The sequence below is a fragment of the uncultured Devosia sp. genome (assembly GCF_964244875.1).
Classification (GTDB): Bacteria; Pseudomonadota; Alphaproteobacteria; order Rhizobiales; family Devosiaceae; genus Devosia.
Genome location: NZ_CAXTKA010000003.1, coordinates 113,820 through 224,630 on the forward strand (window position 1 = coordinate 113,820; position 110,811 = coordinate 224,630).

General features: G+C 61.9%; 119 protein-coding genes and 5 tRNA genes (2 of these 124 running past the window's edge). 35 read left to right on the plus strand and 89 right to left on the minus strand.

The annotated features are described in order from the left end of the window. The 3 genes from treZ to ACFE8X_RS05255 all read right to left on the minus strand — a co-directional run. A protein-coding gene (treZ, locus tag ACFE8X_RS05245) for a malto-oligosyltrehalose trehalohydrolase (protein ID WP_375450397.1) crosses the window boundary here: on the minus strand, positions 1-724 show its beginning. The gene continues 1,127 nt to the left of window position 1, outside the view; 724 of the gene's 1,851 nt are visible here — the first part of the coding sequence; the start codon lies at positions 722-724; the stop codon falls past the left edge of the window. 438 nt (positions 725-1,162) lie between these two features. After that, positions 1,163-1,939, minus strand: a complete 777-nt coding sequence (gene otnI / locus ACFE8X_RS05250) for a 2-oxo-tetronate isomerase (RefSeq protein ID WP_375450398.1) — start codon at positions 1,937-1,939, stop codon at positions 1,163-1,165. Between the two features lie 10 nt (positions 1,940-1,949). Beyond that, on the minus strand, positions 1,950-2,867 hold the full coding sequence (locus ACFE8X_RS05255; protein ID WP_375450582.1) for a helix-turn-helix domain-containing protein: 918 nt from the start codon (positions 2,865-2,867) through the stop codon (positions 1,950-1,952). 105 nt (positions 2,868-2,972) lie between these two features. On the opposite strand from ACFE8X_RS05255, the gene ACFE8X_RS05260 reads away from it, so the two are divergent. From ACFE8X_RS05260 to ACFE8X_RS05285, 6 genes are all read left to right on the plus strand, one after another. Further along, positions 2,973-4,250, plus strand: coding sequence for an ABC transporter substrate-binding protein (locus ACFE8X_RS05260; protein ID WP_375450399.1), 1,278 nt, complete (start codon positions 2,973-2,975; stop codon positions 4,248-4,250). A gap of 136 nt (positions 4,251-4,386) precedes the next feature. Then, positions 4,387-5,247: a carbohydrate ABC transporter permease gene (locus ACFE8X_RS05265; RefSeq protein ID WP_375450400.1), complete on the plus strand. Its 861-nt coding sequence runs from the start codon at positions 4,387-4,389 to the stop codon at positions 5,245-5,247. Then, on the plus strand, positions 5,244-6,080 hold the full coding sequence (locus tag ACFE8X_RS05270) for a carbohydrate ABC transporter permease (RefSeq protein WP_375450401.1): 837 nt from the start codon (positions 5,244-5,246) through the stop codon (positions 6,078-6,080). The genes ACFE8X_RS05265 and ACFE8X_RS05270 overlap by 4 nt, the downstream gene beginning before the upstream one ends. 11 nt (positions 6,081-6,091) lie before the next feature. Continuing rightward, positions 6,092-7,174, plus strand: a complete 1,083-nt coding sequence (locus ACFE8X_RS05275; RefSeq protein WP_375450402.1) for an ABC transporter ATP-binding protein — start codon at positions 6,092-6,094, stop codon at positions 7,172-7,174. Positions 7,175-7,199: 25 nt separating this feature from the next. Continuing rightward, complete coding sequence (locus ACFE8X_RS05280; protein WP_375450583.1) at positions 7,200-9,209, plus strand: aldo/keto reductase; 2,010 nt, start codon at positions 7,200-7,202, stop codon at positions 9,207-9,209. 199 nt (positions 9,210-9,408) lie between these two features. Continuing rightward, entirely contained in the window at positions 9,409-10,533 is a 1,125-nt protein-coding gene (locus ACFE8X_RS05285) for a hypothetical protein (RefSeq protein ID WP_375450403.1), read from the plus strand. A 1-nt stretch (position 10,534) separates the two neighbouring features. Here ACFE8X_RS05285 and ACFE8X_RS05290 read toward each other — a convergent pair whose 3' ends face one another. Further along, positions 10,535-11,542 (minus strand): zinc-dependent alcohol dehydrogenase family protein, encoded by a 1,008-nt coding sequence (locus ACFE8X_RS05290; protein ID WP_375450404.1) that lies wholly within the window; start codon positions 11,540-11,542, stop codon positions 10,535-10,537. Positions 11,543-11,617: 75 nt separating this feature from the next. Between ACFE8X_RS05290 and ACFE8X_RS05295 the strand changes: the two genes are divergently transcribed. After that, positions 11,618-12,040, plus strand: a complete 423-nt coding sequence (locus ACFE8X_RS05295; protein WP_375450405.1) for an HIT family protein — start codon at positions 11,618-11,620, stop codon at positions 12,038-12,040. A gap of 98 nt (positions 12,041-12,138) precedes the next feature. Here ACFE8X_RS05295 and clpA read toward each other — a convergent pair whose 3' ends face one another. Both clpA and clpS read right to left on the minus strand, forming a co-directional pair. Continuing rightward, positions 12,139-14,487, minus strand: coding sequence for an ATP-dependent Clp protease ATP-binding subunit ClpA (clpA, locus tag ACFE8X_RS05300; protein ID WP_375450406.1), 2,349 nt, complete (start codon positions 14,485-14,487; stop codon positions 12,139-12,141). Positions 14,488-14,496: 9 nt separating this feature from the next. Beyond that, positions 14,497-14,910, minus strand: a complete 414-nt coding sequence (gene clpS, locus ACFE8X_RS05305; protein ID WP_375450407.1) for an ATP-dependent Clp protease adapter ClpS — start codon at positions 14,908-14,910, stop codon at positions 14,497-14,499. Positions 14,911-15,113: 203 nt separating this feature from the next. On the opposite strand from clpS, the gene ACFE8X_RS05310 reads away from it, so the two are divergent. From ACFE8X_RS05310 to ACFE8X_RS05325, 4 genes are all read left to right on the plus strand, one after another. Continuing rightward, on the plus strand, positions 15,114-15,305 hold the full coding sequence (locus tag ACFE8X_RS05310) for a hypothetical protein (RefSeq protein WP_375450408.1): 192 nt from the start codon (positions 15,114-15,116) through the stop codon (positions 15,303-15,305). A 25-nt stretch (positions 15,306-15,330) separates the two neighbouring features. Continuing rightward, the gene (locus tag ACFE8X_RS05315; protein ID WP_375450409.1) at positions 15,331-15,759 is read left to right on the plus strand and encodes a type II toxin-antitoxin system HicB family antitoxin; all 429 of its coding nucleotides are present in this window, start codon (positions 15,331-15,333) and stop codon (positions 15,757-15,759) included. A gap of 262 nt (positions 15,760-16,021) precedes the next feature. After that, positions 16,022-17,632, plus strand: a complete 1,611-nt coding sequence (locus ACFE8X_RS05320) for a serine hydrolase (protein WP_375450410.1) — start codon at positions 16,022-16,024, stop codon at positions 17,630-17,632. 98 nt (positions 17,633-17,730) lie between these two features. Next, entirely contained in the window at positions 17,731-18,000 is a 270-nt protein-coding gene (locus ACFE8X_RS05325; protein ID WP_375450411.1) for a hypothetical protein, read from the plus strand. 178 nt (positions 18,001-18,178) lie between these two features. Here ACFE8X_RS05325 and ACFE8X_RS05330 read toward each other — a convergent pair whose 3' ends face one another. From ACFE8X_RS05330 to mgtE, 6 genes are all read right to left on the minus strand, one after another. Next, positions 18,179-19,429, minus strand: coding sequence for a GGDEF domain-containing protein (locus ACFE8X_RS05330; RefSeq protein WP_375450412.1), 1,251 nt, complete (start codon positions 19,427-19,429; stop codon positions 18,179-18,181). A 161-nt stretch (positions 19,430-19,590) separates the two neighbouring features. Further along, positions 19,591-20,448, minus strand: coding sequence for a division plane positioning ATPase MipZ (locus ACFE8X_RS05335; RefSeq protein ID WP_375450413.1), 858 nt, complete (start codon positions 20,446-20,448; stop codon positions 19,591-19,593). A gap of 129 nt (positions 20,449-20,577) precedes the next feature. Then, the gene (locus ACFE8X_RS05340) at positions 20,578-21,003 is read right to left on the minus strand and encodes a DUF1489 family protein (RefSeq protein ID WP_375450414.1); all 426 of its coding nucleotides are present in this window, start codon (positions 21,001-21,003) and stop codon (positions 20,578-20,580) included. After that, positions 21,000-21,677, minus strand: a complete 678-nt coding sequence (locus ACFE8X_RS05345; protein ID WP_375450415.1) for a glutathione S-transferase family protein — start codon at positions 21,675-21,677, stop codon at positions 21,000-21,002. The genes ACFE8X_RS05340 and ACFE8X_RS05345 overlap by 4 nt, the downstream gene beginning before the upstream one ends. Before the next feature lie 547 nt (positions 21,678-22,224). Then, complete coding sequence (locus tag ACFE8X_RS05350) at positions 22,225-22,779, minus strand: chloramphenicol phosphotransferase CPT family protein (RefSeq protein WP_375450416.1); 555 nt, start codon at positions 22,777-22,779, stop codon at positions 22,225-22,227. Continuing rightward, complete coding sequence (gene mgtE / locus ACFE8X_RS05355; protein WP_375450417.1) at positions 22,780-24,195, minus strand: magnesium transporter; 1,416 nt, start codon at positions 24,193-24,195, stop codon at positions 22,780-22,782. It abuts the gene before it with no gap. Between the two features lie 456 nt (positions 24,196-24,651). Between mgtE and ACFE8X_RS05360 the strand changes: the two genes are divergently transcribed. Continuing rightward, on the plus strand, positions 24,652-24,873 hold the full coding sequence (locus tag ACFE8X_RS05360; protein WP_375450418.1) for a hypothetical protein: 222 nt from the start codon (positions 24,652-24,654) through the stop codon (positions 24,871-24,873). 60 nt (positions 24,874-24,933) lie between these two features. Here ACFE8X_RS05360 and ACFE8X_RS05365 read toward each other — a convergent pair whose 3' ends face one another. From ACFE8X_RS05365 to ACFE8X_RS05385, 5 genes are all read right to left on the minus strand, one after another. Beyond that, positions 24,934-26,478 (minus strand): DHA2 family efflux MFS transporter permease subunit, encoded by a 1,545-nt coding sequence (locus tag ACFE8X_RS05365; protein ID WP_375450419.1) that lies wholly within the window; start codon positions 26,476-26,478, stop codon positions 24,934-24,936. 167 nt (positions 26,479-26,645) lie between these two features. Then, positions 26,646-27,659, minus strand: a complete 1,014-nt coding sequence (locus ACFE8X_RS05370) for an HlyD family secretion protein (protein WP_375450420.1) — start codon at positions 27,657-27,659, stop codon at positions 26,646-26,648. Continuing rightward, a complete protein-coding gene (locus ACFE8X_RS05375) occupies positions 27,656-28,156 on the minus strand; it encodes a MarR family winged helix-turn-helix transcriptional regulator (protein ID WP_375450421.1) in 501 nt (166 codons plus the stop codon). The genes ACFE8X_RS05370 and ACFE8X_RS05375 overlap by 4 nt, the downstream gene beginning before the upstream one ends. 134 nt (positions 28,157-28,290) lie before the next feature. After that, positions 28,291-28,375: transfer RNA gene (locus ACFE8X_RS05380), tRNA-Leu, on the minus strand. Positions 28,376-28,708: 333 nt separating this feature from the next. Beyond that, positions 28,709-28,942, minus strand: coding sequence for a FliM/FliN family flagellar motor switch protein (locus tag ACFE8X_RS05385; protein WP_375450422.1), 234 nt, complete (start codon positions 28,940-28,942; stop codon positions 28,709-28,711). 63 nt (positions 28,943-29,005) lie between these two features. Between ACFE8X_RS05385 and lipB the strand changes: the two genes are divergently transcribed. Both lipB and ACFE8X_RS05395 read left to right on the plus strand, forming a co-directional pair. Then, complete coding sequence (lipB, locus tag ACFE8X_RS05390) at positions 29,006-29,743, plus strand: lipoyl(octanoyl) transferase LipB (RefSeq protein WP_375450423.1); 738 nt, start codon at positions 29,006-29,008, stop codon at positions 29,741-29,743. Positions 29,744-29,991: 248 nt separating this feature from the next. After that, on the plus strand, positions 29,992-30,528 hold the full coding sequence (locus ACFE8X_RS05395; protein ID WP_375450424.1) for a DUF4282 domain-containing protein: 537 nt from the start codon (positions 29,992-29,994) through the stop codon (positions 30,526-30,528). Positions 30,529-30,579: 51 nt separating this feature from the next. Here the strand turns inward: ACFE8X_RS05395 and ACFE8X_RS05400 are convergent, their stop codons facing one another. After that, positions 30,580-30,963 carry a DoxX family protein gene (locus ACFE8X_RS05400; protein WP_375450425.1) on the minus strand — a complete coding sequence of 128 codons (384 nt, stop codon included), beginning with the start codon at positions 30,961-30,963 and terminating at the stop codon, positions 30,580-30,582. Positions 30,964-31,203: 240 nt separating this feature from the next. Between ACFE8X_RS05400 and rimO the strand changes: the two genes are divergently transcribed. Beyond that, entirely contained in the window at positions 31,204-32,535 is a 1,332-nt protein-coding gene (gene rimO / locus ACFE8X_RS05405) for a 30S ribosomal protein S12 methylthiotransferase RimO (protein WP_375450426.1), read from the plus strand. Positions 32,536-32,792: 257 nt separating this feature from the next. On the opposite strand, the gene ACFE8X_RS05410 is transcribed toward rimO, so the two are convergent. Then, positions 32,793-34,667, minus strand: coding sequence for a diguanylate cyclase (locus ACFE8X_RS05410; protein WP_375450427.1), 1,875 nt, complete (start codon positions 34,665-34,667; stop codon positions 32,793-32,795). Positions 34,668-34,874: 207 nt separating this feature from the next. Between ACFE8X_RS05410 and folP the strand changes: the two genes are divergently transcribed. Genes folP through folK form a run of 3 tightly spaced genes read left to right on the plus strand, consistent with a single transcriptional unit; the run spans position 34,875 to position 36,551 of the window. Continuing rightward, positions 34,875-35,720, plus strand: a complete 846-nt coding sequence (gene folP / locus ACFE8X_RS05415; RefSeq protein WP_375450428.1) for a dihydropteroate synthase — start codon at positions 34,875-34,877, stop codon at positions 35,718-35,720. A gap of 9 nt (positions 35,721-35,729) precedes the next feature. Beyond that, on the plus strand, positions 35,730-36,110 hold the full coding sequence (gene folB / locus ACFE8X_RS05420; protein WP_375450429.1) for a dihydroneopterin aldolase: 381 nt from the start codon (positions 35,730-35,732) through the stop codon (positions 36,108-36,110). 6 nt (positions 36,111-36,116) lie between these two features. Then, on the plus strand, positions 36,117-36,551 hold the full coding sequence (gene folK, locus ACFE8X_RS05425; protein ID WP_375450430.1) for a 2-amino-4-hydroxy-6-hydroxymethyldihydropteridine diphosphokinase: 435 nt from the start codon (positions 36,117-36,119) through the stop codon (positions 36,549-36,551). Here folK and ACFE8X_RS05430 read toward each other — a convergent pair. The 6 genes from ACFE8X_RS05430 to ACFE8X_RS05455 form a co-directional block, all read right to left on the minus strand. Then, complete coding sequence (locus ACFE8X_RS05430; protein ID WP_375450431.1) at positions 36,548-37,327, minus strand: ATP12 family chaperone protein; 780 nt, start codon at positions 37,325-37,327, stop codon at positions 36,548-36,550. The two genes, folK and ACFE8X_RS05430, sit on opposite strands and share 4 nt — an antisense overlap. Further along, positions 37,320-37,994: an HAD-IA family hydrolase gene (locus tag ACFE8X_RS05435; RefSeq protein ID WP_375450432.1), complete on the minus strand. Its 675-nt coding sequence runs from the start codon at positions 37,992-37,994 to the stop codon at positions 37,320-37,322. The genes ACFE8X_RS05430 and ACFE8X_RS05435 overlap by 8 nt, the downstream gene beginning before the upstream one ends. Then, positions 37,991-38,986 (minus strand): RluA family pseudouridine synthase, encoded by a 996-nt coding sequence (locus ACFE8X_RS05440; RefSeq protein ID WP_375450433.1) that lies wholly within the window; start codon positions 38,984-38,986, stop codon positions 37,991-37,993. Before ACFE8X_RS05440 ends, ACFE8X_RS05435 begins: the two co-directional genes overlap by 4 nt. After that, the gene (crcB, locus tag ACFE8X_RS05445; RefSeq protein WP_375450434.1) at positions 38,983-39,366 is read right to left on the minus strand and encodes a fluoride efflux transporter CrcB; all 384 of its coding nucleotides are present in this window, start codon (positions 39,364-39,366) and stop codon (positions 38,983-38,985) included. Before crcB ends, ACFE8X_RS05440 begins: the two co-directional genes overlap by 4 nt. Positions 39,367-39,676: 310 nt before the next feature. Beyond that, positions 39,677-40,987 carry a replication-associated recombination protein A gene (locus tag ACFE8X_RS05450; RefSeq protein ID WP_375450435.1) on the minus strand — a complete coding sequence of 437 codons (1,311 nt, stop codon included), beginning with the start codon at positions 40,985-40,987 and terminating at the stop codon, positions 39,677-39,679. A gap of 179 nt (positions 40,988-41,166) precedes the next feature. Then, complete coding sequence (locus ACFE8X_RS05455) at positions 41,167-42,537, minus strand: Do family serine endopeptidase (protein WP_375450436.1); 1,371 nt, start codon at positions 42,535-42,537, stop codon at positions 41,167-41,169. Between the two features lie 288 nt (positions 42,538-42,825). Here ACFE8X_RS05455 and ACFE8X_RS05460 point away from each other — a divergent pair, with 288 nt between their 5' ends. Together ACFE8X_RS05460 and ACFE8X_RS05465 are read left to right on the plus strand one after the other, a co-directional pair. Beyond that, the gene (locus ACFE8X_RS05460) at positions 42,826-44,013 is read left to right on the plus strand and encodes a hypothetical protein (RefSeq protein ID WP_375450437.1); all 1,188 of its coding nucleotides are present in this window, start codon (positions 42,826-42,828) and stop codon (positions 44,011-44,013) included. A gap of 155 nt (positions 44,014-44,168) precedes the next feature. Next, on the plus strand, positions 44,169-44,705 hold the full coding sequence (locus ACFE8X_RS05465; RefSeq protein WP_375450438.1) for an AAA family ATPase: 537 nt from the start codon (positions 44,169-44,171) through the stop codon (positions 44,703-44,705). A 140-nt stretch (positions 44,706-44,845) separates the two neighbouring features. On the opposite strand, the gene rplQ is transcribed toward ACFE8X_RS05465, so the two are convergent. The 31 genes from rplQ to rpsL form a co-directional block, all read right to left on the minus strand. Next, positions 44,846-45,274 carry a 50S ribosomal protein L17 gene (gene rplQ, locus ACFE8X_RS05470; RefSeq protein ID WP_375450439.1) on the minus strand — a complete coding sequence of 143 codons (429 nt, stop codon included), beginning with the start codon at positions 45,272-45,274 and terminating at the stop codon, positions 44,846-44,848. 32 nt (positions 45,275-45,306) lie between these two features. After that, positions 45,307-46,332 (minus strand): DNA-directed RNA polymerase subunit alpha, encoded by a 1,026-nt coding sequence (locus tag ACFE8X_RS05475; RefSeq protein WP_375450584.1) that lies wholly within the window; start codon positions 46,330-46,332, stop codon positions 45,307-45,309. Between the two features lie 93 nt (positions 46,333-46,425). Then, entirely contained in the window at positions 46,426-46,818 is a 393-nt protein-coding gene (gene rpsK, locus ACFE8X_RS05480) for a 30S ribosomal protein S11 (RefSeq protein WP_035102656.1), read from the minus strand. Positions 46,819-46,986: 168 nt separating this feature from the next. Beyond that, entirely contained in the window at positions 46,987-47,355 is a 369-nt protein-coding gene (gene rpsM / locus ACFE8X_RS05485) for a 30S ribosomal protein S13 (RefSeq protein ID WP_375450440.1), read from the minus strand. 180 nt (positions 47,356-47,535) lie between these two features. Continuing rightward, positions 47,536-48,099 (minus strand): adenylate kinase, encoded by a 564-nt coding sequence (locus ACFE8X_RS05490; RefSeq protein WP_375450441.1) that lies wholly within the window; start codon positions 48,097-48,099, stop codon positions 47,536-47,538. After that, a complete protein-coding gene (gene secY / locus ACFE8X_RS05495; RefSeq protein ID WP_375450442.1) occupies positions 48,096-49,433 on the minus strand; it encodes a preprotein translocase subunit SecY in 1,338 nt (445 codons plus the stop codon). Before secY ends, ACFE8X_RS05490 begins: the two co-directional genes overlap by 4 nt. A 132-nt stretch (positions 49,434-49,565) precedes the next feature. Beyond that, positions 49,566-50,066: a 50S ribosomal protein L15 gene (rplO, locus tag ACFE8X_RS05500; protein ID WP_375450443.1), complete on the minus strand. Its 501-nt coding sequence runs from the start codon at positions 50,064-50,066 to the stop codon at positions 49,566-49,568. 15 nt (positions 50,067-50,081) lie between these two features. Next, positions 50,082-50,270, minus strand: coding sequence for a 50S ribosomal protein L30 (rpmD, locus tag ACFE8X_RS05505; protein ID WP_375450444.1), 189 nt, complete (start codon positions 50,268-50,270; stop codon positions 50,082-50,084). A 21-nt stretch (positions 50,271-50,291) separates the two neighbouring features. Beyond that, on the minus strand, positions 50,292-50,825 hold the full coding sequence (gene rpsE, locus ACFE8X_RS05510) for a 30S ribosomal protein S5 (protein ID WP_375450445.1): 534 nt from the start codon (positions 50,823-50,825) through the stop codon (positions 50,292-50,294). Between the two features lie 25 nt (positions 50,826-50,850). After that, entirely contained in the window at positions 50,851-51,213 is a 363-nt protein-coding gene (gene rplR, locus ACFE8X_RS05515; RefSeq protein ID WP_375450446.1) for a 50S ribosomal protein L18, read from the minus strand. A 12-nt stretch (positions 51,214-51,225) separates the two neighbouring features. Then, a complete protein-coding gene (gene rplF, locus ACFE8X_RS05520) occupies positions 51,226-51,759 on the minus strand; it encodes a 50S ribosomal protein L6 (RefSeq protein WP_375450447.1) in 534 nt (177 codons plus the stop codon). 39 nt (positions 51,760-51,798) lie between these two features. Next, positions 51,799-52,197, minus strand: a complete 399-nt coding sequence (gene rpsH / locus ACFE8X_RS05525; RefSeq protein WP_375450448.1) for a 30S ribosomal protein S8 — start codon at positions 52,195-52,197, stop codon at positions 51,799-51,801. Between the two features lie 12 nt (positions 52,198-52,209). Continuing rightward, positions 52,210-52,515 carry a 30S ribosomal protein S14 gene (gene rpsN, locus ACFE8X_RS05530; RefSeq protein WP_375450449.1) on the minus strand — a complete coding sequence of 102 codons (306 nt, stop codon included), beginning with the start codon at positions 52,513-52,515 and terminating at the stop codon, positions 52,210-52,212. A gap of 30 nt (positions 52,516-52,545) precedes the next feature. Next, positions 52,546-53,103: a 50S ribosomal protein L5 gene (rplE, locus tag ACFE8X_RS05535; RefSeq protein WP_375450450.1), complete on the minus strand. Its 558-nt coding sequence runs from the start codon at positions 53,101-53,103 to the stop codon at positions 52,546-52,548. Next, positions 53,096-53,407, minus strand: coding sequence for a 50S ribosomal protein L24 (rplX, locus tag ACFE8X_RS05540; RefSeq protein ID WP_375450451.1), 312 nt, complete (start codon positions 53,405-53,407; stop codon positions 53,096-53,098). Before rplX ends, rplE begins: the two co-directional genes overlap by 8 nt. Next, entirely contained in the window at positions 53,407-53,775 is a 369-nt protein-coding gene (gene rplN, locus ACFE8X_RS05545) for a 50S ribosomal protein L14 (protein WP_299723795.1), read from the minus strand. The genes rplX and rplN overlap by 1 nt, the downstream gene beginning before the upstream one ends. Before the next feature lie 63 nt (positions 53,776-53,838). After that, positions 53,839-54,090 carry a 30S ribosomal protein S17 gene (rpsQ, locus tag ACFE8X_RS05550; protein WP_375450452.1) on the minus strand — a complete coding sequence of 84 codons (252 nt, stop codon included), beginning with the start codon at positions 54,088-54,090 and terminating at the stop codon, positions 53,839-53,841. 12 nt (positions 54,091-54,102) lie between these two features. After that, a complete protein-coding gene (gene rpmC, locus ACFE8X_RS05555; protein ID WP_299723790.1) occupies positions 54,103-54,300 on the minus strand; it encodes a 50S ribosomal protein L29 in 198 nt (65 codons plus the stop codon). Between the two features lie 12 nt (positions 54,301-54,312). Next, positions 54,313-54,726 (minus strand): 50S ribosomal protein L16, encoded by a 414-nt coding sequence (gene rplP / locus ACFE8X_RS05560; protein ID WP_354039248.1) that lies wholly within the window; start codon positions 54,724-54,726, stop codon positions 54,313-54,315. A 15-nt stretch (positions 54,727-54,741) separates the two neighbouring features. Then, positions 54,742-55,473, minus strand: a complete 732-nt coding sequence (rpsC, locus tag ACFE8X_RS05565; RefSeq protein WP_375450453.1) for a 30S ribosomal protein S3 — start codon at positions 55,471-55,473, stop codon at positions 54,742-54,744. After that, the gene (rplV, locus tag ACFE8X_RS05570; RefSeq protein WP_299746326.1) at positions 55,473-55,853 is read right to left on the minus strand and encodes a 50S ribosomal protein L22; all 381 of its coding nucleotides are present in this window, start codon (positions 55,851-55,853) and stop codon (positions 55,473-55,475) included. The genes rpsC and rplV overlap by 1 nt, the downstream gene beginning before the upstream one ends. A 1-nt stretch (position 55,854) precedes the next feature. Continuing rightward, positions 55,855-56,133, minus strand: coding sequence for a 30S ribosomal protein S19 (rpsS, locus tag ACFE8X_RS05575; RefSeq protein WP_299724814.1), 279 nt, complete (start codon positions 56,131-56,133; stop codon positions 55,855-55,857). 3 nt (positions 56,134-56,136) lie between these two features. Then, the gene (rplB, locus tag ACFE8X_RS05580; RefSeq protein ID WP_375450454.1) at positions 56,137-56,976 is read right to left on the minus strand and encodes a 50S ribosomal protein L2; all 840 of its coding nucleotides are present in this window, start codon (positions 56,974-56,976) and stop codon (positions 56,137-56,139) included. Between the two features lie 17 nt (positions 56,977-56,993). After that, the gene (locus tag ACFE8X_RS05585) at positions 56,994-57,287 is read right to left on the minus strand and encodes a 50S ribosomal protein L23 (protein ID WP_299724810.1); all 294 of its coding nucleotides are present in this window, start codon (positions 57,285-57,287) and stop codon (positions 56,994-56,996) included. Then, positions 57,284-57,904 (minus strand): 50S ribosomal protein L4, encoded by a 621-nt coding sequence (gene rplD / locus ACFE8X_RS05590; protein WP_375450455.1) that lies wholly within the window; start codon positions 57,902-57,904, stop codon positions 57,284-57,286. The genes ACFE8X_RS05585 and rplD overlap by 4 nt, the downstream gene beginning before the upstream one ends. After that, on the minus strand, positions 57,904-58,605 hold the full coding sequence (gene rplC / locus ACFE8X_RS05595) for a 50S ribosomal protein L3 (RefSeq protein ID WP_375450456.1): 702 nt from the start codon (positions 58,603-58,605) through the stop codon (positions 57,904-57,906). Before rplC ends, rplD begins: the two co-directional genes overlap by 1 nt. Positions 58,606-58,690: 85 nt before the next feature. Then, positions 58,691-58,999: a 30S ribosomal protein S10 gene (gene rpsJ, locus ACFE8X_RS05600; protein ID WP_375450457.1), complete on the minus strand. Its 309-nt coding sequence runs from the start codon at positions 58,997-58,999 to the stop codon at positions 58,691-58,693. Positions 59,000-59,064: 65 nt separating this feature from the next. After that, positions 59,065-60,255: an elongation factor Tu gene (gene tuf, locus ACFE8X_RS05605; protein WP_375450458.1), complete on the minus strand. Its 1,191-nt coding sequence runs from the start codon at positions 60,253-60,255 to the stop codon at positions 59,065-59,067. A 54-nt stretch (positions 60,256-60,309) separates the two neighbouring features. Next, on the minus strand, positions 60,310-62,400 hold the full coding sequence (gene fusA, locus ACFE8X_RS05610; protein WP_375450459.1) for an elongation factor G: 2,091 nt from the start codon (positions 62,398-62,400) through the stop codon (positions 60,310-60,312). A gap of 9 nt (positions 62,401-62,409) precedes the next feature. Continuing rightward, positions 62,410-62,880 carry a 30S ribosomal protein S7 gene (gene rpsG / locus ACFE8X_RS05615; protein WP_299724798.1) on the minus strand — a complete coding sequence of 157 codons (471 nt, stop codon included), beginning with the start codon at positions 62,878-62,880 and terminating at the stop codon, positions 62,410-62,412. Between the two features lie 12 nt (positions 62,881-62,892). Beyond that, the gene (gene rpsL / locus ACFE8X_RS05620; RefSeq protein ID WP_375450460.1) at positions 62,893-63,264 is read right to left on the minus strand and encodes a 30S ribosomal protein S12; all 372 of its coding nucleotides are present in this window, start codon (positions 63,262-63,264) and stop codon (positions 62,893-62,895) included. 491 nt (positions 63,265-63,755) lie between these two features. Here rpsL and ACFE8X_RS05625 point away from each other — a divergent pair, with 491 nt between their 5' ends. After that, a complete protein-coding gene (locus tag ACFE8X_RS05625) occupies positions 63,756-64,226 on the plus strand; it encodes a YbjN domain-containing protein (protein ID WP_375450461.1) in 471 nt (156 codons plus the stop codon). Between the two features lie 61 nt (positions 64,227-64,287). Here ACFE8X_RS05625 and ACFE8X_RS05630 read toward each other — a convergent pair whose 3' ends face one another. The 10 genes from ACFE8X_RS05630 to secE all read right to left on the minus strand — a co-directional run bounded on the left by ACFE8X_RS05630 (position 64,288) and on the right by secE (position 78,904). Beyond that, positions 64,288-65,379 (minus strand): esterase-like activity of phytase family protein, encoded by a 1,092-nt coding sequence (locus ACFE8X_RS05630; protein WP_375450462.1) that lies wholly within the window; start codon positions 65,377-65,379, stop codon positions 64,288-64,290. 111 nt (positions 65,380-65,490) lie between these two features. After that, positions 65,491-66,795 carry an esterase-like activity of phytase family protein gene (locus ACFE8X_RS05635; RefSeq protein WP_375450463.1) on the minus strand — a complete coding sequence of 435 codons (1,305 nt, stop codon included), beginning with the start codon at positions 66,793-66,795 and terminating at the stop codon, positions 65,491-65,493. Positions 66,796-66,961: 166 nt separating this feature from the next. Next, entirely contained in the window at positions 66,962-71,173 is a 4,212-nt protein-coding gene (gene rpoC / locus ACFE8X_RS05640) for a DNA-directed RNA polymerase subunit beta' (protein ID WP_375450464.1), read from the minus strand. A 71-nt stretch (positions 71,174-71,244) separates the two neighbouring features. Beyond that, positions 71,245-75,378, minus strand: a complete 4,134-nt coding sequence (rpoB, locus tag ACFE8X_RS05645; protein WP_375450465.1) for a DNA-directed RNA polymerase subunit beta — start codon at positions 75,376-75,378, stop codon at positions 71,245-71,247. A gap of 220 nt (positions 75,379-75,598) precedes the next feature. After that, a complete protein-coding gene (rplL, locus tag ACFE8X_RS05650) occupies positions 75,599-75,970 on the minus strand; it encodes a 50S ribosomal protein L7/L12 (protein ID WP_375450466.1) in 372 nt (123 codons plus the stop codon). A gap of 65 nt (positions 75,971-76,035) precedes the next feature. Further along, positions 76,036-76,563: a 50S ribosomal protein L10 gene (gene rplJ, locus ACFE8X_RS05655; RefSeq protein ID WP_375450467.1), complete on the minus strand. Its 528-nt coding sequence runs from the start codon at positions 76,561-76,563 to the stop codon at positions 76,036-76,038. Between the two features lie 300 nt (positions 76,564-76,863). Then, positions 76,864-77,556: a 50S ribosomal protein L1 gene (gene rplA / locus ACFE8X_RS05660; RefSeq protein WP_375450468.1), complete on the minus strand. Its 693-nt coding sequence runs from the start codon at positions 77,554-77,556 to the stop codon at positions 76,864-76,866. Positions 77,557-77,559: 3 nt separating this feature from the next. Then, positions 77,560-77,988, minus strand: a complete 429-nt coding sequence (rplK, locus tag ACFE8X_RS05665) for a 50S ribosomal protein L11 (protein WP_375450469.1) — start codon at positions 77,986-77,988, stop codon at positions 77,560-77,562. Between the two features lie 149 nt (positions 77,989-78,137). Next, entirely contained in the window at positions 78,138-78,668 is a 531-nt protein-coding gene (nusG, locus tag ACFE8X_RS05670) for a transcription termination/antitermination protein NusG (protein ID WP_375450470.1), read from the minus strand. Between the two features lie 38 nt (positions 78,669-78,706). Continuing rightward, on the minus strand, positions 78,707-78,904 hold the full coding sequence (gene secE, locus ACFE8X_RS05675) for a preprotein translocase subunit SecE (protein ID WP_375450471.1): 198 nt from the start codon (positions 78,902-78,904) through the stop codon (positions 78,707-78,709). Between the two features lie 257 nt (positions 78,905-79,161). On the opposite strand from secE, the gene ACFE8X_RS05680 reads away from it, so the two are divergent. Together ACFE8X_RS05680 and ACFE8X_RS05685 are read left to right on the plus strand one after the other, a co-directional pair. Beyond that, positions 79,162-79,443 (plus strand): hypothetical protein, encoded by a 282-nt coding sequence (locus tag ACFE8X_RS05680; protein WP_375450472.1) that lies wholly within the window; start codon positions 79,162-79,164, stop codon positions 79,441-79,443. 94 nt (positions 79,444-79,537) lie between these two features. Further along, complete coding sequence (locus tag ACFE8X_RS05685; RefSeq protein WP_375450473.1) at positions 79,538-79,831, plus strand: hypothetical protein; 294 nt, start codon at positions 79,538-79,540, stop codon at positions 79,829-79,831. A 58-nt stretch (positions 79,832-79,889) separates the two neighbouring features. On the opposite strand, the gene ACFE8X_RS05690 is transcribed toward ACFE8X_RS05685, so the two are convergent. Both ACFE8X_RS05690 and ACFE8X_RS05695 read right to left on the minus strand, forming a co-directional pair. After that, positions 79,890-79,965, minus strand: a tRNA-Trp gene (locus ACFE8X_RS05690). A 56-nt stretch (positions 79,966-80,021) separates the two neighbouring features. Continuing rightward, positions 80,022-80,414, minus strand: coding sequence for an MAPEG family protein (locus ACFE8X_RS05695; protein ID WP_375450474.1), 393 nt, complete (start codon positions 80,412-80,414; stop codon positions 80,022-80,024). 28 nt (positions 80,415-80,442) lie between these two features. On the opposite strand from ACFE8X_RS05695, the gene ACFE8X_RS05700 reads away from it, so the two are divergent. After that, a complete protein-coding gene (locus ACFE8X_RS05700; RefSeq protein ID WP_375450475.1) occupies positions 80,443-80,841 on the plus strand; it encodes a hypothetical protein in 399 nt (132 codons plus the stop codon). A gap of 182 nt (positions 80,842-81,023) precedes the next feature. Here the strand turns inward: ACFE8X_RS05700 and ACFE8X_RS05705 are convergent, their stop codons facing one another. Further along, complete coding sequence (locus ACFE8X_RS05705; protein ID WP_375450476.1) at positions 81,024-83,180, minus strand: heavy metal translocating P-type ATPase; 2,157 nt, start codon at positions 83,178-83,180, stop codon at positions 81,024-81,026. 67 nt (positions 83,181-83,247) lie between these two features. Between ACFE8X_RS05705 and ACFE8X_RS05710 the strand changes: the two genes are divergently transcribed. Then, positions 83,248-83,670 (plus strand): helix-turn-helix domain-containing protein, encoded by a 423-nt coding sequence (locus ACFE8X_RS05710; protein ID WP_375450477.1) that lies wholly within the window; start codon positions 83,248-83,250, stop codon positions 83,668-83,670. A 54-nt stretch (positions 83,671-83,724) separates the two neighbouring features. On the opposite strand, the gene cueR is transcribed toward ACFE8X_RS05710, so the two are convergent. Then, positions 83,725-84,141 carry a Cu(I)-responsive transcriptional regulator gene (cueR, locus tag ACFE8X_RS05715; RefSeq protein WP_375450585.1) on the minus strand — a complete coding sequence of 139 codons (417 nt, stop codon included), beginning with the start codon at positions 84,139-84,141 and terminating at the stop codon, positions 83,725-83,727. Between the two features lie 91 nt (positions 84,142-84,232). On the opposite strand from cueR, the gene ACFE8X_RS05720 reads away from it, so the two are divergent. The 3 genes from ACFE8X_RS05720 (at position 84,233) to ACFE8X_RS05730 (ending at position 87,898) form a co-directional block, all read left to right on the plus strand. Further along, entirely contained in the window at positions 84,233-86,644 is a 2,412-nt protein-coding gene (locus ACFE8X_RS05720) for a heavy metal translocating P-type ATPase (protein WP_375450478.1), read from the plus strand. Positions 86,645-86,706: 62 nt separating this feature from the next. Continuing rightward, complete coding sequence (locus tag ACFE8X_RS05725) at positions 86,707-87,126, plus strand: DUF305 domain-containing protein (protein ID WP_375450479.1); 420 nt, start codon at positions 86,707-86,709, stop codon at positions 87,124-87,126. A gap of 97 nt (positions 87,127-87,223) precedes the next feature. Next, a complete protein-coding gene (locus ACFE8X_RS05730) occupies positions 87,224-87,898 on the plus strand; it encodes a DUF930 domain-containing protein (protein WP_375450480.1) in 675 nt (224 codons plus the stop codon). A 1-nt stretch (position 87,899) separates the two neighbouring features. Here ACFE8X_RS05730 and ACFE8X_RS05735 read toward each other — a convergent pair whose 3' ends face one another. Next, positions 87,900-88,943, minus strand: coding sequence for a cation diffusion facilitator family transporter (locus ACFE8X_RS05735; RefSeq protein ID WP_375450481.1), 1,044 nt, complete (start codon positions 88,941-88,943; stop codon positions 87,900-87,902). 8 nt (positions 88,944-88,951) lie between these two features. Continuing rightward, the gene (locus ACFE8X_RS05740) at positions 88,952-89,218 is read right to left on the minus strand and encodes a metal-sensing transcriptional repressor (RefSeq protein WP_375450482.1); all 267 of its coding nucleotides are present in this window, start codon (positions 89,216-89,218) and stop codon (positions 88,952-88,954) included. A gap of 325 nt (positions 89,219-89,543) precedes the next feature. On the opposite strand from ACFE8X_RS05740, the gene ACFE8X_RS05745 reads away from it, so the two are divergent. The 3 genes from ACFE8X_RS05745 (at position 89,544) to ACFE8X_RS05755 (ending at position 94,087) form a co-directional block, all read left to right on the plus strand. Beyond that, entirely contained in the window at positions 89,544-91,322 is a 1,779-nt protein-coding gene (locus ACFE8X_RS05745; RefSeq protein ID WP_375450483.1) for a chloride channel protein, read from the plus strand. Between the two features lie 162 nt (positions 91,323-91,484). Continuing rightward, positions 91,485-92,855 carry a DUF1800 family protein gene (locus ACFE8X_RS05750; RefSeq protein ID WP_375450484.1) on the plus strand — a complete coding sequence of 457 codons (1,371 nt, stop codon included), beginning with the start codon at positions 91,485-91,487 and terminating at the stop codon, positions 92,853-92,855. 5 nt (positions 92,856-92,860) lie between these two features. Then, the gene (locus ACFE8X_RS05755) at positions 92,861-94,087 is read left to right on the plus strand and encodes a DUF1501 domain-containing protein (RefSeq protein WP_375450485.1); all 1,227 of its coding nucleotides are present in this window, start codon (positions 92,861-92,863) and stop codon (positions 94,085-94,087) included. A gap of 101 nt (positions 94,088-94,188) precedes the next feature. Here ACFE8X_RS05755 and ACFE8X_RS05760 read toward each other — a convergent pair whose 3' ends face one another. The 8 genes from ACFE8X_RS05760 to ACFE8X_RS05795 all read right to left on the minus strand — a co-directional run bounded on the left by ACFE8X_RS05760 (position 94,189) and on the right by ACFE8X_RS05795 (position 100,373). Then, on the minus strand, positions 94,189-95,079 hold the full coding sequence (locus ACFE8X_RS05760; RefSeq protein WP_375450486.1) for a MurR/RpiR family transcriptional regulator: 891 nt from the start codon (positions 95,077-95,079) through the stop codon (positions 94,189-94,191). Between the two features lie 31 nt (positions 95,080-95,110). Next, on the minus strand, positions 95,111-96,139 hold the full coding sequence (locus tag ACFE8X_RS05765) for an ABC transporter ATP-binding protein (protein ID WP_375450487.1): 1,029 nt from the start codon (positions 96,137-96,139) through the stop codon (positions 95,111-95,113). Then, positions 96,136-96,876: a glycerophosphodiester phosphodiesterase family protein gene (locus tag ACFE8X_RS05770; protein WP_375450488.1), complete on the minus strand. Its 741-nt coding sequence runs from the start codon at positions 96,874-96,876 to the stop codon at positions 96,136-96,138. Before ACFE8X_RS05770 ends, ACFE8X_RS05765 begins: the two co-directional genes overlap by 4 nt. A 14-nt stretch (positions 96,877-96,890) precedes the next feature. After that, positions 96,891-97,700 carry a carbohydrate ABC transporter permease gene (locus ACFE8X_RS05775; RefSeq protein ID WP_375450489.1) on the minus strand — a complete coding sequence of 270 codons (810 nt, stop codon included), beginning with the start codon at positions 97,698-97,700 and terminating at the stop codon, positions 96,891-96,893. Beyond that, positions 97,690-98,559, minus strand: a complete 870-nt coding sequence (locus ACFE8X_RS05780) for a carbohydrate ABC transporter permease (RefSeq protein WP_375450490.1) — start codon at positions 98,557-98,559, stop codon at positions 97,690-97,692. Before ACFE8X_RS05780 ends, ACFE8X_RS05775 begins: the two co-directional genes overlap by 11 nt. A 59-nt stretch (positions 98,560-98,618) precedes the next feature. Further along, positions 98,619-99,875: an ABC transporter substrate-binding protein gene (locus tag ACFE8X_RS05785; protein WP_375450491.1), complete on the minus strand. Its 1,257-nt coding sequence runs from the start codon at positions 99,873-99,875 to the stop codon at positions 98,619-98,621. A 257-nt stretch (positions 99,876-100,132) separates the two neighbouring features. After that, a tRNA-Gly gene (locus ACFE8X_RS05790) sits at positions 100,133-100,206 on the minus strand. Between the two features lie 82 nt (positions 100,207-100,288). After that, positions 100,289-100,373 (minus strand) — tRNA-Tyr (locus ACFE8X_RS05795). Positions 100,374-100,555: 182 nt separating this feature from the next. On the opposite strand from ACFE8X_RS05795, the gene rlmB reads away from it, so the two are divergent. Together rlmB and ACFE8X_RS05805 are read left to right on the plus strand one after the other, a co-directional pair. Next, positions 100,556-101,308, plus strand: coding sequence for a 23S rRNA (guanosine(2251)-2'-O)-methyltransferase RlmB (rlmB, locus tag ACFE8X_RS05800; RefSeq protein ID WP_375450492.1), 753 nt, complete (start codon positions 100,556-100,558; stop codon positions 101,306-101,308). Beyond that, positions 101,308-101,697: a hypothetical protein gene (locus ACFE8X_RS05805; RefSeq protein WP_375450493.1), complete on the plus strand. Its 390-nt coding sequence runs from the start codon at positions 101,308-101,310 to the stop codon at positions 101,695-101,697. The genes rlmB and ACFE8X_RS05805 overlap by 1 nt, the downstream gene beginning before the upstream one ends. Positions 101,698-101,705: 8 nt before the next feature. Here the strand turns inward: ACFE8X_RS05805 and ACFE8X_RS05810 are convergent, their stop codons facing one another. The 8 genes from ACFE8X_RS05810 to cysD form a co-directional block, all read right to left on the minus strand. Beyond that, on the minus strand, positions 101,706-102,167 hold the full coding sequence (locus ACFE8X_RS05810) for a YaiI/YqxD family protein (RefSeq protein ID WP_375450494.1): 462 nt from the start codon (positions 102,165-102,167) through the stop codon (positions 101,706-101,708). Positions 102,168-102,176: 9 nt separating this feature from the next. Continuing rightward, entirely contained in the window at positions 102,177-102,686 is a 510-nt protein-coding gene (locus tag ACFE8X_RS05815) for an RES family NAD+ phosphorylase (RefSeq protein WP_375450495.1), read from the minus strand. After that, a complete protein-coding gene (locus tag ACFE8X_RS05820) occupies positions 102,683-103,180 on the minus strand; it encodes an antitoxin Xre/MbcA/ParS toxin-binding domain-containing protein (RefSeq protein ID WP_375450496.1) in 498 nt (165 codons plus the stop codon). Before ACFE8X_RS05820 ends, ACFE8X_RS05815 begins: the two co-directional genes overlap by 4 nt. A 58-nt stretch (positions 103,181-103,238) precedes the next feature. Further along, positions 103,239-103,781 (minus strand): MOSC domain-containing protein, encoded by a 543-nt coding sequence (locus tag ACFE8X_RS05825; protein ID WP_375450497.1) that lies wholly within the window; start codon positions 103,779-103,781, stop codon positions 103,239-103,241. Between the two features lie 3 nt (positions 103,782-103,784). Beyond that, on the minus strand, positions 103,785-104,912 hold the full coding sequence (locus ACFE8X_RS05830; protein ID WP_375450498.1) for an S-(hydroxymethyl)glutathione dehydrogenase/class III alcohol dehydrogenase: 1,128 nt from the start codon (positions 104,910-104,912) through the stop codon (positions 103,785-103,787). A gap of 63 nt (positions 104,913-104,975) precedes the next feature. After that, a complete protein-coding gene (locus ACFE8X_RS05835; RefSeq protein WP_375450499.1) occupies positions 104,976-105,716 on the minus strand; it encodes a DUF1345 domain-containing protein in 741 nt (246 codons plus the stop codon). 156 nt (positions 105,717-105,872) lie between these two features. Next, entirely contained in the window at positions 105,873-107,765 is a 1,893-nt protein-coding gene (gene cysN, locus ACFE8X_RS05840) for a sulfate adenylyltransferase subunit CysN (RefSeq protein WP_375450500.1), read from the minus strand. A 1-nt stretch (position 107,766) separates the two neighbouring features. Next, the gene (cysD, locus tag ACFE8X_RS05845) at positions 107,767-108,675 is read right to left on the minus strand and encodes a sulfate adenylyltransferase subunit CysD (RefSeq protein WP_375450501.1); all 909 of its coding nucleotides are present in this window, start codon (positions 108,673-108,675) and stop codon (positions 107,767-107,769) included. A gap of 348 nt (positions 108,676-109,023) precedes the next feature. Here cysD and galU point away from each other — a divergent pair, with 348 nt between their 5' ends. Next, entirely contained in the window at positions 109,024-109,944 is a 921-nt protein-coding gene (gene galU / locus ACFE8X_RS05850; protein WP_375450502.1) for a UTP--glucose-1-phosphate uridylyltransferase GalU, read from the plus strand. A 70-nt stretch (positions 109,945-110,014) separates the two neighbouring features. Beyond that, positions 110,015-110,090 (plus strand) — tRNA-Thr (locus ACFE8X_RS05855). Positions 110,091-110,110: 20 nt separating this feature from the next. On the opposite strand, the gene ACFE8X_RS05860 is transcribed toward ACFE8X_RS05855, so the two are convergent. Next, a protein-coding gene (locus tag ACFE8X_RS05860) for an NAD-dependent epimerase/dehydratase family protein (protein ID WP_375450503.1) crosses the window boundary here: on the minus strand, positions 110,111-110,811 show its 3' portion. The gene runs 331 nt beyond the window's last position; 701 of the gene's 1,032 nt are visible here — the last part of the coding sequence; its start codon lies off the right edge, out of view; it ends in the stop codon at positions 110,111-110,113.

Genomic DNA, 110,811 nt, shown 5'->3' on the forward strand with positions numbered 1-110,811 from the left:
AATTGATCGCTTCCCCCCAAGGGCTCTGGTGCGCCTTGGTGAAGATCGGTGCCAGCGCAGGCAGGCTGTTGCCGGTCGCGCCGAAGTGGTTGTAAACCACATCCAGAATGATCATGAGACCGCGCGCATGGGCGGCATCGACCAGCGCCTTGAGGTCCTCGGGCCGCCCATAAGCGGTGGCTGGCGCAAACCACAGCACCCCGTCATAGCCCCAGTTGAACGCGCCATAGGTCGCCGCCAGCGGCAGCAGCTGGATCGCGGTGACGCCGAGCGCTACCAGATGATCGAGATGCTTGATGACCGCCGCGAAAGTGCCGTCTGCGCTGAACGCGCCCACATGCAGTTCATAGATGACCGCCTCTTCCCACGGTCGCCCGCGCCATGCCGCATCGCTCCAGGCGAAAGCGGCCGGATCGATGACTTCGCTGAACCCTTCGATGCCATCGGGTTGATGGCGCGACGCGGGGTCGGCGATCTCGCGGCCGTCGGGCAGCACGTAACTATAGCGTGTCCCGGCCATGGCGCCTGGCACTTCAAGCCGGTGCCACCCTTCGCGCCGGGGCTCGAGGTCGAGCAGCTCGGACCGGCCCTCGAGCTTGAGCCGGACAGCTGGGCAATTGGGCGCCCAAAGCTTGAAGCGGGTTCCTGTCGTGCGCAGTTCGGCGCCAAAGCGCATCTTGTGGGCGCGCGCCGAATTGGTCTGGTAGCGCAGATTGTCAGGCACGGCGGGACTCCAGTCATGGTGCTCAACAGGATCGGGCGACGATGATCCGGGTGCGCTGGGGTTTCCAAGCATCGAGGACCTCCTGGGTGGTGCAGGCATGCAACTGCATGCCAAAGCGGCTTTCGTAGATACGCAGCATGGCGTCATGGGTTTCGTCGGCTGAACTGTACAGCGCATCTGTCGCAGCCAGATCGCCAAGGCAGATGCTCGCGCGTCACCTTGGCCCAGCGCAAGGCGCATACCGGTCCTTTTCCTCGGCAAACAGGCGCTGCATGTCGACGCAAATATGGGCACAGGACGTGCCGAGTGTTTCCAGGTCAGCCTGCGCCACCGTGTTATCTCCCGCCGAGGAAACAACTCCAGCCGACGTGCCCTGTTCCAGCAGCAGAAAGTGGGTCAGCAATGGTACGAAACGGACCGCCGCCCGCCTTGAACCTTTTACCGGTAGGGCGCCATCCATCCCAACCCGGCGCTCGTCGTGGTTTTCGGCTTGTATTCGCAGCCCACGAACCCGTCATATCCAAGCCTGTCCAAGGCAGCCAGCACATTGACGTAGCTGATTTCGCCCGTGCCCGGCTCGTGGCGTCCCGGATTGTCGGCGATCTGGATATGGGCGATCCGTCCGCGCAGCCGCTCATAGGTTGCCAGCAGGTCGCCCTGCGTAACCTGGGTGTGGTAGATGTCATATTGCAAAAACAGGTTATCCGACCCCACTGCCGCCAATATCTCCTCGGCATGATCGGTATGCGACACGAAGAACCCGGGCATGTCGCGCTGGTTGATCGGCTCCATCACCAGCCTGATTCCCGCCTCGGCCAGCCGGGGTGCCGCATGACGCAAATTGGCCACCAGCACCGATTGCAGACCCTCGCGTGCAACTCCGGTCGGCGCGATCCCCGCAAGGCAATTGAGCCTGGTGCAGCCCAGGGCCTGGGCATAGCGGATCGCTGTGGTCACGCTGGCCTCGAACTCCGCCACCCGGTCGGGCAGGCAGGCAATGCCGCGTTCACCGCCCGCCCAATCGCCCGCCGGCAGGTTGAACAGCGCCTGGACCAGATTGTGCCGCCGCAGCAATTCGGCGATCACCTCGGGGGCATGATCATAGGGCCCCACATATTCGACTGCTACAAAGCCATCGGCGGCCGCAGCGGCGAAGCGATCGAGAAACGGCACTTCCTGGTAGAGAAACGACAGGTTGGCTGAAAATCTGGGCACGGCAATCGCCTTAATTGTATTGCGGCTCGGGGCTTAGCCGCGGCATGCTGGAAATGGTGGGGCGGGCCCGGCCATCGCGACGGAAATCTGTGGGCGACATTCCCGCGATCTTGCGAAATGCCTTGTTGAAGGCGCTGAGCGAGCCGAATCCGCTATCCATCGCCACCTGCAGGATATTGGCATCGTCCAGCATCAGTTGCGCCTGGGCATAGCTCAGCCGCAGCAGGTTCACATATTCGTTGAGCGTCATGCCGGTGGATTTCTTGAACACGCTCATCGCATATTTGGGATGAATATCGGCCACCGCAGCGATATCGTTGCTGTCGATTTCCTCGCGGAAATTGTCGGCGATGAAGTCGCACAGTCTTACGATGATACGAGGTGAGTGCGGGTCCAGCCCGCTGTCGCGCGCGGCACCGGGCCGGTTCGAGGACACCAGGCGATATGGATCGAACCGCATCCGCTCCAGGCGCAGCAGCAGTTCTGCCACCGCCAGTTGCGCCTTGAGCGGATCCCCGGACGCGGCATAACTGTGCCAGCGTGCAAATGCCAGCGGGTCCGAGGCATCGGTGGCGTCGGTGACCAGGGTTGCCCCCTGCATCAACTGCTGGGGCACGCGCTCGGGCAGGCGCAAGCAGAAAAAATGCACCAGCGGCAGGTGTCCGCCGGCATAAACCAGATCGGCCGATGCCATGTCCAGCTGATGCGGCAGCCCGCCCCAGAACAGGGCCAGGTCACCCTGGCGCAAGGTGATCTCATGCCCGCTCATGCGGTAGTGCGCCCAGCCGCGCACGATGAAATTGACTTCGACCTGCGCATGCCAGTGCGGCGATCGCATCAGGGCCGGGGAGGAGTGGAACATGGTCAGGCGTGTCGGCAGGACTTCGACACCGTCGCTTTCGGGCACATAAAAGCGCTGAACCTGCATCTTACTTTCCGGCAACTGCGCATTCCTAAAGTGAGTGACAATGCTCACGAATTGGATAGCTTAGAAAGGGCTCGACATAAGAGCAAATTAAAAGGGAGGACTACAATGCGCATTAAACTTGCCTGCGCGACGCTGGCGCTCGCCACGGCCATGGCTTCTGGCTCTGCTTTTGCACAGTCCGGCGAAATCACCGTGTGGAGCTGGAACAGCGCTGCCCAATCGCTGCAGTCCACTGTCGAGGGCTTCAACAAGCAGTTTCCCGACGTCAAGGTGACGGTCGAGGACATCGGCAACCAGCAGGTGTTCGACAAGACCCTGGCAGGCTGTGCCGCCGGCGGCGAAGGCCTGCCGGACGTCGTTTCGGTAGAAAACGGCGAAGCCGAGATTTTCTGGAGCCAGTTCCCCGATTGCTTCGCGGACCTCAAGACGCTTGGCTACACCGCCGAGGACCAGGCCAAGTTCCCGGACTTCAAGCGTACCGAGCTTGAAGTGGGCGATGTCGCCTATGCCATGCCCTGGGATTCGGGCCCGGTGGTGATGTTCTATCGCCGCGACTTCTACGAAAAGGCCGGTGTCGATCCGGCAACGATCTCGACCTGGGACGATTTCATTGCCGCCGGCAAGAAAATCCAGGAAGCCAATCCCGGCGTCACCATGACCAATGCCGATTTCAACGGCGACACGGAATGGCTGCGCATGCTCGCCAACGAGCAGAGCTGTGCCTATTTCAGCAATGACGGGCAGTCCATCACCGTCAACCAGCCTGGCTGCGTCGCGGCGCTGACCAAGGTCAAGGAAATGAAGGATGCCGGCTTGATGAGCCCCGCCGACTGGGCCGGCAAGCTGACCAACAACGAAGCGGGCACGGTGGCGTCCCAGCTCTATGGCGGCTGGTATGAAGGCTCGCTGCGCCAGGCTGCGCCCTCGGGTGACGGCAAGTGGGGCGTCTACATGATGCCCAGCATGACCGCCGATGGTCCCCACGCCGCCAATCTGGGCGGCTCCTCGCTGGCCATCACTTCGGCTTCGCAGAACAAGGAAGCGGCCTACGCCTACGTCAACTACACCCTGGGCACTGTCGAGGGCCAGGTGAAGATGTTGTCCACGATGGGCCTGGTCCCCTCGCTCACCGCCGCCACCGAAGACCCCTATGTCGCCGAATCGCAGTCCTACTGGGGCGGCCAGGCGATCTGGAAGGACATCCTGAGCACCCTGCCCAAGATCGTTCCCAGCCGTGGCACCCCGTTCCAGAGCGATGCCGAGGCTATCGTGCGCTCGGTGCAGACCAGGTTCCTGGCCGGCGAATATGCCGATGCCAAGGCAGCACTGGACGATGCGGCCAACCAGATCGCTTCGGCGACCGGCCTGCCCCTCGCCGAATAATCTCCGCGATCCGCACCCTCGGGCTTGGCCCGGGGGTGTTTTGCACAATGCATGAACGCGCTTGGGTCAGGCCCGGGAGCGACTTCTGGTGGGCAACGGGACAGCAATAGCCCGGCCATCGATGGGAGGCTGATGTATGAAGCTGCGCAACCGCGTCGCCTACGGATTCTTGGCGCCATACCTGCTGATTTTCGCGGCCTTCTGGCTCTGGCCGATCATCAATTCCTTCCTCATCTCGTTCCAGGCGACGCGCACGGTGCCGTGGCGCTACGCACCGGCGATCAACTGGAGCCGGCTGATCGGGGACCCGGCGTTCTTCAACGCCTTCAAGAACACGATGATCATCCTGGTCATCCAGGTGCCGGTGATGATCGCGCTCGCCACTGTCATGGCGGTGCTGCTGAACTCGCCCCTGCTCAAGGCGCGCGGCCTGTTCCGCTTCGCCTTCTTCGCGCCCGTCGTGGTCGGCGAGGTCGCCTATTCCGCCGTGTTCCGGCTGATGTTCAATTTCGATTTCGGCATCATCAACAAGTTCCTCAACGCCGTGCATCTGCCCAGCATCGACTGGTTTTCCAACGTCACGCCCGCCATGGCGCTGCTGGTCATCGCCGTCACCTGGCGCTGGGCCGGCTACAACGCCATCATCATCCTGGCAGGGCTGCAGTCGATCCCCGAGGACGTCTATGAGGCGGCCACGCTCGACAAGGTCTCCAAGACCCGCCAGTTTTTCTACATCACCCTGCCCCTGCTCAAGCCCATCCTGTTGTTCTGCATCGTCCTGTCGATCATCGGCACCATGCAGTTGTTCACCGAACCCTTCCTGATCACCAATCGCGGCGGACCCGGCGGGGGCACCGAAACACTGGGCATTTTCCTTTATCGCCAGGGTTTTACCTCGCTCAACTTCGGCTATGCCTCGGCCATCGCCTACACCATGGCCGGGCTTGCCGTTGCCATCTCGCTGATCAATCTCTGGCTGGGGCGTGAACCGAAATGAAAAGCAAATCCAGCGCCGAACTCGTTCGCTCCATCGCCCTGCATGCCGTCATGACCCCGTTGGCCGTGCTCTGGCTGTTCCCGCTCTGGATGATGGCCATTTTCGCCACCATGCCCGACAACGGCATCTTCAGCCCCAGCATCGTGCTGCTGCCCTCGACCAATTTCATCAACAATTTCAATAATCTGCAGGCCGATACCGACTTCTTGCATGCCATGGGCGTGTCGATCTTCGTGGCGGTGACCTATACCATCCTGTCGGTCATGCTGACCTCCATGGCCGGCTGGGCCCTGGTGCGCTACCAGTTCCTGGGCAAGCGCCTGGTGGTGGCGATCATCCTGGGCACCATCACCCTGCCCTATGCCGTGGTGGTCATTCCCCAGTTCATCATGGTGGCGCGCGATTTCAAGCTCGCCAACACCTGGATCGCCCTGATCGTGCCGCCGCTGTTCAATTCGCTGGGCGTGTTGTTCATGCGCCAGGCCTTCACCATGATGCCGGGCGAGCTGTTCGATGCTGCCCGCGTCGAGGGCGTTAAGGAATGGCGCATATTCCTCCACGTCGCCCTGCCGCTGGCCCGCCCAACCTTGGCGGCACTGTCCATCATCCTGTTCCTGCATTCCTGGAACAATTACCTCTGGCCCCTGCTGATCAGCTCCAAGCCCGACGCGATGACCGCGCCCGTGGCCCTGGGCACCCTGATCGGGCTGACCAAGGTGAGCTGGGGCGGCATCATGGCCGGCGCCGTCATGCTCACCGCACCGATGCTGGTGGTCTTTATCTTCCTGCAGCGCCATTTCATTGCCGGCATCGCTGCCGGCGCCGTCAAATAGGAGAAGCGCAGATGGCCGGTGTTTCACTCAACAATGTCGTCAAGTCCTTCGGATCGGTCGAGATCATCCACGGCGTCAGCCTTGAGGTCGAGGATGGCGAGTTCGTCGTCTTCGTGGGTCCCTCGGGCTGCGGCAAGTCCACCCTGCTGCGCATGATCGCCGGCCTCGAGGACATTTCGGGCGGCGAGATCGATATCGCGGGCCGCCAGGTCAACGATGTCGAGCCGGCCGATCGCGGCATCGCCATGGTGTTCCAGAGCTATGCGCTCTATCCGCATATGACCGTCGAACAGAACCTCAGCTTTGGCCTGCGCATGAACGGCAACGACAAGGCCGATACCAACCGGCGGGTGCAGAATGCCGCCCGCATCCTGCAGATCGAGCCGCTGATGGCACGCCGCCCCAAGCAGCTTTCGGGTGGTCAGCGCCAGCGCGTCGCCATCGGCCGGGCCATCGTGCGCGAACCCCAGGTGTTCCTGTTCGACGAACCGCTCTCCAACCTCGATGCCGAACTGCGCGTGCAGATGCGCGTCGAAATCGCCCGCCTCCACAAGGAGCTGGGCACCACCATGATCTACGTCACCCACGACCAGACGGAGGCCATGACCCTGGCCGACAAGATCGTGGTGCTGCGCGACGGCATTATCGAGCAGGCCGGCCGCCCCCTCGACCTCTACGACGATCCGGCCAACCAGTTCGTCGCCGGCTTCATCGGCTCGCCCAAGATGAACTTCATGGCTGCCGTCGTGACCGCCGCCACCGCCGGTTCGCTGACGCTGGAGCTCACCAACCAGGGCAAGGCCAAAGTTAGCCTGCCCCTGTCCGGCCCGAAAGTCGGCGACAAGGTCACGCTCGGTGTCCGGCCCGAGCATTTCGGGCTGGCCGGCGCCGGCACCGCCGATATCACCGTCGATATCGACGTGGCCGAACATCTGGGCTCCACCAGTTACATCTACGCCAATACCAAGACCGGCGAGCAGCTCGTCATCGAGCGCGAAGAATCGCGCCATGAGCTCGATCGCAACAGCCTGACGGTCTCCATTGCCGCCGACCAGGCCTATTTGTTCGACAATTCCGGCAAGCGCATTCGCTAGCCGCACTAAAGTTTGAAGAAGGACCATTACTATGTCTGAAAAAATCCGCTGGGGCATTATCGGGCCGGGCAGCATCGCCAAGGCGTTCCATGGCGGCGTCGCCAATTCCAAACATGGCGTGCTGGCCGCGATCGCCACGCGCGATCCCAGCAAGCCCAGCCTGGCGACCGATTTTCCCGGCATCCGCGTCGTTCATGGCTATGACGCCCTGCTCGCCGATCCGGAAATCGACGCCGTCTATATCGCCGTGCCCCATACCGGCCATGCGGAATGGGCAATCAGGGCCGCCGAAGCCGGCAAGCATGTGCTGGTGGAAAAACCGTTCGCGCTCTCGTCCTTCGAGATCGACGCGGTGTTTCACGCCCACCGCAAGGCCGGCACCTTCGCCGGCGAAGCCTTCATGTACCGCGTCCACCCGCAGACCGCCAAGCTGGGCGAGTTGATCCGCTCCGGCGTGATCGGCGAAGTGCGCATGATCCAGTCGAGCTTCGGCTTTTCCATGGGCAAGTTCCAGCCGCAACACCGCCTGTTCGCGTCCAATCTGGCCGGCGGCGGCATTCTCGATGTCGGCGGCTATCCCGTATCGATGGCACGCTTCGTCGCCGGCCAGGCCATGGGCAAGCCCTTCGCCGATCCGGTCAAGGTGGCCGGCACGGCCAAGCTCAATGCAGAAGGCACCGACGATTGGGCAGCCGCCCTCCTGACTTTTGAAAACGGCATCGTCGCGCAGGTTTCCTGCGCCGTCATGGCCAATCTGGATAACGTGCTGCGCATCCATGGCTCGGAGGGGCGCATCGAAGTGCCCGACTTCTGGTTTGCCGGCGGCAACCGCGACCAGGGCCTCGGCCGCATCGACATCGTCAAGGGCGGCAAGACCGAGACCGTCAGCGTCAACGAAAGCGGTCACGTCTATTCCTTCGAGGCCGACGCGGCTGCCGAAGCCATCTTCGCTAAGCGTCAGGAACTTGCGGCGCCCGGCATGAGCTGGGCCGATAGCCTGGGCAATGCCCGCGTGCTCGACGCCTGGCGCAAGGATGCCGGCATCGAGTACAGCGTCGAAAAGCCCGCCGGGCGCGTCAACACGCTGGCCAATCGCCCGCTCGTTTCGGGCGGCACGGCCATTCCCAAGCGCTCGATTCCCGGCCTCGCGAAGCAGGCGTCCGCCGTAGCCCTGGGCTTTGAGGATTTCCGCACCTTCGCCTCGGGCGCCATCCTGCTCGACGCGTTCTGGGAAAAGGGCGGCAACCTGTTCGACACAGCCTTCGTCTATGGCGGGGGTTACACCGAAAAGCTGTTCGGCGAGTGGCACACCAGCCGGGGCACGCGCGAACAATCCGTGCTGATCGGCAAGGGTGCCCATAGCCCCCTGGTCTATCCCGACGTTATTGCCAAGCAGTTGACCCAGTCGCTCGATCGCCTGCAGACCGATTATGTCGACGTCTATTTCATGCACCGCGACAACCCGGACGTTCCGGTCGGCGAGTTCGTCGATGCCATGGATGCCGAGGTTAAGGCCGGTCGCATTCGCGGCCCGTTCGGCGGCTCGAACTGGACGCGCGAGCGCATGGACGCGGCCATCGCCTATGCCGACAAGGCCGGCAAGCAGCGCCCCGGCGCCCTGTCCAACAATTTCGCCCTGGCTGAAATGATCGACCCTATCTGGGCCGGCTGCGTCACCGCCTCGACGCCGGAGTGGAAAACCTGGCTCAACGATCGCCAGGTCACCAATTTCTCCTGGTCGAGCCAGGCCCGCGGCTTCTTCACCGAGCGTGCCGGCCGCGACAAGACCGACAACGAGGAACTGGTCCGCGTCTGGTACAACGACCAGAACTTCGGCCGCCGCGACCGGGCAATCGAGCTGGCCAACAAGCTCGGCAAATCCCCCATTCACATCGCCCTCGCCTATGTCCTGGCGCAACCCTTCCCCAGCATCCCGCTGATCGGACCGCGCACCCTGCACGAACTCGACGACAGCATCAAAGCCTTCGACATCAAGCTGACCCCGGCAGACCTGCAATGGCTTGAAAACGGCTAGGCGTTCAGGTTCCTGCCCGCCTTGCGCCGTTCATCACCCTCGGGCCCAGCCCGAGGGCGTTTTGTTAAGCCCTGCAATCAGCCCCATTTGATGCAGGTCGCACACGGAGCGGGATGAAAAGCGCGCCGCGCTCATCTTGAGCGGATCGGAAGCGAATGTGCCCTTGCCCGCTCGCCCCCATCACCCCTATGGTCGCCCTATGATCTGGGATATCGCCGCCTTCATCCTTCAAGCCATTCTTGCCTTCGTCGTATCGACGGCACTGTTCGACGCCCTGCATTGGGTGCTCCATCGCTGGGAGGGGTCGCGCTTCGGGCTGTTGCGCACCTTTTCGTCCTGGCATTGGGTGCACCACAAGTTTCTTGGCCGCGACATGCAGATCAATCCGGCCTATGTGCAGCAGAATCTCTGGCTCCATATCCTGCCCGAATATCTGACCTCGATCGTCGGCACGCTGCTCTTCCTCGTGCTCTTCCCCTGGCCGCCCGTCGCGCTTGTGGTCGCGGTCCGCACTGCCATGCTGGCCATGACGCTCAAGGAAGAAGGGCTGGACTACAACCACATGTCCATGTCGCGCGTCGGCGGCCGGCAGGGCCTGCTCTGGGTGGACAACAATTACCACGCCATGCACCACGTCTATCCGCAGGCCTTCTTTTCGTCCTTCGCCAATGTTTTCGATCTCCTGTTCGGCACTGGCAACCAGATCAGCGGCCGCCGCTTCCTGGTCACCGGCGCCGGTGGCGCCTTTGGCTCCGCCATGGTGGAACAATTGATCAAAGCCGGCGGCGTGGTTGAAACCGCCAAGTCCGGCCGGGATTTCTCCGCCGGCAATTACGCCGCCATGCGCGAAAAACTGGCGCGTGCCGATGTCCTCGTGCTCGCCCATGGCGCCAAGTCCGAGGACACCTGGAACGCCAATGTCGTCACCTTCACCGACTTGATCGATCTGTTTACCGCCCTGGGCGCCACCCGCCTGGCCCCGCCCGAAGTGTGGGCGCTTGGCTCCGAAATCGAACTGCACGGCGACATGGGCATGGACGAGCTCAAAGCCTATTCGCTGTCCAAACGCGCCTTTGCCGCCCGGGCCCGCGATTATTACCGCTCCGATGCCCTGCTCTATCGCCACATCGTACCCTCGTCCTTCACCTCGCCCATGGGCAAGGGCGCCATGAGCGCCGCCACCGCTGTGGCCATCGCGCTGTTCTTCATCCGCCGGGGCGTCAAATACGTGCCCGTCACCCTGACCGGCATGGCCCTGCTCAACTATTTCCGCTTCCGCTACTTCCAGAAGCCGGCGCCCGCAGCCCTTGAGCTGGCGGAATAGCCTAGGGCACCGCGATCACCTTGATGTCTCCCGCCGCCGCCGGCGCGCCGACCACGCCCGGCACGTCGTCCAGCCCGATCGTGCGGCTGATCAGCCGGTCCAGCTCCAGCGTGCCCGCCGCAACCATGTCGGCCGCGCGCTGATGCGTGAACGGATTGAGCCAGGCGCTTTCGATCCGCAATTCGTTGACCAGCAGGTCGAACGGCACCACCGGCACCGCCACGCCCGCCGGCATCACTCCGAACAACACGAACGCCCCGCCCCGGCGCGCCATGCGCAATCCCTGCACGAACGTCTCCGGCACGCCGGCGCATTCCAGCACCACATCAGCCCCGCCGCCAACCGCGTCGCGCAGTGCCGCCACCGGCTCGTCCGCCGGATCGATCGCTTCGGTTGCCCCCAGGCTGATCGCCACCGCGCGCCTTACCGGCTGGCGCGTCACCATGGCAATCCGCCTCGCCCCGGCTCGCGCCGCCAATTGCACCATCAATAGCCCGATCACCCCGCCACCCAGCACCGCCACGCTGTCGCCCGGCTGGATCCGCGCCACGTCCAGCCCGTGCAGGCAGCACGCCAACGGTTCGCAAAATGCCCCATGCAGCGGATCGAGATCGCCCGGCAGCCCATAGGCCTGCCCCTCCGGCACGATCACACAATCGGCAAATCCGCCATCGCGAAACACCCCTATCGCCGTTAGCTTGTCGCATAGATTGGGCCGCCCTTCGCGGCATCGTGCGCACCAGCCACAGGCGATATTCGGATCGCCCGTCACCCGTTCGCCGCCCCGAAACCGGCTCACTCCCTCGCCCACCTCCGCCACGATGCCACAGAATTCATGCCCCAGCGTCACCGGCAAGGCCGTCGGATATTCCCCCTTGAACATGTGCCGGTCCGAGCCGCATATGCCCACCGCCTCCACCCGCACCAGCAGCTCTCCCGGCCCCGGCCGCGGCTTTGCGACCTCGCGTAGCGCCAGCGTCCTGATCGCCTCCAGCCGTGCCGCCCGCATCCTGCCCTCCATTTTTCCCGATTTTGGCGTATCCTTGCGTTGCCGCCCAGCGATTCCCACGGCCCCGAGAGCGCGATGACCTCACCCTACGATCCCGCCAACATCTTCGCCAAAATCCTGCGCGGCGAAATTCCCGCCCACAAGGTCCACGAAGACGCCGCCTCCCTGGTCATGATGGACCTCTTCCCCCAGTCGCGCGGCCACCTGCTGGTCATTCCCAAGGCGCCCGCGCGCAACCTGCTCGATGCTGATCCGGCCATCCTCGCCACCATCATGCCGCTGCTCCAGCGCGTCGCCAAGGCCCTCCTTGCCGCCACCGGCGCCGATGGCCTGCGCCTTGCCCAGTTCAACGAAGCTCCCGCCGGGCAAACCGTGTTCCACCTCCACTTCCACCTGATCCCGGTCTATGGCGATGCCCCCCTTGCCCCCCACGCCGCCGGCAAGGCTGACGACACGGAACTCGCCGCCCTGGCCAAGGCCATCGCCGACCAGCTTTGAGCCGTCGCGGCAGCGGCGCCTCGTAAAGGCACAACGGTGCACCAAAACAAAAGGCCGGGATCGCTCCCGGCCTTCGTCATTCCTGATTGGTGCAAGACCTAGTTGTCTTTTTCCGCCGTAGCCTTGGACTTTTTCGGGCGCGGCAGGGCTTTCGGCTTGGCCGGGCGCGGCGGCACCGCCACCAGTTCCAGCTTGGCCTCCGTTCCCTCGCCAACGACCGCCACGGTCACCGAACCGCCATTGACCAGTTCGCCGAACAACACCTGCTCGGCCAGAGGCTTCTTAACGTATTCCTGGATCACCCGACCCAGTGGCCGTGCGCCCATCCGCTCGTCATAGCCATGCTCGGCCAGCCAATCGGCCGCTTCCGGCGTCAGGTTGATGGTTACGCCGCGCTCGGCCAATTGGCCCTCGAGCTGCAGCACGAACTTCTCGACCACGCGGCGCACAACTTCGCGCGGCAGTGGCGCGAACGAGATGATCGCGTCCAGCCGATTGCGGAATTCCGGCGTAAACAGCCGGTTGATCGCCTCTTCGTCGTCGCCCTGCTCGCGCTTGCGGCCGAAGCCGATCGGGCTCTTCTGCAAGTCCATAGCACCGGCATTGGAGGTCATGATCAGGATGACATTGCGGAAATCCACTTGCTTGCCATTATGGTCGGTCAGCTTGCCATGGTCCATCACCTGCAACAGGATGTTGTAGAGGTCCGGATGCGCCTTCTCGATTTCGTCGAGCAGCACCACGCAGTGTGGATGCTGGTCCACGCCATCGGTCAAGAGCCCGCCCTGGTCGAACCCGACATAGCCCGGAGGCGCGCCGATCAGGCGGCTGACCGTGTGCCGCTCCATATATTCGGACATGTCGAACCGCAGCAGTTCCACCCCCAGCGTATCGGCCAACTGCTTGGCCACCTCCGTCTTGCCGACGCCGGTCGGTCCGGTGAACAGATACGAGCCGATCGGCTTTTCCGGTTCGCGCAACCCCGCGCGGGCCAGCTTGATCGCCGAAGCCAGCGCCGTGATCGCCACATCTTGCCCGAACACCACGGTGCGCAGGTTGGATTCAAGGCTTCCCAGCATTTCAGCATCCGATTTGCTGACCGATTTGGGCGGAATGCGCGCGATCGTGGCAATGGTCGCCTCGATGTCCTCGACATCGATCACCGCCTTGCGCTGATCCGCCTTGAGCAGCATCTGGCTGGCTCCGGTCTCGTCGATCACGTCGATCGCCTTGTCGGGCAGCTTGCGGTCGTTGATGTAACGCGCGCTAAGCTCCACCGCCGCCTTGAGCGCTTCGTCGGTATACTTGATCTTGTGGAACTCTTCGAAATACGGCCGCAGCCCCTTAACGATCTCGATCGCATCGGGAATCGATGGCTCGTTGACATCGATCTTCTGGAACCGCCGCACCAGCGCCCGGTCCTTCTCGAAGAACTGGCGATATTCCTTATACGTGGTCGAGCCAATGCACCGGATCGCTCCGCTTGCCAGCGCCGGCTTGAGCAGGTTTGAAGCGTCCAGCGCCCCGCCCGAGGTCGCGCCCGCACCGATCATGGTATGGATTTCATCGATGAACAACACGGAATTGGGCAGCTTCTCCAATTCCTTCATCACGGCCTTGAGGCGTTCCTCGAAATCGCCGCGATAACGCGTGCCCGCCAGCAGCGAGCCCATGTCGAGCGAATAGATCACCGCTTCCTTGAGCACTTCGGGCACGTCGCCCTCGATGATCTTACGGGCCAGTCCCTCGGCAATCGCGGTCTTGCCCACGCCGGCATCGCCCACATAGATCGGGTTGTTCTTGGATCGGCGGCACAGCACCTGGATGGTGCGGCGCAATTCGGTGTCGCGCCCGATCAGCGGATCGATCTTGCCGGCGCGTGCCTTGGCATTCAGATCAACACAGAAATCGGCCAGCGCCGAGCTCTTGGCGTTCTCGCCGCGCCCGCCTTCGCCTTGGCCTTCGTTACCGTCATCGGCTCCGCGCACTTTGCGCTCCTCGCTGGCACCCGATTTGGTAATGCCGTGGCTAATGAAGTTGACCGCGTCCAGCCGACTCATATCCTGCTGTTCGAGGAAATAGGCGGCATGGCTTTCGCGTTCCGCAAAAATCGCCACCAGTACGTTTGCGCCCGTTACCTCTTCGCGCCCCGATGATTGCACATGGATCACCGCGCGCTGGATCACCCGCTGGAACGCGGCTGTCGGCCGCGCATCCTGGCCATTGGCCACGATCAGGCTGTCCAGCTCTTCATTGATGAAGTCTTCGAGGTCGCTCTTGAGTGCGTCGACGTCGACATCGCAGCCGGTCAGCACCGCGATGGTCTCCCGGTCGTCGGTCAGCGCCAGCAGCAGATGCTCGAGCGTTGCGAACTCGTGGTTGCGCTCTCGCGCCAGGTTCATCGCCTGATGCAGCGCTTTTTCAAGTCCGCGGGAAAATGAGGGCATGAGATGTTCCTATTGTTTTTCCATCACGCATTGCAGCGGATGCTGATTTTTGCGTGCAGTATCCATCACCCGGGTCACCTTGGTTTCGGCGACCTCGTATGGAAAGACGCCGCATTCACCCACCCCCTTTTGGTGAACATGCATCATGACCTGCATGGCCTCTTCACGCGATTTGTTGAAAACGTCCTGCAGCACGAGGACGACGAACTCCATCGGCGTGTAATCGTCGTTCAGCAGCAAAACCCGGTAGAGGTTCGGCCGCTTGGTCTTGGTGCGCGTCTTGGTGGCGGTTCCGGTCTGATTGCCGCCCCCGCCATCCTTGTCGGCGCCATCGTCCTTGGGCCCCGCCCACGCCTGTCCGGCGGATTGCCGCGCCGGGCTTCCCGCATCGTGAATCTGGACGTCGAAGGGCAATGGGGGCATCGGGGATACATCTGTCGTGGGAAAACGAAGCAGCATGGTGGACCCATTATGTAGGCAAAAAAGCCTCGCTGTTAAGGCCCAATCCTTCTCTAATTCGTGAGCGGCCGAACCAGCCTCGATTGTGACGCGTATTGTTACCCCAAAAATCTCGCCCTGTTGTACGCCGCACAATTTTGTGCGATCAATGGTTTGTTGAGGCCATCATGAAACGCGATCAACTGCTTCCAAAGCTTGGCAAGAATGCCAAGGCACTTGGTTTGCGTCTTGAGGAGAATATGGCGCGCGGCAAGGGCGGCCATTGCGTGGTGCGTTGCAACGGCAAGTTCACCGTTATCAAGTCCGGCGAAATCACCCCCTTAATGGAGCAGATTATTCTCCGACAGTTGGGCTTGTAGCCGAGTTTCGGGGCAGGAGATCGAAATGCAGTATTTGGGTCACTTCACTCCCGATGGCGACGGCTTCATCGTCACGTTCCCGGCTTTCCCTGAGGCCAATACTGCCGGACACGATGAAGCCGAGGCACTCGACAACGCTCGCGATGCGTTGGAAGTCACCGTACTGACCTACACCAAGGACAATCGCAACCTTCCGCCGTCCGATCAAGATTCGGTTACGGAAGGCCTATACCATCGCATTTCAATTTCTGCGGCGGTCTTGGCGAAGCTGTCTTTCATCCAGGCCTTTCGCGCGTCCGGAATGACTCGATCCGGTCTTGCCGCACGTCTTGGAAAAGGCGAAAACGAAGTTCGCCGCATGCTGGATCCCTATCACGCAACAAAGCTGCGCACGATCGAGAACGGGTTGCTCGTTTTGGGCAAGCGTCTGGTTATCACCGTCGAAGCCGCCTGATCCGCACCCGCCCACCGCACAATTCGGCCCATCATAGGCAGTGGCCTTAGTGCTTGCCGGCCCATTGTGCGGTCTTCGGACTATTCCGTCGCCATTCTCCACATCACTGCCAAAATCATTTGCATTTTACACAATGGTAACGGGGTGCGGCTAGATTGCCGCGGTGACGGATGGCTGGGCGGCGTGGGGGCTACGTCGGGCATCCAGCTTTTGTTGGTTGTGTACGGGCGGCGTTGTGCCCGAGATTATGTTGGAGTACCGGGTGGTTTCCCAGGCAATTTCCCCTTGGCGCGGTCTTGTTACGCGCACCCTTGCCGCGGTTCTGGTGTCCTTCGCGCTCCTGGCGCACATGGCCGGCCCTGCCGAGGCCATCGAAAATCTTCGTAAATATGCCGGCATCGTGGTCGATGCCAAATCCGGCAAGGTGATGTATGAGGAAGCCGCCGACAGCCGGCGCTATCCAGCCTCCATCACCAAGGTGATGACGCTCTATATCCTGTTCCAGGAGCTTTCGGCCGGCAACCTGCGTCTCTCCACCAAGATGACCGTATCGCGCCATGCCGCCGCCGCCGTGCCCACCAAGCTGGGCCTGCGCGCCGGCGCCACCATCACGGTGGAAGATGCCATCAAGTCAATCGTCACCATTTCGGCCAACGACATGGCCCGCGTGATTGCCGAACACATCTCCGGCTCGGAAGAAAAATTTGCCGAGCGCATGACCGCCACCGCCCGGGCGCTCGGCATGCGCAACACCACCTATCGCAATGCCTCGGGCCTGCCCGACGGCGGCCAGCTCACCACCGTGCGTGACCAGGCGATCCTGGGCATCGCCGTCTACCAGCATTTCCCCAACTACTACGAATTCTTCCAGACCCGCAGCTTCAGCTATGGCCGCCGCACCTATGGCAATCACAACCGCGTGCTCGGCTACATGAACGCGGTGGACGGCATCAAGACCGGCTACATCAACGCCGCCGGCTCAAATCTGCTGACTGCCGCTCGCAAGGACAATCGCCACATCGTCGTCGTCGCCTTCGGTTTCAACACCGCCGGTGGCCGCGACCAGAAGGTGCGCGAACTGGTCGCCACCTACCTGCCCAAGGCGCGCCAGGGCAATTACCTGCAAACCGCCCAGATTCCGCAGCCGGGCCGCCAGGGCAATATCCAGGTCGCGGTGGCACAATCTCCCTCTTCCGGCCCCGTCTTCGTCGTGCCCATGCCCCTGCCCGGTTTCCGGCTGGCGCAATTGGTGGCCGCCAACGGTGCGCAGCCGCAGCCCCAGCAGATCCCCTTCCAGCAGGCCGTGCCTGAAGTCATTGTCGCCAATGCGGCGCCCGCTCCGGCGCCCATGCCGGCCGATCTGGGCCTGCAACCCGCCGTTCAGGCCGCCAATATCCTGGCGGCACCCAGCCAGGCTCCGCAGCCTGCCTATCCGAGCCAGGATGTCATCGGCGCCTGGCTCAGCGATACCTATAGCCTGGGCGCGCCGCCATCGGCCCTTGGCCAGACGCAGCCCTCCGCCCCCCTGCTGCCGCCTGTCGGCGTCGGCTCGGATGGGCAGTCCGTCGATCCGCTGACCAGCCAGTCGATCGGTACCGCCGCTAATGACAACAAGGCCGCCATCCCGCCCGGTGGCTGGATCGTCCAGATCGGCGCCGCGCCCTCCGAGATCAATGCCCAGGGCATGCTGACCGACGCCGCCGGCAAGGTCGCCACGCTCAGCGATTTCCGCTCCTACGTCGAGCGCTTCGAAAAGAACGGCCAGGTTTTCTACCGCGCCCGGTTTGTCGGTTTCGGCGGCCGCGATGCCGCGACCGACATGTGCAACAAGCTCAAGCAGCAGAGCCTCTCGTGCCTGGCCCTGCAAGGGTGAACGCATAAAACAAATAACGAGTTGGGCGGCGCCACGGACCGGCGTTAACCGCCCGGCCGACAGGGAAGCAAATTGGTGCCTGTGTTTGGAGTAGCCCAATGAGCGAAAAAACTGCCCTTACCGAGCTCGCCAACTTCGTCGGCCGCTCCAGCCTCGCCTCGCCCAATCCCAAGACGCACCGCCGCACCGTCGACGGCATTTCCGCCCGCGTGCTGCACCAGCGCCGCACGGTGGGCGAATTGCTCGCCGCCGTCCTGGCCCTATCCGCCCGCACCCGCCGTGTCGTCCAGCCCCCTGTCGCCATCGACCTCGACGTCTTCGCCCCCGGCGGCAAACGCGCCCTACGCATGACCTTCGGTACGCGCTGAGTTTTTGTCCAACGCCAGGCGTTCAGCATCGCTTGAGCGTCCCGCCCCGTTCGAGAGGCAGGCCCACGCCATCTCGACTCCCCGCAACGTCATTCCCGCGCAAGCGGGAACCAGCAAGATAGCTTCGCTCTCACAGAAACGCCGTCGCCTATCGACGCGACCACTCGCCCGGCCAACCCTAAGCCCGCAGCTTGCCCCGAATATCGGTGACATTGTCGATCGTCGGCACGACCGGAGCATTCGGCTTGGCAATCGCCAGCACCGCCCGATTGCGCCCGCTCGCCTTGGCCTCGTACGTCGCGGCATCCGCCTCGTTCAGCAGGTCCTCCAGCACATAGCCGCAGATATCGCTCGAGGCGATCCCGATGCTGACCGTGCAGCGCACCTTTCCGCCCAGCACGTCCACTGTACTGGCCTGGAACGCATCGCAGATCCGGTCTGCTACTGCCTGCGCCTCGCGAATGGTCAGGTCCGGCAACAGGCAGCAGAATTCCTCGCCGCCCATGCGAAAACGAAAGTCGCCCGGCCGCAGGGCCCGGCTCATCACCGCGCCGAATTCGATCAGCACCTTGTCGCCGGCATCGTGACCGAACTTGTCGTTGATCGCCTTGAAGTGATCCAGGTCCAGAATGATCAGCGCCAATGGCGCCCGGTTATGCTTCTGCCGCCGCATCAACCGCTCGGCCTCCGTCGCAAAGGCGCGCCGGTTGGGCAGGCCGGTCAGTGCATCGCTTTCCGCCAGCATCCGCTGTTCGTTTTCGTGGCGTTCCTTGGTCAGGCTGATCATCAGCACCGAAAGGAACAGCGCATGCACGAAGGTCACGAGATTGAAGATCGCCGTGGCCACCGGATGCACCTCCTGGCCCCCCAGGGGAAAAGGCAACAGCGCCACCGCCACGATACGGAACGTGAAGAAAACGCCGCCGGTGATGTGAAAGGCGATGGCGCCAGTGCGCGACGGCAAAAGCTCGTCGCGGCCGCGCCATAATTCCCACGCGCCCAGAAAAAAGAACCCCGCCGCCGGCACCGAGGCGATGACCACCCGCACCCCCAGCAACACCACCGCATCGAACCCTGGAATGATGAACGACGATACCCACAGCACCGGCACCGCCAGCAGCGGCAACCACAGAACACGGCGTCCGCCAAAGACTCGGCTCGCGGTCCACAGACATCCAAAACACAGCAGCAGCAGCGCCGTACCACCGCCCATACTGGCGATGTTGGGAATGCTGTCGCGCTGCGCCATCAGCCACGCAGCCGGCGTGGCCAGCAGATACGCGCCGGCCAGCCAGGTGAACCACGGCGCCTGCCGATCCTGCCGCCGCATATAGACGAACAGCAGGCCCAGCACGCAGATCACCGCGCCCGATGCAATCACCAGTGTGAAGCTGTCGATACCCATGGCGCCCCGCAGGTCCAGTGCCAACGCCGGCCTTTGCGGCCCGGCGTATCGGCTGCCCCGTAACGGCAGCCGGCGGGATCCCCCGGAACCCAACCGCCGCGTACTCTACGGGCCAGTGGTTTCGGCAAGCTGAACAGCCGCCGCCGCATGATAGATAACTTGGCGACGTCGCGCGCCGAAAAGGATCACGCCGATAACCGCATGGCCGTTTCCGCGACCTGGTCGCTATGGCCGGCAATCGGCAGGTTCAGCGCCGCCACCAGGTCGCGATATTCGTTGCGCGCCGCCAGATGCGACACCGAGGACAGCCCCGCCGCCAGTTCGCCTTCCAGCGGATCGAACACCGTCATGCCGATCGAGAACAGCGCCCGGAACACCACGCGCTCGGCAATGCCGTCGGCCACCCGGCACCCGAAGCCAGTCGCGATCTGTTCCAGCGTTGCCTGCACCTGCTTGGCATTGCGAGATGCCAGCATCGAGATGCGGTTGCGCACCAGCACCCAGTCGATCGTCTTGCCATCCATTGACAACCGCTCCGAACGGGCACGCTGCACCAGCCTGGAATAATGACTGGGCTCGATCCGCCCGCCCATCGCGTCCACCCGGGCCAGCACATTGAGGTCGATCAGGCTGTCATTGACCGGGGTCACCAGCGTATCGGCCAACAGATGCGCCACCCGGCTCAGATTGGTGTCGAAGCCCGGCGTGTCGATCACGAGGAAATCGACATTGTTTTCCACCTCCCCGACAGCGCGGCGGAACACGTCGAACTCGGCCTTGGCATTGTCCTTGACCGAGTCGCCCCAGGCCGACGGCAGGTGAAAATGCTTCGGATTGGGAATGGCGAGCTGGCGTTCCTGCGCCCAGGCCCGCCGATTGCGGACATAATGGGTAAAGGTCTGCTGCCGGCTGTCCACGTCGATCGTGGCGACCCGGTAGCCCTGATACATCAGGTAGATCGCCAGATGGAACGCGGTCGTGGATTTGCCCGACCCGCCCTTTTCGTTGCCAACTACAATGACATGCGCACCGGATCGCGCCATCGCCGCCCCCAAATCACGGAACTGTCCGCTACCTCTGCAGACAAGGCAGTTATGGTTAACGCCACGTTAATTCAATGGGTCGGTTAACCCTTTGCCAACGAATTTAATTTTGGCGCTGCCCCGCCGATCCTAGATCAGTCCCAGAACCGCCAGTTCCCGCGCGATCGCCTCGGCCCCCTGGTTGCCGTTGGCCGCCAGGTCCGGCGGTGCATCCGCCAGCGGCAGATAGCGCCAGCCCTGGAACGGCCGCTTGGGATAGGGCACCGTGCGCACCAGCTGCGGGCTCATGATGATGTCGCAATAGGTCTTGCCCTCGGCATCGGTATATTGCGCCAGCCGCAGGATCGGCTGCCGCACGCCGATAGCGCCGGCGATCACCCAATAGATCGACCCCTTGCCCTCCAGTTCGGCGGCGCGGCGCGGCATCATGCGCGTACGATGCACATGTACGTCCTCGCCATAATTGGCGCCCCACCAATGTGCCCGCTCGTTGCGATAGCCTTCGAGCTCCTCGATGCTCGCGACGCCCACGCACAGCTTGACCATGTGGATCATGCCAGAACGCCTCTCCCCACCCGGCCCTGGATCACGTCGATCTCGTCATCGTCCACGATCCAAGGCTCCTTGAGCGCCAGCGCCAGCCATTGCTGGAACGCCGGCAGGCTGTAGATCGCCTCGACATAGCCCGAGAGCATGTCCGAGACCGGCAGCCCATAGGTCCTGATCCGCGTCGCCACCGGCGCGAACATCGCATCGGCTGCGGTAAAGTCCCCGAACAGGAACGGCCCGCCCGATTGCGCCAGCAAGCCGCCCCACAGCGTTTCCAGCCGGTGCAGGTCCTTGGCCACCACGTCGGCCGGAACCTTGCCGGTATGGGAGGCGCGCAGGTTCATCGGCGCATGGCTGCGCAAGGCGGAAAAACCGGAATGCATTTCCGCACTGGCCGCGCGTGCCAGCGCCCGCTGGCGGATATCGGCCGGCCAGATCGCCTTGTCGGCAAATTTGTCGGCCAGGTATTCGATGATAGCGATCGTCTCGGGCACTGCCAGGTCGCCATCGATCAGCACCGGCACCTTGCCGGTTGGGGAACGTCGCGCCAGCACGTCGCGCCACCCCTCGCCTGCAAGCATCAGCACCTCGTCCTCGAACGGAATGTCGAAATGCGCCAGCACCAGCCAGGGCCGCAGCGACCAGGTGGAATAATTGCGATTGCCGATCAGCAGCTTCATCTTTTTTCTCCAGTCAAACAAGAAGGGCGCCCGATGACTGGGCGCCCTTTTTCATTATTGTCAAAGTGAATAACTACCGCGTCTAGACGCCGGCAACCACGGAAAAAACCAGTCCCATCGACAGCAGGCAAACCAGTGTCCAGGTTGCTGACCGCCACATATTGGCCTTCGGTTGGCTTCGCATATGCCGCTCCTTGTAAGCCTTCACTCCGCGGAACTGCCTTTGGTGTCACCCGCACGCAGCACCCGGTATGAAAGCGTTAACTGCGTCATAAATGCTTTGCAAGCGGCAGAGTTGCAACACTCCAAACCGGCCGAAGGCAAAATCGGTCCGGTGGAGCGATTTTAGGTGCGGAGGCCACGAGACCTATGGTCGAGTGGCGACCGGCCGAAGGGCAAATCGCTCCAGTGGAGCGATTTGAAGCGAGAAGGCCATGAGAGCTATGCTCGAGTGGCGACCGGCCTAAGGCAAAATCGCTCCGGTGGAGCGATTTTAGGTGCGGAGGCCATGAGAGCTGCGCTCGAATGGCAAAAGCCTGCCCCCCTCTCACCCCCCAGCCCGCGATCCAAGAACCGACCTCCCCCCGCGCCCTTCCCAAGCCGCGATCACCTTCTCGATATTGCCCTGCGCGTCCCGGTCGGTATGAACCTCGAAATCATAGCGCATGCCCCGGTGGATCGAATGGAAATCCTGCTCAGCGCTACCGACCGGGCGATCCCCTCGCGCCTTCTCCCGCGCAATCAGCAGCGGCAACGGGCAATGCACGCCGACGAAGAACACGTCGAACGGCGCCAGCAGCGCTACCAGCTCGTCCAGCCAGCCCGGTGTGTCCAGGATATGCTCGACCACCAGGTTGTTCCCCGCCGCCGCATAAGCCGCGAGCGAGCGGTGGAACCCGTCAAAAAACGGTGCCCGCGCCGCTTTCCAGTCAAACTCGCGGCTCTTGAATCGATCCATCGGCAAAACGCCGGAATCGCGCAGATGGTCGATGGAAATGTGCCAGAACGGCAAGCCGATTTGCGCCTGTATCCCGCGCGCCAGCGTTGACTTGCCGCTGCTGGACGCGCCATGCACGAAGATGATCTTGCCCGGCTCGATCATCTAGAACAGCCCAAACCACAGCCCGGCAATCCCCAGGAACGCGAAAAATCCCACCATGTCGGTAATCGTGGTCACGAACACCGATGACGACACAGCCGGATCGGCCTTCGCCTTGTCCAGCGCGACCGGGATCAGGATCCCCGCCGTCCCCGCCACGATCAGGTTGATCACCATCGCCATGCCGATGACGACGCCCAATTGCACGTTCCCGAACCGCAATGCCGTCACCAGCCCGATCAGGATGGCGAAGATCACCCCATTGACCACGCCGACCACCATCTCGCGGGTGATCAGCCGGCGCAGCCGTCGCCCATCCAGTTCGCGCATTGCCAGGGCCCGCACCGTCACCGTCATGGTCTGCGTGCCCGCATTGCCGCCCATCGAGGCGACGATAGGCATCAGCACCGCCAGCGCCACCATCTGTTCGATGGTGGCATTGAACAGCCCGATCACCAGCGACACCATAACCGCGGTGACCAGGTTGACCACCAGCCATGGCGTGCGGCTGCGTACCGTATCCAGCGTATTGTCCGAAATGTCCTCGTCGCCGACGCCACCGAGCAGCTTGATGTCCTCGTCGGCCTCTTCATGGATGACGTCCACCATGTCGTCGATGGTCAAGACGCCCACCAGCCGGCCGCTTTCGTCCACCACGCCCACTTCCACCAGATCGTAGCGCTCGAAGTCGCGCGCCGCCTCCTCCTGGTCTTCGCCGGCATCCACCAGGATCACCTGGGCATTCATGATGTCGGCAATACGCGTTTCGCGGCTCGAGCGCAGGAACTTGTCGAGCGGAATGGTGCCCTGCACCTGGTAGCCGGCATCCACGACATAGATCTGGTAGAATTCGTCCGGCAAATCCTGTTCGCGGCGCAGGTAGTCGATCGTTTGCCCCACGCTCCAGAATGGCGGGATGGCGATGAAATCGGTCTGCATCCGCCGCCCGGCGGACTCCTCGGGAAAATCCAGGCTGCGCTTGAGGCTGAGCCGCTCGAATGTCGGCAGTTTGGCCAGGACCTCCTCGCGGTCCTCCTGCTCCAGGTCCTCGAGAATCGCCACCGCGTCATCATTGTCGAGCCCGGCCACGCCCCGCGCAATATCGGCGTTTGGCAGCGCCTCCATCAGTTCGATGCGCACGCTTTCGTCGATTTCGGTCAGCGCCGAATAGTCGAACCGGTCGCCCAGCGCCACGACCAGCGCCAGCCGCTCGTCATGGTCCAGCGATTCCAGCACATCGCCGGTATCGGCCGCGTGCAGCGGCTCCATTACCGCCGCAACGTCGTCGTTCCGCTCCGCTTCCAGATAGGCCCGCAACCGCTCCAGCCAGAGCGCACTGATGCGATCTTCGCTGTCGCGAAGCGTATTGGCATCGATCCCGGTCTCGATTCCGGGTGCAGTATCTGGCTCTGTGCTCATTGGGAGCCCTTTGCGTGTCAAAGGTTTCGGGGGCGCTCCAAGCTGTAGCCAAACCCGTCACGATACACCAGAGCAGCTGTCACATTTCGCTCCGCCTGCCACGCCAAAAACGAGTATTGCAACAGGTTGCCGCCCCACTTTGACAGGCCCGGCGCGCCAAGACAAAGATTGAGTATTTCTCGATGTCGCAAGCTGAACGGCCTATGCCGTCCGCCAGCGCAAGACGTGTCATGCCATCGCCACAGTCATGGCCGGATACGCCGTTTCAGGCCGCCACCGGCGGATCGCCGATAGAACCGCGTTACTGGACGCCCGCCCCCGCTCGCGACCATGATTCTTGCTCCGGCCCGCAACGATTCACCTCCTCCATCGTTATAGCCGCATCTTCGCCTCAATGTGCGTCGACGATCACGACTGCTTGAACTCCGAATCTTGAAAAACAATAAGGTGACATTCATGTCCAAATTTCTGCTTGTGCCCGCTGCGTTCGCCCTTGCCCTGACCCTTGCCGCCTGTGGCGGTGACGCACCGGCCAACTCGACACCGCCGGCCGCAGACACGACGACGACCACCACGACTCCGGCGCCGACCACCCCGGCTCCAACCACGCCGGCGCCCGCGACCACGCCGGCGCCTGATGCAGGCACCATGGCTCCGGCGGCACCCGCCACGCCATAATCGAGCGCCCCGATAGTGTTGTAATTAAAAAGGCCGCCTTTCGGGCGGCCTTTCGTTTGGTCACTCGGCCATGGCGTGGGCCGGATCGATCTTGGCCTTCCGGTCTCCCGGTCGCAGCATGAAGACGATCGGCACCGAGATCAGCGTGACGATCACCATCAGCCAGAAGTCGTCCAGGTAAGCCACCATCGTCGCCTGCTGCGCCACCAGCCCGTCCAGCGTCGCCATGACCTGTCCGCTGGCCGCTCCGGCCTTGCCCAGCATCTGCTGGAAGGCTGGCGAGGTCAAATTGATGCGCTCGCCGAGTTCGGCGTGGTTGACGCTGGCCATTTGCGCCAGCACCGTCGTCACCAGCGAAATGCCGACGCCCGAGCCGACATTGCGCACCAGGCTGAAAAAGCTCGTCGCATCGACCCGGTATTTCGGCGCGATGGTCACGAAGGCCAGGGTCGAGAGCGGCACGAACACCATGCCCAGCCCCAATCCCTGCAACACGCCGCTGATCATGATCGGCGTCTGGTCCATGGTGATGTCGAACCCGGTCATCAGGTAGAACGAATAGGCCGAGATCAGCAGCCCCGCGAACACCAGCGCCCGCGGATCGATCTTGGACATCAGCCGACCCACCAGGATCATCGACACCATGGTGCCAACCCCGCGCGGCGCCATGACGATACCCGTCTCGATCACCGGATAGCCCATCAGCGACTGCAGCAGCGGCGGCAGCAGCGCCAGGCCGGAAAACATGGTGATCCCGACGATGAAGATGAACACCAGCCCGCTGGAAAAATTGCGGTCCTTGAACATCGCCAGGTCGACGAACGGTGTTTCCGCCGTCAGGCAATGCACCACGAAGATCCACATGCCGCTGATCGACGCCAGCAGATACAGCCAGATTTCGATGGAGTTGAACCAGTCCACCACCTGCCCGCGATCCAGCAGCAATTGCATGCATGCAATGCTGAGCGCCAGCATGGCAAACCCGAAAAAGTCGAACCGCCGGATCAGCAGCGTCCCCTTGGGCATCCAGGCAAACAGCGCAGCCATCGCCAGAATCCCGATCGGCAGGTTGACCAGGAACACGGCGCGCCAGTTGAACGTCTCCGTCAGCCACCCGCCCAGCGTTGGCCCGATGATCGGGCCGACCATGATGCCGGCGCCAAAGATCGCCATGGCCTGGCCGATTTTCTCGCGCGGATTGATATCGAGCAGCGTCGATTGCGCCATCGGCACCATGACCGCGCCGCAAATCCCCTGGATCACCCGGAACAGCACCATCTGCGGCAGGCTTTGCGCCAATCCGCACAACAGCGAGGCCAGGGTGAACCCGGCCACCGCGCCCACCATCAGCGTGCGCCGCCCGACCCGGTCGGACACCCACCCCGTCAGCGGCGTCGCGATCGCCGCGGCCACGATATAGGAGGTCAGCACCCAGTTGATCTCGTCCTGCGACGCCCCCAGGCTCGAGCGCATATGCGGCAGCGCCACATTGGCGATGGTGGTGTCGAGCACCTGCATCACCGTCGCCAGCATGATCGCCGCGGTCAACAGGCCCTTGTTCTTGACGATGACCGACGGGGGCGTGTCTGGGGTATCATTAGCCATTTTCAGCGGCTTTCCGCTCTTGTCCAGAGCTCATGCGAACCGTGGCGCTGGTTCTCGCGACCCCGGCGCCACAGCCACTACAACAATTTGTCGAGCGTCGATTTGCCGGTATCCACCGACACCACCGCGCTCATGCCGGCGCGCAGCAACTGCGCATCGCTGCCCTCCTAGAGCCGCACCCGCACGGTGACGCGCTGCGTCACCTTCACCCAATTGCCCGTGGCGTTCTGCGCCGGGATCAGCGCGAATTGCGAGCCCGTCCCGGCCCCGATGCTGTCCACCAGCCCGTGCAGCTTGAGCCCGGGATAGGCATCCACGCTGACATCCACCGGCAGGCCGTCATGCAACCCGTCCAGCTGGGTTTCCTTGAAATTGGCATCGATCCAGGTGTCGTTCGACTTGATCAGGCTGACGATCGTCGTGCCCGTCGCCACGAACTGCCCCACATTGAGGCTCGCCATCTGGCTGATCACGCCCGTCGCCGGCGCCACCACCGTGGTCTTTTGCAGATCGCGCGCCGCCCCGTCGCGTGTCGCCAGTGCCTTGCGCACTGCCGGATGCGTGTCGGTGGCAATCTCGGGATCGCCGGCCAGCGCCGCCACGGCCCCTGCCAGGTCCTGCTGCGCCAGCGCCACCTCCGACTTGGCGCTCTGCAGCGACAGGCTCACATCGTCAAGGCTCGCCGTGGCCGAAACGCCCTGGTTCACCGATGCCTGCTGCCGGTCGAATTCATGCTGGCGCAAATCCAGCGTCTGCTGCGCCGCCGTCAGCTTGGCCTGTGCCGTACCATAGCCGACGCGCAATTGCTCCACGTTGAGCCGCGCCGCCGCCAACCCGGCCTCAGCCTGCTCCAGCGCGATCCGATAGGGTTCGGGATCGATCTTGAACAGCACCGCGCCGGCCGTCACCGCCTGGTTTTCCGCCACGTCGACCTCGGTCACGCGCCCCGCGACATCGGCCGATAGCGACACCTTCACCTGGCTCACATAGGCATTGTCGGTATCGATATAACGCCCGCCGTTGAGATAGAAATATGCCCCTCCGGCCACCAGCAGCAGCGGTACGCCAAACATCAGCGCCGTGCGCCGCGCGCGCTTCTTCTTGGGCTTGGGCTCGACAACGGCCGGCGCCATCACCGGCGTTGCATTGACTTCGACATCGTTTTTCAGGGGAGCGTTCATTGTCCTGCGTCCTTGCCCCGGTCGCCTTGACCGGACAAATTATCAAAAATCGTGTTGAGGATGCGCACTAGAGTTTTCCGGTCCGCTTCCGCAATGCCCTCGAGCATCGTTTCGTGCAATTGTCCGGCTACCGCCTTCATCGCGCTAACCATGTCGGCCACCGGCGGCGTCACGCGCACGATCTTGGCCCGGCTGTCGGCGGGGTCCGGCAGGCGCTCGATCAATCCGCGTGTCTCCAGGAGCCGCAGGATCTTGCTGGTCGTCATCGGATCGGTTTCGATCAGATTGGCCAGCGCCGCCTGCGACAGCGCCCCCGAATGCACCAGTTGCGTCAGCGCCCGCCATTGCGGCAGCGTCATGTCCTGCTGCCGCGCCTGCTGCTCGAACACCCGCCGCATTTGCTTGGTGACCGAAAAGATCAGCTTGCTGATCGGCGCCACATCCGCAAAATCCGCCGTGGGTTTCCAATCCTGTTTCGGGGCATTGTCCTGTTCCATAAGCGCACATATAATAAGTACACTTAGTAAGTCAAGACTCTTCCCCCGGGCCGGCCATGCCGCCGCCGGATATCTGGCTTGCCCGATCCGAAAACAACAAGGCCACCCCGAAGGATGGCCTGTTTCAAAACGACTGGTGCGGTCGAGAAGACTCGAACTTCCACATCTTGCGATACAGCGACCTCAACGCTGCGCGTCTACCAATTCCGCCACGACCGCACGCCATGGTAGGAGCCGCGCCCGGGGGCGAAGCGAGCCAGCATGTAGCAAAGCTGCCTGCCAACCTCAAGCTGATAATCACCGATTTGGCGACAAGCGCCGATCCACCCGACAAAACCCCTCATCCGCCCTTCGGGCACCTTCTCCCACAAGGGGAGAAGGGGGCTCCGTGGATGTCATGAGTGGAGCCAACCCTCGCCCCTTGTGGGACTTGGAGACGGTGGCGAAGCCATAAGACGCTCCAGTGGAGCGGCTTGAGCCGAACAAGGACAGACATTTCTGCCTTCAGCAGAAATGTCAGGGTGAGGGGTTACGGAGCATCCAGTGGCCCACCTAGCCCCGTTTGAACACCTTCTCGGATATCAACACCCGCAGATGCCCCTCCTCCACGCTGACCTCCCCATGCGCCACCAGCGTATTGTTGGCGTAGATCCGCAGCGGGTCGGTCTCGGTGGTATCCAGTTCGATCACCGCACCGCGCCCCATCCGCAGCAGATGGTGGATCGGCATCGTTGTCGCCCCGAGTTCGACGGTGATGTCCACTTCAATATTGTCTAGGGTGTTCATAGATATGTCTGGAACCTTCGCCCGGCGCAGTCGGGATTCATCACGAGCAACAGTCTGGCAACCATGGTTATGGAAGCGTTAACGGCGCCCTCATCGCAGCGCGGTTCAAGCAATAAACTGCTGCGCGCCGACGCGCGGCCCGTAGACTGGATCATTTCGGCCACGCCCGTACCCTACCCCCTGGCGCTTGACGCCATGCGCATCCGCGCCGCCGCCATCGCCGCGGGCGAGGCCGATGAAGCCGTCTGGCTGCTGGAGCATCCGCCCCTTTACACCGCCGGCACCTCCGCCGTCCCCGCCGACCTGCTGTCCGCCCGGTTTCCCGTCTACGACGCCGGCCGCGGCGGCCAATACACCTATCATGGCCCCGGCCAGCGCGTGGCCTACATCATGCTCGACCTGCGTCAGCGCGGCCGCGACATCCGCCTGCTCGTCCAGGGCCTGGAGGCCTGGGTCATCGACACCCTCGCCGCCTTCAACATCCGCGCCGAACGCCGCCCCGGCCGCGTCGGCGTCTGGGTCGCCCGCCCCGACAAAGGCCCAGGCCGCCAAGACAAGATCGCCGCCATCGGCGTGCGCGTCTCCAAATGGGTCACCTTCCACGGCATGTCGCTGAACGTCTCGCCCGACCTCACCCATTACGACGGCATCGTCCCCTGCGGCATCGCCGACCAGGGTGTGACCAGCTTCGAAGACCTCGGCCACCTGGTTTCCCTCCCCGAAGTCGATTCGGTCCTGCGCGAGGTGTTTGAAAGCCAGTTCGGGCCGACGGTAACCGTTTCTGGCGAGTTACACGCCTAGAACGACCGCTTACCTCTCATCCGCCCTTCGGACACCTTTTCCCTCAAGGGGAGAGGGGGGGGCTCCGTGGATAGTCAAGAGTGGAGCCAACCCTCGCCCCTTGAGGGAGAGGGTGGATCGGCCAAAGGCCGAGACGGGTGAGGGGTTCTCCCCGCAAACATTGGACATCGATCAATCCCCCTCCGATTGCCACCAACACCCCAAATGGTGCAGACATGGCAGACCGGCCTGAATCGTGGAGACCGAAATTGACATTGGACGATTTGAAACGCCTCCTCACCCGCCAGACCTTGTTCAAGCTCGATCAGATCATCGCGCCCAAACTGATCTCGATTCTCTACGCGCTGGGCCTGGGCGCCATTCTCCTCTGGGCGGTCAGCCACCTGTTTTTCACTTTCGGCTATGGCTTCGGCACCGGCCTGTGGGGCCTGCTCGAGATCATCGTCTTCGGCCTCTTGTCCCTGATCCTTCTGCGCATCGGCTGCGAAGCCCTGCTGGTCTATTTCAAGACCCACGAATCCAGCGGCGAAAGCGTTAGCCGCTCGCGCTATTCCACCTCTCTGCTCGATGAAGTGCGCGACGCCATCCGCGACCTCGCCGATGACGGCGACGAGGCCGATTATGCCGAGGCCGACGAATACATCACCCCCGCGACCGAACCGGGCCCGCGCTATACGCCGACCCCGCCGCCCCCTGAAATGCCGCGCGCCCCGGCCACCGAACCCGGCGAAGTGTTCAAGCCCAAGCGTACCGCCAAGCGCACCCCGCCCACCCCGCGCACATGACGAAGCCGCCGCGACCGGGTCGCGACGGCTCTCTAGATTGCGCGCGCAGTCTTATTTCTTGTTGACGCTCCAGTCGCCCGGACCCGCAAACACCAGGTAACCGAAGACGAAGCAGAACAGGATGGCGGCGTCGCCCATATTGGCCACCGGCCAGAAGCCGCCCATGCCGACATGCACCATCCAATAGGCAACTGCCATCATGCCGCACAGGACAAACGCGGCGATGCGCGTGAAGAAGCCGACCAGGATCAGCAGGCCGCCGATGACTTCGAGCAGGCCGGCGACCAGCATCAAAGTTTCCTGGCCCGCCATGGCCTGAGCCGGGACGGGAAAGCCGAACAGCTTTTGTGTTCCATGCTCGATGAACAAGAGAGCGGCCACGATACGAAGCACCGCGAGGGCCTGCGGCGCATAAACGGAGAGACGGTCGAACATTGAGTGAGCCTCCAATGGGTTAAAGCGGCGCCCCCTCAACTGACGCTCCGCCACCTCACCCACTAGCGTACGCCTTTGCAACCGATAACCGCAACATAGCGACCACACTGTTCACTAAACAGCCTTCACTCCCGCCTGCCCGCCACTCAGCTCAGGTCAGCTTCACGACAGGCACATTGCGTAACCATCAGATTTTCTGTATGACGCGCGCAATCCTCCAGCATCGGAATATCCGCTCACATGAGCCAAGCGCCAAAAATTGGCCTCGTCAGCCTCGGCTGCCCCAAAGCCCTTGTCGATAGCGAACGCATCATGACCACGCTGCGCGCCCAGGGCTATTCGTTCAGCCGCGACTATGCCGGGGCCGATATCGTTCTGGTCAACACCTGCGGCTTCCTCGATTCGGCCAAGCAGGAATCGCTCGAGGCCATCGGCGAGGCCCTGGCTGAGAACGGCCGCGTCATCGTCACCGGCTGCCTGGGTGTCGAGGAAGAACTGATCCGCCAGACCCATCCCTCCGTGCTCGCGATTTCCGGCCCGCATCAATACGAGAACGTCGTCAATGCCGTTCATGAGCACTTGCCGCCGGTGCCCAATCGCTTCGTCGACCTCGTGCCCGAACAGGGCCTCAAGCTGACTCCGCGCCACTACGCCTATCTCAAGATTTCCGAAGGCTGCAACAATCGCTGCTCCTTCTGCATCATTCCCCAGATCCGGGGCGATCTCGCCTCGCGTCCGGCCGCCGGCATTCTGGGCGAGGCCGAAGGCCTGATCCGCGGCGGCGTCAAGGAGTTGCTGGTCATCTCCCAGGATACCAGTGCCTATGGCGTCGATATCCGCTACGCCGAATCCAATTATCGCGGCCGCCCGGTCAAGGCCAGGTTCTATGACCTGGCCAAGGAACTCGGCCAGCTCGGCGCCTGGGTCCGCCTGCATTACGTTTATCCCTATCCCCATGTCGATCAGGTCATGGAACTCATGGCCGAAGGCCTGGTCCTGCCCTATCTCGACATTCCCTTCCAGCACGCTTCGCCCAAGGTGCTCAAGGCCATGCGCCGGCCCGCCCATCAGGACAAGACGCTGAACCGCATCCTGAACTGGCGCCAGCAGGTGCCCGACCTCACCGTGCGTTCCAACTTCATCGTCGGCTTCCCCGGCGAAACCGAAGATGATTTCGAAATGATGCTCGACTTCATCGAAGAAGCCGAGATCGACCGTGCCGGTTGCTTCAAATACGAGCCTGTCACCGGCGCCCCTGCCAATGACCTCGATGGCATCTTGCCCGACGATATCGCCCAGGACCGCTTCGAGCGCCTGATGGAAGTCGCCCAAAACGTCTCCGCCGGCCAGCTCGCCAAAAAAGTCGGCCGCACCATCCAGGTTCTGGTCGATGATGTTCAGCCCGATGCCAACAAGGCCATCGCCCGCTCCAAATGGGACGCCCCCGACATCGACGGCCAGGTCATCATCTCCCACGCCACCGGCATCAAGCCCGGCGACCTGATCGACGTCAAAGTCACCTCCAGCGACGAATACGACCTCTTCGCCACCCCCATCACCGCCCTGAACTAGCCTATCCCCCAAGGCTCCTGCCAAAACCCCCAGTCGACACCGCTCTGCCGAGGCAGAGGGCTATCGCCTACTATGGCCAAGGCTCCTGCCAAAAAGCCCCAGTCAATACCTCCCCCTCCCAGGGGGAGGATCAAGGTGGGGGTTGACCGGCCCCCAATTCAGCCTCCCCAGCCAAAACCACCCCCACCCTCACCCCCTAACGCAGGGCGGTGAGGCATCCGATGCCGCCCACCCTCAACCCCCGCAGGACATCCCCACTACGCCGCCCCCAGCCCACGCCGCCTCTGCCACCCCGTCAGGCGATCGCGGCCGGCCAGTTTGGCGTCATACATCGCCTGGTCGGCCCGCCGCACCAGCACCGCCGCGCTGCGGGGATGCTCGCCGGGTCCATAACAGGCCAGTCCGACGCTGGCGGTGACAATGCCTTTTTCGCTGGCGCCATGTGGCAGGGCCAGCGCCCGCACCGCCTTGAGGAACGCATCGGCGATGAAGAACGCCCCGTCCTCGTCGGTTTCGGGCAGGATCGCCACGAATTCCTCGCCACCATAGCGCGCTACCACATCGCCGGGTCGCTTCAGGATGTGCTTGAATTGCGCGCTGACCGCCTGCAGGCACACGTCCCCGGCTTGATGGCCATAATGGTCGTTGAACGCCTTGAACCGGTCGATATCCATCAGCAACAGGCTGATCCAGCCATTCTCGCGGCTGCTGCGTGCCAGTTCGATATCCAGCGCCTCGTCGAAAGCGCGCCGGTTCAACAGCCCGGTCAGGCCGTCGGTCACCACCTGGTGCTGCAATTGCTCGGTCAGCTCCAGAAGGCTGGTTTCGGCCTGCTTGATCTTGGTGATATCCGAGACCACCACCATGCAGGCGCCGTCGCCGGACGGATTGGTGCGCACATGCAGCCAACGACCGTCGAACAGGTGCACTTCTTCCTCGCTGGCAATCTTCATGTCGGCAACGATGCCGCCGATCCAGCCTTCCACGTTCTCGCGGGGGATGTTGAGCTGCTCGCCCCGCGCCGCCGCCGCCTCGAGCATTTCGCGGATCGACATGCCGGGCACGCGAACGTCCTTGGTCAAGGGAAAGCTGGCGCGATATTGCTCGTTGCAAAACACCAGCCGCCCATCGCTGTCGAACATGGCAACGCCGTCAGCCATTTGCGCCATTGCATAAGTTAGTTGCCGCTGGCTTTCCTCCAGCGCCACCATCAACGTGTGCCGTTCGGTCACGTCACGATTGTGGGTGATAATCCCGGCCGGTGCGCCTTGGTCGTCGAACAGGGGCACCTTGAGTGTCGATAGCCATTTCGGGTTGCCATCCAGATTGGGCAGCTTCTGTTCGGTTCGAACCTGGACGCCCCCCGCGATGATCTCGAGTTCATCCTGTCGAAACCGGCTGGCGACCGGCGGCGCGTAAAAGTCGGCGTCGGTCTTGCCGATCAGGTCCGCCGCGCTTTGGGCCTGCATCAATGCCGCCGTCGCCGGATTGGCAGCAATGAAGCGGCCCTCGGCGTCCTTGACATTCAGGCTGTCCGGCAGCGACTCCATGATGTCGCGATAGGCCTGGTTTTCCCGCATCGTCGCGCGCCGTCTCTGTTCATGCAGCAGCGCCAGACCGGCAACCAGGCTGCAGACAAAGTGCACGATCGCGCTTGGCACCGCGAAATGTTCCACCGCGACGCTGCGCAATTGTGCCGGCAGCAGCGCGGCCAGGACAATGCCGCTCCCGCCCACCAACAATGCCATCGCCATGATATCACTGCCCCGCAGCCTCCGCCGACGCACGACCGTATACAGCGCCACGCCCCACAGGATCGCCAGGGTTATGCCTGTATAGCCGACCCAGACCCCCGCACCGCCCATGGACGCGCGAAACAGCAGTGCCATCACCCCGGCCAGCCCGCCGCCGATCGGTCCGCCGAACAATCCGGCCGTCGAGATCAGCGTGGTGCGCAGATCGAAGAACACGCCGTCCATCGGGCTGAACGTCGACAGCATCGTTGCTATTGCCCCAAGCCCGAACAGCATCCCCAGGATGGCCGAGCGCGCCACGGGCGGCCACCGGTCCACCACGGCCTGCGCATAGGTCCACGCGGCGACGACGACCGTCACCACCGCCATATTCGCCATCAGCCCCGTCCAAATCGGATACATGCGTGCCGGTCACCGTCCAACAATCCTTACCGAAGTTCGACTTTCTCACCGTCGCGCTAAGGAATGCTTACGGTTTTCTCCCGATCTTGTGGCAGCCGGGCCGAGCCCGCGCCAACGCCGGGCCCCCTTGAGCAGCCAGCCCTTGCCGAGTAAGTCTCTGCCACCCCCCAAATGGTGACGCCCGTGCACACGACCCACGCCATCCCCCTGCCCGGCCACCGCACCCTCACGCTGGGCCCCCGGCCCACACTCATGGGCATTCTCAACGTCACCCCCGACAGCTTCTCCGACGGCGGCGAGCACGCCCGCCTCGATGCCGCCATCGCCCATGCCCGTGCCATGATCGCCGAGGGCGCTGACATCATCGACATCGGCGGCGAAAGCACCCGCCCCGGGGCCACCCCCGTCTCCACCCAGGACGAACTCGATCGCGTCATTCCCGTCATCGAGGCCCTGATTGCCACCGGCGTCACCACCCCCATTTCCATCGACACCTACAAGCCCCTCGTCGCCGATCAGGCCATCCAGGCGGGCGCCAGCATCGTCAACGACGTCCACGGCCTGCAAGGCGCCCCCGAAATGGCCGACATCGCCGCCCTCCATGGCGTCCCGGTCATCGCCATGCACTGGGACAAGGCGCGCGACCTCACCAGGCCCATCGCCGACGAAGTCCGTCGCTACTTCGAGATCACCATCGCCATCGCCGAGCGCGCGGGCATCGAGCGGGCAAATCTCATCCTCGATCCCGGTTTCGGTTTCGCCAAGGCGCTAAGCGACAACTATGCGATGCTCAACGCTACCCAAACGTTAGCCAAAGGGGGCTATCCGCTACTGATCGGCACCTCGCGCAAATCCATGATCGGCAAACTGCTCGGCAACGACCCCCACGATCGCCTCGCCGGCACCATCGCCACCACCGTTATGGCCTATGCCCAGGGCGCGCACATCTTTCGCGTGCACGATATCCGCCCCAACCGCGATGCCCTTCGCGTTGCCCAGGCAACCCTGTATGGTCCCCCCGAAACCTGAGGTGAAGCCATGGCCACTCCCTATACCGGCGACCGTATCATCTTGAAAGATTTAGGCTTTTACGGCTACCATGGCCTGATGACCGAGGAAAAGGCGCTCGGCCAGCGATTCTTCATCGATCTGGAATGCGGCGTCGATCTGGCCGCTTCCGCCGCCACCGACCAGATCAGCCAGACGGTCTCCTACGCCACCATTTACGACGTCGTCAAAGCCGCCTTCGAAGGCCGCCGCATGCACCTCATCGAGGCCGTCGCCCACAATATCATCAGCGCGATCTTCGATGCTTTTCAAGAGGTTGACTGGGTTATCCTGCGCGTCCGCAAGCCCGAGGCGCCCATCGCCATGGTGCGCGGCGAAGCCGCCATCGAGCTCCACCGCGTCCGGCCCTGACCCACAATGGCCACTGCCTGGCTCAGCCTCGGCGCCAATATCGGCGATCCACCGGCCCAACTCGCCGATGCCATCCGCCGCATCACCGCTCACACCGATGTCGCCCTTCTTGCCCGGTCCACCCTGCTCATCACCAAGCCTTGGGGCAAGACCGACCAACCCGATTTCGCCAACCTGGCCATCGGCATATCCACGAACCTTGATCCACTGGATTTACTGGCTTATCTGCAATCGATCGAGCTCGCCATGGGCCGCGAGCGCATCGAACTCTGGGGCCCGCGCTTGATCGATATCGACATTATCGCCTATGACCGGCTGGAGCTGGTCTCCCCCCGGCTGACTGTGCCGCACCCCCACGCCCACGAACGCGACTTCGTGCTCGATCCACTGCGCCAGATCGCCCCCGGCACCGCCGCCTGGCTCATCGCCCGTAAACGCTAATTGCGTAGACACTCCAACACATCGGCAGCCGTATCGAACTCGCGCCGACGCACCGCCCGCCGCGCCGCAGCCTCCTCGTCCTGTCCCCAAAACCCGATCTGGTGATCTTCGTCCACATGCGCCGCCGTCCACACATGGTCGCGCGTGAACAGCCCATGCAACAGCCCGATCGCCAGCAGCCCCGATCCGGTCAGTCCGGTGATCGACACCATCGCCGTCATCGCCAGCAGCCCCTGCTCCTGCAGCCCGTCCCCCAGTCGCGCTAGCGTTGCCGCCGGCTGCGGCTGGTGGATAATCCCGATAGTGGGTTGAAAGCGCACGCCAAAATGCCGCGCCAACGCTACCAGCGCCTGGTCCCAGATCGCCTCCTGATCGTCCACCAGTGCCTGCGGGCCCTCTGCCCGATACAGCAGCGCGTCATTGCCGGCAAACTTCAGCACCTCGTCGCGAAATGCCGGCACCATCGCCTCCCCGCTCTCCAGCGCCGAGTTGATCAGCCGCACCATCGGCATCCCGGCCGGATCGACATGGCCCCCCTGCGCCGACCATTCCGCCGCCATCGTCGTGGCGATGTCCGCCACCGGCACCACCACGGCAATTTTCTTGCCCGGCGTCTTCACCACCCGCCCGTCCAGCGTGACGGTAAACCCGCCTGCCACCGGCGCCACCGCGACACCCTTGTAAAGTCGCTTTGGCAAATCGGTATTGGTGCGGTGCTGCGCCCGTCCATAGCCATCGTCGCGGTGCTGGTGCGCGTCTTCGAGTTGATCACGCATCGCCTGCCTCCAATACCGTGTGGATCGCCGCGTCCAGTTCACTATAATTCGTGATGACGATGTCGGCTCCCGCCGCCACCAGTTCGTGCGGCTCATGATAGCCCCATGCTACGCCGATCGCCTTGGCGCCCGCCGCCTTGCCCATCTCGATGTCGAACGTCGTGTCGCCCACCATGATGGTGTCGCTCGCCACCGCGCCGGTCTCGCTCATCGCCCGGTGCATCATGCCCGGATGCGGCTTGGACGGATTGTGATCAGGCGTTTGCAGCGTCACGAAATAGCTTTCGATCCGGTGCAGCGCCAAGATCCGCTGCACCCCGTTGAGCCCCTTGCCGGTGGCAATCCCCAATTGCGTATCGGGCCACAGCCGCAGCCGTTCGAGCGCGTCCAGTGCCCCCGGAAACATCCCCTCGCGCCCATTGTCCGTCACCACCGAGGCGCGGTAGTGGCTCTTGTAGCTCTCCACCAGGCGCTCGATCAGCCCCGCGTCATCCCGCTTCGCCAGCCGCGCCAGTGCTACCGGCAGCGACAGCCCAATGACCCGCCGCGACTCCGCCGCCGTCGGCTCCGGCAGGCCCGCCCCGGCGAACGTGGCCGCCATATGCTCGCTGATCAGCGCTTGTGTATCGATGAGCGTACCGTCCATGTCGAACATGACCAGCGTCATGCGCCCTCCTCCTCCGGATCCTGGCTCTGAATGTCGTAGCGATCCGGATCGAACCCCAGCGCGTCGAAGCTTTGCCGCATATGGGCCGGCAGCGGCGCCGAAATATCCAGCCGCTTGTTGCCCCGCAATGGCAGCGCGATACGGCGCGCATGCAGGTGCAAGCCCTCGCCCAGGCCCGGCGCGCCCTGCCAGTTCTCGATGTTGAAATACCGTGGATCCCCGATGATCGGCGTCCCTAGCTGCGCCATGTGCACGCGCAACTGGTGCGTCCGCCCCGTCACCGGCTTCAGCGTCACCCAGGCGAAGCGCCGGCTGGCCGTGTCGGTCGTTGAATAATAACTGGTCGAATGCTGCGCCCCCGGCGTACCATTCTTGACCACCACGACCTGCTCGCCGCCATCGATCCCACTCTGCTTAGCGAGGAAACACGAAATCTCGCCCTGCAGCGGATGCGGATTGCCCGCCACCACCGCCCAATAGATTTTGCGCGCCGAGCGCGAGCGAAACACCGTCCCGAAATGACTTGCCGCCGCATGGGTCTTGGCCACCACCAGGCATCCCGACGTGTCCCGGTCCAGCCGGTGCACCAGCCGGGGCGGCTCGCCCTTCTTGTTGGGCAAGCTTTTGAGCATGCCATCCAGGTGCCGATAGGTCCCGCTGCCGCCCTGCACCGCCAGCCCGCTCGGCTTGTTGAACACGTAGATGTCGTCGTCCTCGTAAAGGATCAGGTCGCGCAGGAAATCGGCATCCTCGTCGCGCACCTTGACCGGCTTGACCGTTTCGGGATCGTCGATCGGCGGAATGCGCACGGTCTGGCCAGGCGCCAGCCTGGTGCTCGTGGTCACCTTGGCCTTGTCGACCTTGACCTCGCCGTTGCGGATCAGCTTTTGCAGCCGCCCAAAGCCGAGCTGGGGAAAATGGTGCGCGAACCACCGGTCCAGCCGCATCCCGTCTTCTTCCTGGCTCACCAGGCGCTGTTGAACCGCACTCATCCGGGCAGGCCTCTCGTCACCAAAAGCCCCAGATATAGGGCGGGCACCGAAATCACAACCGACAACACCACATAGAGCCCGGCCTGCCAGGCTTCGCCCCGCTCAATCAGGGTGATCGTATCGAGCGAAAACGAGGAAAATGTCGTGAAGCCGCCCAGCACCCCCACGGCCAAAAACAGCCGCCCCTCCGCCGCCCAGTTCGGCATCGCCTTGGCCAGCCAGCCGACGAGCAAGCCCATGGCCAACGAGCCGATGACATTGATCAACAGCGTCGCCAGCGGAAAGCTTGCTAGCCAGAGCTTCCCCACCAGCAGCGAAAACCCGTAGCGCGCCATGGCGCCGATTCCGCCGCCCACGCCCACCAACACAAATGCCTGCACGATCCTTACCTCGTCTATTTCATTCCCCCGCGTCCATTTTTTTAGGGGGGGAAGAGCGGGCCCCGGACGAGATCCGGGCCAACCCTATCGCCTCCTGCCCAGGCTCGAGCCAAAACACCTCAGTCAACACCTCCCCCTTCCAGGGGGAGGCGTCGACTGAGACATTTTATCAAGAGCCCTGCCCATATGCGATAGCCCTCCCCGTCAAACGGGAGGAGCCGTCCGGTGACCCTCGCAGGACCATGCCACCAGCCCCATGCAACAGTTCCCCACCTCAAGGGTCTGACAACAGCCTGCCGCGGTCACTCCTCTACCCGCCCCGCTTTTCCGCCCGCAACCGCTCGAAATAGTCGATCCGCTTGCGGTAGTCCCGCTCGGCGCCCCGCTCAACCGGCTCATAGAATTTCTGCCGTCCGATCTTTTCCGGGAAATACTCCTGCCCCGAAAATCCCTCCGGCGTGTCGTGGTCGTATTGATAGCCTTCGCCGTAGCCCGACCCCTTCATCAGCTTGGTCGGCGCATTGAGGATGACCATGGGCGGCATGGGCGAGCCGGTCGCCTTGGCGACGCTGGTAGCCCCCTTGAACGCGGTATAGACCGCGTTCGATTTGGGCGCGAGCGCCAGATAGACCACCACCTGGGCCAGGGCCAGTTCGCCCTCGGGAGAGCCCAGCATCTGGTAGGCATCGCGCCCGGCGACCGCTTGCGGCAAGGCCAGCGGATCGGCCAGCCCGACATCCTCGACCGCCATGCGGATCAGCCGCCGCGCTAAAAACAGCGGGTCCTCGCCTGCGTCCAGCATCCGCGCAAAGTAATAAAGCGCTGCATCCGGGTCCGACCCGCGCACCGTCTTGTGTAGCGCCGAAATCAGATTGTAATGCCCGTCCTGCGCCTTGTCGTAGATCGGCGCTCGCCGCTGCACCACGGTCAGCAACCCTGCAGCATCCAGTATCTCGCCCGGCTTGGCCGATGCCAAAACTTCCTCGACCAGCCCCAGCAGCGCCCGCCCGTCCCCATCCGCCAGCGTCAGCAAGGTCGCGCGCGCCTCCTCATCGAGCGGCAGCATTGCCTCCGTCAACGCCTCCGCGCGCTCCACCAGCAAGCGCAGATCGTCCAGCGACAGCGATTCGAACCGCAACACCTGGCTGCGCGACAGCAAAGCCGCATTGAGCTCGAACGACGGATTTTCCGTCGTCGCCCCCACCAGCACCACCGTGCCATCCTCCATCACCGGCAGGAAGCCGTCCTGCTGCGCCCGGTTGAAGCGATGGATTTCATCGACGAACAGCAATGTCTTGTGGCCCGACAGCCGTTCGAACCGCGCCTTTTCGAACACCTTCTTGAGATCGGCGACGCCCGAAAACACCGCTGAAATCTGCTCGAACCGATACCCGATCTGGTAGGCCAGCAACCGCGCCACCGTCGTCTTGCCCGTTCCCGGCGGTCCCCACAGGATCAGCGACCCCAGCCGCCCCGAAGCGATCATCCGCCGCAGCGTTCCATCCGGCCCCAGCAGATGGCTCTGCCCGATCACCTCATCGAGCGAGCGCGGCCGCAACTGATCGGCCAGCGGCCGCGCTGTGTCGTTGTCAATGGAGGCGGTGGCAAAAAGATCGGACATGGGGGGATGCTAGCGGATTGAGAGGGGTCGTGCCACGCCCTCGTGGTTCGAGGCGCCAAACGGCGCACCTCACATGAGGGCTACCGAAAGCGCCGAGGGCGCACAGACACGGATGTCAGTGTAGCCCTCACGGTGAGGCGCGAGCCCTTCGCGAGCCTCGAACCGCGAGGGCGTACCCCCTACCCGCTCACGATGCTGCGCAGCACCCGCCCCCCGCGCTGCAGGATGACCTGCCAGGTGCGCACCCGCTGGGACGCGGTCTGCTCGAAGGTCTTGGCGGTGTCCATAGCCGCGTCATTGAGCGACAGCACGACATCGTCGACCTCAAGACCCATTTGCTCGGCCGCTGATCCTTTGGCGATCGCGGTAACGATGACGCCTTGGCTGTCGTAAGGCAGGCCCTTGGACTCGGCCAGATCGGGCGTCAGTTGCTGCACAGTCGTCCCTGAGAACCGCGAATTGCCGTCGATTTTGGCCACCATATCAGCCGAAGCGACCGGCGCCGCCTCGACATAGAACGGCACATCCTCGCTCTTGCCACCGCGCAGGCGCTGCAAGCTCGTCCTCTTTCCGATCGGCTTGGTCGCCAGCCGGAAGTTGAACGCGCTGGGGTCATCCACTGCGACGCCGTCGACCGACAGGATAACATCGCCCGAGGCAAACCCCGCCTTGGCCGCCGGCCCGTCCGGCGCCACCTCGGTAATCAGCGCCCCGTGCGGCGCCGCCATGCCCAGGCTATTGGCTATATCGGAATTGACCGCCTGCATCTTGGCGCCAAACCAGGGCCGCACGATCGCCCCGCCGCTGACCCCGGCCTCCGCCACCAGCCGCGCCATGTTGGCGGGAATCGCGAAGCCGATCCCCACCGAGCCGCCGGTCTGCGAATAAATGGCCGTGTTGATCCCCACCAGATGCCCTTCGAGATCGACCAGCGCCCCACCCGAATTGCCCGGATTGATCGCCGCGTCGGTCTGGATGAAGAATTCATAGTCCGAGCTTTCGACCCCAGTCCGCGCCAGCCCCGAAACGATGCCGCTGGTCACCGTCTGCCCAACGCCAAATGGATTGCCGATCGCCAGCACCAGGTCGCCCACCTGCAGGGCATCGGAGTCCGCAAACGTAATCGCCGGGAACGTCGCGCCCTTGGGATCGCGGATCTTCAGCACCGCCAGATCGGTTTGCGCGTCCTCGACCGTCACATCGACTGCGAATTCTCGCCCGTCCGACAACGCAATCCGCACATCGGTCGCCCCCTCGATCACATGCCTGTTGGTCAGGATCATGCCCGAGCTATCCACCATCACCCCGGAGCCCAGCGATTGCGACTCCCGCGGCCGCGACTGGAACTGCCCCTGCCCGCCAAAGAACCGTTGGAAAAACGGATCGTTGGCGAACGGCGACGCCGATTGCTGCTCGATCGTGGTGGCATAGACATTGACTACCGACGGCGCCACCGCCTTGACCACCGGCGCGAAGCTCAGTTTGATCTGCCCATCGCTCGCGGGCACCACGCGTTCGCTCGGCGGCGCTGCAACCGGCGTCAGTGCCATGCTGCTCCCGTTTAAGGGTGACAGCACCAAACTGCCCGTGACCGCCAAAATCGCCAGCGCGGCGGCGCCAAAAGCCCAACTCCGCATCGACATCAGCCAAACCTCCGATTTGCGACGCTCGGCGTTACCCAAACGCCAACGTTAGCGCAGCAGAACGCCCCGATTCCGGCGCCAATGTGGTGTCGTGCCCGTCCCTCAAAAACGTCACAAATAAACGTTTGCGCGAGGGGGCACGCAGCCCTATATGCAGCGCTTTCCCCATCGCTTTTGCAGCCCCGGAAAGGCAAGATGTCCATGACAGACGAGCCGAAACACGTTTACCCGAACACCTCCGCCCTGATCGCGGCGGAAGCCCCGGATTTCCCGGCTTTTCTGTTCTCCGAACGTGAGCTGCACAAGGCCACCAAGGTGTTCCGCAAGGGCTTTGACGGACTCTTGACCTATGCGGTCAAATGCAATCCGTCGCCCCACATCATCGCCCAATTGCACCGCGAAGGGCTCAAGGCCTTCGACGTCGCCTCCAACACCGAAATGGAGTTGGTCCGCGACAATGCTCCCGGCGCCGCAATGCACTACAACAATCCCATCAAGAACAAACGCGAAATCGCTCGCGCCTATGAAGAATTCGGGGTTCGCTCCTTCACTATCGATCACCCCCAGCAGCTCGATCAACTTGCTGCCATTGTGTCACCGTCTCGCGATGTTGAGGTCACCACCCGCTTCAAAGCCGGCAAGGCCCTGAAATCTTACGATTTCGGCATCAAGTTCGGCGTCATGGAACAAGGCGCGGCCGAGATCGTCACCATGGTCGATCAGATGGGCTACACCCCCAGCCTGTGCTTCCATGTCGGCTCCCAATGCGAAGATGCTTACGCCTATGAGCGCCACATCGCCGCCGCCGCCCGGATCGTCGAGGAATCCAACATTGCCCTCAAGCGCCTCAACATCGGCGGCGGTTACCCTGCCCCTTACCCGACCAGCGAAGCGCCGCCGATGGACTATTACTTCGAAACCATCTCGACCGCGGTCAACGACCATTTCGGCGACAAGAACAAGCCCGAACTCATCATCGAGCCCGGCCGCGCCCTGGTAACCTCCTCCACGTCGCTGCTGCTACGCGTCAAGCACCAGCGTGGCGGCCAATCGGTCTATGTCAATGACGGCGCCTATGGTTCGCTGATGGAAGTCAAGTTCATGCACTTCACCCCGCCGGTCCGCGTCTGGCGTGGCGCCCGGGTGCATGACAATGACGCCGAGTTCTCCGAATTCACCATCTGGGGTCCCACCTGCGACAGCTATGACGTGCTGCCCCAGGTCTTCACCCTGCCCGCCGATATCGATGAGGACGACTGGATCGAATTTGGCCTTATGGGCGCCTATACCCAAGCCTCACTGACCCCCTTCAACGGCTTCGACCGCCGCGACCAGTTCTGGGTCGATGAGGTCTATACCGGCAAGGACCAGCAGCCGGAGTAGTATCGGGCAGCTTGCCATCATACCTATTTGGGTCTATGGGCCCGTCCCCAATCCAACAATGGGCTGCTTCTTTTGAAGCGACCCATTCCTATGCAGCAGTGCCTTCCTAGCGCCTTTTCCACCCCGATCCCGTCAAACCCATATCGGAACTGAAAATGCTCACTCCTCCCCCTCTCGAAAGCCTCGGGAAGCGCATCTGCGTCTTCGGTCCTTCCAATTCCGGCAAATCGACCCTGACATGGGCTATCGCCAGCAAGATCGGCACCACGCCGGTCTCTCTCGATCAGCTCAGATTTCTACCTAATACCGATTGGCAGTTATGCCCGGACGAGGACTTTGCCCGCCTGCATGATCAGGCCATTGCCGATGAGAGCTGGGTTATCGAGGGCAATTACATGACCCTGCTGACGACCCGTATCGCCCGCGCCACCGGCATCATCCTGCTTGGCACTGACCGTTGGACCGCGTTCGGGCGCTACCTGCGTCGTACTTTGTTTGAGCGCGAGCGCCACGGACATTTGCAGGGCGCGCACGACAGCATCAAGTGGGACATGATCCACTTCATTCTGGTCGAGCAACCCCGAAAACGCCAGCGCGACATCGGCCTGCTGCGAGCAACCGGACTGCCGATGGTGCAACTCGAATCCATGCGTGAACTCAATGCGGCCTATGCCACATGGGGTCTCGGGTGACCGGCTATTAGTTGCCTGCTGAGCACGCCCGACCAAGCTCTCTGCCGGCCGTAAAATCGTATCTTTGGCCAGACAATTCACAAATAAAGCGGCCACGGATAATCCGCGGCCGCTTCGAATATATTCAAGCTGCAGCAGTCTTACGCGGCAACCGACTCGTCTTCGTCTTCGCGTGTGAACACCGGACCGCTGTCGAGGCCCTTGGCATTGACGTCGCGATCGACGAACTCGATGACCGCCAGCGGGGCGTTGTCGCCATAGCGGAAACCGGCCTTGAGGATGCGGATATAGCCGCCCTGACGATCCTGGTAGCGCCGCCCGAGCACCGCGAACAGCTTGGCCACCTGCCCTTCGTCGCGCATCTGCGCGATCGCCTGGCGGCGGGCATGCAGATCGCCGCGCTTACCCAGAGTGATCAGCTTTTCTACGATCGGACGCAGTTCCTTGGCCTTGGGCAAGGTCGTGACGATCTGCTCGTGCTTAATCAGCGCGGCCGACATATTGGCGAACATGGCCTTGCGATGGCTGGCCGTCCGATTGAGTTTGCGGCCTGAATTACCGTGGCGCATGGTCGTCTCCTAAAGTGCTTGGCAGCGCCCGATCAATAATGATCTTCGTAGCGCTTGGCGAGGTCATCGATGTTCTCGGGTGGCCAATTGGCAACGTCCATTCCGAGATGAAGGCCCATCTGCGCGAGCACTTCCTTTATTTCGTTGAGCGATTTGCGGCCGAAATTCGGTGTCCGCAGCATTTCGGCTTCCGTCTTCTGGATCAGATCGCCAATGTAGACGATGTTGTCGTTCTTGAGGCAATTGGCCGAACGCACTGAAAGCTCGAGCTCGTCGACCTTCTTGAGCAATGCGGGGTTGAACGCCAGTTCGGGAACCGAGTCCTGGGTCTTTTCCTTGCTAGGCTCTTCAAAATTCACGAACACCGACAACTGGTCCTGCAGGATGCGCGCGGCATAGGCCACCGCGTCATCCGGCGAGATCGCGCCATTGGTTTCCACCTGCAAGGTCAGCTTGTCCTTGTCGAGGCTTTCACCCGCACGGGTCGCATCCACCTTGTAGGAAACGCGGCGCACTGGCGAGAACAGCGCATCGACCGGAATATAGCCGATCGGCGCGTCTTCCGGCCGGTTCTTGTCGGCCGGCACATAGCCCTTGCCGGTATCGACGGTGAACTCGATGTTGATCTCGGCCCCGTCATCGAGATGACAGATCACGAGCTCGGGGTTCAGCACTTCGATATCGCCGGTAACCTTGATATCGCCAGCCGTCACAGCCGCAGGGCCGGACTTGGAAAGCTGCAGGCGCTTGGGGCCTTCGCCGCCCATCTTCAACGCGATTTCCTTCACGTTGAGCACGAGGTCGGTCATGTCTTCGCGCACGCCCGGAAGCGAGGAGAATTCATGCAAGATGCCGTCGATCTGGATTGCAGTCACTGCGGCGCCCTGAAGCGACGACAGCAGCACGCGACGCAGGGCATTACCCAAGGTAAGCCCGTAACCGCGCTCAAGCGGCTCGGCAACAACCGAAGCCACGCGCACGTTGTCGCTGCCCGAAACAATCTCCAGCTTGGTCGGCTTAATCAGTTCTTGCCAGTTCCTCTGGATCGTCACGGTGATGTCCTTTCAAAATCGCGGCCTCGCCCAGGCCGCCTTGCCGCAAACGCAATAAGACTCCCGGCCGCGCGACCGGGAGCTTCCAAATCGTCCAGATCAGACGCGGCGCCGCTTGCGCGGACGGCAGCCATTGTGCGGGATCGAGGTCACGTCACGGATCGAGGTGACGTTGAAGCCCGCCGCCTGCAGCGCACGAAGCGCTGACTCACGGCCCGAACCGGGGCCACGCACTTCGACCTCAAGGGTCTTCATGCCATGTTCCTGGGCCTTCTTGGCGGCGTCTTCGGCAGCGACCTGAGCTGCATAGGGGGTCGACTTGCGGCTCCCCTTAAACCCCATCACGCCTGACGAGGACCACGAAATCGTGTTGCCCTGCATATCGGCGATGGTGATCATGGTATTGTTGAAAGAGGCGTTCACATGGGCGACGCCCGAGGTGATATTCTTGCGTTCCTTGCGCTTGACGCGCGTGGTTTCAGTCTTAGCCATTTAAGTCCTCTGATCGATATCAACGCTGCCGTTAGCCCTCCGGCCCCAGCAGCTACATCGGAAGGGAGACGATAGTGGAGGCACGAAGAACCGGGCAATTGCCCCATCGCACACCGCCTATCGGCTTTCCGCATCCATTATTCGCCTACGCCGAAAGGCGCAGACGGCTTACTTCTTCTTGCCGGCAATTGCCTTGGCCGGACCCTTGCGAGTGCGCGCATTGGTATGCGTACGCTGGCCACGAACCGGCAAGCCACGGCGATGGCGTAGGCCACGATAGTTGCCCAAATCCATCAACCGCTTGATGTTCATCGCCACATTGCGGCGAAGATCACCCTCGACGACATAATCGCGATCGATGGTCTCACGAATTTGGATCACTTCCGCGTCGGTCAGGTCGTTGACACGACGGTCGGCTGGAATGCCAACCTTGGTGCAGATATCCTCGGCGAACTTGTCGCCGATGCCATGAATATACTGCAGCGCGATGATCACGCGCTTATTGGTCGGGATATTGACGCCAGCAATACGGGCCACGTCTGCTCTCCTACATAAACGCGGTAACCATCACGGCCCGCGCCATTAAACAACAAGGGACCGGATTTCGACCCCCAACCTGAGTGAGGAACCGAATCCAGCCCAATAATCCATGAGACTGGTGCGGTTCATAAGGACAAGCAAAGGCAGAGTCAACTGCTCCAGACTAATCCAAGGGCTTCAGTTTTCGATGGCTGCCCTGATCGTGGCAGTCACCTCTTCAATAGGGGCCATTCCATCGACGGTCTTCACCAGGCCCTGCCGGCGATAGTAGTCCACCAGCGGCGCGGTATCGCGATTATAGACTTCCAGCCGCTTGCGGATGACATCGGGATGATCGTCCGGGCGGTTGCTTTCCTTCGCCCGGTTGATGACGCGTGCCACCAGAACCTCGGCATCGGCCGTCATCTCGATCACGGCATTCAGCTTCATGCCTTTTTGCTCGAGCATGTCGTCGAGCGCCTCGGCCTGCACGATTGTGCGCGGAAAGCCGTCCAGAATAAATCCGTTGCCGCAGTCTGCAGCATCGAGGCGATCCGAAACAATGCCGTTGACGATATCGTTCGATACGAGATCACCCCGGTCCATGACCGCCTTCGCTTCGAGCCCCAGCGGGGTCTTGTCCGCAATAGCCGAGCGCAGAATATCACCCGTTGAAAGCTGCGGAATGCCATACGCCTCGACCAGGATCTTGGCCTGCGTGCCCTTCCCTGCTCCCGGCGGGCCCAGCAGGATCAATCTCATCGACGCTTTCCTCCCCCAAGGCGAGACTTCTTGACCAGTCCCTCATACTGCTGGGCGATCAGATGGCTCTGGATCTGGCTGATCGTATCCAGCGTCACTGTCACCATGATCAGCAGCGACGTACCCCCGATGAACTGGCTGACCGCCAACTGGTTGTGCACGACCTCCGGGATCAAGGCGATCGTCGTCAAATACAGGGCGCCGGCGACAGTGATGCGCGTCAGCACATAATCGATATGCGCGGCTGTCCGCTCACCAGGCCGAATGCCCGGAATAAAGCCGCCCGAACGTTTCAGATTGTCGGCAGTTTCCTGCGGATTGAAGACAATGGCCGTATAGAAAAACGCGAAGAAAATAGTCAGGCCACCGTACACCACGAGGTAAAGCGGCTGCCCGCGTCCAAGCATGGCCGTCAACGTCTGCAGCCACGGCGCGGCATTGCCCTGAGCGGCAAACGAGGCAATCGTCGCCGGCAGCAGCAGCAGGGACGACGCGAAGATCACCGGGATAACGCCGGCGGTATTCAGCTTGAGCGGCAGATGCGAGCTGTCGCCCTGGAACATCTTGTTGCCGACCTGGCGCTTTGGATACTGGATCAGCAGCTTGCGCTGGGCGCGTTCGAAGAACACGATAACCGCAATGATCACCACCGCCAACACCAGGATAGCGACCGCGGCCAGCGTGGGCAACGCGCCCGTACGGCTCAGTTCCAGCGTCTGCACCACTGTGGTGGGCAGATTGGCGACGATACCGGCGAAAATGATCAACGAGATACCATTGCCGACGCCACGCGACGTGATCTGTTCGCCCAGCCACATCAGGAACATGGTGCCACCGACCAGGGTGATCACTGTGGTGAAACGGAACATCCAGCCCGGCTGTAGCACGACGCCCTGGCTGGCTTCCAGCCCAATGGCAATGCCATAGGCCTGCACGGCGCAAAAGACGACCGCCAAATAGCGGGTATACTGGTTCATCTTGCGACGGCCGGCCTCGCCCTCTTTCTTCATCGCCTCCAGGCGTGGCGACGCGGTAGCGATCACCTGCACCACGATCGAGGCGGTGATATAAGGGATGAGATTGAGGGCAAAGATCGCCATGCGCTGCACGGCACCGCCGGAGAACATATTGAACATGCCGATGATGCCCTGCTGGCTTTGCTCGAACGTGGCCGCAAAGGCGTCCGGATCGATGCCCGGCACCGGAATGAAAGTGCCCAGACGATAGACAAGCAGCGCGCCCAGTGTGAACCAGATGCGCTGCTGCAGGGCTTTCGCCTTGGAAAAGGTCGAGAAATTCAGATTACGAGCAAGCTGCTCGGCTGCGGACGCCATGTATCGCTCCCTATGGCTTCAAGGCCAGGTGCGCTCGGAGCGCCTTGGGATGCCGATGCATCCGCATCCCTTGGCGCAACAAACCAAAAGAGCGCAACCGAGCAAATCTCGGACGCGCCCAGCCGGACGGGATTATTCAGCCCTGGGGGCCTTTTTCCACGTCGCCTTGGCCGCAATGATATCGACCTTGCCGCCGGCCGTTTCAATGGCGGCCAATGCACCCTTGGTCGCATAATCGACATTGAAGGTAACGTTCTTGGCGGTGAAGCCCTCGGCACCGATCAGGCGAATGCCATCTTTCGGCCGACGGATTACGCGGGCAGCAATCAATGCCGCAGCATCAATAACTACCTTGGCATCGAGCTTGCCGCTATTGATATACGCCTGGATGCGATCGATGCGCACTTCGTTCCAATTACCCGGGTTCAGGGCATTGAAGCCGCGCTTTGGCATACGCATGTGCAGCGGCATCTGGCCGCCCTCAAAGCCGTTGATCGCCACGCCCGAGCGTGCAGTCTGGCCCTTGCCGCCGCGGCCACCGGTCTTGCCCTTGCCCGAGCCAATGCCACGGCCGATGCGCATGCGGACCTTGTTGGCGCCGGGATTGTCGCGAAGTTCGTTCAAACGGGTCATTGCCAAGCGTCCTTCTTACTCGCCGATTACGCGGACGAGATGCGGGAGCTTACGGATCATGCCACGCACTTCGGGCGTATCGAGCAGCTCGCGCTCTTTGTTCATCTTGTTGAGCCCGAGACCGATCAGGGTCGCGCGCTGCACTTTATCGCGGCGAATCGGTGAGCCGATCTGCTTGACGACGAGGGTTTTACCATCAGCCATTTTTTCTCTCCGTCCGCGCTATCAGGCTTCGACAGAGGCTTCGCCGCGGCGAGCCTGCAGTTCGGAAACCTTGAGGCCGCGACGCGATGCAACCGAGCGAGGGCTGTCGACGCGCTTCAGCGCATCGAAGGTGGCCCGCACCATGTTGTAGGGGTTTGCCGTGCCCTGCGACTTGGCAACGATGTCGTTGATGCCCAGCGTTTCGAACACGGCGCGCATGGGACCACCGGCGATGATACCGGTACCCGCAACGGCGGCGCGCAAAATGACCTTACCCGCGCCATGGCGGCCGGTGACATCGTGGTGCAGCGTGCGGGCGTCGCGCAGCGGCACCCGGATCATCTGACGCTTGGCCTGTTCGGTTGCCTTGCGGATCGCCTCGGGAACCTCACGGGCCTTGCCGTGACCAAAGCCAACGCGGCCCTTCTGGTCACCAACCACCACGAGTGCCGCAAAGCCGAAACGACGGCCACCCTTGACCACCTTGGCAACGCGATTGATGTGGACCAGGCGATCGACAAATTCGCTATCGCGTTCTTGAACGTCTCTGCTCATAATAACTTCTTTCTCGCGCCGTGGATCAGAACTGCAGGCCGCCCTCGCGGGCAGCATCTGCTAGGGCCTTGACCCGGCCATGATAGATATAGGCACCGCGATCGAAGATCACTTCGGCAACGCCCGCTTTGGTGCCGCGCTCGGCAATCAACTTGCCGATCGTTGCAGCAGCTTCAGCGGTCGAACCATTCTTGACCGATGTCTTGACGTCCGTATCCAGCGTCGATGCCGCGGCCAAGGTACGGCCGGTCGTATCGTCGATGATCTGGGCGTAGATGTTTTTGTCCGAACGGAAAACCGACAGACGCGGACGACCGAAGGCACGAGCCTTGAGCGCCTTGCGGACACGGGCCTTGCGGCGCTCCGCTCCTTTTGCACTTATAGCCATTGCAGGCGCTCCTTACTTCTTCTTGCCTTCTTTGCGGAAGACGAACTCGCCCGCATACCGCACGCCCTTGCCCTTGTAGGGCTCCGGCGGACGCCAGCCGCGGATATTGGCCGCAACCTGGCCAACGGCCTGCTTGTCGATGCCGGTGATGACGACTTCCGTCGGCGCCGGCACGGCCAGGGTGATGCCCTGGGGCGCTTCATAGATCACTTCGTGGCTGAACCCAAGCGACAGCTTGATATCCTTGCCCTGCATGGCAGCGCGATAGCCGACGCCCTGGATCGCCAGGCGGCGCTCGAAACCGGCGCTGACACCGGTCACCATGTTCTGGATCAGAGCGCGTGTTGTTCCCCAGGCCGCCCTGGCAAACCTTGTATCGTTGGCAGGCGAAACAACCAGACCGTCTTCCGTCTGCTCGACATTGATGGCGTCCATGAGCTCGATGCTCAGCTCACCCTTTGGGCCTTTGGCGGAAACGGTGCGACCATTGATGGTCACCGTAACGCCGCCTACCGGGGCCACCGGCTGTTTGCCTGTACGTGACATGCGTAACTATCCTTGAGTAATCGTCTTACCGTGCCTTCATCAGAAGACGCGGCAGAGTACCTCACCACCAACATTGGCAGCCTTGGCTTCGTGATCGGCCATCACACCCTTGGGTGTGGACAGGATCGATACACCCAGACCATTGGCAACCTGCGGAATATTCTTCACCGATGCGTAAACCCGGCGGCCGGGACGCGAAACGCGCTCGATCGTGCGGATAACCGCCTCATTTTCCGAGTACTTGAGTTCAATCTCGTACTCGGCAGCGCCGTTCTCGAACTTGGTCTCCGAATAGCCGCGGATGAAACCCTCGGACTGGAGCACGTCCAGCACCCGACCGCGAAGGGTCGAAGCCGGCGTCGAAACGGAATTCTTGCGACGCATCTGCGCATTGCGGATGCGGGTCAACATGTCACCGATGGGATCTGAAAAGCTCATCTGTCTTTTTCCTTACCAGCTCGACTTAACCAGGCCCGGGATTTCACCCATATTGCCCAGCTGGCGCAGCGCGATGCGGCTCATCTTGAGCTTGCGGTAATAAGCGCGGGGACGACCCGAAACTTCACAGCGGTTGCGCACCCGCACCAAGGCGGAGTTGCGCGGCAACTCAGCCAGCTTGAGCTGGGCCGCAAAGCGCTGGTCAGCCGGGATCGACTGGTCCTTGGTGAGCGCCTTGAGGGCAGCGCGCTTGGGTGCGTACTGCTTGGCGAGAGCCTTGCGCTTGTTGTTCTTTTCGATGGAGCTGGTCTTGGCCATGTCCTGATCCTTTTGCCTTCCCCTGCCCGCTTAGGTGCGGAAAGGGAAGTTGAAAGCCTTGAGAAGCGCACGCGCTTCGTCATCACTCTTGGCCGTCGTCGCGATGACGATGTCCATGCCCCAGACCTGGTCAACCTGGTCGTAGTTGATTTCCGGGAAAATGATGTGTTCCTTGATGCCCATGGCGTAATTGCCGCGGCCATCAAACGAATTGGGGTTCAGCCCGCGGAAGTCGCGAACGCGCGGCAGCGCGATATTGACCAGGCGGTCGAGGAACTCATACATGCGCGTCTTGCGCAGCGTGACCTTGACGCCAAGCGGCATGTCTTCACGCACCTTGAAGCCGGCGATCGACTTGCGGGCATGGGTGATGACGGGCTTCTGCCCGGCGATCTTTTCGAGGTCGGCTGCAGCAGTCTTGACCTTTTTGGTATCGTTGACGGCTTCGCCAACGCCCATGTTCAGCACGATCTTGTCGAGCTTTGGCAGCTCCATGACATTCTTGTAGCCGAACTGCTCGGTCAGAGCCTTGCGGATATTGTCTTCGTACTCGACCCGAAGGCGAGGAAGGTAAGCTGTATCAGCCATCGATCACGTCTCCGGTCGATTTGGCGACGCGCGATTTGACGCCGTCCTTGATCTGGAAACCGACGCGAGTGGCTTTGCCATCCTGGTCGGCGAGCGCGATGTTGGACAGATGGATCGGCGCTTCCTTGGTGAAGATGCCGGCATCTGTCGACGCGGTCTGCTTGGTGTGGCGACGGACCAGGTTGATACCCTGGACGAGCGCTTTGGTTTCAGTCGGAATGACGGACAGGACCTGGCCGGTCTTGCCCTTGTCCTTGCCGGCCAGGACGACGACCTTGTCGCCCTTCTTGATTTTTGCGGCCATTACAGCACCTCTGGAGCGAGCGAGATGATCTTCATGTGGTTCTTGGCGCGAAGCTCGCGCGGAACCGGTCCGAAGATACGGGTGCCGATCGGCTCTTTCTGATTGTTGATCAGAACCGCGGCGTTCTTGTCGAAACGGATCACCGTGCCATCGGGACGACGGATATCGAAGGAGGTCCGAACGACCACTGCCTTCATAACCTGACCCTTCTTGACGCGACCACGCGGGATAGCGTCCTTGACCGACACGACTATGATGTCACCGACCGACGCGTACTTGCGATGCGAACCGCCCAGCACCTTGATGCACATGACACGACGCGCGCCGGAATTATCCGCGACGTCGAGATTTGATTGCATCTGAATCATGACTGGATGCCTTCTTGTTAAACCGACCTACCGTCCCCGGAACTGCCGATCTTGAACTCTAACTTACGCCGACGGCGCCGCTGCTTCGGTGGGAACCAGCGTCCAGCGCTTGTTCTTGGAGATTGGCGAGCACTCTTCGATCCACACGATATCGCCGATCTTCGCCACATTAGCTTCATCGTGCGCGTGATACTTCTTGGACCGGCGCACGGTCTTTTTCATGACAGGATGCGTGAACCGGCGCTCGACGCGCACCACGACCGTCTTCTCATTGGTGTCGGAGACAACAGTCCCCTGCAGAACGCGTTTTGGCATCGTCGCCGCTCCTTACTTCGCTGCGTTCTTCTCGGCCAAGATCGTCTTGATCCGCGCGATATCGCGGCGGACCTTCTTGACCTGGGCCGGAGCTTCGAGCTGCTGGGTAGCACGCTGGAAACGCAGGTTGAATTGTTCTTTCTTCAGGCTAACGAGCTGATCCTTCAGCTCGTCCGGGGTTTTTGCCCGCACATCTTTGGCAGTGGTCATAACCCGCGCCCCTTAGTCTGCAATGCGGGTAACAACCCGCGTCATGATCGGAAGCTTCATCGCGCCGAGGCGCAAAGCTTCCTTGGCAACGTCCTCGGGGACGCCGTCGATCTCGAATACGATCCGGCCCGGCTTGACGCGAGCGGCCCAGAGTTCAACCGAACCCTTGCCCTTACCCATGCGCACTTCGGTCGGCTTTTTGGAAACCGGCACGTCCGGGAAAATCCGGATCCAGACGCGGCCCTGGCGCTTCATCTCGCGAGTGATCGCGCGGCGAGCCGCCTCGATTTGGCGAGCGGTCACGCGCTCAGGCTCGGTTGCCTTGAGGGCATACTGCCCGAACGCCAGCTCGGTACCGCCCTTGGCAACGCCATGGATCCGGCCCTTATGGGCCTTGCGGAACTTGGTCTTTTTAGGTTGCAGCATAATGAACTAACCTTCTTATGCGCGTTCGCGGTCGCGATCGGGCCGCGGTGCACGCTGCTGGCCTTCACCACCGCCAGCGCCACCTTCGGTCGCGCGACGCTCGTGAGCCATCGGATCGTGCTCGAGCACTTCGCCTTTGAAAATCCAGACCTTGATCCCGATGATGCCGTACGTCGTCGCGGCTTCGGCGGTACCATAGTCGATGTCGGCGCGCAGCGTATGCAATGGCACGCGGCCTTCGCGGTACCACTCGATGCGCGCGATGTCGGCGCCACCCAGGCGGCCGCCAACATTGACGCGGATACCACCGGCACCCATGCGCATCGCGGTCTGCACCGAACGCTTCATGGCACGACGGAAGGCCACGCGACGTTCCAACTGCTGGGCAATGCCCTGGGCAACCAGCGTCGCATCGGTCTCGGGCTTGCGCACTTCAACGATGTTGATGTGCACTTCGCTTTCGGTGAACTTCTTCACCTTGGCGCGAATCTTGTCGATATCCGCGCCCTTCTTGCCGATCACGATGCCCGGACGAGCCGTATGGATCGACACGCGGCACTTTCGGTGCGGACGCTCGATGACGATCTTGGAGACCGCTGCGGCCTTCAAGTCTTCAAGCAGCATGGTGCGGATCTTCAGGTCTTCCTGAAGCAGATTGCCGTATTCGCCCTTGTTGGCGTACCAGCGCGAATCCCAGGTGCGGTTGATGCCGAGGCGAAAACCGATTGGATTGATCTTCTGACCCATTATGCGGCCTCCTCAACTTGACGGAGAATGATCGTCAGATGCGCGAATGGCTTCTGGATTTGTGAGGACCGACCGCGACCGCGCGCCGTAAAGCGCTTCATCACCAGCGAGTTGCCCACGAAAGCTTCGGCCACGACCAGGGCGTCGGTATCGAGGCCATGGTTGTTCTCGGCATTGGCGATGGCGCTTTCCAGCACCTTCTTGACCTGGCCAGAAATACGCTTGTGGCTGAATTCGAGTTCAGCCAGAGCCTTCTCGACCTTCTTGCCACGGATCAGCTGAGCCAGAAGGTTGAGCTTCTGTGGGCTGATGCGCAGCATGCGCAGCACAGCCTTGGCTTCGTTGTCCGCAAGCGCGCGCTGGGTTTTTGGCTTGCCCATGTTACTTCCTCTTGGCCTTCTTGTCGGCCGCGTGACCGTAATAGGTACGGGTCGGTGCGAATTCGCCGAACTTGTGACCGATCATGTCTTCGGTCACGTTGACCGGAATATGCTTGTGGCCATTGTGAACGCCGAAAGTGATGCCCACGAACTGCGGCAGAACCGTCGAACGACGGCTCCAGATCTTGACGACGTCGTTACGGCCGGATGCCAAAGCCTTCTCGGCCTTCTTGAGCATGTAGCCGTCGACGAACGGGCCCTTCCAGATTGAACGGGTCATGGCTTACCTGCCCTTCTTCACGTGACGCGAGCGAACGATGAACTTGTCCGTCGCCTTGTTGCTGCGGGTCTTCTTGCCCTTGGTCGGCTTACCCCATGGGGTCACCGGATGACGGCCACCCGAAGTACGGCCTTCACCGCCACCATGGGGGTGATCGATCGGATTCATCGTCACACCGCGGTTGACCGGCTTGCGGCCGAGCCAGCGCGACCGACCAGCCTTGCCGAGCGAGGTATTGGAGTGGTCCTGGTTCGACACTGCGCCAACAGTGGCGAGGCATGACCCGTGGACGCGGCGCTGCTCGCCGGAATTGAGGCGAAGGATCGCCCAACCCTGGTCGCGACCGACATATTGCGCATAAGCCCCTGCTGAACGCGCAACCTGGCCGCCCTTGCGGGGCTTAAGTTCGATATTGTGCACGATCGTGCCAACCGGCATGCGCTCGAGCGGCATAGCGTTGCCCGGCTTCACGTCGACGGTCTGCATCGACGAGATCACCTTGTCGCCGGCGCCGAGGCGCTGGGGAGCAACGATGTAGGCCTTCTCGCCATCGGGATAGATCACCAAGGCGATCCAGGCCGTGCGATTGGGATCGTATTCCAGGCGCTCGATAGTGCCGACAACGTCGAACTTGACGCGCTTGAAGTCGATGATGCGGTAGGTCCGCTTGTGACCGCCACCCCGATGGAACGAGGTGATCCGGCCACGGTTGTTGCGGCCACCGGACTTGGAAAGACCTTCGGTCAAAGTCTTGACCGGAGCGCCCTTCCACAATTCGCTCCGATCGGTCGTCACCAGCTGGCGACGGCCTTCGGAGGTGGGATTATAAGTTTTAAGAGCCATTTTTTGTCTCTATTCCCTTAGAGGCCGGTCGAAATATCGATCGACTGGCCGTCGACGAGGGTAACGATAGCCTTCTTGACGTCATTGCGGACGCCGATCTTGCCGCGGAAGCGCTTCACCTTGCCCTTACGGACCAGAGTGTTCACCGCCTTGACCTTGACCGAAAACAGCTGCTCGACAGCAGCCTTGATCTCGGTCTTGTTCGCGTCGATGGCGACATCGAACACAACCTGGTTGGCTTCCGACGCCATCGTGGACTTCTCGGTCACGACGGGATTGCGGATCACGTCATAAGCGCTGAGCTTGTTCATGCGAACCTCGCTTCCAGCGCTTCGAGCGCTGCCTTGGTCAGGACGAGCTTTTGACGGCGCAGGATATCAACGACGTTGATCCCCTGGATCGGCAGCACGTCGATATGCGGGATGTTACGGGCGGCCAAAGCAAAGTTCTGGTCGACAACCGCACCATCGATGATCAGCGCATTCAACCATTCCAGCTTACCGAAGGTGACGCGCAACGCGGCAGTCTTGGGAGCCGAGGTCGCGACGCTGTCCAGTACGATCAATTCGCCGGCCTTCGCCTTGGCGGACAAAGCATGCTTGAGCGCCAGGGCGCGCACCTTCTTGGGAAGGTCAATCGCGTGGCTGCGCGGCGTTGGACCGAACGCGCGGCCACCGCCACGGAACTGGGGAGCCTTGCGATCGCCATGGCGAGCGCCGCCCGAACCCTTCTGCTTGACGAACTTCTTGCCGGTACGAACGCCTTCCGAGCGATGCTTGACATCGTGCGTACCGGCCATGGCCTTGAGCTGCTGGTAGCGGACCATGCGGTGCAGGATGTCCTGCCGCACTTCCAGGCCGAACACGTCGTCTGCGAGTGTCACGGTACCGTTAGATTTGCCGTCCAGTGTCGTAATCTGCAGTTCCATTATTCAGCCCCTTCCGCAACGTCAGCAGCGGCCTTGAACGAACCAGGAAAGGCAGCATTCTTGGGAGCAGGCTTCTTGACGGCATCCTTGATTTGGATCCAGGCGCCCTTGGCACCGGGAACCGCACCCTGAATCATGATCAGACCACGTTCCACGTCGGTCTTGACGACCGTCAGGTTCTGCGTGGTGATGCGACGGTCACCCATGTGGCCAGGCATCTTCTTGTTCTTGAAGGTCTTGCCCGGGTCCTGGCGGCCACCGGTCGAACCGATCGAACGATGCGAAACCGACACACCGTGCGTCGCGCGCAGGCCACCAAAGTTCCAGCGCTTCATGCCGCCGGCAAACCCCTTGCCGATCGACGTGCCGGTGACATCCACCAACTGGCCTTCGATGAAATGGTCGGCCTGCAGCGTCGCGCCAACCTCGATGAGGTTTTCCGCATCGACGCGGAATTCGGCCACATGGCGCTTGGGCTCGACATGGGCAACAGCGAACTGGCCGCGTTCTGCCTTGGTCGTATTCTTCACCTTGGCCTGTCCAGCGCCCAACTGGAGCGCGACATAGCCATCTTTCTCCGACGTCCGCTGGCCTACCACCTGGCAGTTCTGCAGCCCGAGCACCGTCACCGGCACGTGTGCGCCGTCATCGGTGAATATGCGGGTCATGCCCAGCTTCTGTGCGATCAAACCAGAACGCATCGGTTAGTACCTTTTCGTTAAGCGCTGAACCGGGTCATTGGTTCTCAAGAGGACCCTTTTGGTGGTCAGTGCGGAAATCCGTGACTTAGAGCTTGATTTCGACGTCGACGCCGGCGGCAAGATCGAGCTTCATCAGTGCATCCACCGTCTGAGGGGTCGGGTCCACAATGTCGAGAAGACGCTTGTGGGTCCGGATCTCGAACTGCTCGCGCGACTTCTTGTCGATATGCGGCGAGCGGTTGACGGTAAACTTCTCAATTCGCGTCGGCAGCGGAATCGGACCGCGAACCTGGGCACCCGTGCGCTTGGCCGTCGAAACGATCTCGCGCGTGGAAGCGTCGAGGACGCGATGGTCAAACGCCTTGAGGCGGATGCGAATATTTTGACCGTTCATCTTGTTATCCTGACAACAATGGATCGCGGCGCGCGCAGTTCGCGCGCCACGAATTCATTCGCTTCTTATTTGAGGATCTTCGCCACGACGCCGGCGCCGACGGTACGGCCACCTTCACGGATAGCGAAGCGCAGCTTCTCTTCCATGGCGATCGGAACGATGAGCTGAACGTTCATGTTGATGTTGTCACCCGGCATGACCATTTCCGTGCCTTCCGGCAGGGTCACGATGCCCGTCACGTCCGTGGTCCGGAAATAGAACTGGGGACGATAGTTGCCGAAGAACGGAGTGTGACGGCCGCCTTCTTCCTTGGTGAGGATATAGGCCTCAGCCACGAAGTCGGTGTGCGGGGTCACGGAACCGGGCTTGCAGAGAACCTGGCCACGCTCGACCTGTGTGCGATCGATACCGCGGATCAGCGCGCCGACATTGTCGCCCGCCTGGCCCGAATCGAGCAGCTTGCGGAACATTTCGACACCGGTGACGGTGGTCTTCTGGGTCGCCTTGATGCCGACGATCTCGACTTCCTCGCCAACCTTGACGATGCCGCGTTCGACACGGCCGGTCACCACGGTGCCACGGCCCGAAATCGAGAACACGTCTTCGATCGGCAGCAGGAACGGCAGGTCAACCGGACGCTCGGGCTGCGGAATGTACGAGTCGACGGCAGCCATCAGCTCGAGAACGGCATCGTGGCCGAGCTTCTTGTCGCCATTGTTGAGAGCTTCGGTGGCCGAGCCCTTGATGATCGGGATATCGTCGCCGGGAAACTCGTATTTCGAGAGCAGTTCGCGAACTTCGAGTTCAACGAGCTCGAGCAGCTCGGCGTCATCGACCATGTCGCACTTGTTCAGGAAGACGACGAGCGCCGGAACGCCCACCTGGCGGGCCAGCAGGATGTGCTCGCGGGTCTGGGGCATCGGGCCATCGGCGGCGGACACGACCAGGATCGCGCCGTCCATCTGGGCAGCACCGGTGATCATGTTCTTCACATAGTCGGCGTGGCCGGGGCAATCGACGTGAGCATAGTGACGGTTGCTCGTCTCGTACTCGACGTGGGCGGTGTTGATCGTGATGCCGCGTGCCTTTTCTTCGGGGGCAGCGTCGATCTGGTCATACGCCTTGAAGGTCGCGCCACCGGTTTCGGCCAGGACCTTGGTGATCGCTGCGGTCAGCGAGGTCTTGCCATGGTCGACGTGACCGATGGTGCCGATATTGCAGTGAGGCTTACTGCGGGAAAACTTTTCCTTGCCCATCGCTTCTCTCCGTATTCGTTAGCCGCTCGGCCAACCTTGAGTTTCAGTTTGTTGTTAGGCGTACTTGGCCTGGACTTCGTCGGCGACTGCCTGCGGAACCTGCTCGTAATGATCGAACGTCATCGAATACTGTGCACGGCCCTGGCTCATCGAGCGCAGGGAGTTCACGTAACCAAACATGTTCGCGAGCGGGACATAAGCGTCCACGACCTGGAGCACACCACGGCCTTCCGTGCCGTGAATCTGACCGCGTCGTGAATTCAGATCGCCGATGACGTCGCCCATGTAATCTTCCGGGGTGACGACTTCAACCTTCATGATCGGCTCGAGGATCTTCGGAGACGCCTTGCGCAGAGCCTCGTTGAAGCCCGCACGACCGGCGATTTCGAAAGCCAGAACCGAGGAGTCAACGTCGTGATATGCGCCTTCCGTCAGCGTCACCTTGACGTCCACGATCGGGAACCCGATCAACGGACCGGACGACATGACCGACTTCACGCCCTTTTCGACGCCCGGAATATATTCCTTGGGCACCGAGCCGCCGACAACGGCGTTGACGAATTCGAGACCCTTGCCAACTTCGCCCGGCTCGACGCTGAGCTTGACGCGAGCGAACTGGCCCGAACCACCCGACTGCTTCTTGTGGGTATAGTCCACATTGGCCGGCTTCGTGATAGTCTCGCGGTAAGCCACCTGCGGTTGGCCGATATTGGCCTCGACCTTGAACTCGCGACGCATGCGGTCCACGAGAATGTCGAGGTGAAGTTCACCCATGCCCGAAATAATGGTCTGACCGGATTCTTCGTCGGTCTTGACGCGGAACGACGGATCTTCGGCAGCCAGGCGATTGAGCGCAAGGCCCATCTTTTCCTGGTCAGCCTTGGACTTCGGCTCAACCGAAATATCGATAACCGGTTCCGGGAAGATCATACGCTCGAGGATGACCTGCGCATTGGAGGCGCACAGGGTGTCGCCCGTCGTCGTGTCCTTCAGGCCCACGATGGCGACGATGTCGCCGGCGAAGGCTTCCGTGATCTGCTCGCGGCTATTGGCGTGCATCTGGAACAGACGACCAACGCGCTCGCGCTTTTCCTTGACCGTGTTTTCGATCATCATGCCCTGCTCGAGCTTGCCCGAGTAGATGCGGCAGAACGTCAACGTCCCCATGTGCGGGTCATTGGCGATCTTGAACGCCAGCATCGCCAGCGGCTCGTTGTCGTCGGCATGACGCTCAATCGGCTTTTCCGTACGGGCATCGATGCCCTGGATAGCCGGAACGTCGCCCGGAGCCGGCAGGAAGTCGATCACACCGTCAAGCAAAGGCTGTACGCCCTTGTTCTTAAAAGCGGAGCCGGCAAACACCAGGAAGAACTTTGCATCGATCGTGCCGCGACGCAGCAGGCGACGGATGGTGTCGTTGTTCGGCGTTTCGCCATTCAGATAGGCTTCCATGGCACTATCGTCGAGTTCGACGGCAGCTTCGATCATCGCTTCGCGGTATTTGACGGCCGAAGCCTTGAGGTCTTCCGGAATCTCGACGACGTCCCACTGGGCGCCAAGCTCTTCGTTGCGCCAGATCAGGGCGTTCATCTCGATCAGGTCGACAACACCCTTGAAATCATTCTCAGCGCCGATCGGCAACTGCACAGGAACGGCCTTCGCGCCCAACCGGCTGCCAATCATCTCGACGCAGCGATAAAAATCGGCGCCGATCTTGTCCATCTTGTTGACGAAGATGAGACGAGGAACGTTGTACTTGTCGGCCTGGCGCCACACGGTCTCGGTCTGCGGCTCGACACCAGCATTGGCATCGAGCAGCGCCACGGCGCCGTCGAGCACGCGCAGCGAGCGTTCGACTTCAATGGTGAAGTCCACGTGGCCGGGGGTGTCGATGATGTTGAAGCGGTGCATGACGCCATCACGGTCTTTCCAGAACGTGGTGGTGGCGGCGGACGTGATGGTGATACCGCGTTCCTGCTCCTGCTCCATCCAGTCCATGGTCGCGGCGCCGTCATGGACTTCGCCGATCTTATGGGACTTGCCGGTATAGTAAAGGATGCGTTCGGTCGTAGTCGTCTTGCCAGCATCGATGTGAGCCATGATGCCGAAGTTACGATACAGATTAATCGGATATTCGCGTGCCATTTGCAGCTCCTACCAGCGGTAGTGCGAGAAGGCACGGTTGGCGTCAGCCATACGGTGCGTATCTTCGCGCTTCTTGACGGCCTGGCCGCGCCCGTTGACCGCATCCATCAGCTCGCCGGACAGACGCTCGCGCATCGTGTTCTCGCCGCGCTTGCGTGCACTGTCGATCAACCAGCGAATGGCCAAGGCCTGCTGACGATCGGTACGAACCTCGACGGGAACCTGATAGGTAGCGCCGCCAACACGGCGCGAGCGGACTTCAACCGACGGGCGGATGTTGTCCAGAGCGGTGTGGAACGCCACAATGGGGTCTTGCTTGGTCTTGGACTCAACGATTTCGAAGGCACCATAAACGATGCCTTCGGCGGCCGACTTCTTGCCGTCCTTCATCAAGGAGTTCATGAACTTGGTGACAACCAGATCGCCGAACTTGGGATCAGGAATAACATCACGCTTTTCTGCGCTATGGCGACGGGACATGACTCTCTCTCCTTATTTCGGACGCTTAGCGCCGTACTTCGAACGACGCTGCTTGCGGTCCTTCACGCTCTGCGTGTCGAGCACGCCGCGCAACACGTGATACCGAACGCCGGGCAGGTCGCGAACACGGCCGCCACGGATGAGCACGACGGAGTGCTCCTGCAGATTGTGGCCTTCGCCCGGAATATACGAAATCACTTCGCGTGCGTTGGTCAGGCGGACCTTGGCCACTTTGCGCAACGCCGAGTTCGGCTTCTTCGGAGTAGTCGTATAGACACGTGAGCAAACGCCGCGCTTCTGCGGGTTTGCCTCCATCGCCGGAACTTTGTTCCGCTTTGGCTTGCTGGCGCGTGGTTTGCGGATCAGCTGATTAATGGTGGGCATTGAGCTCTTTCCATCGTCCAAATTCGTTTCGATCACAACGCAGCAAACCAAAACGGCGCTCATCCGACCCGGCTAAGGGAACGGCGGCGCCTTAATTGCAGCGGATCGTAGCCCGAAAGGACCACGTTCATGCGCACAAGGATTTGCTTCGTCTATCTACCCACCAGTGTGTTTGATTGTCCTGGATGCCCGCACAAGATGGCAGGTACCCGAAGCGACATTCACGACCGACTGCTTAGGTAGGCGGTGTTTAGTGCCGAAGACTCGGCGCGTCAAGGATTCTTTCGCGAAAATCGGCATGGTGGGCATGCTGGGCCACACGCCGGTTGGTCCAGCCTCTCCCAGATTGGCACAGCCCCCGGTCAGGCCGTCTGACGGCGGGGATGTTTCCCGCAAACCGCTGTTTTGCCACCCATGAAGCATGTATCATGTATCTGGGGACAGGCAGGGCCGAGAGGCGGCGCTGCACTCAGACTCATGGAGAGGGACTCTTGAACACGTTTTACGCCACACTGGCCGGCGGCGCGCTCGCGCTGGCCTTGACTGTTTCTGCCCAGGCACAGGCCCTGACAGGAGCCGACGTCGATGAAATCCTCAACGCCGCCCGCGGCTACGGTTCGGCAACTCTGACCACCCAGGCCAACGGCGATCCGCAGATCACCGGCAAGACCGAGGGTATCAGCTACCAGATCTACTTTCGCAACTGCACCGACAACAAGAAGTGCGAAGACCTGAACTTTTACCTCGGCTTTCTCGACGTAAAGCCCACCCTTGAGGTCATCAACGACTGGAACCTCAATAAGCGCTTCAGCCGCGCTTATCTCGACCAGGATCGAGATGCTTGTGTCGAGATGGATATCGATATGGTCAAGGGCATCAGCGCCGAGTATCTGGACTCCCAGATTAGTCTCTGGACGCTTGTCGTCAGCCAATTCGCCGACCACGTTGGCTACAAGAAGTAACTTTAGCCGACGACGACCGCGAAGGGGCCGCCGGGGCCCCTTCTTAACCGGCAAAGACCCCTCAGTTCATCGTCACCTTGAAGGCCACGAACTGAGTGAACTGACCATCGGCATTGAAATTATTATCCGAGGCGATGACGACCGTCTGACTTCCGTCGATTTCAGGGCCAAAGGTAATGGCTTCGATATTGTCGATATCAAGCCCGAAATCACCTTCCCCGATCTTGAGCACCAGTTGCCTGGCCAAGGGTACGACGTCAAGACCCGCTATGGTTTGCTTGCCGGATACATCCGTGGCGCCCTCAATATCCGCGACGTAGAAATTGATCTCGTTTCCGAGCCCCGAGCCAAAGGAGCGCTCGACCGCCAGGAAATGCGTGGCGTCGAGCAGCAGGAATTCCGACATGCCGTTATCGTTGTAGTTCGGTTCCGCCGTCGCTTTCTTGAAGATCGGCCCGGTCTCGTAAACATACTCTACCTTCGGTTCGCCCGAGGCGATGTCGAAACCGATGATGCGCGCCTTGCTGCCGGTCTCAAGCGTCGCCTTAGGCCCATCCTGCGCCAGCGCGTTTTCGGTGCCGGCATAAAGCATGGTGTCATCGCCCGAGATGGCAAGGCTCTCAAATGCCAGATTGCCGTAAACCCCAGCAGTCTTGTCAGCGTTCGGCAGATAGTAGGACGGAACGTCGAACGCCCGCAGGAAGGTGCCATCCATGCGGCTTTCATAGACACCCGGATTGCCGCCGGCATCCCCCTCGCTGGCCCAGAACACGCTCTTGCGGGCCGCGTCGAACCGGATGGTCTCGGGATCGATGCCGTTTTCGGGGTAGATATTGCCCGAAGCCGTGCGCAGCAAATGGCTGGCAACGATGTCGATGGAGTGCACGCCTTCGGCATCAATAGCGAGCTTCAGCGCATAGAACCGGGCCGGCGCTCGTTGCGAGCGATCATCGGAAATTGCGTAATAGGTGTCTGTCGCCGCATTATAGTCGAGACCGGAAATCCCGCCCAACTCCTCGCCGGCAATGATGAGGCCCGTCGGCAAGGTTATCGATCCCAGCAATTCTGCTTTCGCCGACATCTGCTGGGCCAGCGCCGGGAATGCCGCCAGCGCCAGTACTACTGTCAGGCCGAGTTTTGCCTTGATCATCATGCGCTCCTTTGTTGACGGCAAAAGCTATGAGCAGCCAATGAACCGGCCATGACGGCACCGTTGCAGCTCTGTGACACGGGGAAGGCCCTATCCCCCCCGTGCTCGTACGCTCTATTCGGCTTTGAGCAGGTCGGCGACGTCGAGCAGGATGAACTCATTGTCGTCGGCCCGGCCTTGTTCGCGGCCAATCGAATAGGGAAAGTTGTTGTCGTTGGCGACGATGATGGTGGTTGCATCGATCAGGTCGACATCTTCGATAGTCTCGAACGGGAACGTGAACACGCCATCTTCAGTGCCACGCGGCGCGATCCCGTCAGGGTCCTTGATGTCCAGAAGATCAATATAGCCGATCTTTTGCAGCACGCCGTTCGCATCGGCCTTGTCGAGATCGACCAGATAGATGCGCTTCAGCATCGCAGGCTTGGGTGCCCAGGCGCCACCGGCGTTCTGGTCGCGTTCGATGATCAGCGCGCGATGATCGTCGATCATGTTGAAATCGCCGATCGAATTGGCCGCGTCCTCCAGCGGATAGTACCGCACGGTGTCCGCCCAACTGCCGGCATCGATGTGATATTCCAGCATGCGGATTGCCGGCTTGCCGTCCACCAGTTCCAGCGCCTTGCTGGTCTCATCGTAAAAGGTCTTCTCCACCAGCGGATAAAGGATCTTGCCGTCCGCTGACTGCGCCATGCCTTCGAAACCGCCCGAGCGCTGGGTCGTGACGCCCGCCAGTTCGGTGCCGGGATTTGGCGTGACGATCGTCTGGTTGTCGGGTGACTTGTAGTCGACGCCGGCCACGCTGGTCGCGACCACCTTGAGCACGACGCCTTCGACATCCGTCTGGATCAGCCACGGTCCGAACTCATCGCCGAACCAGAACGTGTCGCCGACAGGCTGAATCGACTCGACATCGAAATCCGATCCGGTGAGGTAGCGCGTGTCGGTGGTTTCATTGACGATCCGGAAGGGCACGAGCTTATCGGGATCGGACAGGAAATTGGTCTTCTCGACCGCGACCTGGCCAGTTTCCCAATCGAGCTTGAGATGATGGAACATCAGCAGCGAGTCAGTGGATGTTGCCTTGGAGCCAAAGCCATTGTCGGTCAACACCAGGAAACGGTCGTCGCCCAGTGACCTGATGCCGGAAAAGCCCTGCAGTGCCTGCCCGGCATAGGGACGCGACAGCCCGGTCTTCTCGTCAAAAATCGAATAGAGCGCATCGGTCCGCGCGCCGTTGGTATAACGACCCGACAGGTTGAAATAGGCCGGTGCGTCCGCGGGAGGCGGCGTAAACGACTGGGCGGGCAGTTCCGCATGAGCCTTCAATATGGCATCGAACTTGACCGGCCCGGCCGCGTATACCGCAGTCGTCAAGGCAAAAAGGCTTACGCCCAAAGCAAAAAAACAGCGCAACATCTGGTTCTCCATTATGGCAGATGGCAGATGCCTAGCGCTCGATTATGTCGATCCGCATACAAGCCGACTTCATATCGATTACGATTTTGCGTCAGTTTGAAATCGAGCATTGCGGAAAAAAGGGGGCCTCGCGGCCCCCTTCCCTATGCTTGGCTTGTTGCGATGTTTACTCGGCGGCGGTGTCGATCGGTTTGTCAAACACCCGTGGCGAGGGAATCGCGGCGGTCGAAGCCTGGCGGCGACGTTCGTCAAGGATCAACTCATCGCGCTTGGACGCGATCAGCTTTGCCGACGTGATACCCGCGCCGGTGCCGGCGGGGATCAGGCGACCCACGATGACGTTTTCCTTGAGGCCTTCGAGCAGGTCGGCCTTGCCGGAAACCGCTGCTTCCGTAAGGACGCGAGTGGTTTCCTGGAACGAGGCGGCCGACACGAACGAGCGGGTCTGCAGCGACGCCTTGGTGATGCCGAGCAGCACCGGATTGGCCGTTGCCGGCTTCTTGCCATCGGCGATCAACTGGTCGTTGAGCTCATCAAAGTCCAGCTTGTCGAGCTGCTCATCTTTGAGCAGGCCAGTTTCACCGGGATCCACGATCTCGACCTTTTGCAGCATCTGGCGGACGATCACCTCGATATGCTTGTCGTTGATTAGCACACCCTGCAGACGATAGACCTCCTGGATTTCATTGACGAGGTAACGAGCAAGCTCTTCCACGCCCTTGATTGCCAGAATGTCATGCGGAGCCGGATTGCCGTCGAGGATGTATTCGCCCTTCTCGATGGTGTCGCCCTCCTGCAGATGGAACGGCTTGCCCTTCGGGATCAGATACTCGACAGCATCGGCGCCTTCTTCATGCGGCTTGATGATGACGCGACGCTTGTTCTTGTAATCGCGGCCAAAACCAATGATGCCATCGATCTCGGCGATGATCGCGTGATCCTTGGGACGACGTGCCTCGAACAATTCGGCCACCCGCGGCAGACCGCCGGTGATGTCCTTGGTCTTGGCGCTTTCCAGCGGAATACGCGCCAGCACGTCGCCGGGCGAGACCTTCTGGCCCGGTTCCACGTTCAGCACCGCATCCACACTCAGCAGATAACGCGCTTCGCCGCCACGGTCGACCTTGACTACCGCACCGCTGCGGGCAATCGCCAATGCCGGCTTGAGGCCGTCACCACGCTGGTTAGTCCGCCAATCGATCACAACGCGCTTGGTAAAGCCCGTTGCTTCGTCGGTATTTTCCGCGACCGAGGTGCCATCGACCAGATCTTCGAACAGCACTTCGCCATCGACCTCGGCCAGGATCGGACGGGTGTAGGGGTCCCATTCAGCCAGGCGCTGGCCACGGCGGACCGTGTCACCTTCCTTAACCAGAAGCTTGGAGCCGTACGTCACCTTATGGGTGGTACGCTCCTTGCCGTCCGCATCCAGGATAGCCAACGACACGTTTCGCGCCATGACGACGAGCTTATTGCCTTCGACCTTGGCCAGGTTCGGATTACGGATGGCGATAGTGCCTTCCGCACCTGACTCCAGGAACGACGAGTCAACCACCTGTGCCGTGCCACCGATGTGGAACGTTCGCATGGTGAGCTGCGTGCCGGGTTCACCGATCGATTGTGCCGCGATGACGCCCACAGCTTCACCCATGTTCACGGGAGTACCGCGAGCCAGGTCACGGCCGTAGCAGGCCGCGCAGGTGCCCTGGCGCATGTCGCAAGTCAAGGGCGACCGGATGCGGATCGACTGGATCCGGGCGTCCTCGATGATGTCGACATGCTTTTCTTCCAGCAACGTGCCCCGGGCGGCGATGAGATCGCCGGTCAGCGGATGGTTGATATCGTCCGCCGCCGTACGGCCGAGAACGCGTTGGCCGATCGAAGCAACGATCTGGCCGGCGTCCACGATCGGCTCCATGGTCAGGCCGCGTTCGGTGCCACAATCAGTGGCCACGATGATCGCGTCCTGCGCCACGTCGACGAGACGACGCGTCAGATAGCCCGAGTTCGCAGTCTTCAACGCCGTATCCGCCAGGCCCTTGCGAGCACCGTGGGTGGAGTTGAAATACTCCAGAACGTTGAGGCCTTCCTTGAAGTTTGCCGTGATCGGGGTCTCGATGATCGAGCCGTCCGGACGGGCCATCAGGCCGCGCATGCCCGAAAGCTGCTTCATCTGTGCCGGTGAACCACGGGCACCCGAATGGCTCATCATATAGACCGAGTTGATCGGCTTCTGGCGCTTGGTTTCCTTATCAATCTGAACGGCAGCGATGCCCTTCATCATGTCCTCGGCAACCTTGTCGCCACACTTGGCCCACGCATCCACGACCTTGTTGTACTTTTCGCCCTGGGTGATCAGGCCGTCATTGTACTGCTGCTCGAATTCCTCGACCTGCTTGCGCGCTGCTTCCACGATCGCATATTTGGTCGGAGGAATGACCATGTCGTCCTTGCCAAACGAGATGCCGGCCTTGCACGCATGGGTAAAGCCCAGTTGCATGACGCGGTCGCAGAAAATCACGGTCTCTTTCTGACCGCAGCCACGGTAAACCGTGTCGATCATTTTGGAGATCATCTTCTTGGTCATCAGCTGGTTGGCCGTGGCGTATGGCACTGACGGATGCTTGGGCAGGATTTGCCCGATGATCATCCGGCCGGGAGTGGTTTCCACGATCTCGGTCTTGGGCTTGCCGCTCTCGTCGAACGTCTGCACCCGGCCCTTGATCTTGGTGTGCATGGTGACGACACCATTGTAGAGCGCATGTTCCAGCTCGCCCATGGACGAGAAGCTCATGCCCTGCCCCGGCTCGCCTTCGTTCATCAGGCTGAGGTGATACAGTCCCAGCACGATGTCCTGGCTCGGCACGATGATCGGCTGGCCGTTGGCAGGATGCAGAATGTTGTTGGTCGACATCATCAAGACGCGCGCTTCCAGCTGCGCCTCAAGCGACAGCGGAACGTGCACCGCCATCTGGTCACCGTCGAAGTCGGCGTTGAACGCCGAGCAGACGAGCGGATGCAGCTGGATCGCCTTGCCTTCGATCAGCATCGGCTCGAACGCCTGGATGCCAAGACGATGCAGCGTCGGCGCACGGTTCAGCAGAACCGGGTGCTCGCGGATCACTTCGTCAAGGATATCCCAAACCTCGGGCTTTTCCTTCTCGACCAGCTTCTTGGCCTGCTTCACCGTCGAGCTGAAGCCCTTGGCTTCAAGGCGCGAATAAATGAACGGCTTGAACAGTTCGAGCGCCATCTTCTTGGGCAGGCCGCACTGGTGCAGCTTGAGGTTCGGACCCACGGTGATGACCGAGCGGCCCGAATAGTCAACGCGCTTGCCAAGCAGGTTCTGGCGGAACCGGCCCTGCTTGCCCTTGAGCATATCGGACAGCGACTTCAACGGACGCTTGTTGGCGCCAGTGATGGTGCGGCCACGACGGCCATTGTCGAACAGCGCATCGACAGCTTCCTGCAGCATGCGCTTTTCGTTGCGGATGATGATGTCGGGAGCCCGCAGTTCGATCAGGCGCTTCAACCGGTTGTTGCGGTTGATGACGCGGCGATAGAGATCGTTCAGGTCGGACGTGGCAAAGCGGCCACCATCCAGCGGCACCAGCGGGCGCAGCTCTGGCGGAATGACCGGGATGATGGTCATGATCATCCATTCGGGCTTGTTGCCCGAAACGATGAACTGCTCGACGATCTTCAACCGTTTTGCGAGCTTTTTGGGCTTAAGTTCCGTGGTCGACTCGGCAATTTCCACACGCAGGTCGGCCGCGATCTTTTCGAGATCGAGCGCAAGCAGAATATCGCGAATAGCCTCGGCCCCGATCTTGGCGGTAAAGCTGTCGGCACCGTATTCGTCCTGGGCGTCGAGGAACTGCTCTTCGGAAAGCAGTTCATGCAGGCTGAACGGGGTCAGGCCGGCATCGAGCACGACGTAGTTTTCGAAATACAAGATACGCTCGATATCCTTGAGCGTCATATCGAGCAGCAGCGCAATGCGCGACGGCAGGGACTTCAGGAACCAGATGTGAGCGACTGGCGCGGCCAACTCGATATGGCCCATGCGCTCGCGGCGAACGCGAGACAAGGTAACTTCCACGCCGCACTTCTCGCAGATAACGCCCTTGAACTTCATGCGCTTGTACTTTCCGCACAAGCACTCATAGTCCTTCACGGGCCCAAAGATGCGCGCACAGAACAGACCATCGCGTTCTGGCTTGAACGTACGATAGTTGATGGTTTCGGGCTTCTTGATCTCGCCGAACGACCAGGAGAGGATTTTCTCCGGGCTGGCGATCGAGATTTTCATCTGGTCGAACGTTTGCACCGGCACTGCCGGGTTGAACGGGTCCATGACGTGGGAATGATGGTTCATCAAAAACTCTCCTCTATCCATCCAGCCCTACTGGGCCGGATGGAAAATGAATGGGATGGGGAAGTGCCGGATTACTCCGCCGCTTCCTGAGGAGGTGCGAGCTCCGCACGGTCCGGGACATCGACATCGCGCATGTCGAGTTCGACATTGAGACCCAGGGAACGGATTTCCTTGACCAGAACGTTGAAGCTCTCCGGGATGCCAGGCTCGAACGTGTCGTCGCCGCGCACGATGGATTCGTAGACCTTGGTCCGGCCTGCGACGTCGTCCGACTTGATCGTCAGCATTTCCTGCAAGGTATAAGCGGCGCCATAGGCTTCGAGCGCCCACACCTCCATCTCGCCAAAACGCTGCCCGCCGAACTGTGCCTTGCCGCCCAGCGGCTGCTGGGTGACGAGCGAGTACGGACCGATCGAACGCGCGTGGATCTTGTTGTCCACCAGATGGTCCAGCTTGAGCATATAAATATACCCAACCGTCACCTGACGATCGAACTGCTCACCCGTGCGCCCGTCATAGACGGTGGATTGGCCCGAGCCCTTAAGCCCTGCCTTTTCCAGCATGGCAACAATATCGGCTTCCTTGGCGCCGTCGAACACCGGCGTGGCGATCGAAACACCCTTGGACAGATGCTCGCCAAGACGGATCAGGCCGTCGTCGTCAAGATCGGTGATCGACGTGTCACCTTCGAACAGCGCGCCAACTTCCGCGCGGAGCGGCTTGAGGTCGCCCTTCTGATGATAGATGCGCACCATCTCGTCGATCTTCTTGCCCATGCCGGCACAAGCCCAACCCAGATGGGTTTCGAGGATCTGGCCAACGTTCATGCGCGAGGGCACGCCCAGCGGATTGAGCACGATGTCCACATGCGTACCGTCTTCGAGGTACGGCATGTCTTCGATCGGCACGATACGCGAAACCACGCCCTTGTTGCCATGGCGGCCGGCCATCTTGTCGCCCGGCTGGATCTTGCGCTTGGTCGCGATGAAGACCTTGACCATCTTCATCACGCCGGGCGGAAGTTCATCACCGCGCTGCAGCTTGTCCACCTTGTCGATGAAACGCTGCTCTAAAAGACGACGGCTCTCTTCATACTGGGCATGAAGCGCCTCCATCTCTGTCATGACCTTGTCGTCCTCGACCGCAAACTGCCACCACTTGGAGCGGGGCTGGGCCTCGAACATCTGGTCATTCAGCTTGGTGCCGACGACATAGCCTTTCGGACCCGCATTGGCAGCCTTGCCGAACAGCATCTCCTTGAGACGCGCATAAACGTTGCGGTCAAGGATCGACTGTTCGTCGTCACGGTCCTTGGCGAGACGCTCGATTTCCTCGCGCTCGATAGCCATGGCGCGCTCGTCTTTGTCGATGCCGTGGCGATTGAACACGCGCACTTCAACGACGGTACCAGCATCGCCCGGCGGTACGCGCAGGGAGGTATCGCGAACGTCCGATGCTTTTTCGCCAAAGATGGCGCGGAGAAGCTTTTCTTCCGGCGTCATCGGCGATTCACCCTTGGGGGTGATCTTGCCGACAAGGATGTCGCCGGGAGCCACTTCCGCACCGATATGCACGATACCGGCTTCGTCGAGGTTCTTCAGCGCTTCTTCCGAAACGTTCGGAATGTCGCGCGTAATTTCCTCCGGCCCCAGCTTGGTGTCACGCGCCATCACTTCATATTCCTCGATGTGGATCGAGGTGAAGACGTCGTTCATGGCAATCCGTTCGGACAGCAGGATCGAATCTTCGAAGTTGTAGCCATTCCACGGCATGAAGGCGACGAGCACGTTGCGGCCCAGGGCAAGGTCGCCCAGGTCCGTCGACGGACCGTCGGCGATGATGTCGCCGGCGTTGATGTGATCGCCAACGACGACCAGCGGACGCTGGTTGATGCAGGTCGACTGGTTCGAGCGCTGGAACTTCATCAGGTTGTAGATATCGACGCCGGACTTGCTGGCATCGGTTTCTTCGGTCGCGCGGATAACGATGCGCGTCGCATCGACTTGGTCGACAATGCCCTTGCGCTTGGAGACGATCGCCGCCCCCGAGTCACGGGCCACGACAGCTTCCATGCCCGTGCCCACAAACGGAGCGTGAGCCCGCAGCAGTGGCACAGCCTGCCGCTGCATGTTCGAACCCATCAGCGCACGGTTGGCGTCGTCGTTCTCGAGGAACGGGATCAACGAGGCGGCAACCGACACCATTTGCTTGGGCGAAACGTCCATCAGATCGACGTTTTCCTTGGGAGTCAGGCCGTTGTCACCCGCGTGGCGGGCTACGACCAGCTCGTCATTGAGCTCGCCCTTGGCATTGATCGTCACGTTCGCCTGGGCAACGTAGTGCTTGGCCTCTTCCATCGCCGACAGATAGACGACATCGTCAGTGATGATGCCATCGACGATCTTGCGGTATGGCGTTTCGATAAAGCCGTACTTGTTGACGCGAGCGAAGGTCGACAGCGAGTTGATGAGCCCGATATTCGGGCCTTCCGGCGTTTCGATCGGGCAGATCCGGCCGTAATGGGTCGGGTGCACGTCGCGCACTTCGAACCCTGCCCGCTCGCGGGTCAAACCGCCTGGCCCCAGCGCTGACAGGCGACGCTTGTGGGTGATTTCCGATAGCGGGTTGGTCTGGTCCATGAACTGCGACAGCTGGCTCGAGCCGAAGAACTCGCGCACCGCGGCCGCAGCCGGCTTGGCGTTGATCAAATCCTGCGGCATCACCGTGTCGATCTCGACCGAGCTCATGCGCTCCTTGATCGCCCGTTCCATGCGCAGCAGGCCGAGGCGATAGGAGTTTTCCATGAGTTCGCCAACGGAACGAACGCGACGGTTGCCCAGATTGTCGATATCGTCGATTTCGCCACGACCGTCGCGCAGGTCCACCAGGGTCCGCACCACTTCCACGATGTCTTCCTTGCGCAGCACGCGCACGGTGTCTTCGGCGGTCAGATCGAGACGCATGTTCATCTTGACACGGCCAACGGCTGACAGGTCATAGCGCTCGCTGTCGAAAAACAGCGACTTGAACATGGCTTCGGCCGTATCGACGGTCGGCGGCTCGCCGGGGCGCATGACGCGGTAGATATCGAACAACGCGTCTTCGCGGCTTTCGTTCTTGTCCACGGCCAGAGTATTGCGCAGATAAGCGCCGATGGTGACGTGGTCGATATCGAGGATCGGCAACGCATCGAAACCAAGGTCAAGGAGCTTGGCCAGCACCTTCTCGTCGATTTCGTCACCGGCTTCCACATAGACTTCGCCGGTCTGCATGTTGATCAAGTCTTCGGCGACATACATGCCGTACAGGTCTTCGTTAACCGCCAACAGATGCGTCAGGCCGTTTTCACCGAGCTTCTTGGCCTGGCGAGCGGACAGCTTCTTGCCGCCTTCGTGCACGACGTCGCCGGTCTTGGCGTCGATCAGGTCGTGGCTTGGCTTGGCGCCCTTCCACTTCTCGGCGTCATAAGGAACGCGCCAGCCTTTTTCGGTCTTTTCGTACTGCAGCGTATTGTAATAGGTGCTGAGGATTTCCTCGGCATCCATGCCAAGCGCCTTGAGCAGCGAGGTCACCGGAATCTTGCGCCGACGGTCGATGCGCGCAAACACAATATCCTTGGCGTCGAATTCAATATCGAGCCAGGAGCCGCGATAGGGAATGATCCGGCCCGCGAATAGCAGCTTGCCCGAGGAATGGGTCTTGCCCTTGTCGTGATCGAAGAACACGCCCGGCGAGCGGTGCATCTGCGAAACAATCACGCGCTCGGTACCGTTGACGATAAAAGTGCCGTTCGAGGTCATAAAGGGCATGTCGCCCATATAGACGTCCTGCTCCTTGATATCCTTGACCGAGCGGGCGCCGGTTTCCTCGTCCACTTCAAACACGATGAGGCGCAGCGTCACCTTGAGCGGGGCAGCGAACGTGATGTCGCGCGCACGGCACTCATCGATGTCGTACTTGGGCGCTTCGAACTCGTACTTCACGAATTCGAGAGAGGCCGTGTTTGAAAAATCGGTGATCGGAAAGACGGATTTGAAGACCGATTGAAGCCCTTCGTCGCCGCGACCGCCCTTGGGCTCGTCGACAAGCAGAAACTGATCATAGGAAGCCTTCTGGACTTCGATCAGATTGGGCATCTCCGTGACTTCGCGAATGGACCCGAAGGACTTGCGTACCTTGCGGCGGCCGTTGAAAGTGGTAGCCATGAAAGCTCCTGTTTCTTTGCGATGGTCTCGGAGGCAAATATCCAAAGACCCGACAATCAGCCGGCGGGTATCGGGATATGTGCCCAGAGCGGGATATGAATTAGCTTAAGCAATTCCGCAACTTGCGCCCTGGGCCTGAGGCCTGGCGCCCCGCCATCAACGCGACGGGGACAGCGGAGCGGCACCTCGGTGCCACCCCGCAAAAGGCTTGGGAGCCAACTTACTTGAGTTCGACCTTGGCGCCGGCAGCTTCGAGCTTTGCCTTGATATCAGCGGATTCGGCCTTGTTGGCACCTTCCTTGATGGCCTTGGGAGCGGACTCGACCAGTGCCTTGGCTTCGCCAAGACCCAGACCGGTAATCGCACGGACTTCCTTGATGACGTTGATCTTGTTCTCGCCGAACGAGACAAGGATGACATCGAATTCAGTCTTTTCTTCGGCAGGAGCGGCAGCGGCAGCGGCAGGGCCGGCAGCGGCAGCAGGAGCGGCGGCGGAAACGCCCCACTTTTCTTCCAGCATCTTGGACAGCTCGGAAGCTTCCAGGACGGTCAGGGCAGACAGGTCATCGACGATTTTGGCGAGATCAGCCATTTGATAAATCTCTCTTTAGGTTTGTTTGGTTCGAACCATGGATGGCCCAGGATGGGCCGATGGGGTTACGCCGCTTCGCTTTCAGTGCTCTTTTCCGCATGAGCGGCCAACACGCGGGCGATATTGCCTGCCGGCGCCACGATGACGGACGCGATACGCGTTGCGGGCTGCTTGAGCATCCCGGCGAGCGTTGCACGCAGTTCATCGAGCGAAGGCATGGTCGCCAGCGCCTTGACGTTATTGGCGTCAAGCGCGGTTTTTCCCATAGCGCCACCAAGAACGACGTATTTCGCGTTCTTTTCAGCAAACTTTGCCGCAATCTTGGGCGCAGTCATGGGATCGGCCGCATAAGCGATGACGATCGGCCCGGTCAGAAGGGCCGACATGTCCGCATTGTCGGTGTCTTTAAGAGCAAGCTTGGCAAGACGGTTTTTAGCGATTTTTACCTGTCCGCCGGCCTTCTTGATCTCGCGGCGAAGCGATTCAAGATTGGACACGGTCAGACCGGCATTCTGCGCGAGGACGATCGACCCAGCGCCCGCGAGGGCTGACTGGAGCGATGCGACAAGCTCACGCTTTTCCGCTCTTTCCACTGCTAGTCTCCACATTAGGTCCGGCGATCGTCAGCCGGACCGTTGCCAATTGCTGCCCTCCAAACGCTGGAGGAGCAACGGTTACATGCCTGTCAACCGCTGCCCCGCGGGGCAACTGGCCTGGTTCGAACCGCCTTGTCTGGCACGCCAGAAAATTCGGTTTCCACCCCATCTATGCTGGCGCCTTGCGGGCATTAAGCTGAACCGAAACGTTCAGCACCGGCAGTCTCGGACAGGACTTTACGTCAGCAATCTGCTAGCAGATCGCTAACGTTTCGAGGGACAAATCCCCCGAATTCTCTACAGAGCCGAAGCCGGCTCGATATGCACGCCCGGACCCATGGTCGAGCTGAGCGCAACGCGCTTGACGTAAGTGCCCTTGGCACCCGCCGGCTTGGAGCGCAGGACGGCATCGGTAAACGCCTTGATGTTGGCGAGCAGCGCTTCGTCCGAAAACGACACCTTACCGACGCCGGCATGCAGGATGCCCGCCTTCTCGACGCGGTATTCCACGGCACCGCCCTTGGCAGCCTTCACGGCCCCGGCGACATCGGGGGTCACGGTGCCCACCTTGGGGTTCGGCATCAGGTTACGCGGGCCCAGGATCTTGCCGAGACGGCCGACCAGCGGCATCATGTCGGGCGTGGCGATGCAACGATCGAAATCGATCTTGCCCGCCTGGATCTGTTCCATCAGGTCCTCGGCGCCAACGATATCGGCACCCGCCTTGCGTGCTTCCTCGGCCTTGGCATCCTTGGCGAACACGGCCACGCGCACTGTCTTGCCCGTGCCGTTGGGCAGGTTCACCACGCCACGGACCATCTGGTCGGCGTGACGCGGATCAACACCCAGGTTGATGGCCACTTCGATGGTCTCATCGAACTTGGCCGTTGCACGGGCCTTGACCATCTTGAGCGCTTCATCAAGCTTGTACAGCTTGTTGCGGTCAATCCCCTCGCGGGCCTTGACGATATTCTTGCCAGCTTTTGCCATCTATCAGCCCTCGACCTGAATGCCCATGGAACGGGCAGAGCCTGCAATCATCGATACCGCGGCATCGAGATTGTCGGCGTTGAGATCCTTCATCTTCTTGGTGGCGATATCACGCAGCTGAGCCGTCGTGATCGTGCCGGCGGATTCCTTGCCCGGCAGCTTGCTGCCCGACTTCAGGTTGACGGCCTTCTTGATGAAGTAGCTGACCGGCGGTTGCTTCATTTCGAAGGTGAAGCTCTTGTCGGCATAGGCGGTGATCACGACTGGAATGGGCGAACCCTTTTCCATTTCCTGCGTCGCGGCATTGAACGCCTTGCAGAATTCCATGATGTTGAGACCGCGCTGGCCGAGCGCGGGCCCGATCGGCGGGGATGGGGTTGCGGAACCCGCAGCCACTTGCAGCTTGACGTAGCCAACGATTTTCTTTGCCATGATCGTCCTTGTTCAAGTTCTGTCCGCTGTCAGCGAACCGTTTGACGCTGTGGTCCGAAGGTTTGCCGGTCGCTTGGCAGCCACCGCCTTCTCCCACAGATTTAACGGAACCAGGGTCCCGCCGCTCCGGCCTGCGCCGGAAGTGCTGGTCAGACCTTTTCGACCTGACCGTACTCGAGCTCCACTGGAGTGGGACGCCCGAAAATTGAAACCTCGACTTTGAGCCGCGCCCGCTCCTCGTCGACTTCCTCGACGATGCCGTTGAAGCTGGCGAACGGGCCATCCGAGACCCGGACGCTTTCACCTACCTCGAACGAGATCGAAGGCTTGGGATGCTCGACCCCTTCCTGCACCTGCTGCAGGATCGCCATGGCTTCCTTTTCCGAAATCGGCATCGGCTTGTTGTCCGACCCAAGGAAGCCGGTGACCTTCGGCGTATTCTTGATCAGGTGGAACGCCTGGTCGGTCATGTCCATCTTCACCAGCACATAGCCGGGAAAAAACTTGCGCTCGGTATCGACTTTGCGGCCACGACGAACCTCGACGACCTTTTCGGTCGGCACGATCACATCTTCGAACAGGTGCTCGAGCTTGGTCTGAGCGACCTTCTCGCGGATGGCTTCCGCCACCTTGCGCTCGAAATTGCTATAAGCCTGAACGATATACCAGCGCTTGGCCATGCCGCGTCGCCGCTCCTAATCTAATAACCGGGACCCGCTCAAGCGCGGATCGAAAGCATCAACGTGACCAGGTATGAAATGATCTGGTCGGCAGCAAGGAAAAACAGGCTGGCCGCAATGACCAGCACCAGCACCATGACCGTCGAGATCAACACCTCGTTGCGGCTGGGCCAGCTGACTTTGGAGACTTCCGTACGCACCTGCTGCAAGAAAGTGATCGGGTTCGTCCGGGCCATACGCTGTTCAACTCATGCAAAATTCGGAGCAAAGCCAAAGGCCGCGCAGTTTACCCGCACGGCTTTGAACCGCCTATCTATGCAATTCGCGCGCCATTTGCAACACCACAAGTCAAGAATTTAAAGTGGCTTCGCCGAAGCGCATTTGGGTCCGCATTAATCACAACTGCATAACCCGGCGGAATAGTCTTGCATGGCTCGGCGCAATGGCATTTGATCCAATTGCAGTCCATTGTGGCGGCATGGGGGCATCTGCGATGTCGTTCGAGGTCAAATCCTGCGAAGTGCTGTATTTTGGGCCGCACCGCACCATTGCTGGTCGTACGACGGGCGTCGTCCGCGTCAAGATCCATGAGCGGTTCATGGGCACCGAAACCGACTACTCGCTCGACTTGAAGGTGCGTGCCGAAACCAGCGCCCTGTCCACTCCCGAAATCAGAAGTGCCCTGCTGGCCCATGCGGCCCGCCAGCTCAACAAGCTCAAGCAGCGTCACGACCGTCCAGCCAACCCGGTGCGCCCCAGCATCGCCGCAGAGTAACGCAGCGGCCAACTGATCGAGCGGGCGCTGTTTTTGACTGGTGCGCCGCGATCTGTGACTTGCACCAAGGCCATGGCGACACCATTATAGAGTGATGAAAACCATCACCCAGTTTCAAAGCGCCGCCGCTGCCTTGATCGTCCTGTGTCTGGCCGCCAGCCCGGCGATGGCCGATTGCCCGTCCTTGCCCGACGGCCCCGACAGCGCCAATGTGACCAACACGCAGCAGCGCGCGCTGTGTCTGCAGCAGCAAATACAGAGCAATACGCTCGATCGTAACCAGCAGCTCCAGATCGACAACACGCAGACGACGTTGAACCAGCTGCAAATCGAGCGCCGCTTCGACAACCTGCCCCGGATCGGCCAGCGACCTTCCTGGGAGCGCTGAACGGCTGGAGTGCCGAGCGGGCGCCCAGGACCGGGCGCGATAAACGGATTTAAAGGCCTGGCAGGGGCGGGGGGACTCGAACCCACGACCCTCGGTTTTGGAGACCGATGCTCTACCAACTGAGCTACACCCCTTCAGGCGAGGCAGTGTCTACTGGCAAAGCCCTCATCGCGCAAGAGCCCGCAGCGCCCTAGCTCCAGATATGGGGCACCAGGGGAATGGCCATGACGATCGTGCCGATCAGGCCGACCAGAAAAAACATCGACCGCCATGGGCTGAGCCCGCGCATGTAGCACACCACATGCCCGCATCGCCCGACTAGATAGAGCCCTGCCCCCAGCAGTGACAACCAGCCCTGCTCTCCCAGGACGATCGACAGCACCCCCAGCGTCAGGAATACCGGCAGTGTTTCCTGCAGGTTGGCAAGCGCCCGGCGTGACCGCGCCAGAGCTCGCGTCGGCTCGGGCAGATCGTCGCGCGGGCCGATCTGCATTTGCGTTCCGACCTGATCGGTCAGGAAATGTCCCGGCAGAAACACCTGGACCAAAAGCAGCAGCAGCACGAGAAATATCATCAGCAACATCTGTCAGCCTTGCATGATCGCGTGAACAGTGGGGCAAGCCGTACCAACTTTGCTACCCATTGTAACGCACGAAAGGCGCTTCGCGAGCCGCGTTACAACCGCTGACGACGCGGCTGTCGGCAGACGGCGGGGTAGCGACGATGTCGGAAGCGTCGAACTCAAAGACCTCACCGGCATTGCCGCCGAAGATTTCGCCGTGACGGCGGCGCGCTATGCCAAGATGCCCTTTGCACTACCGACACTATCAAACAGGCTCAAGGCCTTCTGGAACTTCAGCCGGACACCGCTTTATCCGGGTTGGGACCTGGACAAATTTGACCGCGATCATTGCTTCCCGCAGCCGGCAAGCGCGCGACTTGCCATCCACGACGGTGATTGGAAACAGACCCATGGCGCCACGCTCGCTGCGAGCACCCTGCCATTCTAGAGGAGTGCGTCAGCATGACTGCACCGATCGACGTGGTCTGCCCCCCGCCTTGGGCTCGATATCCGGGACGATCGTGCCGTCATAGCCCTAGGGCGGCAGACGGCTCGTTGCGCGCGATGATGAGGCTGCGCATCGCACTGCAGCGTCAGCCATCGTTCGTCAACAGCAGGCCGCTGCCCGGCCTAGGAAGCTTTCTTGCCCTGCCAACCCAACAGACGCAATGCGTTCAGCGTCACCAGGACCGTGGCGCCAGTGTCGGCCAAGATGGCCGGCCATAGCCCGGTGATGCCGAGCACCGTCGTCACGAGGAACACCGCCTTGAGGCCCAAGGCGAGCGTGATGTTCTGCATGATGTTGCTCATGACGCTTTTGGACAGGCCGATCATGTTGGCAATGTCAATGACGCGACCATGCAGGATCGCGGCGTCGGCCGTCTCGAGGGCGACGTCGGTGCCGCCGCCCATGGCAATGCCGATATCGGCGGCGGCAAGCGCGGGCGCATCGTTGATGCCGTCGCCGACCTTGGCCACCACGCGACCCCGATCCTGCAGCTCGCGGACGATGCGCTGCTTGTCTTGCGGCAGGAGTTCGGCGCGCACGGCGATGCCCAGGCTCTTGCCGATCGCCGCCGCCACGCGCTCGCTGTCGCCCGTCAGCATGACGGTAGTAATGCCGGCCTCTTTCAGGGCAGCGAGGCCCGCCGCCGCATCGGCGCGCGGCTCGTCGCGGATGGCCAGAAGTCCGGCGACCTTATCGCCCACGAGGAGAACCGAGACCGTTTTGCCTTCGTCGTTGAAGGCGGCGATGCGCGCCGTTTGTTCAGGCGACAGGGCCACCTGTTCATGGGCCGCCTGCGCGGAAGCGAGGAACAGGGTCTTGCCGCCGACCCTGCCGGAGACGCCCTTGCCGGGCACCGCCTTGGCGTCTCCGGCGGGCGGCACGGGCGCCCCGTCGGCCTTGGCGCGAGCCAGGATGGCGACTGCCAGCGGATGGCTCGATCCGGTTTCGAGGGCAGCAGCGAGCGAGAGTACGTCCCCTTCGCTCCGGTCAAACGTCACGATGTCGGTGACGACCGGCTTGCCTTGGGTGAGGGTGCCGGTCTTGTCCAGTGCAACAGTGGTGATCTTGCGCAGGCCCTCGAGCACGGCGCCGCCCTTGAGCAGCAGGCCCCTGCGGGCGCCGGCCGAGAGGCCTGCCGCAATCGCGGCAGGCGTGGAAATCACCAGAGCGCACGGGCAGCCGATCAGCAGCACGGCAAGGCCCTTGTAGATCCATTCCGACCAGACCCCGGCCAACAGGAGCGGCGGCACGACGGCGACCAGCGCGCCAGCACCCAGCACTGCCGGGGTATAGTAGCGCGAGAACTGATCGATGAAACGTTCGGTTGGCGCCTTGCTCTCCTGCGCTTCTTCCACCAGCTTCACGACCCGGGCAACAGTGTTGTCGCTGGCGGCGGCCGTCACCCGGATACGCAGCACGGCGTCGGCATTGATGGTACCGGCAAAGACCGCTTCCCCCGGACCCTTGCGCTTGGGCGTGCTTTCCCCGGTGACGGGCGCCTCGTCGATCGCGCTTTGCCCTTTGACAATCTCGCCATCGGCCGGAATCCGGTCTCCGGGGCGAACGAGGATCATGGCCCCCACGGCCAGGCTATCGGCGGCCACTTCCGCGATACTGCCGTTCTGCTCGAGCTGGGCCGTTTTCGGCACCAGGGCCGTCAGGCCCTGTATGCTGGCCCGGGCTCGCGTCGCCGCGACGCCCTCGAGCAGTTCACCGACCAAAAACAGGAATACGACGGTCGCGGCTTCCTCCGTAGCACCGATAAAAACCGCGCCAACCGCCGCAATGGTCATCAGGGTTTCGATGGTGAACGGCGTGCCGGAAAGAGCCGCGACCATCGCGCGGCGCCCGATCGGCACCAGCCCGACCAGCATGCCCACAAGGAAAGCCCAATGGCCGATATCCGGGAGCAGCAGGCTCACCAGATAGGCAAGGGCCAGTGCCAGGCCGCAGGCGGCCGTGAGAACGGCTTTAGGGCTGCGCCACCAGGGCCCCGCGCCCAGCTCGACATGGCTGTGCCCGGCGTGGTCGTGGGCCTTTTGGGCCCTCGCCTCGTCCTCTGGTTTGATGGCATAGCCCAGCCATTTGACTGCGTGGACGATTCCCGGTGTCGGCGCCGGACCGTCATGACTGACGTTCATGGTGCCGGCCGAAACCGATACGTCGACCGCGGTGACGCCCGGCACACGGCTCACCGCATTGGCAATCTTGGCGGCACAGGACGCGCAGTCCATGCCGGCCACGTGGAAGCGCGTTCTGGTCGCGAGGTCATCGGTCATGGCGCAGCTCTTTCATCATCTCCGCCATCATGCTAGGACCTCTAGTCACTAGAGGGTCAAGCGCAAAATGAACATTTCAATCGGGGATCTGTCCAACCGGTCACAGGTCAAAGTCCCTACCATCCGCTACTACGAACAGATCGGGCTGCTGCCGTCGGCACCGCGCACCGAAGGCGGCCAGCGCCGCTACGGCCAGGCCGAAGTGGACCGGCTCAATTTCATCCGGCACTCGCGCGAACTGGGCTTCGAAGTCGACGATATTCGCGCGCTGCTGGCTATGTCGGCCGAGCCGCAGGCGTCCTGCCACCAGGTGGACAGCATCGCCCGCAACCACCTTGCCGAAGTCGATCGGCGTATCGGCAGCCTGCAGGCCATGCGGTTGGAATTGCAGCGCATGATTGCAGAATGCGGCCATGGTCGCGTCTGCGATTGCCGGATTATCGAAGCGCTTGCGGATCACAGCCAGTGCCTTGGCGAACATACGCACTAGAGAGCCCAAGGCCTGGCATCAGCAGGACCGGCAGAAGTCGAGCTGGAGGAGCTGTCAGGAAAGTTGGTGGGCGTGCCGGTGCGGTCCGCCCTCCAGATCGTCCAGTATCGGGCAGTGCGGCCGGTGGTCGCCCTCGCAGGCGTCGACGAGCGCGCCCAATGTCTTGCTCATTTCCTGCAGCATCACGATTTTTGCGTTGAGTTCGGCGACGTGCCGTTCGGCCAGCGCCTTCACCTCGGCGCTGGAGCGCTCCGTATCGGACCACAATTTCAGAAGATCGCGAATCTCGTCCATCGAAAATCCGAGGTCGCGGGCGCGGCGGATAAAACCGAGGCGGTGCAGGTCGTCGCCTGAATAGTCGCGGTAATTGCTCTCGCGGCGGCCCGCCGCCGGCACCAGCCCGATGGCCTCATAGTGGCGGATCATCTTGGCGGAAACGCCGGTCGCCTTGGCAGCTTCTCCGATCTGCATCATTGCCCCGAATTTTTTCAAACAGCTGTTGACCTTCCCATGGTGGGAAGGTGCAAGGTAACATAAGAGCTGAAACGAGAGGGCGCAAGCTATGAGCACAGATAGCACGATGGCAGGCCATGCCGGACACCATGGCGGCGCGGATGTCGGCAAGGCCATTGATCCCGTCTGCGGCATGACCGTGACCAAGGATGGCGCGAAGCACATAGCGACTTACGAGGGTCAAACCTACTACTTTTGCTGCAACGGCTGCCTGACCAAGTTCATGGCTGATCCGTCCGCCTACCTGGGCAAGGCTGAGGCTGTACCGGCGCAGCATGCGCATCACGACCATGCGCACCACCATGGGCACAGCCACACGCCAAAATCGCCGGTCATCGCACCGGCCGGCACCATCTACACCTGCCCGATGCATCCCGAAATTCGCCAGGAGGGACCGGGATCGTGCCCCATCTGTGGCATGGCGCTCGAGCCGGACATGCCGACTGCCGAAGCCACGCCCAACCACGAGCTGGCCGACATGACCCGCCGCTTCTGGGTCGCCACGGCGCTGGCTATCCCGGTGTTTGTCATCGGCATGGGCGCCGACCTCCTGGAACTGCACCGCTGGATTTCCGGCGCGTGGCTCAACTGGATACAGCTGGTGCTCGCCACCCCGGTGGTGCTGTGGGCGGGCTACCCGTTTTTTGAGCGGGGCTGGGCCTCGCTGCGCAACCGCAGCCTCAATATGTTCACTCTCATCGCCATGGGCGTCGGCGTTGCTTGGCTCTATTCCGTTGTGGCGACGCTGGTCCCGGACCTTTTTCCCATGAGCCTGCGGAGCATGGGCGGCGCCGTGCCGGTGTATTTCGAGGCGGCCGCCGTCATCACCGCTCTCGCCCTTTTGGGGCAGGTGCTCGAGCTGCGTGCCCGCGACAAAACCTCGGGCGCCATACGGGCGCTACTGGATCTGGCGCCTAAGACGGCGCGACGTATCCGTGCCGATAGCACCGACGAGGAAATCGGGCTCGAGCTGGTGGCGGTCGGCGACCGCCTGCGCATCCGCCCGGGTGAAAAAGTCCCCGTTGACGGGCTGGTGCTGGAAGGGCGCAGCTCGGTCGACGAGTCCATGGTCACCGGCGAATCCATGCCGGTCTCCAAAGCCCAGGGCGACGGGCTCATTGCCGGCACCATCAACCAGAGCGGTGCTCTGGTAATGGAAGCCCGGAAAATCGGCCGCGACACCATGCTGTCCCAGATCGTGCAGATGGTGGCGACGGCGCAGCGGTCGCGAGCCCCCATCCAGCGGCTGGCCGACCAGGTCTCCGGCTGGTTCGTGCCGCTGGTCATCGGGATCGCTGTGCTGGCCTTCATCGGCTGGGGCTTTTTCGGTCCGGAACTGCGCTTTGCCCATGGGCTGGTCGCCGCGGTTTCCGTGCTGATCATCGCCTGTCCATGTGCGCTTGGCCTTGCCACCCCCATGTCGATCATGGTGGGCGTCGGCAAAGGGGCGGGCCTTGGCCTCCTCATCAAGAACGCCGAGGCGCTCGAGCGGCTGGAAAAGGTCGATACGCTGGTGGTCGACAAGACCGGCACGCTGACCGAAGGCAAGCCCGCCGTGACGGCCGTCCAGCCGATGGGCAGTTTCGATAAGAACGAACTGCTCCGTCTCGCCGCCAGCCTCGAGCGCGCCAGCGAGCATCCGCTGGCCAAGGCGGTGGTGACGGCCGCGACAGAACAAAAATTGGTGCTTAGTGACCCGACAGAGGTGGATTCTCCATCTGGCAAAGGCGTGACCGGCCTGGTCGACGGCAAGCGCCTGCTGATCGGCAGTGCCGGCTATCTCGAAGGCGAAGGCGTTATTTTGGGCGCATTGGTCCAGACCGCCAACGAAGCCCGGCAGTTGGGGGCGACGGCCATTCTGGTGGCGGTCGATGGTACCGCCGCCGGCGTGATCGCCATCGCCGACCGGGTCCGGCCGACAACCGCTGCAGCCCTCGCGGCGCTGCGGGAACGCGATATCCGCGTAGTGATGCTGACGGGCGACAACCGCATCACGGCGGAAGCCGTGGCAAAATCGCTCGGAATAACCGAGATCGAGGCCGACGTGCTGCCCGAGCGCAAGAGCGCGTTGGTGGAGCGGCTGCGCCAGCAAGGGCGCATCGTGGCCATGGCCGGCGATGGCGTGAACGACGCTCCTGCCCTGGCGGCGGCCGATGTCGGCATCGCCATGGGCACTGGCACCGACGTGGCCATGGAAAGCGCCGGCGTCACGCTCCTCAGCGGTGACCTGATGGGCATCGTCAAGGCCCTGCGCCTTTCGCAAGCCACCATGGGCAATATCCGGCAAAACCTGTTCTTCGCCTTTGCCTATAACGCGGCCGGCATTCCGATAGCAGCAGGCATCCTTTATCCGCTCACCGGATTGCTGCTGTCACCCGCCCTTGCCGCGGCCGCCATGGCGCTCTCGTCGGTCAGCGTCATCGGCAATGCCCTGCGCCTGAACAGCGCCCGCATCGACTGAACCTGCCTTTACCACCACGCCCCCGGCAACGGCGGCCGAACCATAACGAGAAGGAGACTATCATGATCAAAACAATCCTCGCGACGACTGCACTGGCCTTCACCTTGACATTTGCCCCGCAGGCATTCGCCCAGGAGGCCGCCGCCCTGCCCGCTGCCTGCCAGGCAACGCCGGCCCAGGCCGCGCCAATGGGCGGCGACATGGGCGGCATGAACCATGACGCGGACGAGGCGCACACCGCGCTGATGGCGGGCATGGACACCATGAACGCCAACATGATGGCTGGCGCCACGAATCCTGATATCGACGTGGCCTTCGTCTGCGGCATGATTCCGCACCATCAAGGCGCTATCGCCATGGCCAAGGCCGAACTGCAATATGGCAAGGACGAATGGACCAAGGCCATGGCGCAGAAGGTCATCGATGCGCAGATGCAGGAAATCGCCGACATGACCAAATGGCTTGAAAACCACGCAAAATGATGTGAACGGGGCGAGCGATCGCCCCGTCATCCTTTTCGGAGACGTCGCTCTGATTGTCCGGTTGCGCCTACCATGGCTTGCGCAGGGGAACACCCACATGCGGGCGGCCGCTGGTGCGCTTCCGGCGTCGCTTTTGCTGCATGGTTTCATCCTCGCTGCCCTTTGGGCCTTGGCCACGACGCAGCCGCTTGAGGCGCCTTCGGTCCCCAGCATCGCCGTCGAGATCGTCAACGAAGCGGACTATCAAGGCGCCACGCGACCGCCCCACCCAATTGCAGGCCAGGTGCCGACCACCGAGCCGCAGCAAGTGGCACCGCCTGTCCCGAAGCCACCCGAGCTTGCACCGGAACCCGAGCCCGAAGCCACCCGACCCGATATGATTCCGGCCACCCGGTTTCTGGCCGGCGGCATCCTGAACGATCCGAAAAACCGCGACGTGCTCGATACGCTGCCGCTGCTCGACCGCAGCGAGCGCATTACGCAGTTGTGCAATATCGAAGGGCTCGAACAACTGCGCCTGCTGCATCCGGACGAGCAGCCCGATTCGCTGGACCCATCGGCCATGGCCGAGACCACAGTCAAGGATTACACGCTGGATGCGCCAGCCGGCGCCTATCGGCTGAACCACAAATGGTACGAAATCCGCCTGATCTGCACCGTGGCGCCGGACTACCTCAGCGTCAGCGCGTTCTCGTTCGCGCCGGGAGCGGCCATCCCGCAGGACCAATGGGAAAGCCACAACCTGATCGATGACGACATCGAACTGGATTAGACTAGTGGGCGTGACCTGACGGTTCGGCTTTGAATACGGGTTCCGAGCCAGCACCCTCCTCGAGAATCGTCAGCCGCACATTGGCAAAGGCCAGGGCGGGCATGTGCTCGAAGAGTTCCTCCTCCACCGCCTTGGCAATGGCGTCGGCCTCCGCGAGAGGAAGCGCCGGATCGACGGCGATCGCCACGTCCGCGTGCAGCTTGTGCCCCATCCAGCGGGCCTTGATCTCGACGAGGCGAGCCCCCGGAACATGACTGGCGGCGTGTCCCAGCTCTTCGATCGTGCCGGGCTCAAGACCGTCCAGCATGCGGGTGAACACCGACTTGGCCGATTGCCACACGATGCCGAAAATGGCGAAGGTAATTAGCAGGCCAACGATCGGGTCCGCCAGCGGAAAGCCCAGCGCGACGCCGACAGCGCCGGCTACCACGGCAAGGCTGGTCAGGCCATCGGTGCGGGCGTGATAGCCGTCCGCAATCAGCGCTGCGCTGTCAATTTCCCGTCCGACCCTGATGCGGAACACCGCTACGGCCTCGTTGCCGATAAAGCCGATGACGCCAGCGGCCACCACCCACCATAAATTGGTGATCGCCTGCGGGTGCAGCAGGCGGTCGATCGCCTCGTAGCCCGCAACCAAGGCGCTGACCAGGATGATCAAAACAATGAGCACGCCGGCAATGTCTTCTACCCGCCCGAGCCCATAGTTGAACATTTTCGTCGGCTTGTGTCGGGCCAGGATGAAGGCCACCCAGAGCGGAATGGCCGTGCCAGCATCCCCTACATTGTGGATGGCGTCGGCAAGCAAGGCCACGCTGCCGGAAATGCCGACGACGATCAGTTGCAGCACGGCGGTGACGGCGAGAATGGCGAACGACCACTTGATGGCCCAGATGCCGCGTGCCGTCGTGGCGATCGTCGCGTCCATGACCCCATGGGTATGGCCATGATCGCCCTTGGCACCGTGGCTATGGCCATACGCGTGCGAGCCGCGTGCGCCATGTGCAGTCGGCCCAAAGCCAAACCAGTCGAGAACGGATTTCAGCATGCTTGTGCTCACAGATATTTCGCCAGGAGCTTGAATTCCCTGAGTGCTTCGCTGGCAGCCAGGCCGCCCTGCTGCACGCCATCATTCAGGCAATGCTCCATGTGGTCATGGATCAATTCCCGCTTGGCGGAGCTGATGGCAGCTTCGACGGCGTGCAACTGCTGCGCGAGATCAACGCAGGCCCGCCCTTCTTCCATCATGGTAATGACGCCGGCCAAGTGCCCATTGGCCCGCTTGAGCCGCTTGATGATCTCAGGATGCGAATGGTGCTTCATGACCTTATCCTATCCCCCTGGATAGGATAGAACAACTGGCTTCGCCGACATAATTTGTTTGCCGACAATGAGTAGCATTGTGCCAACCTAAATAGGATGATCGCCAAAGTCCTCGCAGCCTCAACGTGGGCGGAGATAGATGAAAGGTAGTCCATAAGGCTAGCTGCGGTTCGCCTGAGACTGCCGGGAATTGACTACGATGATCGCTGCAAATACGACGCCAGTCTTCCAATTGGCGCGCTCAGGCGGCAAATATCAGCTCATATGGGCACAGCTTGGCTCTCGCTCTGAAAACGCCGCCTTTACCCCTGGACCAGCCTCTCGCATGACTGAAGCAACCAACAAGGCCGCCGCTCCAACCCTGCGCTCCATTGGTGCCGCCGGCCGCTATCGCGGGCTGGTCATCCTGGCTCTCGCGGGATTGGTGGGGATCGCTGCGGGATTGGTGGTGACGGCAATGAGCTGGATTGCCCAATTCCTGCACACATTGCTGTTCGGCATTTCCAGCGGAACCCGGCTCAGCGCGCAGGTGGCGCTCGCAACGCCGGCTCTGGCGCTTGTGCCGGCGGCAGGCGGCCTGCTGATAGCGCTGACGGTCTTGCTGTCGCGCCGGTTTCGCACCCGGCCACCGGTCGATCCTATCGAAGCCAATGCCGTGCATGGCGGACGCATGTCCACGCGCGAAAGCCTGTTGCTGGCCGCACAAACGCTGATCTCTAGCGGCTTTGGCGCCTCTGTCGGCCTCGAGGCGGGGTACACCCAGCTTGCTGCCAGCATCGGGTCACGCCTGGCCACACTATCGGGCTTGCGCAGAAATGAGATCCGTACCCTGGTCGGGTGTGGCGCAGCGGGAGCAATCGCTGCAGCATTCGGAGCACCGCTGACGGGTGCATTTTATGGCTTCGAACTGATCATCGGGGTGTATTCCATCGGCCTGCTTGGCCCGATCATGGTTGCGGCCCTGACGGCAAGCCTTGTGGCCACGCTGCTGGGCGCAGCGCAAACAACCATCCACATCGGGGTCATTCCACAACTGGGCGCCTGGGACGCGCTCCCGTTTATCCTGCTGGGCATTGTGGGCGGCGGTGCCGCAATAGCGGTCATGCGCCTGGTCGTGCTGGTCGAGCGCGGTTTCGCCTGGACGAGGATGCCACCCTTGCTACGGCCGGTGATCGGCGGGCTGATCGTGGGCGGGATTGCGCTGCTGACCCCACAGGCGCTTTCATCGGGCCATGGAGCCCTGGATTTGCAGCTCGGTTCCAACACCGCGCTCAACGCCCTTGGCGTCTTGTTTGTTCTAAAAGCATTGGCATCTGCCATCTCTCTTGGCTCCGGCTTTCGGGGCGGCCTCTTTTTTGCCTCCCTGTTTTTGGGTGCATTGCTGGGAAAGGCGGTTGCGCTTGCCATCACGGCGGCCGACTTGCCCTTGCATCTGGACCCGACCCTGGCAGCGCTTGTGGGCATGGCGTCGATGGCCGTTGGCGTTGTTGGCGGCCCTTTGACCATGACATTCCTGGTCCTCGAAGTGACCGGCGATCTGGCCATCAGCGTTGCCGTTCTGGCAGCCTCGATTGCCGCATCCGTGCTGGTGCGCGAAACATTCGGTTTTTCATTCTCGACCTGGCGCTTGCACCTGCGCGGCGAGAGCATTCGCGGTGCCCATGACGTCGGGCGCCTGCGCAACCTGACTGTTGGCTCCATGATGCGGCCTGACGTCAAGACGGCGCGGTGCGGCATCACCATCGAGGCGTTCCGGGAGGCCTACCCGCTGGGTTCGACCGAGCGCGTGGTCGTGGTGGATGACAGGGGGCGCTATGCCGGGATTGTCCTGGTTGCCGATGCCTATGCGCGACGGGTCGGCAGCCCCGAAGCCGCTGAACTCCAAATCAACAGTCTCCTCAAGTTCCCCGACTATGTCCTGATGCCCTGGCAGTCCGCCGAACAGGCCGCCGCTCGGTTCGAACAGTCCCACAGCGAAGAATTGGCCGTAGTCCAGAGCCAAGACAATCCAACCGTGGTGGGATTGCTGACCGAGGCCCATTTATATCGCCGCTACGCCGAGGAACTGGACAAATCCAGGCAGGACCTGACCGGCGAGACCTAGCGGGGCGCAATCCAGCTTGGCGACGGCATTGACATTCGCTCCTTACCAAAAAGTCATCTCCCGGACACCAATTGCCGCCAGCCTGCTGCTAGGCTCTGACCATTGATCATCAGGGCGGTTCAGCCCTTGGCGCCCATTGCACGCCGCACGGAAGGCTTGGCCATGACGAACTTGCGCGCCGTAACCGCTTTTTCGCGTTTCGGGCTCGGCGCTCGAATCGGGGATCTCGCAAGCATGGCCGACCCGCTGGACGCGGTGCTGGCGGAAATCGACGATGCGTCCACGGCATTGGCGCAGAATAACGAACTGCCGGACAGCGCGACGCTCTATGCCATGGTGCGGCAGGGGCAGACGGAAAGACGCAGGCAACGCCAGGCCGGCCAACAATCCAGCGAGATGGATGCGGCTGAGATGGACCAGGCCCTGTCGCCGCTCCAGCTCATGCAGACGGAAACGAGACAGAAACTGCGAGCCGCCAGGCAGGCCAGGATCGGCTTTGCCGAACGGCTGGTGGCCTTCTGGACCAATCACTTTGCCGTCGAAGCCGGTGCCAATCAGTTGGTGCGCGGACTTGCCGGCTCGTTCGAGCGCGAGGCGATCCGGCCCCATATATTTGGCCGGTTCGCCGACATGGCGCTGGCGGCGACCCAGCATCCGGCAATGCTGATCTATCTCAACAATGCTGTGTCCTTCGGCCCCCAATCGCGTCTGGGCGAGCGCCGGGCAAGGGGGCTCAACGAAAACCACGCGCGCGAGTTGATGGAGCTGCACACGCTGGGCGTCGATGGCGGTTACACGCAGGCCGACGTGACCGCCTTCGCCAACGTCCTGACCGGCTGGAGCATTGGAACCCAGCCCCGCCAGGGCGAGCGCTACGGTCGGTTCACCTTTCGGCGCGAGGCGCATGAGCCGGGGCCGCAAACCGTGCTTGGCAAAATCTACGACCAGGATGGCGTGGCGCAGGGCAAGGCCGTGCTCGCCGATTTCGTTGCCTCGCCGGCCACAGCGCAACACATCGCGACCAAGTTCGCGCGGCACTTCGTCGCCGACATGCCCGACCCGGCATTGGTCGACCGGCTGGTCGACAACTTCATCCAGAGTGGCGGCGACCTCAAGGCACTGGCGACCTGCCTTGTGACCGACCAAGTCGCCTGGTCCGCGCCGGCCAGCAAGATCAGGACGCCGCAGGAGTTCATCTGGTCCGCCGTCAGGGCGCTCGACCTGACCTTGCCGCCGCGGCAGGTTCTACGGCTGCTGGCGGATCTGGGCCAGCCCCTGTGGGACCCGCCTTCGCCCGAGGGCTTCAAGGACGACGTCGCGACATGGCTGGCGCCGGACGCGATGACCAACCGGCTCGATGCCGCGGACTTGATGGCCGCACGGGCCAAGGGTCCCGATGACCCGCGCGAATTTGCCGAAGCCATCCTTGGCGACGCGCTATCGCCCGCCACGGCAACGGCAATCGAGCGGGCGGAAAGCCGCGCTCAGGGCCTGGCCCTGATGTTGATGAGCCCCGAATTTCAGCGGAGATGAGTGTCATGGATCGCAATTGCCCCCAATATGGCCTGCTACAGCCCACTCGCCGGATTTTCCTGGCCTCCGCCGGTGCTTTCGCAGCCTGGGCGAGCCTGCCGAAATATGCCTATGCCGGCTCGCGCGATCCGCGATTTCTGACGATTATTTTGCGTGGGGCGATGGACGGATTGGCAGTGGTCCCGCCGATTGGCGACCCGGATTATGCCTGCTTGCGCGGCGATCTGGCCATCGGTGCATCTGGATTGGAACAGACGCTGCCACTGGACGGCTTCTTTGGCCTCAACAACGCCATGCCGGGGCTGCATGCCATGTACCAGGCCGGCCATGCCCTGGTCGTGCATGCCGCCGCCACACCGTATCGGGACCGATCGCACTTCGACGGCCAGGATGTGCTGGAGAGCGGCATGACCGGCCCCAAATCCAGCGACACCGGTTGGATGAACCGCGTTGCCGAAGCCATTCCGGTCGGGGACAGAGTGCGTCCGGTGACGGGGCTGGCGGCAACGCCGACGGTTCCCCTGATCCTGCGCGGCGCGGCCCCTACCCTGACCTGGACGCCGCCCGAGTTGCGCCCGGCCAGCGGCGACACCATGGACCGGCTGCTTGACCTGTACACGCACCAGGACCCCGCCATGGCCAAGGTGCTGCTGGCCGGAATCGAAACGGACCGCCTCGCCGGCAGCACCGAGATCACGCGCGCAGGCGGCAATATCGCGGCCGCGTTCCGGCAGATCGCGACCGGCTCGGCGCGCTTGCTGACCGAAGAGGATGGCCCCCGCATCGCCGTGCTCAGTTATGACGGCTGGGACACCCATACCAATGAAGGCGCCGAAAGCGGCCGACTGGCCAATCTGCTGTCGGCCCTGGATGGCTCGCTCGTGGCGCTCAAGCAAACTCTGGCCCCGGTGTGGGGCGACACCGTGATTGCCGTCGTCACCGAGTTCGGCCGAACCGCCAAGGCCAACGGAACGGACGGCACCGATCACGGCACGGCGACCACAGCCTTCCTGCTGGGCGGCGCGGTCAAAGGCGGTCGTGTTTTGGCGGATTGGCCGGGCCTCAAGGACAATCAACTTTACCAGGCCCGAGACCTTGCGCCGACAACAGACTTGCGGGCCGTGTTGAAGGGGGCGTTGCGCGACCACTTGGGACTGAGCGAGCGCGTCCTTGCCGACATGGTGTTTCCCGATAGCGTGGCCATCAGACCTGTCGATGGTTTGATCGGGTAACATCGCAATTCTCGGTGGACGGCTCGAGACCTGCTGAGACGGCCGGCTACCCACACTAGAACCGTGTCGAAAAGAGCGCGACGCCTGATCTTGCCCGGGACTTACAGCAGCGTCTTGGATAAGCCGGAGCCGGCGCGGAAGGTTTTAAACGCCTCCAATGCTCGGATCGAGCGTCCATCGTCGATGGCAGCGAGGTTGAGGATCACCGCGTTGGCGATGGTCATCGGCACCACCAGCGATTGCGATTCGCCCGGTGCGCCGCGGGACACCGAAATCTGATGATGCGGCGGCGGATCGATGCGTGCGGCACGCAGGTCAGTCAAAGCGAGGACCCTGGCGCCACGAGCCGCGGCAATAGCGCCCACTTCATGCAGGATCGGCGAGGCCTTGCGGAAGGCGAGCAGCCAGACCACATCGTCCTTCGACACGCTCCCGAGCGCCTCGGGCAATTGATGCATCTGGCTGCCAAGATCGACCGCCGGGTAGCCGGAGCGGTTAAGCCGCAGCGCGATCAGCGCCGAGAGGGCCGCCGAATGGCCCCTCCCGAACACGTGGATGCGCCGGCAATCGCGCAAGCTGCTGGAGAAGGCGCGGATATCGGCATCCGAAACGCTGTTGCGGACCTGCTGCAGGGCGGCGATCTCGCTGTCGAGTACCGAGGCCAGCAAGCCGCCGTCCTCGGCTCGGACCAGGCGGGCGGCCATGCGCGCAGCAGGGCTTTCGAAATCACCGCCACCTTCGATCAGGCTGGCCTGGATAAAGCCGCGGAATTCCGGATAGCCGGCAAAGCCCAAGCGGCGCGCCAGACGCACGGCCGAGGCCGGATGCACGCCGGCACGCGACGACACCGCCGTTCCGTTCTCCATGGCGGCGCGGATCGGATCCTGTATCAGCACATCCAGCAGCCGCGTGTCGGCCGGCGTCAACCGGCTCGAATTGCGATTGATAAGTGCGCCCAGCGCCTTGGGAAGATCGTCCGGCGATGCCTTCATGCCCTTGTTCCGATAGCTCTTCTGCGCTGGCTCAGGCGCGGTCCACCCGGCTGCCGCTCTGGTTATCGAAATACAAAGCATGGTCAAGATCATAGGTGACCGAGAGACTGCTGGTATCGACCGGCATGTCCTTGCGAGCGCAGCTCAGGTTGAGGCGGCCGGCCGCGCTGTCGCAGTGGAGCGTAATGGTGGCACCGTTCATCTCGGAGAGCAGCAGGCGAACCGGGAGCGCGTCTTTGCCCGGATCGCGTGCATGAATGGCCATGTCTTCGGGCCGCAATCCTGCAGTCAGGCCTGACTTGCCAGTCCAGCCCGGCAGCTTTTCTACCGGCAGGAAGTTCATCGGCGGCACCCCGAGAAATCCGGCAACGAAGCGATGTGCCGGCCGATCGTAGATGGCTTCGGGCGTATCGAACTGCAGCAGGTGCCCATCCTTCATCACCGCGATCCGGTCGGCTAGCGACAGCGCCTCGGTCTGGTCATGGGTAACGTAGACGATAGTGGCACCGAGCTGGCGATGCAGTTCCTTGATTTCGGTGCGCATGGCGATGCGCAGCGCGTTATCGAGATTGGACAAGGGCTCGTCCATGAGGAAGGTCGAGGTATTGCGCGCCATGGCACGACCCATGGCGACGCGCTGGCGCTGGCCGCCAGACAGCGCGCCCGGCTTGCGATTGAGGAAGGGCTCGAGCTGCAGCGTCTTGGCCACGCTTTCGGCGCGCGCATTGCGCTCCGCTTTCGGCATGCCGCGCAATTCGAGGCCAAATGCAATGTTTTCGCGCACGCTCATATGCGGATAGAGCGCATAGTTCTGGAAGATCATGGCGATGTCGCGATCCTGCGGTGGCAGGGTGTTGGCGCGCTTGTCGCCAATGGTGATCTCGCCGTCATCGCAGGATTCAAGCCCGGCGATGAGGCGAAGCAGGGTGGACTTGCCGCAGCCAGACGGCCCGACGATGACGACAAATTCACCCGCCTCGATGTCCATGGAGACGCCGTGCAGCACTTGCGGGCCGCCGGCATAGGCTTTGCGAATATCGCGGAGGCTGATGGCGCTCATGCGGATTGCTTTCGGTCGCGGATGGCCATGGCAAGACTTGGCCGGTCCGTTGTGAATACCTTGACACCCAGCGCGAATGCCTTGTCGATCTGCTCGGCGGTGTGGGCTGCCCAGCACCCGAAATCGAGGCCCGCTGACTGAACGGCATCCATAAGCCGGGCGTCGGCAAAATCGATGTGAACGCCGATCTCGGGAATGCCATGGGCAAGAGCGACCTCGATAATCGCCTGGTGTCCGAGTTGGCGCAGCACCGGTGGACTGACCAGCCATAACAGCGGGCGGTCGGTGGCGTCCGCGAGCTCGTCAAGGGTTTCGACCAAAAAGGAAGATAGAGTCGTGCGGTCAAGCATGCCGGTTTTCTGCAAAACGTCGATCACACGCGGCACGAGGTCTTGATAAGCCAGCCCGTCATCTCCCGGCTTGATCTCGCAGCGGAATGCGACGGCGCTGTCGGCATAGATGGCGCAAAGCTCGGCCAGCGATATCGGATGACTGCCAGCGCTGTAGTCGATGACTGCGGCACGCACCGCGGCTTCGCTCAGCGTGGCGATGGCGCCGGTCCGGTCGGTGGTGCGATCGAGCGTGGCATCGTGATGCACCATAATGGCGCCGTCCATGGTCGGGTGGACGTCGAACTCAACCTCATCCAGCATCATCCTGGCCGTGTTCATGAAGCCCAGCGGCGTGCTGTCGCCAAATTCAAGGGTGCCACCGCGATGCGATGCGATGCGAGTCATGGCCTGTCCTTTGATCATTTGACGGCGCCCATGGTGATGCCGCGCACCAGGTGGCGTTCGACGAGAAAGAAGCCGAGCAGCACCGGCAGGATGGTGATTGTCGAGGCCGCCATGACCAGCGGCCAGTCGACCAGTCCCTCGCCGGGATTGATGCGGTAGAGCCGCGCCAGGCCAACCTGCAGGGTGTAGAGATCCTCATTGCCGATGGCGACTAGCGGCCAGATGTAATTGTTCCATTCGGCAAGGAAGATATAGAGCCCCATCGACAGGATCGCCGGCATTGCAATCGGCACGATCACCCGCCAGAGGACCTGCAGCGGGGTTGCGCCGTCCATGTAAGCGGCCTCATCGAGCGCTTTGGGAATGCCGCGAATATACTGGCGCAGGAAGAAGGCGGCGAAGCCATTGGAGATCGCCGGCAGGATCAGCCCGGCATAGCTGTCGAGCAGTCCTGCCTTGGCAAGCGTCAGGTAGTTGGGGATCAGCGTGATGTGGCTGGGGATCATCAGTGTAGCGACCGTTGCGCCGAACAGCAGGTCGCGGCCCTTGAAGGTGAAGCGGGCAAAGGCGAAGGCCGCCATGGTCGCCACGGTCAGGCTCAGGATGGTGACGGTGCCGGAGACGATGACGCTGTTCAGCAGGTAGCGGGCGAAATTGTATTGGCCGATGGCGGCGGTGTAGTTGTCGAGCGTGAACTCGAGCCTGCCGGTGTAATAGGCCTGCGCCGTCTGGAAGGACATCCAGATCGAATACAGCACCGGCGACAGGAAAATCAGCCCGCCCATCAGGGCCAGGCCGGCGAGGAATCTGCTCTCACGCTTCATAGTGCACCCGCTTTCCGATCACTTGCGATTTGATCAAGGCCAGCGCGATCAAGAGGATGAACAGTAGCACCGCCAAGGCGGAGCCGGTGCCGATATCGAACAGCACGAAACCCGTGCGGTAAAGCAGGTGGACCAGCATGTCGGTAGCGCCGGCCGGGCCGCCGCGGGTCATGACGCTGATGATGGTGAACACCTGGAAGGCCTCGATGACCGAGACGACCAAGAGGAAATAGGTCGTGGGCATGATCAGAGGCACCGTCACCCGGCGGAACACCTGTAACCGCTTGCCGCCATCGATGGCGGCTGCGTCGTAGAGTTCCTGGGGCACGGCCTGCAAGCCGGCGATATAGATGACGACATCATAGCCGAGCTGTTTCCAGGTGTTGATGAAAATCAGCACCAGCAGCGCCAGGGTCGGGTCCTGCAGCCACGGCACCCGGCCCATGCCCATCCAGGCCAGTACGGCATTGACCATGCCATAGTCGGTCGAAAACACCCAAGAGAACACGACCGCGATCGATACCGCCGAGGTCACCCAGGGCAGGAACAGCGCGCCGCGCAGCGTTCGCGACGTGAAGGTTTCGCGCTTGAGATAGCTGGCGATCACCAGCGCCAAGACGAGGCGCACCGGCACGGAAATGGCCGCGAAGATCGAGGTGACCCGCAGGGAATTCCAGAAATCGCTCGAGGCGAACAGCCGGGCGTAGTTATCGGCGCCGACAAACGGCATGTCCGGCGACATGAAGTTCCAGGAATGAACGCTCAGGTTCACGCTCGAAACGATCGGGATATAGGTGAACACCGCGATGAACGCGAGCAGCGGCGCGACGAACAGATAGGGCGTCAGCTTGGCAAACATGAGGACCGGCCAGGTTGTGACGGCGGGCCTGTGCGGCCCGCCGTCCGTCATGAGGGCTATTACTTGGTGCGGGCTTCTTCGGCACGAGTCTGGGTGGCGAAGTCCTTCATCGTGGTCTCGACGTCACCCTGGCCCAGGGCCATGGCTTCCCACATCTTGTTTTCGGTGGTGCGCATCCACGTCACGACCGGAGTGCGGGCACGGCCATGGGCGAAAGGCAGCGAGTTGATCGCCACGTCGATGCCGGGCTGGGTGGCGAGCGCTTCAGCGGCAATGGGCTGCTCGACCGTGTGCTTGTTGATCGGCAGATAGCCGGTGGCTGCGAACCAGATCGCGTTGGCTTCCGGCGAGGCGGCATAGCTGATGAACTTGTAGGCGGCGTCCTGCACGTCCTTGGGCGAGGTGGCGAGGATGCCCACACCCGCGCCACCGATCGGAACCGAGCAGGTCTCGGTGCAGGGCATGGGCAGCACGCCGAGATTATCGCCCAGCGCCTTCCGCGAGCCGACATAATTGCCGGTCGAGTTGAACATGATGCCGACCTTGCCGGCGAGGAATGCGTCACGGCCGGCGTCTTCGTCGGTCACGCCATCGGCCGAGGCAACCTTGTGGTCGGACACGAGCGAGGCCATCCACTGATAGGCTTCGATGGTCTTGGGAGCGTCCAAGAGGATTTCACCGCTGATCGGATCGACCAGTTCGCTGCCATTGGCCATGACCAGGCCCCAACGGGCGAACTGGCCCGGCGCGGCAATACCGGTAATGCCTTCAGAGCCGAGCTTTTCGGTAATGGTTTCGGCAGCGGTTAGGATTTCGTCGAAGCTCTTGAGCGACGGCTCGCCAGTGATGCCGGCGCGGGCGAAGACGTCCTTGTTGTAGTAGAGGACGGGGGTCGAGGAATTGAACGGGACGACAAAGGTCTTGTCGCCGATCACGCCAAGCTGGCGCGCATAGTCGTACAGGTCGTTCTTGAGCGGATCCGCGTCGAAATAAGGCGTCAGGTCGGCCAGCACGCCACCATCGGCGAACAGGCCGTAGCGCGTGACCTCAAGGATGACGGCGTCGGGGGCGCGGTTGGCCGGGATGGCAGCCTGCAGCTTGGCAACGATGTCATTGTAGTCGCCGACGAATTCGCCTTCAACATCGATGTCGGGATTAGCGGCCTCGAAATTGGCAATGATCTTGTCCAGCGCTTCACCGGATGCGTTGTTGAAGCTGTGCCAGAACTTGACGGTGGTCTCGGCCTGGGCCGTGGCAACGGAGGCGACCAGCGCCATCAGGCCGGCGGCGATCGTGGTGTGCAATTTGCGTGTCATGATTTCTTCCTTGCAATAAAAATTGCATTGCGACGCGCCGTCTTTAGGCCGGTGCAAAAACGATTTGTTAAAGATTGCGCGAACTTTTGATGACGCAGGTGCCCGTCAAGCGACTGGGTCGAGAAACAGCTCGTCAGGAGCACCCCGTCGCCGGCAATGCCGACGCTCGCTCGAAATATTGCAACCTTTTAGCCAACTCTGACGGAAGAATGAACATTACCAATGAGTTGTCACGTTACGGCAGGAGTTGGGATTAATGGAGCGGGTAGCGGGAATCGAACCCGCATATTCAGCTTGGAAGGCTGCTGCTCTACCACTGAGCTATACCCGCCCGGGACCCGCAGGACCGTGACGATTGATGCTAGTTTCAACGCCGATCCAAGGCAATGCCGGGATGGCCGAAATCAGCGAAATGGTGGAGGGGACTGGATTCGAACCAGTGTACGCTAAGCGAGCAGATTTACAGTCTGCCGGATTTAACCACTCTCCCACCCCTCCACTGACAACGTCGCACGAGCGGGAAACCGAAGCGCTTGGGCACTTCGTCGGGCGGTTTATGGTGATCTGTGACAGGAGTGTCAACTGCTGTTCCCGATTGCCGGCAAGAAATCCGGCATGCCGGTCGCTATGCCCGCCACAGGCGGCTTGCTGGCATCCGCCAAAGGCGCTACCCCTGCCCCATGAGCTTCAACAAATTTCCCGCCAAGCCACGCTACGACCCCGATGACGGGCCGGTTTATCTGTATGGACTGCATACCGTGCGTGCCGCTCTGGACAATCCCAACCGCACCAAAAAAGTCCTGCTGGTCACGCCGAACGCGTTGAACAGGCTCAGGGAAACCGGCGAGATCGGCAAGGTTGCCGTCAAGGAAACCACGCCCAAAGAGCTCGATCGCCTGCTGGGCGAGGACGCGGTGCACCAAGGCGCGGCACTTGAGGTCGATCCGGTCAGCCGGTTCGGGCTCAACGATATTGATCCCTTGCGCCTGGTGGTGGTGCTCGACCAGATTACCGACCCGCACAATGTCGGCGCCATTCTGCGCACCGCCTGCGCTTTTGGCGCCGATGCGGTGATCACCACGGCCCGCCATTCGCCGCGAGAAACCGGCGTCATGGCCAAATCCGCTTCCGGCGCGCTCGATCTGGTGCCGATGATCGAGGTGCGCAATCTCGGCGACGCGCTGGAAATCCTCAAGAAACGCGGCATGCAGGTGCTGGGCTTTGATTCGGAAAGCGAACACCGGCTCATGCCCCGCAGTGGCGACGTGCCGCTCGCCATCGTCATGGGCGCCGAGGGCAAGGGCCTGCGCCAACGGACGCGCGAACTCTGCGACGAGATGGTCAAGCTGGACATGCCGGGGCCGATCAAGTCCCTCAACGTGTCCAACGCCGCGGCGATCGCCCTGTTCGCGGCCACGGCCGGGCGAACCTGATGAGCCAGTTCGAGCCCTTTGCCATCGCCCTTCGCCTGTCCGGCGTGACACTGACCCAGCAGGAACTGGATATAAGCCTTAAACAATTGACCAACCGCTTCGAAGCGGAAGATACCGAAAACAGCTTCTATGCGCAGGTCGATATCGCAGTCAAAAACCCGGTCCGCACGGTGCTGGAACTGGCGGAGAGGTCTGGCCCGGCGATTGCCGCGATGCTGGAGGACCGTCGAGTTGGCCGGGCCGTCCTCGATATCGCTTTTGATTTTCCAGAAGACGGCGAGGCCATGTCGACCCGCCTGCCCGCCCATATGGCGGCTGCGATTGCGGCCTATGGCATCGATATCGAGGTATCGGTGTATTTGACCGATGTCGAAGACGACGAAGACTAAAGCAAACGTCAGCCGGCGCCTGACTTGGCCCGGACCACCAAGGTGTCCAGCGCGCTGAGGAATGCCGAGCGGTCGGCGGGGCGGAAGCTGGCGTTGTAGCCCTTGCTTTCGCCGGTCTCGCGCAGATGCTGGCTGAGTTCGCGCATTGCCAGCGCCATGCCGATGGAAGCCTGGGTGAACGGCTTGCCGGAAAAACCGAGCACGTGGCAGCCCTTCGCCAGAGCCCGACCGGCCAGGGGAATATCGGCGGTCAGCACGATATCGTTGGGCTGTGCCTGCTCCACGATCCAATCGTCGGCCGCGTCGGCGCCCCGGGGCACCACAACCACACGCACCATCGGGTCCCGCGACGGCCGAATGCCGCCATTGCTGACATAGCTCACCACCAGCCCATGGCGCTCGGCGACCCGCAATGCCTCGTCCTTGACCGGGCAAGCGTCGGCATCGACATAAATCTGGAGAAACGGCATTGGCTTAGGTCAAGCTGGCGGCGGGTTAAGTCTGGTATCAAGGGCAAAGCCCTCTTGTGAATGCAACCTATAGCGTCCCTTGGCCATGGAGGCCACGAACAACAAGTTCCAGCTATTGGGCGAAACGACGCTTGGAACGGCCACGAATTTGTAGGTTCGCAGCAAGGCATCGCCGAACGATTGTTGCCCGGCACTCGGCATGCCAGCGCGCAGCCAGTTCGCATTGGGCAAGCGGTCATCGTCAACAATGTGCACATCGGCCGGATCGACAATTGTGAGCGCAGTCAGGCTATGCGATATCGTGTCCATCCTCTTGAAACCACGATGCACCGCGACTTCCAGGATGCTGGTTGACGCATCGAGCGCGCAATAGACCGCCCGTACCCCGACGCTGCTCCAGCGCCCGCCGAACCTGTAGGCACCCTCCCCGCTGTCCCAGGTCGACGCAAATTGTTGCGGGTCGAGACGCCAGGCGATCAACTCCGTTCCGCCCAAAAGGGCGGGTCGCGGTGCGCTCACACATAGACCCCATATTCGATTTGACCGAGATAGACCTCGACCAATTCGGTGCCCGCCGCAGTAGCAAGCAAATCAATGGGCTTGCGGCCATTCAAGCCGATTGCCGGTTCGCTGAGCCATTCCTCGGCATGCTGCTGGCCACCAAAGACCTCGCTGGCCTTGGCCAGGATTTCCGTGAACTTCCAGGTGCGGTTGCTTTGCTCGGTGTTCAAGGCCTGGCGGGGATCGGCCTTGCGGCGCTGGACGGTGCGCACGCTCATGCCGATGGCCTTTTCAAAAGCCGCCGCATCGAGAAATTTGAGATTACGTTCCAGATAGGTCAGCGCTTCGCCCGGCAGGCCTGCCAGCAGCATTTCATGGGCGTCGAGCGGGCCGTTCAGCGCATGCTTGAGCACACGATGACCACCCAGCAACGTAGCGACGTGATTGACATCGCCAGACTCAAAAGCTGTCTGCACTACTTCGTCAAAGCCGGTTATTGCAATTTGTGCCATGGCTGCCTCCGTCAAGTGTCGTAAATTATATGACATGTGACGGAGGGTTGTGCAAGCTTTAGATTCGGTCTAGCGGGAGATGCGGTTCTGGCGGCAGGTCGACGTTGATAGAGTCGCCTTCATGCACGTCTCCCCCAACCAGCACGATGCTCATGATGCCGGCCTTGCGGACGACTTGACCTGCGTCGTTCCTGCCGACGAGTTGGGCAAGCAAACCCGGCTTGAACGCCTCGATCTGGCTGCAGGGGTTGCGCAGACCGGTGATTTCCACCACCGCCTCCGACCCCAGACGCAATAGCGTGCCGCGCGGCAGGGCTAAAAGATCGATGCCGGTTGTTGCAATATTTTCGCCAAGCGCGCCTGGGACCACTGCAAAGCCCTTGCCCTCAAGGTCATGGAACAGCTCGGACTGAATCAAGTGTACCTGCCGCAGGTTAGGCTGGCTGGGGTCAACAGCCACGCGTGAGCGATGCTTGACTGTGATGCCAGCATGCGCATCGCCTTCCACACCCAGGCCGGACAGCAGCCGGATCGAACCGGTCACCATTTTGCTGAAGCCATGACGCGGTGCCAGGCTCACCGAAAGAACGCGCGCTTGCATGGATTAATAGACCACCACGCTACGGATGCTGTCGCCCGAATGCATCATCTCGAAGCCCTTGTTGATATCCTCGAGGCGCAGCGTATGGGTAATCATCGGATCGATCTCGATCTTGCCATCCAGATACCAGTCGACGATTTTCGGCACATCGGTGCGGCCCTTGGAGCCGCCAAAAGCAGTGCCCATCCAGGTCCGTCCAGTGACGAGCTGGAACGGGCGGGTGGCAATTTCCTTGCCCGCACCGGCTACCCCGATCACGACGGACTTGCCCCAACCGCGATGGCTCGCCTCCAGTGCCTGACGCATGACCGTGGTATTGCCAGTGCAATCAAACGTGTAGTCGGCTCCCCCGATCAGATCGCCGCGGCGCTTGGTGAGATTGACCAGAAAAGGCACGACGTCGCCGTCGATCTCCGTGGGATTGACGAAGTGGGTCATGCCGAAGCGCTCGCCCCAGGCTTTCTTGTCGTTGTTGATATCGACCCCGATGATCATGTCGGCGCCCGCCAGCCGCAGGCCCTGGATGACGTTGAGACCGATACCACCCAGACCGAAAACCACCGCCGTCGCCCCGATTTCGACCTTGGCGGTGTTGATCACCGCGCCGATGCCGGTCGTGACGCCGCAGCCGATGTAGCAGACCTTGTCGAAGGCGGCCGACGCGTCGATCTTGGCTACCGCGATTTCAGGCAGCACGGTGAAATTCGAAAAGGTGGAGCACCCCATATAGTGGTGGATAGGCTTGCCCTCGAAGGAAAAGCGCGACGTGCCGTCTGGCATGAGCCCCTGCCCTTGCGTCGCGCGGATGGCGGTGCACAAATTGGTTTTGCCGGACCGGCACGAATAACATTCGCGGCATTCGGGCGTATAGAGCGGGATGACATGGTCGCCCGGCTTCAGGCTGGTGACGCCGGGCCCGACTTCCACGACCACGCCCGCACCCTCGTGACCCAGAATTGCCGGGAACAATCCTTCCGGATCGGCGCCCGACAGGGTGAAGTCATCGGTGTGGCAGATGCCCGTGGCCTTGATCTCTACCATCACCTCGCCGGCCTTGGGGCCATCGAGATCGACCTCGACGATTTCGAGTGGTTTTCCGGCCTGCAAGGCAATGGCGGCGCGCGACTTCATGGCTTGAGTTCCTGGCAAATCAGTGGCGCGAAATTGGCACGCGTCGGTGCGAGGAGCAATCGATTAGACGCCGCCCACCGCCACCGCGACGTTGACCGTAGCAGCCACGATCAGGGTGTTGAAGAAATACGAGAATGTTGAATGCAACAGCACGATCTTGCGCATCTTGTTGGAGGTGACGCGGATATCGGAAACGGCAAAAGCCGTGCCGATCACATAGGCGAAATACAGAAAGGCAATCCCGTCGGGCCGGTCGCCTTCGGGAAAATCCAGACCACCAACCGACCTGTCGGCGACGCTCCTGCTTGGATTGGCGGATGGCGATTCGTAGTATTCGTAGGCATAGTGCATCGCCGCCATGGTATGGATGGTGAACCAGCCCAGCAGCACCGAGGCCACGCTGAGCAGCACTTCCTCGAGCAGCGGCGCATCCTCTCCGTTGAGCGCCATGAACAGGGTCGCGCAGCAGACACCCACGACGCTCAGGATGACGCAGAAGATGACGCCGGTCGGCGTATCGGCCTCGTCGGCGCGTGATCGCAGGAACTCCGCGGTCAAAACCGGCAGCATCAGGCCCACGAGCAGCAGGTAGGCTATAAACATCGCGATCGCGCCGGCGACGATGGCAAACTTGGGAACCCAGAACAGCGTCAACAAGGCGACGACCGTACCGGCGACGAACGCGACGATGAAGGCGCCGTGGCGTGGCCACCGCGTTGTGGCAACTTTCAGGCCCAGAGCTTTGCGGTGGCTCCTGCTTGGCTTTTGCGCGCTTTTAACCGGCCGCTTGCGTGACGTCGCCAATTGCTGCTCCTGCTTTGCGCCACCGGACGGTATCGATTTGCCGAGGCAACGCAATGGCCGTTACGCAAACATCAAGGCACGGTCACCATGCCTTGAGAAAGCCGGTCAACCTGCGGATCGAGGATAACCGGCCGGGGCTGGACCCGACCAACCCGATCAAGGCGCGATGGTCAGCCGGGCATACAACTGCTCGGCCAATTCTTCAGGCGTATTCAGCGCGCCGTGCAGCACGATATCGGGCGCGCTGGGGGGCTCGAACGGGGAGTCGATGCCGGTGAAGTTCTTGATTTCGCCGGCCCTGGCCCGAGCATAAAGCCCTTTGGGATCACGCGCCTCACACACTTCGAGCGGCGTATCGACATAAATTTCGGTGAAGCGGATATCGCCGGAAACTTCACGCGCCAACTGCCGTTCCTTGGCGAAAGGCGAGATAAACGACACCAGCACCACCAGACCGGCATCGGCCATCAATCGGGCGACTTCAGCAACGCGGCGCACGTTTTCGACCCGCGCCGCCTCGGTAAAGCCGAGATCCTTGTTAAGGCCGTGGCGCACGTTGTCGCCGTCCAGGATATAGGCATGCCGACCTTCGGCGGTGAGACGCTTCTCGATCAGATTGGCAATGCTCGACTTGCCTGACCCTGACAGCCCGGTGAACCAGATCACCTGCGGAGTTTGACCTTTCATCGCGCCCCGCACGTCACGGTTCACGTCGAAGGACTGATATGCCAGGTTCTGCGCGCGCCGCAGCCCGAACTCGATGGTGCCGGCGCCCAGCGTGGCATTGGACAACCGGTCGATCAGGATGAAGCCGCCAGTGAGCGCGTTGGCGCCATAGGCGTCGAAAGCGATCGCCTTGTCGGTAGCGATGGTTACCGTGCCGACCTCGTTAAGGTCGAGCTTGGTGGCAGCATTATGCTCCAGCGTATTGACGTTGGTGCGAAATTTCAGATCGGTAATGGTTGCCGGAACGGTCTGCGCACCGATCTTGAGCAGGTACGAGCGGCCGGGAAACGCCGACTCCTCGCCCATCCACACCACACGTGCCTGGAACTGGTTGGAAAATTCGGGCGTCTGCCCCGAATGCGTCAACACATCCCCGCGCGAGATATCCACCTCACGATCCAGCACCAGCGTCACCGCCTGCCCGGCGACGGCATGGTCGAACTCGCCATCCATCGTGACGATGCGCGACACCACCGCGGGCTTGCGCGACGCGGCAATCAGCACCTCATCGCCGACAGCAATCCGCCCTGCAGCGACTGTGCCCGCAAACCCGCGAAAATCCAGGTTGGGCCGATTGACCCACTGCACCGGAAAGCGCATCGGCTGGGCCGACAGGTCCTGCGCAACCTCGATGGTTTCGAGATAGGGCACAAGTGCTGCGCCACCGTACCAGGGCGTGCGCGGGCTTGGGGCAAGGATATTGTCCCCGCGCAATGCCGATACTGGAACCGCCGCCAGGGTCTTGAACCCCAAGGGCTCGGCAAAAGCGCGGTATTCGGCCTCGATGCGATCGAACACCGCCTGGTCGTAGTCGACCAGGTCGATCTTGTTGATCACGAGGACGACATGCTTAACCCCGATCAGCGACAGGATGAAGCTGTGCCGCCGCGTCTGGGTCAGGACGCCCTTGCGCGCGTCGATCAGCACCAGCGCCAGTTCGGCATTGGAAGCGCCGGTTGCCATGTTGCGGGTATATTGCTCATGGCCGGGTGTGTCGGCGACAATGAACTTGCGCTTGTCGGTGGAAAAAAACCGATAGGCCACGTCGATGGTGATGCCCTGCTCGCGCTCGGCCGAGAGCCCATCGACGAGAAGGGAAAAATCGATGCCCTCGTCGCCGGTGGTGCGATTGCGGCTTTCCTTGCGCAGGCTCGCCAACTGGTCATCCAGGATCAACTGGCTGTCATACAGCAACCGGCCGATCAGCGTGGATTTGCCGTCGTCGACGCTGCCGCAGGTCAAAAACCGCAGCAGCGACTTATCGGTTTGCTGGGCAAGCCAGAGGTCGATATCGGTGTCGGGGGTGACCAGGGAAAGGCTCATCCTAGAAGTACCCTTCCTGCTTCTTTTTCTCCATAGAGCCGACCTGATCGCTGTCGATCAGCCGACCCTCCCGTTCGGACGTCCGGCTGGCCTGCATTTCCATGATGATTTCGGGCAGGCTCGCGGCGCTGGAGCGCATGGCGCCGGTCAGCGGGTAACAACCTAAAGTCCGGAACCGGACCAGTTCCTCGTGCGGCGTCTCGCCCTCCAGCAGCGGCATCCGCTCGTCATCGACCATGATCAGCGTGCCGAAGCGTTCCACGACCGGCCTGCGCTTGGCGAAATACAGCGGCACGATCGGGATTTGCTCGGAATAGACATAGGTCCAGATATCGAGCTCGGTCCAATTGCTCAGCGGAAACACCCGCATGCTCTCGCCGGGATTGAGCCGCGTGTTGAATACGCGCCATAGCTCGGGCCGCTGGTTCTTGGGGTCCCAGGCATGCTGGCTGTTGCGATGGGAAAAGATGCGCTCCTTGGCGCGCGACTTTTCCTCGTCACGCCGGGCTCCCCCGATTGCCGCATCGTATTGCCCGGCATTGAGCGCCTGGCGCAGGGCGGCCGTCTTCATGATATCGGTGTAGCGCGAGGAGCCATGATCGAACGGGTTGATATTGTCCCGCACCCCCTCCGCATTGGTATGGCTGATCAGGTCGAACCCGTATTCCTGCGCCATCCGATCGCGAAACGCGATCATCTCCTTGAATTTCCAAGTTGTATTGACATGCAGCAGCGGGAACGGAATGCGCGAGGGAAAGAAGGCCTTGCGCGCCAGATGCAGCAGGACGCTGGAATCCTTGCCGATCGAATACATCATCACCGGCCGCTCGAAACTGGCAGCCACCTCACGCAGGATCTCGATGCTCTCGGCTTCCAGCGCGCGCAGATGGGTCATTTTTTCGAGCGTCACCGAATTCTCCGAGCGATACCGTGCCCGCCGTCGCGGGCCGTTTCAGCCGTGGTGGTAATGCGCCAAGGGCCTGGGCGGCAAGGCGAAACTGTGTTGCCGAGGGCCTCGGACGGGCCCGCCGGAATAATGCACCATGGGCGTGTGCGGGCGTGGCCGAATTATCCACGCTCCGCCGTTGCGCAGACGCCGGGCAATGCCGTCCCGGCACAGGTTAGAAAAAAAGTTTCCGCCGCCGACGGCCCGTCATGCCGCCACGATTGGACGGCATTAACTGACCCGGACAAAAACTTGCTCGCCACGGGCAAACCATGACAAGTATGCCGTGCAAACCTCTGAGGGAGAAGGCGAGTGGCCAAGCGGGTTCGGACGGCGGTATTTCCAGTAGCGGGCTTGGGCACGCGATTTTTGCCGGCGACCAAGGCTTTGCCCAAGGAGATGTTGACGGTGGTCGATCGGCCATTGATCCAGTATGCCGTCGATGAGGCGCGCGAGGCCGGCATCGAGCACTTCGTGTTCGTCACCGGCCGCAACAAGGGCGTCATCGAGGATCATTTCGATCGCCAGTTCGAGCTGGAAACCACCCTCGAGATGCGCGGCAAGACCCAGGCGCTCGATGCCTTGCGCCATGACCTGCCCTCGGCGGGTCGTACGTCGTTCACCCGCCAGCAGGAACCGCTGGGCCTGGGCCATGCGGTCTGGTGCGCCCGCGACATCGTGGGCGACCAGCCCTTTGCGCTGCTGCTGCCCGACATGCTGTTCAAGGGCGTGCCCGGCGTGCTCAAGCAGATGATGGAAGCCTATGAGGAAACCGGCGGCAATGTCATCGCCGTCGAGGAAGTGCCGCCCTCCGAAGTCTCCTCCTATGGCATTATCGCCCGCGGCGAGGGCCCCGATACCGGCTTTGCCATTACCGACATGGTGGAAAAGCCCAGGCGCGAGGATGCGCCCTCCAACCTGATGATTTCGGGGCGCTACATCCTGCAGCCGGAAATCTTTGCCCTGCTGGCCGACCAGCCCAAGGGCGCCGGCGGGGAAATCCAGATCACCGACGCCATGCAGACCCTGATGCGCTCGCAGCCCTTCAGCGGGGTCAAATACCAGGGCACCTCGTTCGATTGCGGCTCCAAGATCGGCTTTCTCACCGCCAACGTCGCCTATGCCCTGGACCGCGACGATATCCGCGAAGGGTTCCTGGCCGCGATGAACAAGCTCAATTTTGGCCAGCAGTTCGATCAGCCGTCGCGCAGCAACCGCACGGCGGCCGAATAGCTACCCAAAGCTCTCCCGCTTACCGACGGGCGTTGCAACCGCCCGCCACCAATGCTAATGCCGCACCGTCGCCGGTATAGCTCAGTTGGTAGAGCACCTGATTTGTAATCAGGGGGTCGCGGGTTCGAACCCTGCTGCCGGCACCATTGCTGCGCGCAGCCGGGCGTCAGACCGCCACGGCATCCTGGCCGCCGACGATCCCGACATAGTCGCGGCGATACCAGTCCACGAACGCTGCTACGCCGTCTTCCAGATTGGTTTCGGGAACGAAGCCGATGATCGCGCGCAACAGCGTGGGGTCCGCCATGGTTTGTGCGACGTCGCCCTGCTGCATCGGCAACAGGGTTTTGCGAGCCGGTTTGCCCAGCGATTTTTCGACGATGTCCACGAAGTCCAGCAGACCCACCGGTTTGCCCCCGGCAATGTTGACAGTGCGCCAGGGCGCTACGGCGGACAGGGAATCGGTAGCATCGATGCGCTGGCCGCGCACCGGCGGCTGGTCGATCAGCCGGACGATCGCGGCGACCAGATCGTCGACATAGGTGAAGTCCCGCCGCATCTTGCCTTCGCCATAGATATCGATCGGCGCGCCGCGCTCGATGGCGTCGACGAATTTGAACAAGGCCATGTCCGGACGGCCCCAGGGACCATAGACCGTAAAAAACCGGAAGCAGGTGGTGGGGATGTTCCACAGATGGGCATAGGAATGCGTCATCGCCTCGCCGCCCTTCTTGGTCGCGGCATAGAGCGAAACCGGCCCATCGGCGCGATCCACTTCCGCAAACGGCATCTTTTCGTTGCCGCCATAAACCGAGCTGGTCGAGGCAAACATGAAATGGCGTGGCGGATGCGCCCGCAAGCCCTCCA

Excerpts from the sequence above, each read along its gene's own strand:
- ACFE8X_RS05255 (WP_375450582.1), bottom strand. The coding sequence starts at position 2,867 with ATGCAGGTTCAGCGCTTTTATGTGCCCGAAAGCGACGGTGTCGAAGTC.
- ACFE8X_RS05260 (WP_375450399.1), top strand. The coding sequence starts at position 2,973 with ATGCGCATTAAACTTGCCTGCGCGACGCTGGCGCTCGCCACGGCCATG.
- ACFE8X_RS05265 (WP_375450400.1), top strand. The coding sequence starts at position 4,387 with ATGAAGCTGCGCAACCGCGTCGCCTACGGATTCTTGGCGCCATACCTG.
- ACFE8X_RS05270 (WP_375450401.1), top strand. The coding sequence starts at position 5,244 with ATGAAAAGCAAATCCAGCGCCGAACTCGTTCGCTCCATCGCCCTGCAT.
- ACFE8X_RS05275 (WP_375450402.1), top strand. The coding sequence starts at position 6,092 with ATGGCCGGTGTTTCACTCAACAATGTCGTCAAGTCCTTCGGATCGGTC.
- ACFE8X_RS05285 (WP_375450403.1), top strand. The coding sequence starts at position 9,409 with ATGATCTGGGATATCGCCGCCTTCATCCTTCAAGCCATTCTTGCCTTC.
- ACFE8X_RS05290 (WP_375450404.1), bottom strand. The coding sequence starts at position 11,542 with ATGCGGGCGGCACGGCTGGAGGCGATCAGGACGCTGGCGCTACGCGAG.
- ACFE8X_RS05295 (WP_375450405.1), top strand. The coding sequence starts at position 11,618 with ATGACCTCACCCTACGATCCCGCCAACATCTTCGCCAAAATCCTGCGC.
- clpA (WP_375450406.1), bottom strand. The coding sequence starts at position 14,487 with ATGCCCTCATTTTCCCGCGGACTTGAAAAAGCGCTGCATCAGGCGATG.
- clpS (WP_375450407.1), bottom strand. The coding sequence starts at position 14,910 with ATGCCCCCATTGCCCTTCGACGTCCAGATTCACGATGCGGGAAGCCCG.
- ACFE8X_RS05310 (WP_375450408.1), top strand. The coding sequence starts at position 15,114 with ATGAAACGCGATCAACTGCTTCCAAAGCTTGGCAAGAATGCCAAGGCA.
- ACFE8X_RS05315 (WP_375450409.1), top strand. The coding sequence starts at position 15,331 with ATGCAGTATTTGGGTCACTTCACTCCCGATGGCGACGGCTTCATCGTC.
- ACFE8X_RS05325 (WP_375450411.1), top strand. The coding sequence starts at position 17,731 with ATGAGCGAAAAAACTGCCCTTACCGAGCTCGCCAACTTCGTCGGCCGC.
- ACFE8X_RS05335 (WP_375450413.1), bottom strand. The coding sequence starts at position 20,448 with ATGGCGCGATCCGGTGCGCATGTCATTGTAGTTGGCAACGAAAAGGGC.
- ACFE8X_RS05340 (WP_375450414.1), bottom strand. The coding sequence starts at position 21,003 with ATGATCCACATGGTCAAGCTGTGCGTGGGCGTCGCGAGCATCGAGGAG.
- ACFE8X_RS05345 (WP_375450415.1), bottom strand. The coding sequence starts at position 21,677 with ATGAAGCTGCTGATCGGCAATCGCAATTATTCCACCTGGTCGCTGCGG.
- ACFE8X_RS05350 (WP_375450416.1), bottom strand. The coding sequence starts at position 22,779 with ATGATCGAGCCGGGCAAGATCATCTTCGTGCATGGCGCGTCCAGCAGC.
- mgtE (WP_375450417.1), bottom strand. The coding sequence starts at position 24,195 with ATGAGCACAGAGCCAGATACTGCACCCGGAATCGAGACCGGGATCGAT.
- ACFE8X_RS05360 (WP_375450418.1), top strand. The coding sequence starts at position 24,652 with ATGTCCAAATTTCTGCTTGTGCCCGCTGCGTTCGCCCTTGCCCTGACC.
- ACFE8X_RS05365 (WP_375450419.1), bottom strand. The coding sequence starts at position 26,478 with ATGGCTAATGATACCCCAGACACGCCCCCGTCGGTCATCGTCAAGAAC.
- ACFE8X_RS05370 (WP_375450420.1), bottom strand. The coding sequence starts at position 27,659 with ATGAACGCTCCCCTGAAAAACGATGTCGAAGTCAATGCAACGCCGGTG.
- ACFE8X_RS05375 (WP_375450421.1), bottom strand. The coding sequence starts at position 28,156 with ATGGAACAGGACAATGCCCCGAAACAGGATTGGAAACCCACGGCGGAT.
- ACFE8X_RS05385 (WP_375450422.1), bottom strand. The coding sequence starts at position 28,942 with ATGAACACCCTAGACAATATTGAAGTGGACATCACCGTCGAACTCGGG.
- lipB (WP_375450423.1), top strand. The coding sequence starts at position 29,006 with ATGGTTATGGAAGCGTTAACGGCGCCCTCATCGCAGCGCGGTTCAAGC.
- ACFE8X_RS05400 (WP_375450425.1), bottom strand. The coding sequence starts at position 30,963 with ATGTTCGACCGTCTCTCCGTTTATGCGCCGCAGGCCCTCGCGGTGCTT.
- rimO (WP_375450426.1), top strand. The coding sequence starts at position 31,204 with ATGAGCCAAGCGCCAAAAATTGGCCTCGTCAGCCTCGGCTGCCCCAAA.
- ACFE8X_RS05410 (WP_375450427.1), bottom strand. The coding sequence starts at position 34,667 with ATGGCGAATATGGCGGTGGTGACGGTCGTCGTCGCCGCGTGGACCTAT.
- folB (WP_375450429.1), top strand. The coding sequence starts at position 35,730 with ATGGCCACTCCCTATACCGGCGACCGTATCATCTTGAAAGATTTAGGC.
- folK (WP_375450430.1), top strand. The coding sequence starts at position 36,117 with ATGGCCACTGCCTGGCTCAGCCTCGGCGCCAATATCGGCGATCCACCG.
- ACFE8X_RS05430 (WP_375450431.1), bottom strand. The coding sequence starts at position 37,327 with ATGCGTGATCAACTCGAAGACGCGCACCAGCACCGCGACGATGGCTAT.
- ACFE8X_RS05435 (WP_375450432.1), bottom strand. The coding sequence starts at position 37,994 with ATGACGCTGGTCATGTTCGACATGGACGGTACGCTCATCGATACACAA.
- ACFE8X_RS05440 (WP_375450433.1), bottom strand. The coding sequence starts at position 38,986 with ATGAGTGCGGTTCAACAGCGCCTGGTGAGCCAGGAAGAAGACGGGATG.
- ACFE8X_RS05450 (WP_375450435.1), bottom strand. The coding sequence starts at position 40,987 with ATGTCCGATCTTTTTGCCACCGCCTCCATTGACAACGACACAGCGCGG.
- ACFE8X_RS05455 (WP_375450436.1), bottom strand. The coding sequence starts at position 42,537 with ATGGCACTGACGCCGGTTGCAGCGCCGCCGAGCGAACGCGTGGTGCCC.
- ACFE8X_RS05460 (WP_375450437.1), top strand. The coding sequence starts at position 42,826 with ATGTCCATGACAGACGAGCCGAAACACGTTTACCCGAACACCTCCGCC.
- ACFE8X_RS05465 (WP_375450438.1), top strand. The coding sequence starts at position 44,169 with ATGCTCACTCCTCCCCCTCTCGAAAGCCTCGGGAAGCGCATCTGCGTC.
- rplQ (WP_375450439.1), bottom strand. The coding sequence starts at position 45,274 with ATGCGCCACGGTAATTCAGGCCGCAAACTCAATCGGACGGCCAGCCAT.
- rpsK (WP_035102656.1), bottom strand. The coding sequence starts at position 46,818 with ATGGCTAAGACTGAAACCACGCGCGTCAAGCGCAAGGAACGCAAGAAT.
- ACFE8X_RS05490 (WP_375450441.1), bottom strand. The coding sequence starts at position 48,099 with ATGAGATTGATCCTGCTGGGCCCGCCGGGAGCAGGGAAGGGCACGCAG.
- secY (WP_375450442.1), bottom strand. The coding sequence starts at position 49,433 with ATGGCGTCCGCAGCCGAGCAGCTTGCTCGTAATCTGAATTTCTCGACC.
- rplO (WP_375450443.1), bottom strand. The coding sequence starts at position 50,066 with ATGACCCGTTTGAACGAACTTCGCGACAATCCCGGCGCCAACAAGGTC.
- rpmD (WP_375450444.1), bottom strand. The coding sequence starts at position 50,270 with ATGGCTGATGGTAAAACCCTCGTCGTCAAGCAGATCGGCTCACCGATT.
- rpsE (WP_375450445.1), bottom strand. The coding sequence starts at position 50,825 with ATGAGCAGAGACGTTCAAGAACGCGATAGCGAATTTGTCGATCGCCTG.
- rplR (WP_375450446.1), bottom strand. The coding sequence starts at position 51,213 with ATGGCTATAAGTGCAAAAGGAGCGGAGCGCCGCAAGGCCCGTGTCCGC.
- rplF (WP_375450447.1), bottom strand. The coding sequence starts at position 51,759 with ATGTCACGTACAGGCAAACAGCCGGTGGCCCCGGTAGGCGGCGTTACG.
- rpsH (WP_375450448.1), bottom strand. The coding sequence starts at position 52,197 with ATGAGCTTTTCAGATCCCATCGGTGACATGTTGACCCGCATCCGCAAT.
- rpsN (WP_375450449.1), bottom strand. The coding sequence starts at position 52,515 with ATGGCCAAGACCAGCTCCATCGAAAAGAACAACAAGCGCAAGGCTCTC.
- rplE (WP_375450450.1), bottom strand. The coding sequence starts at position 53,103 with ATGGCTGATACAGCTTACCTTCCTCGCCTTCGGGTCGAGTACGAAGAC.
- rplX (WP_375450451.1), bottom strand. The coding sequence starts at position 53,407 with ATGGCCGCAAAAATCAAGAAGGGCGACAAGGTCGTCGTCCTGGCCGGC.
- rplN (WP_299723795.1), bottom strand. The coding sequence starts at position 53,775 with ATGATTCAGATGCAATCAAATCTCGACGTCGCGGATAATTCCGGCGCG.
- rpsQ (WP_375450452.1), bottom strand. The coding sequence starts at position 54,090 with ATGCCAAAACGCGTTCTGCAGGGGACTGTTGTCTCCGACACCAATGAG.
- rpmC (WP_299723790.1), bottom strand. The coding sequence starts at position 54,300 with ATGACCACTGCCAAAGATGTGCGGGCAAAAACCCCGGACGAGCTGAAG.
- rplP (WP_354039248.1), bottom strand. The coding sequence starts at position 54,726 with ATGCTGCAACCTAAAAAGACCAAGTTCCGCAAGGCCCATAAGGGCCGG.
- rpsC (WP_375450453.1), bottom strand. The coding sequence starts at position 55,473 with ATGGGTCAGAAGATCAATCCAATCGGTTTTCGCCTCGGCATCAACCGC.
- rplV (WP_299746326.1), bottom strand. The coding sequence starts at position 55,853 with ATGGGCAAGCCAAAAACCCAGCGCGCGCTTGCGGACAACGAAGCCAAG.
- rpsS (WP_299724814.1), bottom strand. The coding sequence starts at position 56,133 with ATGACCCGTTCAATCTGGAAGGGCCCGTTCGTCGACGGCTACATGCTC.
- rplB (WP_375450454.1), bottom strand. The coding sequence starts at position 56,976 with ATGGCTCTTAAAACTTATAATCCCACCTCCGAAGGCCGTCGCCAGCTG.
- ACFE8X_RS05585 (WP_299724810.1), bottom strand. The coding sequence starts at position 57,287 with ATGAACAAGCTCAGCGCTTATGACGTGATCCGCAATCCCGTCGTGACC.
- rplD (WP_375450455.1), bottom strand. The coding sequence starts at position 57,904 with ATGGAACTGCAGATTACGACACTGGACGGCAAATCTAACGGTACCGTG.
- rplC (WP_375450456.1), bottom strand. The coding sequence starts at position 58,605 with ATGCGTTCTGGTTTGATCGCACAGAAGCTGGGCATGACCCGCATATTC.
- rpsJ (WP_375450457.1), bottom strand. The coding sequence starts at position 58,999 with ATGAACGGTCAAAATATTCGCATCCGCCTCAAGGCGTTTGACCATCGC.
- tuf (WP_375450458.1), bottom strand. The coding sequence starts at position 60,255 with ATGGGCAAGGAAAAGTTTTCCCGCAGTAAGCCTCACTGCAATATCGGC.
- fusA (WP_375450459.1), bottom strand. The coding sequence starts at position 62,400 with ATGGCACGCGAATATCCGATTAATCTGTATCGTAACTTCGGCATCATG.
- rpsG (WP_299724798.1), bottom strand. The coding sequence starts at position 62,880 with ATGTCCCGTCGCCATAGCGCAGAAAAGCGTGATGTTATTCCTGATCCC.
- rpsL (WP_375450460.1), bottom strand. The coding sequence starts at position 63,264 with ATGCCCACCATTAATCAGCTGATCCGCAAACCACGCGCCAGCAAGCCA.
- ACFE8X_RS05630 (WP_375450462.1), bottom strand. The coding sequence starts at position 65,379 with ATGATGATCAAGGCAAAACTCGGCCTGACAGTAGTACTGGCGCTGGCG.
- ACFE8X_RS05635 (WP_375450463.1), bottom strand. The coding sequence starts at position 66,795 with ATGTTGCGCTGTTTTTTTGCTTTGGGCGTAAGCCTTTTTGCCTTGACG.
- rpoC (WP_375450464.1), bottom strand. The coding sequence starts at position 71,173 with ATGAACCATCATTCCCACGTCATGGACCCGTTCAACCCGGCAGTGCCG.
- rpoB (WP_375450465.1), bottom strand. The coding sequence starts at position 75,378 with ATGGCTACCACTTTCAACGGCCGCCGCAAGGTACGCAAGTCCTTCGGG.
- rplL (WP_375450466.1), bottom strand. The coding sequence starts at position 75,970 with ATGGCTGATCTCGCCAAAATCGTCGATGACCTGTCTGCCCTGACCGTC.
- rplA (WP_375450468.1), bottom strand. The coding sequence starts at position 77,556 with ATGGCAAAAGCTGGCAAGAATATCGTCAAGGCCCGCGAGGGGATTGAC.
- rplK (WP_375450469.1), bottom strand. The coding sequence starts at position 77,988 with ATGGCAAAGAAAATCGTTGGCTACGTCAAGCTGCAAGTGGCTGCGGGT.
- nusG (WP_375450470.1), bottom strand. The coding sequence starts at position 78,668 with ATGGCCAAGCGCTGGTATATCGTTCAGGCTTATAGCAATTTCGAGCGC.
- secE (WP_375450471.1), bottom strand. The coding sequence starts at position 78,904 with ATGGCCCGGACGAACCCGATCACTTTCTTGCAGCAGGTGCGTACGGAA.
- ACFE8X_RS05680 (WP_375450472.1), top strand. The coding sequence starts at position 79,162 with ATGTCGTTCGAGGTCAAATCCTGCGAAGTGCTGTATTTTGGGCCGCAC.
- ACFE8X_RS05685 (WP_375450473.1), top strand. The coding sequence starts at position 79,538 with ATGAAAACCATCACCCAGTTTCAAAGCGCCGCCGCTGCCTTGATCGTC.
- ACFE8X_RS05695 (WP_375450474.1), bottom strand. The coding sequence starts at position 80,414 with ATGTTGCTGATGATATTTCTCGTGCTGCTGCTGCTTTTGGTCCAGGTG.
- ACFE8X_RS05705 (WP_375450476.1), bottom strand. The coding sequence starts at position 83,180 with ATGACCGATGACCTCGCGACCAGAACGCGCTTCCACGTGGCCGGCATG.
- ACFE8X_RS05710 (WP_375450477.1), top strand. The coding sequence starts at position 83,248 with ATGAACATTTCAATCGGGGATCTGTCCAACCGGTCACAGGTCAAAGTC.
- cueR (WP_375450585.1), bottom strand. The coding sequence starts at position 84,141 with ATGCAGATCGGAGAAGCTGCCAAGGCGACCGGCGTTTCCGCCAAGATG.
- ACFE8X_RS05720 (WP_375450478.1), top strand. The coding sequence starts at position 84,233 with ATGAGCACAGATAGCACGATGGCAGGCCATGCCGGACACCATGGCGGC.
- ACFE8X_RS05725 (WP_375450479.1), top strand. The coding sequence starts at position 86,707 with ATGATCAAAACAATCCTCGCGACGACTGCACTGGCCTTCACCTTGACA.
- ACFE8X_RS05730 (WP_375450480.1), top strand. The coding sequence starts at position 87,224 with ATGCGGGCGGCCGCTGGTGCGCTTCCGGCGTCGCTTTTGCTGCATGGT.
- ACFE8X_RS05735 (WP_375450481.1), bottom strand. The coding sequence starts at position 88,943 with ATGCTGAAATCCGTTCTCGACTGGTTTGGCTTTGGGCCGACTGCACAT.
- ACFE8X_RS05740 (WP_375450482.1), bottom strand. The coding sequence starts at position 89,218 with ATGAAGCACCATTCGCATCCTGAGATCATCAAGCGGCTCAAGCGGGCC.
- ACFE8X_RS05745 (WP_375450483.1), top strand. The coding sequence starts at position 89,544 with ATGACTGAAGCAACCAACAAGGCCGCCGCTCCAACCCTGCGCTCCATT.
- ACFE8X_RS05750 (WP_375450484.1), top strand. The coding sequence starts at position 91,485 with ATGACGAACTTGCGCGCCGTAACCGCTTTTTCGCGTTTCGGGCTCGGC.
- ACFE8X_RS05755 (WP_375450485.1), top strand. The coding sequence starts at position 92,861 with ATGGATCGCAATTGCCCCCAATATGGCCTGCTACAGCCCACTCGCCGG.
- ACFE8X_RS05760 (WP_375450486.1), bottom strand. The coding sequence starts at position 95,079 with ATGAAGGCATCGCCGGACGATCTTCCCAAGGCGCTGGGCGCACTTATC.
- ACFE8X_RS05765 (WP_375450487.1), bottom strand. The coding sequence starts at position 96,139 with ATGAGCGCCATCAGCCTCCGCGATATTCGCAAAGCCTATGCCGGCGGC.
- ACFE8X_RS05770 (WP_375450488.1), bottom strand. The coding sequence starts at position 96,876 with ATGACTCGCATCGCATCGCATCGCGGTGGCACCCTTGAATTTGGCGAC.
- ACFE8X_RS05775 (WP_375450489.1), bottom strand. The coding sequence starts at position 97,700 with ATGAAGCGTGAGAGCAGATTCCTCGCCGGCCTGGCCCTGATGGGCGGG.
- ACFE8X_RS05780 (WP_375450490.1), bottom strand. The coding sequence starts at position 98,559 with ATGTTTGCCAAGCTGACGCCCTATCTGTTCGTCGCGCCGCTGCTCGCG.
- ACFE8X_RS05785 (WP_375450491.1), bottom strand. The coding sequence starts at position 99,875 with ATGACACGCAAATTGCACACCACGATCGCCGCCGGCCTGATGGCGCTG.
- rlmB (WP_375450492.1), top strand. The coding sequence starts at position 100,556 with ATGAGCTTCAACAAATTTCCCGCCAAGCCACGCTACGACCCCGATGAC.
- ACFE8X_RS05805 (WP_375450493.1), top strand. The coding sequence starts at position 101,308 with ATGAGCCAGTTCGAGCCCTTTGCCATCGCCCTTCGCCTGTCCGGCGTG.
- ACFE8X_RS05810 (WP_375450494.1), bottom strand. The coding sequence starts at position 102,167 with ATGCCGTTTCTCCAGATTTATGTCGATGCCGACGCTTGCCCGGTCAAG.
- ACFE8X_RS05820 (WP_375450496.1), bottom strand. The coding sequence starts at position 103,180 with ATGGCACAAATTGCAATAACCGGCTTTGACGAAGTAGTGCAGACAGCT.
- ACFE8X_RS05825 (WP_375450497.1), bottom strand. The coding sequence starts at position 103,781 with ATGCAAGCGCGCGTTCTTTCGGTGAGCCTGGCACCGCGTCATGGCTTC.
- ACFE8X_RS05830 (WP_375450498.1), bottom strand. The coding sequence starts at position 104,912 with ATGAAGTCGCGCGCCGCCATTGCCTTGCAGGCCGGAAAACCACTCGAA.
- cysN (WP_375450500.1), bottom strand. The coding sequence starts at position 107,765 with ATGAGCCTTTCCCTGGTCACCCCCGACACCGATATCGACCTCTGGCTT.